A 112,745-nucleotide genomic window follows, 5' to 3' on the forward strand; every position below is an offset into this window, starting at 1 on the left:
CGCGTTTGAAATCGATTCTAATCACCAAGCTCTTCGCCTCTGGATTGAAGTCGCATTCGGTGACCACCCAAGGATCTGCCAAACCCAACGCTTGCTTAAAAAGTGCCTCAACTGACATCCCCAGAAGCATAGAACGCAGCGACCGATACGGGAACATTCAAATCAGCCTACCCACCTCAGATCCGGTAGAGCCAAAATATACTCATTGGGGAAAGCATCCCTTGGTGCGCCAGTATAATACCCACCTTCAAATCCACCAATGCGAACCCAGTCGCCAATCTGACCTACCCAATCATTAGACAATCCCCAGACTTGTAATTCAATCTCGATTGGCTCGATAAGACGCTGATCATCTAGCCAAAAAATCCTAATACCCAAAACATCTGAATATGTTTTTGTTTTGAAGTGAATAAGCTCTCCTTCAACAATAACCGCCTTGCCAAACGAATCCCTCAAGATCGAATGCGCTTCGACCCCAGGATTTTCAGACTGCAGAGCGGCAACCTCCTGATTTATCGTCTTCTTATCACAAGCGACAAGATACAAACAGCCTGCAGACACTATCACTAGGAGACCTCGAATTTGCGCACGGTTCATAATTCGACCTTATTGCCTAATGCCCAGATGATGATGATTGGCCTGAATTTTCCTTTTCGTTCTTTGTGCACATTACGCAGAAGACGGTGGTATTATAGGATTTTTTTCTTTTTTCTCCTCCGCAAAGACACTCCGAGATGAGTGATATACCATCATTCCTTGACCACCATGATTGGCGTGAATATAGGTTCCGTCTGTCTGTCTGAACCCAAAATCAAAAGGGCCATCAAATACATTATTTGGATCAACGGGATACCAGTCATCAGCCATCTTCCGTCGACTAGATTTTAGATTGTCACTGTATCTAACGCCAACAATTGCCTTCTCACACTTGCCGCAAAATCTGTCTTTGGCTGCATTGATGGCAGCCTCTTCTGTCGCATAGCAGTTTTTAAGGTCATATTCCATTTCGCCAGGCTTCTTTCGACAGAAAATCGCCGCTAGCCCGATGCAACCATGGTCGAACGTTCTTTTCGGCGGTGCCAATGGATGAACCTGCTCTTCATCCCCTAGATCCCTCTGTTCGTCAGTGAGGTCCTGATCAAAAAAATCATTCGCATTTTTTGAATGCCCACCGCCAGGCCTAGAATTCCATCCGCTCTGAGGGGATGGCGTAATAGGGTCCAAGCCCAAGTAGTCGATCCAATTGACGGAGCTATTTCCCACGAACCCATAGAGGTTCACCCCGCCTCGTTCCCCGATCGGGTCCCTAGATGGCCAAAGAGGGATACCCGACACGGTTTTCCACGACTCACCGTAGTTTTCCTGATGCGTTTCTAGGGCCGCACGGCGAGTCTCTAAGCTCTCCGAAACACTTTCAGCAAAAAATCCCCAGACGCGGTTTTTCGCGGTGGGGTCGCCTTTGCTCGGCGCGGGTTCTGACGGGTAGTGGGTAGTAGCCCAAAATTCTGGGCGTAGTCTTAGCGGCTTTCGGCGGCTAAAGAAAGGAGGTTTTTCAAAGGGCCAGCCATGCCCTCACCCGCTCCTCGATGGTCGCAAGCGTTACGGCATCGACTGTTCCCAGTCGGCGGATGAAGTGACTCCAGTCCGTCGAGCCGAGTCCCTGGGCGTCGAAGGCTCCGGCCTTCATTCCACGTGCCTTGTGCGCCACTTCGTAAGCGGTTCCGCGCACACTGGTGGTGCGGATGACATACGTGACGAGGGCTCTGTCTTCGTCTCCGGGCGGGACACTCAAGATCAGCACCGGGCGCACCTTGCCGACGTAGCCGAGGTCTGCGAGCCAGATTTCCCCTCGGTTCATTCGCCTTCAAGCTGGCTCTCCCCGCCGTCTTCCTCGTCGTAGATCGACGATAGCGACGCCGAACTCGCGATGATCAAACGATGATCCTCGAACCACTCGGCGACTTTCCGCTGCTCGGGTTCGGGTAGGCGCTCGATGGCCTTTTCAATTTCAAGGGCGGTGGTCATGGGTGGACTCTACGGGGTTTCGGGCGGTTTGTCCTGCTCGTTTTTGGGCTTCTCGGCGGGATGGGTGCGGCGGTGCACGTCCTTGAGCTGCTCGATGCTCACTTGGGTGTAAATCGCCGTCGTTTCGAGCTTCTCGTGGCCAAGGAGCTGCTGGATGAAACGGATGTCGGCCCCGCCTTTGAGCATGTGCGTGGCGCAGGTGCTCGGGGAACCCGCCACACATCCCGCCGGTGAATTCCGGGAGACGGTTCCCGCCTGCCCACGGTGCCGCTCCGCTTTACCGCCTCCCGGAACACCGCGCACCGCCAAACCACCGATCCCGCAGGCGGGCCGGGAAAGAAGGCGCATCGGGTGACTCTCCAGGTGAAGCGAGCATCACCGGCTCGCGCCGCCGCCGGAGAGCCGCCGCGTCCGAGCGGAACCTTTTCGACGACCGACCGCTCTTCCGCTCGACCCACCGGCCCTCCCGACGGCCAAGAGCTCCTATGAGTTTTTCCCATGACAAAACCCCTCGGATCAACACCACGATTCACGCACCGACCCCTTTCACATAACAGCGGCGCGGAGCCTGAGAGCAGAAAAACTTCACCCATGTCCGGCAGTTGTTAGGCTACGGGCGCTATGGCGACATCCGTCTCGTGGAACTCGTCAACGACCTCTACGCCACCACCTGGCTGCCACTGCGCGACCATTTCACCCCGGTGATGAAGCTCGTCGAAAAGACCCGCTCGGGCAGCAAGGTGACGAAGAAATACGACGAGCCCCGGACCCTATGCTGGACTGCCCCCACGTTCCAGCGCGAGTCAAAAGTAAGCTGCGAACTGAACGCAAGCGCCTCGATCCACTGGAGCTCTCTGAGCAGATCGAGGAGAAACTTGCGGTGATATTTGAGATCATCGACAAGATCGAAGAACGCCGGGCCGAGGAAGCCGGCTGGTTGGAGGAAGTCGAAGAGGCAGCCGCCCTCCCCCCGAAAACGATCGATGGCACGGGCTGCGTTTCGGCACTGGTCGCTGACGCTTCCAGCGCCTGCACTCCGCCCGAGCCATCGCTAAGCCTTGCCAAACCGACCAGAAAGTAGCCAAAAACCAAACATGCCCGGGTGTCATGAATTCCGGCACAACGACCGAACCTCCCCGGTGTCATCTTTCAATGGCGCAACACGTCGCCACCCTCTATCAATGGCAGTTCCGCTGCCCCTACGGTGTGACTTCGGTCTCCATTTTCCCCGCAACCACCACTCCCAGAACAACTCCCGAAGACCACCCGAAAACATGCGCCAGCACATCGGTATTTCCATCGCCCACGCCATACCAACCGAGCATGATCAACCCTGTGGCCAAGGGAACCATCACCGGTTTCAGCATCCGATAGGTCCGCGATTTCCACGCCAGAACAACTCCCAGCCCAACAAGTAGCCCCATCGCCCCAAAGGTCGCGGTGGAAGCACCCAGGGAATAGAAGTTCTCGGGGAAATGGTAGAGCGCATTGAGCGAATTCCCCAGCACCCCGCTTGCCAGGATCATCATCCAGCCCCTTAGCTGACCGAAGGACTGGGCGACGAAGTAGCAGAAGACACCCCCGATGAACACATTCCCCAGGAGATGAGGCGCATCCGCATGCAGGAACAGCGCCGTGAAGGTCCGCCACCATTCCCCACCGGCCACGACATCGACCGCTGAATTGCAAAAGCGGTCCGAAATGCTGGGATCCTTGATCTGAAAAAGAAAGATTCCCACAAGCGACAAGACCCAGATCAAAGCCAGCTCCATCCCCACCGCCCCCACAGGCAGCTCCGCGCGCTCACGCCATAATTGCTGCTCGGCGGCATACTCGCTCAGTTCGTGCCGAACGAGCCTTTCCCTCTCGGGCTCGACTTCGATGGCGAAAAACCCATCAACCTCGCGGATGAAGCAATCGAGATTCATCGCCAGCACCACGAGGGCGTTTTCATACGCCTCGTCGAGCGACGACCACTGGCCGACCACGGCCAGTTCTTCGACTTCTTCAGCGATTCCCTCGGGCATCCGCCGCCACTATCGCCGAATTGGCCGTGAGAGCAAACCGATCAGCCCCCTTGTGCCTGAAAATAGATCTCCTCGTATGGCTGAACCACCACGAAGCCCTCGCCCTCGAAGAACATCTGGATCGATTCCCCGGAGCCTCGCCCGAAAAATGTCTTCAATGACACGTCGGTCTTCAACTGCGGATTCAAGTTACCACTCCACGCGATCGTCGCATTCGGATCCGTCGTCACGGGGCGGCCGGGCTCTACCCTGAGAGTCATCGGCTCGTAGTGGCTAGTGATGGCCAACAGGCCACTTCCATCGAAGCGCACATTGAACAAGCCACCGGCCGCGAAGCCCACCAGCCGCTTCATCATCGTGATCTTGTGGGGAAGCGTCGGCTCGAAGGCCAGCACGTCATTGCCATTCACCACCAGACTCTCGTTCTTGAGATTCAAAACGATGATCTTCTTCCCGGTATCCGCGAGATAGAGCTGACCGTGTCCGACGGCGTAAGAAAGCCGCATTCCCTCCCCCGAGACCGCCTTTTTCAAAAGGTTGCCGATCCCCTGGTCCATGATTCCTTCACGCGTAAACTTGATCTGCCCTTCGTAGGCCACCATCGAGCCCACTTTGATGTTCATTCGGCCATTCAGGTTCACTTCCAGAAACCGGGGAGTTTCCAGCTCGAACAAGCCGTGTCCGCGATCGCGCTCGGCAGTCCGTGCCACAAAATCACGAAGGCTTTCCGCAGGGCCGCTCGATGGCGGGATGGGTGGTGGCGTATTGCTCATTTCAATCACTAAAGAAGCAGCACTGTCGTCCCGGTCAAGCTTCCCCACGCCAAGTCTTGCGCAGCTTCCCGCATCCTTCATGCTCCCGCCATGAGATTCGCCCACGGTCACCTGGCCTACTGCACGAACATCCATCCCGCCGAGTCGTGGGAAGAAACCTTCAACGCAATCTCCACGCACACCTTGAAAGTCCGGGATCTCGTCAGCGCGAACCAGGACCCCTTCGCGATCGGCCTGCGGCTTTCCGCCCGAGCCGCCCGCGAACTCCTCAGCGGTGACAAGCTGGCCCGCTTCAGAGACTGGCTCGCTTCCGAGAACACCTACGTCTTCACCATCAACGGCTTCCCCTACGGCGACTTCCACGGCACCCGCGTGAAGGAGAATGTCTACCGTCCCGATTGGACCGACCCCGCCCGCCTTGAGTATACCAAGGAACTCTTCACCATCGTCTCATCTCTCGTCCCCGAGGGCGTCGATGGCTCCGTTTCCACGCTCCCCGGGTCCTTCAAGGCTTTCAATGCGGATGAAGAGCTCATCCGGGAAAACCTGATCAAGCTCGCCGCCTTCGTCGATGCCCTCAGCGATGTCTCCCAACGGGACCTCCACCTTGGACTCGAACCCGAACCCCTCGGCCACTTCGAGAACACCGAAGAGACCTTGCGCTTCTACGACCGCCTTCTCGCCGATGCCGAGGACCACGAGCAGGTCAAGCGACGTATCGGGATCAACTACGACTGCTGCCACCTCGCGCTCGAGTACGAGGATGCTCGTACTTCGCTGCAGGCGATGCGCAATGAAGGCATCCGCATTTCCAAGATCCACCTCTCCGCAGCGCTCGCGCTCGATCCACGTGTCGAAGGGGCCATCGAAGCCATCCGCGCCTTTGATGAGCCCACCTATCTTCACCAAGTCATGGAGCGTCATCCCGACGGCAGCATCACCCGCCATCCCGATCTTCCCGACGGCCTTGCCGCCCTCGCCAATGGCAGCGATGCCGAACAGTGGCGGATCCACTTCCACATCCCGCTCGACGAGCTCCCCGAGCCACCGCTTCATTCCACCCGTATCCAGGTCGAAGACGTCCTCAAGCTTTGCACCGCCGATCCCGGGATCTGCTCCCATTTCGAAATCGAGACCTACACCTGGGGCGTCCTTCCCAGCACCATGCAGCGTCCCGTCGAAGAACAAATTGCCGCCGAATACCAGTGGGTTCTCAGTCAATGAGATGCGTCGTTGCCTCGTCAAGGATCTACGGAAAATCCACTAACAACCCGTAATCCGGCGATTCATTCCCTTCCAACCATGACCCATCTTCGCGCCCTCCTCGCCTCGCTGCGCATCGCCAACGCACCCAGTGTCGTCAGCAATGTCTGGATCGGCTACATGCTCGGGTGGTTCTACTGGGGCGAAAATGCCGACCCCTTCAGCGATCTCAGCAAATTGATCTTCATCGGTCTCAGTCTCTACTTTGCCGGAAATCTCGCCAACGACTGGTTCGATCAGAAGTGGGACAGGCAGCACCGCCCCGAGCGGGCCCTTCCTGCAGGCCTTTTCAGTCCCTTCGTCTATCTCGTCGGAGCCCTTTTCCTCGCCATCAATGGCATCCTCTCCGCATCGAGCATCAGCTACCCCGTGTTCTATGCCGCACTCGCGATTCTTGCCTCCATCATCCTCTACACCTGGCTCCACAAACGCACCCGCTGGGCCGTGATTCCGATGGGGCTTTGTCGGGCGGGACTTTATGCGATGGGATTTGCGGCCTCCAAACCGCAGTTTCATGATTATGGTTTTCAAGGACCGGTCTCCTGGCTCGCCTACGGCTTCATCTTCACCCACGCCCTCGGCCTGCTTATCTACATCGCCGGTCTCTCCCTCGCCGCCCGCTATGAATCCACCGAGCACCCACCGCACGGCATGGTGCTTCTTTCCCGCGCCATGCTCTTCCTCCCGCTCGCGGCGATGTCGTCGTGGTGGATGATCTACTATCCCCTTGCTTCGATCATCGGCCTGATTCCGTTCGCGATCTGGCTCAGCCTCTGCCTCACCAAATTCCGGAAGCCCGTCCCCCGCTTCGTCTCCGCGCTGCTCGCCGGCATCCCTCTCATCGATTTCATTGCTGCCGTTCCTTTGGCTAACAGTCTGGGAGCATCAGACCTCAGTCTGCAGCAGCAGCCGCTGCTTCTCGCCACACTTGTCGTTCCGCTCGTCGCCTTCGCCCTTGGACGCCTCCTGCAGCGAGTCGCGCCAGCGACGTAGCGAGTCGCACGCCTTCGGTGTGCGAAAGTTGCGACAGCTCCTCCGGAGTGTCGCTCTCCGTTCACTAAACATGCTCCACCCTCGAGGTTGGAAAATCCCTGCTCCTTGATCATCGCCACATCTCGCAAGCGTGCGCGGCAAAGCCCGCTCCAAAGGCCGTCAGCCACCAGCGCTTGTCACCATTCTCGCGCGCCAGCGCCCGATCCATGGCAAACATCACCGAAGGACTGCTCATATTGCCACATTCCCCCAGCACCTCTCGCGTCTCTGTTAGGGTAAACGGCAGCACGGCTTCCAACGCATCGATCACATCGCGCCCCCCCGAGTGCGCCAGCACGCGGTCGGGTTCACCCTGGCGTTGCGCGTAGAGCTCCTCCACCGCTTCGGCCGCCAATCCCGGCACCGCCTTGTCGAGTTGGTTGCGCAACTTTCCTCCCGCGTTCACAAAGCGGATTTTCTCCCGCTGCTCGGGTCGATGCACCGTTGTAAAGTGCCCCGCCTGCCACTTCCCCGGACCCGCCTCGTTGCTCCAGATCGCCGCAGCCGCTCCATCTCCAAAGAGGCATAACGAGATCAGCACGCCTGGGTCATCATCCGCATAAAAAGCCGCTGAACAGACCTCCACCGCCACCGTCGCCACCTTCGCACCCGGGTGACTGGCCAGAAAACCTTCCGCACTTCGCAACATCGGAATCGCCGCACCACATCCGAGACCCACCAGATCCTGCATGTAGGCCGTCGACCTCATCCCCAGCTTCTCCGCCACGTGACTCGTCACTCCCGGACAAAGATAGCCCGTGCAGGTGCAGATGAAGAGCGCATCCAAGTCCGCCGCCTCGATTCCCGCCTTCTCCATAGCCTTCACCAGAGCATTCCCCGCCAGCACCGGAGCCTCACGTTCGAAGAATTCGTTCAGTTCCTGCGCATCCCGCGTCACCACCGGTGCAATCTCCGGCACACAGAAATGCCGCGACTGAATCCCCGATACCCCATTCGAAAGCACCTTCCCTAAAAGAGCCTTCGAGCGAGGTTTCAATCCGTCGAGGATCGGCGTCGCCCGCAAGGCCTCCAGACAGTCAGGCTGGGTGTAGCGATGGGGCGGCAGGGCGGTGGCAGTGGATTCGAGAAACATGAGTCAGCGGACGAGCGATAAAAGTGGACGAAAAGGAAGTAGGCCGGATTTTGAAATCACTGAAATCAAACGCTGCCCGCGGGAATCTAACAACATCTTGTGAAGCAGCATCGCGTTGGCCACTCGGCGGCGAAATTTCCGGTGGGCTCTCTCGCGGATCTCCCGAACGACGGCCTCCCAGGAAATTTTACCCTGCGACCACCTCTCGAGCGGTTCCAGTGCCAACTCGGCCGATTCGAATGCCATGCTCATTCCATTGCCGGTGAACGGCGGGATCATGCCCTCTGCATCGCCTAGCGTGCATAGCGATTCCTCACCGCCCTGCCAGCCAAGCTCGAAAGCCGAGACCCCGAGGAACGATGACTCATCGACCACCGCTCGTTCCATGCGACCCACAAGCCCTCCATTCCCACCCTGCCGCAGATAGTCCCGCAACAATCCGCTTCCTTTCCCTCTCCTCCTTCGATCCAGCTTGAACAAACCACAAACATTCACCCTCCCCTCTTCGACGGGAGCCAGCCCCGCATAGCCGTTCGATCCAAGGTGCATTTCCAGATCCGAACGCATGGGGAAATCCATGAGATGGCATTTCAATCCGATCCACCCCCCCTTTTTCGGCAATCTCCCCGCAGCCCAGACCAGACCTTCGCCCGGCTCCCTAACACATCGCGAATCCTCGACAAGCTCAGCACCCTCGCCGACCAAACGATCCCGCAATCGCGCATCCAGTCGATATCGCGAAATCCCCAACGCCGCCTGCGGCATCTTCGCATCGAGCAGCTCATCTCCCTCCCGAAACCACTTCGCCCGGACGTGGCGATGGGCATCCGCCAAGTCTTCCGCCACTCCCAAGGACTCCAATGTCGTCGCCTGCACCCCGGAGATGAACTCGCCGCACACCCGATGCCTCGGATAACGGCCGGCTTCGTGCAAAACGACCGGCACCCCACGCATCCGCAGACCCACGCCCAGCGAAAGCCCGGCTAGTCCTCCGCCCGCGATGGTGATTCCCTTGGTCAAGCACGCAAAGCTAGCACGCGATGTCCACCGCGCCACGTGCTTCGTTCGGAAACTTTCCACTCGCTCCCCAATCCTAGCAGCTCAGGCAACTCACCCGCCACAAAGCCCGCACGAATGCTGACCATCATGTCATGCTTCGTCGCCTCCCCCACGATCGGCAGAAGCCGCTCACCCATCCATTCGGCATCCTTCGTGCGCAGCGGCTCGACAAAGATCAGCACATCAAAGCGCTTCGCCATGTCGCCGAGACGTCCCAACTCCTCTGCCTGCAGGTGATGCAAAAAGAGATTCGCCACGAGAATCCCACCGCTGATCTCAGCCTCCCGCGCCCACAGGTCCCCCTGTTTCCAAGACACTTCCTCACCCAGGTGCTCCGGCTTCGGGACCAGATCATAACCCGTCGACGGCCCATAGCTCGCCAGCGTTCCTAGCAGCTCGCCTCCTCCCGCGCCCAATTCGACAATGCCCTTCGCCGCGGAAGCACGGTGCTTCTTCACACAGCCACGGATCCATCGTTCGTTTCCCATGATGAAATTGATCATCCTCAGGTCCCGACGGCTGCGGATTGCCATCGGGTGATCCGGTGCCATACCGTCGATGATTTCCGGCTCGATCACGCGCTCCATAGGCACGCACCTTCCACACTGCTCCGCCTTCCCGCAACACCTCGTCTTGAAAATTTGGACCAGGTCACTCAGCTTCCGCCCAGCCCATGAAACTGCTCCCCTACCTTCTCTGCTTTCTGGGCTGCTGGCTCCTCAGTTCGTGCTTCGATGTTCGCGAGGAAATCTGGGTTGCCGCGGATGGGTCCGGCCGTGCTGAAATGACCTACACCGTGCCGGCGACGAGCCTCAAGCTTATCGGGGGCGAGTCAGAACTCCGGAATCAGATCCACAAACTCATCGATTCCGAGCCCGAACTCCAACTCGACGAGCTTACCATCACCACGAGTGAAGGCGAGGCGGCCATCACCTTGAAAGCCTCAACTCCTTCGATGCTCTCGTTGATCGAAATGCAGGACAACGAAGTGATCCGGAACCTGCCCAAAGCCGCTTCCAGCTTTGCCGGCGAGTTCGATGTCGAATGGGAAGGACTCGCCATCGACTTCGACCGCCGGATCGATCTCCAGAGGGCGCTTGGGTTTGCTGCCCTGGCAGTTAGTTCAGACCAGCGCCGAAAGCGGAGCCTCCAGTACATCATCCACCTTCCCAACCGAGCAGCGGTTCACAACGCCACCCGAACCGAGGACGAAGGCAGAACGCTGATCTGGGAATTCTCACTCGGTGATGCCCTCGCCAGTCCGCTGGAGATCGACTTCCTTGTTCACATCCCGATTCCTTGGTGGGTCTATCTCATCCTCACGCTCATCGCCGTCCTGATCATTGCGATCCTGGTCAAAGCCCGGCGTCGGTCAGCTTTCCGCCAATCGTAAAACGCTCAACGGCTATCCAGCCACTTTCTGGCCGTCGCCGCCCCCCCTTCGAACAAGGCACGCCCCTTGTTCCGACTCTGCAGAAGCCCGGGATTGATCTGCTCGGTTTCCAGGACGATGACTTCCTTTCCCGAGGCTTCGGCGTGTCGTCTGCGGTACCCTTCGAGTTCCGCGTTCGGGATCGCATGGATGGCAGAAATCACTTTCCCGGGATTCATGAAGCCTTTCCCGACGCTCGAATCGTCGATGCGGATCTTGTGCACCAGAATCTGATCGATCGTCGGATCATCCAGCCAGTGGGCATAGGGCGTCTCATTGGAAATCCCTCCATCCAGAAATCGCTCTCCGTTGATCGTCCGAGGACAGAACACGAGCGGCATCGAGAAACTCGCAATGATGAAGTCCACCAGTCGTCCTTCGCTACGGAGTTCGCCAATGCTCTTGCAGACGTTCGCTACGGCGAGTTCAAGCTTCGGCTCCTTGAGATCCTCAAGCTTCATCTCTCCGAACAAACCTTTGAGCCTCCGCTCCATCCGGCTACCCGCAAGAATCCCTGGTGAATACGACCAGGTCAGCACACCCGGCAATCGCCAGATCGCCGAGAAGTCGAAAAACGAACGCCTGAAACCAAACGAAAGGATTTCATCCAGCAGCTGCTCTCCGCGCAGCCCCGCCGCCCACATTCCACCCGCCAAAGCACCTGCCGAAGCGCCCGCAATGCGCGTTGGGACCACCCCCGCTTTCTCCAGTTCGCACAGAAAACCACAATGAGCGTAGTGCCCAAAGAACGATGATGCCAGACTGACACCCAATCCCTTCTCAGTTGCTTCCATCGCTTTCTGCGGTCGATTCCCCGATCTCCTTGACCGAAACCCGATCACTCGGACGCAGGAAAAGCAAGCCTCCCAACGCCGCCCACACCAAAGTGCAGCAAAAGCCAATCAAGGACGCGGCCACCGCCGTCCCCGGGTCCATGCCAGTCAGGTCGCTCATCAGGGTTTCGAAGACCTTTTCCCTCACACCCACACCGGCAATGGAAAGCGGCATCGCTGCCATCATATCAACCACGGGCATCGAGATCAGAACCGGTCCCGCATCGACCGATGATCCCGCCGCCTTGGCACTGAACCAGAAGCTGCCGTAGTAAACCGGCAGCATCACCACAGCGGCCACCAGCGCCGTCAGTGCATACTTCCACTCCTTTCGGAACAGATCGAGCAGGAGCGGCATCTGCTTCATGAAAGCGATCTTGGTGTTTCGTCCACGAGCGTGAATCCGCGCGTGAATCGGTGGATAGGCAGCCAGCATCATGAGAATCGTCAGCGCGAGCCCTCCACCAAAGAACACCCATGAAAACCTCATGATGACCTTCGTCTCAACGCTCTGACTCGCCAGCGCATCGAAGCGTCCCGCCGTCAGGGCAAAGAACACCAGAGACATCGCCGCCAAACCGATCAGGTGATCAAACACCACGGCGACCGTGACCGCCAATTTTCGCTCGGGATGGTCGCGGATCAGCAGGAAGATTCGCGCCGCATCCCCCCCCACGCCACCCACCGCTGCCAGATTGAAGAGGTTGCCGATCAAGGTCAGCTCATTCGCCCGCCACAGCGAAATCTTTATCCCCTGAGCCGCCAACAGAACCCAAAGCCGGACGCCTGTTAGAAAAATCGTCAGACCAGCTGCGACAACTCCCCAGAAAATCCATTGCCAATCGAGATCACCCGGCCGTGAAAGGATCGAGTCCTTCCACTCGACTCCATTGAGAGCCCAAGCCAAGCAGCTGATCGTCAGGACCAGCTTGAGCAAAAAGAGCAGCACCTTCTTCATCGACCGCTCCTTTCCCCAGCCGTCCGTCCGCTCACCCGGACACCTGCCACTTCATCACGGAGCTCGGTGTCCATTCGGCGTCGGGGATCAGCTCGCGTCCTTGTTGGCTTCGATTTCCTTGGCGATCGTCTCGACACTTTGCAGCACAACCTTGGCCTTTTCAGAGTCCGCGATTTTCAGGCCGAAGGTCTTCTCGATTGCCACCACCAATTGAAGCGCGTCGACCGAGTCCAGCCCCAGTCCACCCGCACCGAAAATCGGCGTCTCATCCTCGATCTCAGAGACTTCGAAATCGAGCATCAGCTCTTCGATCATCATCTCCTTGATCTGTTGTCGCAATTCAGGGCCCTGTGGCATGGTTTTGAGTCGGTTTAAAAGATTCCGCCGTCGATCTTCAGGGCGGACCCTGTGACGTAGCCCGCATCCTGACAAGCGAGAAAGCCGACTGCCACCGCGACCTCTTCGGGCCGTCCGAACCGTCGCATCGGGATCCCTCGTTTCGCCAGCTTCGCCGCGTCCGCATCCATGTGGGAAAGCGCCTCGGTCTCGATGTATCCCGGAAGGATCGAATTCACCGTGATCCCCGCCCGCGCCACTTCTTTTGCCAGCGTCTGGGAAAGCGCCACCACCCCGGCTTTTGCCGCCGCGTAGTTCGTCTGACCCAGTGGCGGGAGGACCGCACTCAGCGAGGCGATATTGATGATCCGCCCGAATTTCCGCCCCATCATCGGCCGAATCACCGCCCGACATCCGAGGAAAACCGAATCCAGATTCGAGGAAACGACCGAACTCCAGGCTTCATCCGTCATCGTTGCCAAAAGCGAGTCCTGATGGGCGCCGGCATTGTTCACCAGCACATCGAGCTGGCCATCTGCTGCCATGATCGTCTCCACCGCCTTCTCCCAGGCATCCTTCGAAGTCACCTCCAAATCCACCACCCGGCAGCGCCCCTCGAACTCCGCCACCAGCGCCTCTGCCTTGTCGCGATTCGAGCGAACTCCGAGCCAAACCCGATCTTCAGGAAACTTCTCCAGAAAATACCGTCCGATCCCCAGGCCCAGACCGCCATTTCCCCCCGTGATTAGTATGCTGCGCACGTCCCGATTGTTGGCGGGATTCCGGTATTTTGCAACACCCCCCTCAGATCCCGCTCAACACCCGCGCCGCTACCTCTTCAGGGGGGCCTACGTTTACGATCACGATCATGTCATCACCCTGCTCCAGCGTTTCCAACTGCGAATCGAGCAGCGACGAAGGCATGAAGTGACCACCGCGAGCCCGTTCTTCAATCCTCTCGCGAAGACGTTCCGTCTCGGCTGTTAGAAGCACGAAGGTCAGGCCGTCGCAAAGTTCCCGAAGGCGGTCCCGATAGGATTTCTTCAGCGCCGAGCAGGCCAGCACCGTCGAGCGATCCCGTGCGGCGAGACTTCGTCCGAGTGCCGACAGCCACTCGACCCGGTCTTCATCTTCAAGCGGTTGACCTGCCGCCATCTTGGCAATCGCTTCAGGAGAATGGAAATCGTCCGCATCCACGAACTCCGCATCCAGGAGGTGAGCGAGTTCCAGACCAATGGTGGTCTTGCCACTGCCCGAGACGCCGGCAATTACAATTTTCTTACAGTTGGTAGACGCGTATGGCATTCGCCGTCAAAATCTTCTCCTGTTCGGCATCCGACAAGCTCGAAACCGTGGAAGACACCATTTTCGCCCAATCTCGATAGCTACTCCGCAAGAGACAGACTGGCCAATCCGTCCCGAACATCACTCGCTCGGACCCGAAAACCTCCAGGGTTTCATGGAAGTAGGCCTCTACCGTTCCGATATCGATCTCTCCGTGGGGGAACTCGGTGATCAGCCCGGAAAACTTCACTCCGATGACGTTATCCCGCTTCGCCAGCTCCCTCATTCCCCTGCGCCAGGCTTCTTCGATCCGACCAATGTGGGCCTCGGGCTTGGCGATGTGGTCCACGACAATTCCGAGCTCAGGCTGACGATCCACCAGCTGAATCGCCACAGGAAGCTGCCGCTGAAAAAGCAACAGATCATACCGCAAGTTGTGAGCCGGGATCATCGCCAGACCGCGGTGGAAATCATCGCGCAGGAAATACTCGTCCGTCTCGTCCTGAAGGACGTGGCGCACGCCCTTGAACTTCGGCTTGGTGGCCAGGCGTGCCAGATCCTCGTCGACATCTTCATCAATCAGGGGAACCCAGCCGACAACTCCACGAATCAGATCCGACTGAGCTGCCAGGTCGAGCAGGAAATCGGATTCCTCCACCAGCTGCCGAGCCTGAACGGCCACCGTGCCTTTCACGCCAGCAGCCAAGGTCACGCTTTCCAACTCAGGCAGGAGCTGATCCTCCGCGAGGGGTGAGCCGTCGGGAATCCAGCCATACTCTTCTTTCGAGTAGGCCCAGAGATGGTGATGGGAGTCGATCATATCGGAATACGGAGAAGGCGTTGGAAACTCCTTTGCGGAGGAAGAGCGGATGGACCCAAGCTTTCCTTTGGTAATGAAAACTTCTTCTCCATATTACTGAAATAGCGGCTTCATATGGCGCTCGAGAAGGTTCTCGGTCACGCATCGACTAACAACTTCGCGATGATCCTTGAGCGCACTCAGGTAGCTTTCCCCAAGCTGGGCCGCGACCTTGAATCCCACGTGGAGAAGCTGGCGGACATTCGCATTGTAGAGCGGATTTCCAGGAATGTGGCGGACCGCACCGGTGAATTGCTCACTGGTCCAGCCATTCACTTCCTCGGCCGTTGGCAGCTTGGCGTAATCGATGTCGATGACCGTCGCATACGGCTCACATAGTGCCTCTTTCTTCTCAAGCGCTTTGATGTAGATCATCTTCGCGAGTTCAAGGCCACGGCCTCCGGCTTCGGCCAGGCCGATCACTTCTTCAAGCCAGCTGGTTCCAGCGGTCTTGATATGAAGACCGGCGCCTGTCCGGGCAAGGGCACGTTTGATCGGCGCGTAGATGGAGAATTTGTCCGAACCCGAGTGAACCGAAAGCTTCAACGTTTCTGGTAGCCCATAGTTTCTGACGGCATGGGCGATCACAGCGAGGTCGTCGTTGAACTCTTTTTCAAACTGAGCCACATCGCCGACGTAATCCACTCCCTTGTTGAAACGGCCAGTGAACTTTGGCGCAATCGTCTGGATGGGCACCCCCTGGTCCGCAACGGCGGCAAGGATCACCAGGAGTTCAGTTGCGGTCTGGGGCTCATCGGTCTCGTCCATGGATATCTCGGTGACAAAATCCTTCCCCTTCACTGCGGCGATGTGATCATAAATGGCCTTTGCCTTCTGAATGGCACGGAGGAACTGCATGGCGGTTTTTTCGACGTCCTCACGCGAAATCTCAAACGCCTGCTCGATCCCCTCAACGCTCACCGTGCCAATCAGCTCCGGGTGACGCCTGATGAATGCGGTGATATCTTCGGGATCCGCGGCCTCACCAATGTCCTCCGCCACATCAAGCGTGAAAAAATCACATGGTGCGATGAACCGATCAACCGTCCCGAGGTTGATATGGTCGGCATCCAGAAGATAATCGCCGTCCCAGCCAAGGTTCTTCACCGCGAGGTCTGCGGCGGCGCGGGTCGCCTGAGGCTCTGATCCGATGATGTCGTGTTCGCGATTCGATTTGTTCCAAACCGGAGTGATCTCAATTCCGAGCTCTTTGGCTGCGATGAAGGCTTGAAGCTGGGCCTGCGCGCTGTGGGCAAAACGATCGCCGACACCGAATGTGAATTTTGGACAGGGTTTCATGGGGTTTTTGATTCAAATGTTAGGGCTCAGTTCACTTCAATCATCGCTTTGATGGCACCGGTGGCAGGGTCACAGAATTTTGCGAACTCCGCCGGCACCTCGCTGATGTCGATGCGATGGGTGATCCAGTGATCGAGATCGATTTTCCCTTCCCTGATGATCTGGATGATCGCCGGAAAATCCGCAGGAAGGGCGTTCCGGCTGGCAATCACGCTGAGTTCCCGACGGTGGAAAAATGGCGCCTGAGGGAAGCTCAGTTCCTGAGCTGTGATTCCCACATAGACGACACGCGCACCAATCCCCGCCATCTGGAATGCTCCAATCATCGATCCGGCGTGGCCGGTGGCATCAATGATCACATCACAGAAGCCGCCATCTGTTAGAGCCTCGACCTCCGCGACATGGGATCCATCCTTTCTGGCCACAAGGGTGTTTTCCAATCGAAGCTTTTCACGGCAGAACTTCAGACGATTCTCGGCCATATCGAGGACGATCACCTTCACATCCATCAGCTTGAGGAATTCAAGACATGCCAGACCAATGGGGCCGGCTCCGATTACCATGACGGTTTCGCCCGGTTGGGGATTTCCCCGCTGCACGGCGTGATAGCCGATGGCCAGCGTTTCCACCAAGGCGAGCTGATCGTAGCTGAGATCATTTCCCGAATGCAGTTTGTGCGCGGGAACCGTCCACGCCCCTTTACGCAGTCCGCCATTCTCATGAACCCCGATTACTGAAACATTCGGACAGGCATTCGATGCTCCCTTTCTGGAAGCGATCGAGTTCGGATCGTTGACGTAGGGCTCGAGCGAGCACTTGTCGCCCGCCTTCACATTGCTCACGCCATCCCCCACGGCGAGCACCTCGAGGCCGAGTTCATGACCCGGAGTCCTGGGAAACTGGAAGAAAGGAAACTTGCCCAGAAAGGCGGACATGTCAGTTCCGCAGATACCCATACGATGGGTCCTCACCAGTGCCTGCCCCGGACCAGGAGCATCGACTTCCGGAATATCGGTTAGAACAGCGGTTCCCTTGGCGGTAAATTGAATGGCTTGCATGAAATTAGTTGTTTTCAGGGAGACCCTCGACGTGTCCGAGATCCTTCACGGGCTCAAAGATTGCCTGAACTTCAGCAAGCAATTCTCGGTCGATTGGCTCGTCGAGCCATTGCGCCCACTTACGGATGTTGTCGGGGTTGGCGGAACCGGCGACAGTTGTCGCCAAGCCCTCATGCTCACACGAAAATTGCAGCGCGAGCTTGGCGATATCGACACCCCGGTCGGAGCATGCCTTGGCAGCCTGGCGGGCGGCTTCCTTCACCTCCTCTGGCTCCTTCAACCAGTCAGGTAGCGTCGCATTGGTCAGCAAGCGGGCCGAGAACGGACCGGCATTCATCGCCCCAATGCCCTTCGCTTCCAAGCGGGGCAAAATCTCCGAGACAAAGCTGGTGTTCTGCAGGGTGTAGCGGTTGTAGGAAAGCACGCAGTCGATGTCGTCTTCGACATGATCCAAGATCGTGTTGAAGGTCTTGAGCGGATAGCAGGAAAAGCCGATCGCCCGCACCTTTCCCTGTTCCTTGAACTTCTGAATCGCAGGGATGGTCTCCTCCCACACCTGGGGAAGACGGATGTATTCCGGATCGTGAAGCAGCAGGACATCGAGATGGTCGGTCTTAAGTCGCTGCAGCGAAATGTGCAGGCTCTCCTCCATGCGCTTGGCCGAATAGTCGAAATACTCTTCAGCATATCGGCCTGCCTTGGTGCAAAGCAGGTACGAATCGCGCGGGACATCCTTCAATCCGAGCCCGAGCATGATCTCCGCCATGCCGCGACCGTAATAGGGCGAAACGTCGATGAAGTTCATCCCGAGGTCGAGCGCCGTGCGGGTTGATCTCATCGCTTCGTCAAAGCTGATGGAACGAAACTCCGCACCGAGCGAGGATGCGCCAAATGAGAGGATGGGGAGGTCGATGCCGGTTTTACCGAGAGGTCTGCTTTTCATGAGTTTTGGGAAATGGGGTTCAGCAGCCGGGCAGGAATTGGCGGATGCTTTGAATGGTTTGCCGTGCCGCCGTTTCGGCGTCGGGAAGCGGAAAGACCTCGGCAGAAATGGTGCCCCGGTAACCCACCTCGTTCAGCGCCGCGATGATCGGCGCCGGGTCCGTGTGGCCGAATCCCATCGCCTGACGGTTGGAGTCGGCATAATGCACATGCCCGATGTGCCGACCTCCATCGAGGATCGCTTGGGCGAGGTCCACTTCCTCGATGTTCATGTGGAAGAGGTCGGCGAGAAGCACGATGTTAGAGAGTGATTCTGCTTCGATCCACTTGGCGCCCACGGCCTGATGATTGATCAGGTTCGACTCGTACCGGTTCAGGGGTTCGTAGATGAAGGGAACACCAAAGCGGCCCGCTGTTTCCCCAGCCAGTCGCAGGGCATCGGCGAGCCAGCCAAGCGCTTGATCGCGGGAAACCTCCCCACCCCATCTTCCTTGCATCGATCCAAGAATCGCCGGTGCTCCCAGCTTTCCCCCGAACTCGATCATCGCCTGGATGAACTCCAGTGCCGCATCGCGCTTCGCCGGATCGGGATCTGTCAGGGAAAGCCCGTGCTTCACCATGCCCGCGCCGGTTCCAACGGCGGCCACTCCGAGACCATGCTGGTCACAGAGCGCCTTCACGGCGTCGAGTTCGACAGCATCGGGGCCGGGGAAGAACAATTCGACGTCATCGAATCCTGCCGAAGCTGCCTTCTTGAAGCCCTCGGCGAGAGGATCATGAAAAACGAACGGGCCGGCCGCCGACTCGGCGACTCTGCTCAGTGTGACTGCCGTGCGCATCAGACCGATTCAAGAATGAGGTTGCCGTAGGCGGTGGCGTCGCCCGTGCGGATCAGGCCGATGGCCGATGGCACCAACTTTTTGAAATCGTCGTGCCCCAGACGACAGACGGAGACATTCGGAATCTCGGCAAAGGAGGCATCGAAGTCCTCGATCACCCTCGCCGAGTTCGTAGTGGTGAACTCCTCAGCCTGCCAGATCTTCCCGATCTTGAAGTTCTGCTTCAGCAGATTGAGCACATCGAGCACCGTTGGAATGTTCCGGGTCAACGAGATATCCACCGTCTCGATCTCGGGCCAGTAGGGAAATGCCCAGTCGGAAATGACCAGCGTGTTGGTATGGCGCACGCGCGCGATAAGCTCGAGCACGTGGGGATTGAGGATTCCGTTCTGTATCATGGCTGCAAGTTGTCATACAGAATACATCCTCGCTGTCATTCAAATTTTTCCCCAACTTTGCGATTCGAACCTATGAAGCAACTCAGCAGCAAGATCGTCAGCCAGCTGGAACGCGAAATTCTCGCCGGGAGATTACCCTCGGGCGAACGCTTACCTTCCGAGGAAAAACTCTGTGCGGAATTCAAAGCGAGTCGCACCGTCATCCGCGAAGCGATCCAACAGCTTCGAGGCCGAGGTCTGCTCCGCTCGGAGAAGGGTTCGGGCACTTACATTGCCGATCCGAGTCTCGAATCCTTGGGGAGCGCGGTGGAAACCTACTCCGCCTTGGCGGAAGATGCCGATTTCCTCGATCTGATCGATTTCCGCATCCTGATCGAGTCCGAGTGCGCCAAACTCGCCGCCAAACGAGCTGGAGAGCGCGTCATTTCCAACCTCCGCCGGATCATCGAGAACATGGAAAAGACGCGCGGAGCGAGGAACCAGTTCAGCGAGTACGACATCGCCTTTCACCTCACGATCGCCAAGGCATCGGGGAACGACATTTACTCGATCCTCCTCGGCGCGCTCGAAAAACGCTGCATCGACTACGCCCAGACCAACCGGGGAAATGACGATTGGTACGACATCGTCGTCACGCAACATCGCGAGATCCTCGACGCCATCGAGTCAGGCCATCAGCAGACCGCGTCCGATGTGATGAGAAAGCACCTACTGGCATCCCGCAGGCACTTCGTGGATCTCGAAGAGTGAGGAGCTCAGAGGCTCAGTTGGCGATTATCTCGATATTAAGAGGCAAGATACCAGCCTTCTCAACTGCCGATATGACCGCAGATAGTCGCTCAAACTTGATTTCCCTATCCGAGCTGATCTTGACCTCCACACGAGGGTATTTTTCATGCCTCTCACGAACCAGATCTTCGATATCACCTAGTTCCACCACTTTGTAATTCATTGTGTAAACGGCTTCGTCATTCTCGAGTGCAATATTCAAGCGGATCGCTTCGCGATTAACAGGCTCGACCGGCATGCGAACCTTGAGGGGCTGCAAATTCACCAGAATTTCCTTGGGATCGCCCGGCAAGCCAAACACCACGACTTCACCATCAGGATTCAGTGCAGCGTAGTGTTTCCCTGCCACTAGCTTATGTCGCGTCGTCCCCGGATGATCACGGTTCCATTGGACAATCCCATCCACAATTTCTCCGTAGTTCAGTCCTTTGATTGCGCTGACAACTCCCAATGAGAAACTGGCCGGGACCCCTAGCTCCAATGGAGCAAGAATCGCTCCATTCACGGGCATGATCACGTCCGGCTCCGGCACGAAAAGGTCGCCAACTTTACCTTTTTCGATAGCAGCCAGATCTTGCTCCTTGGTGGATCCTGGTTTCCTCGGCACCGTTGATAAGGTCGGTCGAGAGCCAAGATCGATAACCTGAACCAAATCCCTATCCGGGTGGGGAACTAGCCAGGAGAAATTCAGTGTCGTACTGGTTTCACTAAAATCCAGATTCCCACGTGGTTCGCCACGGTCCGGCTTACGTTCGGGCAGTCGCCCGTAGTTCTCTTCCGTTTTCGGATGGTTGGGGATGACGGGATTGAGTGTGCCTGAGGGTGTCTCAACTTCCCGCCGATAGCTGATGACCGGCTCCCCCACCTCTTCGAACTCGAAACCATGCTGCCCGTCCCGCCCTACCCTCGGAGCGTATGAGGAAACTATCAACCCGACATAAAGCCCACTCTCAACACCCCGATCCCATTTGAGAACCACAACCACATTCGCCCTATCGGTATAGACCCGGATCGGATTCAAGGCCTTCACTTCCGCTGGCCAATACTCCCTGTCGATTCCCTCGTCTCGTTTCTCCAACAAGCGAGTATCAGCAAACATTTTTTCGCAAGCTCGACGAAGCTCCTCTTGGTTCCGCAACGCATTCTCGCCAATCTCCAGCCTGCCGATTGGCACGAACTGGACCCACAACTTACCGGGCTTTCCGTGGACCCCCATCATGACGATCCGGCCCGATGGCTCGAGAGTCGCATAGTGCTGACCGGCGACCATTCGATGCGACACCATCCCCGGATTTCGCCGGTTCCACAAGATGACTTCATCGGCCACCTCAGAGAGCGACTTCCCCTTCAAGCCTTCCCGAATGACCCTCTGGTCTATCGCTTTTTCACCCAAATCCACTGGCGCCATCACCACCCCGTTGATAGGCATCACGACGTCCGGTTCGGGAATAAACAACTGCCCGACCTTCGCCTTGTTGAGATTCACACGGTCTTCTCCAGCCGTCGCCCCCGGTGTGCGAGCGACCTTTGACAGTATCGGAGGAAAATCGAAATTCACGACCGTTACCTCCTTCGCATCCGGTCGGAGCACGAATTGATCCATGGGCAGGTTCCAGATACCAGCGGTGAAATCCAGATCCACCGGTGTTCCGTCCATCCTTGGCTCCCGATTCTCCTTGCGATCAATGAACTCTCCTTCGCCGCCATCAATCGACTCCTCCGACCCGGCTTGCGAATCGCCATCCGCGGACTCGTCGGAATCGAGATCGGAATCGGGATCGGAATCGGTTAGAGCCATGGTGATGGCGACACCCGCAAGCGATAACAATCCGACCATCCATCCGACGTTTCCGAGCCGGACGCCTCCCGGCCCCCCTTCACCCAACAAACGCATCACCCGTCTTTCCAGTGGATGGACCCGGTTACCCGTCGCCGCCAAACTCACGCTTCCCTCAGGCAAGCTGGCCCCATTCTCCCATCTCAATTCCGAGCAAAGCACCAAGGCTTCCGCATAGTCCGCCGGATCACAGCCCAACGCGAGAACCAGGTCGTCACAGGCTTCCTCGCGCGATTGCTCCAGGACTCGGCTCATCCACCAGACAAGCGGATGGAAGAAGAGCACGGTCTCAATCATCCGCTGAATCACCAGCACCAAGGGATCACGCCGTTGCAGGTGAGCGAGTTCGTGAGCGATCACCGCCTCGACCTGAACCAAACTCAATCGAGTGGCCAAGGCCACTGGAAGCAGGATGACCGGCTTGACCAAGCCCAGCACCACCGGAGACGCCACCTCTTGCGACCACCTCAAAAGCGGCATGACCCGCAAGCCGAGGGTCATCCCCATCTTGTTCATTTCATGTCGCCAATGCTCGCCGACCATCGACGAACTCCCCGCCAAAAGACGAGCCGAACACCGCCACCCGAAGAGCAAGCGAAGGATCATCACCGAAATCCCTATGAGATAAAGGGTGATCACCCATGGCGCGCAGGCCTTCCAGAAAACCGGTCTTTCATCCTCCAAAACCACGACAAGCCCCTCGGTTCCCGAGAGGAATCCCACTCCATCGTGTGGAACGGAAACCGGATCCGATTCGATCGTGGCAGCCGGCTCCGAGAGTTCCCGCTTTTCCACATGCCCCATCTCCTGCGCACCTGCAATCGAGGGACCGCCTTCCTTCTCTCCAATAAAAAGCATACATGCCGGAAAGGTGCCGGCCAGCACCAGCATCCCGACGAGATACACCGCGTGCCGCGCGGCGGGAGTCCGGATCCACAGTCGGTCGATCAGAAAAACCAACCCACCTACCAATCCACCGATCCAGAAAAAGTGAAGGATCGCCTGGGTGAAGGATACCGCGAACTCGCTGAAGTTCATTTCCGTTCCCCCCTTCTATATCGCTCAATCGCAGACTTCAGTTCGGAGTGCTCATCCGCATTCAGCTGGTCGCTCTCAAGCAGGCTAAGCATTAGCGCCGAAGCCGAACCACCGAACATCCGAGCTACAAGATCACCCACCATTCCCTGTGATACCTCCTCACGACTGAGCTTCGGAGAAAATTCATACCCCTTCCCCTCCGAAACCGACTCTCGAAGGACATATCCCTTGTCGAACATCACATTGAGCGTCGTGATCAGAGAAGTGTGGGCCAGAGTTCTGAATCGATCAGCCAGAACCTGACGAACCTGCTTCACCGTCAGAGGAGACTCCTCCCAAAGAACTTTGAGAATCTCCAACTCCAGCTCGGTGGGGTGCCTTGATTTTCGTCGCGCCATCTTTCTTCTATTTAAATAGAAATACGCCGCCGGAGGTCAACCTTAATTTCTATTTATATAGAATTACCGTCCAATCGGAAGTTCAGTGGATGAATCCCAGTCAGATCGAAAGATTGGAAGTCCTTACTCCTTCAACTCGATCCGGATCTTTCCGGGCTCGATCTTGAGCGAGTTCACTCCTGCGAGCTTGCCACCTTTTCCTCCGATCGCCTCGCCGATCAGATCCTGGCCTTTCACGCCCCCGAGCCAATCGTTCGGCAGCGAGACCCCCCAGGCAGTGACGTCTTCAATGACAAAATGAACGCCCGACTCATCTTCATGAACCAGGAATCGAGCTTTCACTTTAAGCGTCTTTCCTCCCACGACCGGAAGGTCCTCATCGAGATCCATTTCGACACGGGCGTGAACCGCATCGGTCGCCAGCTCGAACTTCACGCTATCGCCTAGCGTCGTGTGCTCGTTGAGCAGGCCGTTGAGCTCGCGTTCGCTGAGTTCGATCTCCCGTTTGCCCGGCTCGTATACCGGCTCTTCCTGCTGGAGGACTTCGACCTTCTGCTCGACGACCTGCTTTTCCTCGGCGGAAAGCACGACCGGATCGATGGGGCGATTATTCCACCACCAGAAGACACCTGCAACGAGGGCGATAACGGCGAATAAAACCAGGCCCTTGACGACGCAAGAGCCCCTCTTCCCGGATGTTGCAGGTCGTTCGGACATTTGCCGACCAGTCTCGTCCTCACCGCGCAGATCGCAATGAGAACTTACTGGTCAGATTGGAACGCCCGTTCTCAGGACTGCTTGACCTCGACCCACTGCCCGGTGCGGGCGGATTCGAGGACAGCATCGCAGACATACTGGGTGCCCAGCGCGTGGCGGAAGTCCGGATACTGCTTCTCGGCGGAAGGATCATCGAGCGACTTCATGAACTCATAGAGGCCATGAGTGAAGCTGTGTTCATAGCCGAGGCAAAGACCCGGAACCCACCAGTTGCCAGCGTAGGGCTGGTCTCCGTCGGAACAATGAATGCTGCTCCATCCGCGACGATCGCTTGGCACGCCGTGATCGAAGTAGGACAGGCGGTTCAAGTCGTGAAGATCCCAGGAAAGCGACTTGTGCTCGCCATTGATCTCGAAAGTCTTGAGCGCCTTGTGACCACGCGCGTAGCGGGTGCTCTCGAAGATTGCCAACGAACCATTTTCGAAACGGGCGAGGAAGGAACAGGCATCATCGATGGTCACCGCCTGCTTTTCACCGGTTTCCTGGTGAACGCGCTCCTTGATGAAGGTCTCGGTCATCGCCGAAACGGACACGATGTTTCCATTGATCCAGCGTGCGGTGTCGATGCAGTGAGCCAGCAGGTCACCCGTCACGCCCGAACCAGCCGCGGCTGCATCGAGACGCCAGAGCGCGGCGCCGCCTTGTGGCAGGTCTTCGGAAATCGTCCAGTCCTGGAGGAAGTTCGCGCGGTAGTGGAAGATGCGACCAAGTTCACCGGCTGCCACAATGTTCTTGGCATGGGTGACGGCTGGGAGGAAGCGGTAGTTATACCAGACGAGGTTTGGCAAACCGGATTCCTCGATCGCCTTGACCATCGCCTCACCCTCTTCGCCATTCAGCGCGAGCGGCTTTTCGCAGAGCACCATCTTGCCGTGCTTGATGCACTCCAGTGCGATCTCGGCGTGCGAGTTGTTAGGCGTGCAGATGTCGATCGCGTCAATGTCGTCGCGCTTCACCAACTCGCGCCAGTCGGTTTCGTAGGAGGCATAGCCCCATTTTTCCGCGAACTCCTTCACCGCTTCCTCGTTGCGACCGCAGACGGCCTGACGGACGGGCACGTGCTGGGTGTCGAAGAAGTGGTCGAGTTGCGAGTAGGCATTTGAATGGGTACGACCCATGAAGCCGTAGCCGATGAGTCCGATTCGGATTTGCTTTTTCATGATGGATGGAACGAGTTACCCGGCGAGGATACCGGGGGTTTTGGAATGCGCGTTTTGTGGGAAGTCGAAGGTCAGGACGAGCGGTTCGGACCCCAGGTTCTCGATTTCCACTCCGCCGCGATTCAGCGCCGCCTGGGTAATGAACCCGATCTCGGGATAAAGTTCACCAAGCTTCATGTCCTGGTGATAGCGCACTTCGAGTTTTCCAACGCGTCCGCGTCCGCCATTGGTGTGGAACAGCGCGGGGCTTTCCGGACAGAATTTCGTCTTCGCGCCGGGTGCCAGGGTGAGACGGAGAATCGAACACTTTTGATCGCCGAGGACCTCCCCGTAAACGATCCACTTGGCGTCTACTCCTTCGCCGGCGAATTCCTCAGCGGTGATCGCCGGGCGCGAGTTCTTCTTCACGAAGTCCGGGTCCTGATTGGCCTTGAAGTCGAAGGTATCCACCAGGAACTCCCAGTCTTCGTGCCGGTCCTTCGGATAGTCCGCTTCCCGGCAGGCATAAAACGCATCCGCGGCGCCGATCCGGCCATCGAGCGTCCGGTCCTCGGCGAGGAAGTGTTCGTCCATCGTCACATGCAACTCGTGCGTGCAAAGGTCCGTCGGCGAGTGAAGCACGCCATTCGGCATCACAAAGCCGTTATCAAGCTGCATCATCGTATGCGGCGAAAGATGCCGCACGCCATTGTATTCGCCCTGTCCCCAGCGCTTCATGCACGCCAGGAAATCATCCTTCGTGACGAAGGGATACAATCCCATGGCAGTGGTGTGATAATGCGATGGATTGACTCCGGGATTGTCGAAGGAGTTGATGTCGTAAACCTCCCACTTCGACCAATGCAGGTGATGCGGAATCGGATTCAGGTTGTCGAACTTCTTGGAAACGATCGGCCAGGTGATTTCACCGAACAGCGATTCGGAAACAGCCATGATCTTCTCGCCCATGACGGCCTTGGGATCGGCCTGAATCAATTCCTGTAGCGAGACGACTTGTCCGTCCGGCGTCAGCACGTGGGCTTCCCCTTCTCGAAAAGGCGCCTTTCCCGTGCGGGTATCGATGACACCCGTCACAATCGGCACAGTGCAGCACATCCAGATCTCATCGAGACCGGTGCCGCCCATGTAGTCCGGATAGTACGATTTCGCATCCAGACGGATGCGTTTCCCTGGGGTACAAAAGGTGCGACCGGCGTAGCGGTGCAGGAGTTGTAGCACCCCGTCGTTCTGATTGAGGCAGTCATCGAGAATCGAATCAATCGGATCCGATCCTCCATCGATAACGTCGTGTTGCGGGTACTCGTGCAGTTTCTCCGCGAGAGTTGAAGAAGCCATGGCAGATGGATTATTTCGGTTAGATGATCGCTTCAGAGTGCCTGATCGACGTCGATCATCGCTTTGAGGATGGCGTTCCAGGTGGCGGGATCCTCGAGGACCGAGTTGTCGAACATGCAGCCATCCCAACAGATGTGCTCGATGCCGCGCTCGGCGGCGCCCTGCAGCCAGTACGTCGAGCACTTGGCAATATCGAGCTTGCCGTTCGGATCGTCCGCCGGGCAGTGGCGACCGGTCTTGTCGTGACTGCCGGTGCCGTGCACCGAGCCGTCGTTCTGGGCGACGTGGAAGTCGATGGTCCACGGACGAAGCGCGTCCGTCATTGTCTTGTAAGCGGCCCAGAACTCATCGTCCGAGTAGCCTTCCTTCAGCAACGCGGCCTCGGGGGCATTGTAGCCCATGAGGTAGAGGTAGGTGTGTGCGAGGTCGGCCTGGAAACCCACGACACCAGGCATGGCGGTCGCTTCCAGCGTATCGACCGCGGCCTTCCATGAATGGAAGCCACCCCAGCAAATCTCACCTTCGGCGGCGATGCGCTCGCCGTGTTGCTCGGCGACCTTGCCCGCTTCGCGGAAAGTCTCGGCCACCTTGGCGGTGTTGCCGGCCGGGTCCTTGGCGAAATCCTCGGTACCGCCGGCGGTGTCGACCCGAATCACGCCCGACTTGCGCACGCCGTGCTCATTGAGGATCCTGGCGATGCGGCAGGTCTTCTCGACGGCCAGCACGAAATTTTTGCGATCCTCATCGGAACCGAAGGCCGGACCACCGACCGTGCCCGGCCAGACCGGTGCCACCAGCGAACCAACGGATAGCCCCGCGCCCGCGATCTTGTCCGCCATCTTTTTGATCTCGTCCTCCGAGGCATCGGGATCGGTGTGCGGGTGGAAGATAAACAGATCGACGCCATCGTACTTCCGACCGTCGACCTCGGCGGCGGTGGTGAGTTCGAGCATGTGATCGAGCGAGATCGGCGGGTGATCGGTATCGGGCTCCTTGCCAACCAGGCCGGGCCACATCGCGTTATGGAGTTTCATGGTATTCTTAGGGTTATGGATTGAGGGGTTTCAGAGAACGTGGGACCAGTCAACGGAGCACTCCACGGAGGCACCATTTTCACCGGTGATTTGGACAAGCTCATCACCGGCCGGAGTGATCGAGGAGACGCGGCCGAAGCCTTCCGGCACGGCGGCAACGGCCTGGACGATGCGCAGGAAGACCTTCTTGTTGGGATCGAAAGTCCGCACGGTGGGAATCCCCGGCAGGGCCTCTTCGCGCGAACGGGTGACATCATCACAGAAGTGCGAACAGACTTCCTCGACGCCAATGCGACCGAGGTGCCGTCCGTCCCACGGCGCGCCGTCACGACCGCCATTCGACATCCAGAACAGGGTCGCGGGAAAATCCTCGGGGTTCTTCAGCGAGAACCAGACGTAGCCGTCCATCACCACCGCCGACCAGGCGAAAGGTTGTTCGTCGCTCGCCGGTTCGTTGACCATCATCACCAGATCTTCAAAGCCCTTGCGGCTTGGCCAGCGGGTCAGATCAGCCGTTCCTCCATCGGCGAGTTCGACCGTCTCGAGCGAATCGAAGGTCGCCCCGTCCTTCAGACATTGACGCTCGCCCGCCTCTGGATTGGAAAAGACTCCTTGGTAGACCGATCCCCAGCGAAAGGGTGAGACACTCACCCGCGCCGATCCCTCGGCCATCGATGAGCAATCGAGGATCGGATGATTGCCGTAGCTCCACTTACCCTCGAGTTCTGAAATACGAAACTCATAGTAGATCGCGGAGTGACCGGAAACGAGTCGATACTCCTTCTCCACTTTCGCACCACTGTCACCAGACTTCATTCCGATCACCAGGAGGTCATCTGCCGCCGAGATCTCCGACCAGTCCTCGTTGGCAGAGGCGCCATGCGGAGGACCATCGTCCTGAGGACCGAAAGGCAGACACAGAAAATCCCCCCGAAGCACCTTCAGCAGTGAAGGAAGCGATGAGTTCACATCGTCAGGCTGCCACGGCGAAAGCGAGTAGGGCTTCACACAGCGATCACCAAGACGGAAAGCCGCCGTGCTCATCCCTCCCGTCACCGTAACGTCAAGCGTCACCAGATCACTGGCGACCCTCCAGGTCTCCGCACCATGAATCCGTTCCATTGTTCAAGCTTTTGGCATCCAGCCACGGTTGACGTAGTTATTCAGAATGCGGGCAACCGAGGCGAGGCCATCGGCCACCACCTGAGTGTAATCCCGACCGTCCAGCGTATCGACTCCATGTCCCGGATCAAGCTGGCGCAAGGCCACAAGCGCCTCATCCTCGTGATGGAACATTTCGACGGAAACCTGGCTCAGAGCACCGCTTCGTCCTCCAGCACCTAACAGCGCCGCCACCCAGCCATCATCGGTCGAAAGACAACCCCGGGTCGTCTTCGCCGAGGCATGCATCATTCCCAGCCCACCGGCAGCGGCGATCTCGGAGATGAGCTTTTCGTTCGTCGGAATGTCCAAGGCCGAGTCACCGCAATGCGCTGCGTCCACCAGACAACGGAAAAACGGCTTGCCGATTTCCTCGTTTGCCTTCTGCACCCAGCTCCAAAGCTTCCCGAGGTCCGTGAAGGTCTGGAACTCACCGGGCCGCAAAAACTCGATGTCCCATACACTTACCGAAGAATCTTCCAGACCTGCTTCGTGATAAGCCCGGGCGTGGACCTTCACCGTCTGAGCCACCACTGCATCGAAATCCGCGCCGCGCTTCGGAGTCGCTCCCGGGACCATCCAGCCCTCGATCGAGGTCGAAGCCAGATGGGTGATGCCGAGCTCCTTGGCAATTTTGAGTGTCGGAAGCAATTGGGCAATCGTGGCATCCTCATCGGCAGGATCCATCGGATCCACGCCACCGAGCATGATGACCAAATGCACCTTCAGGCCGAGTTCTCTCAAGGCCAGAATTTGAGCCGGATATTCCTCCGGATGGGTTCCCGGGAAAATCGGGACCTGCACCATGTCGACCTTTACGCGAGACCGCTCCAGCACCTCCCTCACCGCCTCGACCACGACGAATCCTCCCGATTCGGAGCGCGGGAGACGTCCATCGGCATCAGGCACGAGCCCGCCCACGAACTTCGCATGAGTCGGCACAAAGCCGAGTTCCACAGGTGCGATGAGGGTAATGTCTTTTTCCATAATTTCTGAGTCCGAGAAAAACTGATTAAGCTACTGGAGAAAGCCCCCTTCTTTGTCATCGGATTTCTGAACGCGTGACGAATCATCCCAACTGCCTCCAAATCGGCATCCTAAGCAGCTTCCCCACACCCATGAAAATCATCGCCCTGATCGCCGCCCTCACCCTGCCTGCAAGTGCTACCAACATCATCTTCATGATGGCCGACGATCTCGGATACATGGACGTCGGCTTTAACAACCCCGAAAGCTTCTATGACACGCCGCATCTCAACAAACTGGCCACTCAGTCGATGCGCTTCACCTCGGGCTACGCCGCCTGCCCCGTCTGTTCACCGACCCGTTCCTCAATCCTGACCGGTCAGTACCCCGCCCGCACCCGTAATACCAATTTCTTTGGCGCGCCCAACGAATTCATGGAAATCCCGGCAGATTACCAGGCGACAAAAGACGGAAAATTTGGAAAGCATGCTGATCGACCCGTCCACCCGGCGCCCTACGTCGGCAGGCTCGACGCCGCCCATACCACCCTCGCCGAGGCACTCAAAACCCATGGCTACGCCACCATGCATGCCGGAAAATGGCACCTCGGACCGAAAGGATCATGGCCGGAAGACCACGGCTTCGACATCAATATCGGCGGCACTGAACGCGGGGGGCCCTACGGTGGGAAAAAATATTTTTCACCCTACGCAAACCCGAACCTTCCCGACGGTCCGAAGGGCGAACATCTCCCCGACCGCCTTGCCAGTGAAGTCAGCAAGTTCATCACCCAGCACGGGGATCAGCCCTTCTTTGTCTACCTGCCATTCTACTCCGTCCACACACCCCTCATGGCTCCACAGGAGCTCGTAGAAAAGTATGACAACAAACGGAAAGAGCTCGGACTGAAAGCCGCCTTCGCCCCCGAGCCACCCCGAAAGAACCGCACCATCCAGGAGCATGCCGTTTACGCCGGCATGGTCGAAGCCATGGACAGCGCCGTCGGAAAAGTCATGAAAGCCCTCGATGACAATGGCATCGCCGACGACACCATCGTCATCTTTTTTTCCGACAATGGCGGCCTCTCAACCTCCGAGGGCTCCCCCACCAGCAACCTGCCCTACCGCGCCGGCAAGGGCTGGATGTACGAAGGCGGCATCCGCGAACCACTCATCGTCCGCTGGCCGAAGACCGTCAAAGGCGGCAGCGTTTGCGAGACCCCGGTCATCTCCACCGACTTCTACCCCACCCTGCTCGAAGCCTGCGGGCTCGACCCGCTTCCCGAGCAACACAAGGACGGCGTCAGCTTTGTCAACCTGCTCAAGGACCCGCAAGCCGAGCACCAGCGCGCACCCCTGTTCTGGCACTACCCGCACTGGGGAAATCAGGGCGGTATCCCCAGCTCCGCCATTCGCGACGGAAACTGGAAGCTCGTCGAATATTACTGGAAAAAGGACGTCGAGCTCTTCGATCTCAGCAGCGACCCCGGCGAACAGCACAATCTCGCCGCCAAAAACCCTGAAAAAGTCACCGCCCTCAAAGCCAAGCTCGATGAGTTCCGCAATGACACCAAGGCCCTCGCCCCCACACCGAACCCAAAGGCAAAGAAGAACTTCAACAAGTGGTGAGCTGGCGGGGAAAGCGGCTTTGATGATTGGCCCCCGCCCCCATCCCTGCTTCCTTTCAGCCATGCTCCACGTCGTCGATCACCCCCTCATTCAGGTAGAACTCACGGCTCTGCGCGACCGCAACTGCCCGGGCAGCGCCTTCCGCCAGCACCTGCGCCGGATTGCCTCGCTAATGGTCCCGGCCGTCACTGCCGACTTCGCCACCCGCCCGGTGCCCTGCGAGACTCCGCTGGAGATCACCACCGGCGTCGCCGCCGAGAGAAGCATCGTCCTCACCCCCGTCCTGCGAGCCGGCCTCGGCTTCCTCGATGGCTTTTTCGACCTCCTCCCCCAAGCGTCCGTCGCCCACATCGGTCTGGCCCGAAACGAAAAAACCCTACTCCCCGAGTCCTACTATTTGAAGGTCCCGCCAAATCTCGCCGACTGCGAGGTGATCCTCCTCGACCCCATGCTCGCCACCGGCGGCTCCGCCGTAGAAGCTCTGCGAAATCTCAAAAAGGCCGGAGCCAAACACCTCCGCTTCGTCTGTCTCGTCGCTGCCCCCGAAGGCATCCAGACCTTCCAGGATGCCATGCCCGACGTCCCGATCTTCACCGCCGCCGTCGACCGCTGCCTCAATGACAAAGGCTACATCCTCCCCGGACTTGGCGATGCCGGAGACCGACTTTTCGGCACGACGGGCTGAATATTCCCGATCTGGCCACCGATTTCTGGAAACTCCCCATTTTTCCCATTGCCATCCGCGCAGATGGCTCCTAGTTTCCGCGCCCCGCGACCTGAACCCCGCGATTTTTCCCATGTCCAAGCACAGCAGTCTCAAGCTCAAAGGTGGCGCCGAAGGTAAGCGCTCCGTCATGAAGCGTTTCGAACGCGTCAAAGTCCTCAAGGCCCGCGGCCTGTGGAAAGATGGTCGCAGCCCAATCGGCCTGCCAAAGACCAAGGGTGAGGATTGATTCCTCTCCTCTCTTGTTTTTCTTTTCGAAAAAGCGCGGTCCTCTCATCGGGGTCGCGCCTTTTCTGTTTGAGGATATCTCCACTCGCAATGAGCAGAGAGTTCATCGTTTAATTTATAGTGTTTCATGAAAGACGGCACCCGACTCAACAAATACCTCGCCTCCTGTGGCGTCGGTTCACGCCGCGCATGCGATGCCCTCGTTCAGGAAGGCCACGTTGAAATCAACGGACAGCCTTGCATGAACCCGGCCCATCAGGTGCAGCCCGGCGACTTCGTCCGCGTTGATGGCAAACGCGTCGTCGCCAAGGACAACAACGTCATCATGATGCACAAGCCGCGCGGCTTGGTCTGCACCAAGCGCGACGAACTTGGACGCAACACAATTTACGAATTGCTGCCCGGCAACATGCAGCATCTGCATCACGTCGGCCGCCTCGACCGTGAGTCCGAAGGCCTGCTCGTCATGACAAATGACGGCACGCTTTCGCAAAGCCTCATCCATCCTTCCAAGAACATCGAGAAGGAATACATCGTCACCGCCAATCAGACGATCAGCGACGATCATCTCGACGTCTTTCTCACCGGCCTCTACACCGAGGACGGCAAGCTCAAGGCGGCTGAAGTCGAGCGCCTCTCCCCGCGCCGCATCCGCATCGTCCTGATCACCGGCCACAAGCGCCAGATCCGCATGATGTTCAAAACGGTTGGTTACACCGTTCAACGCCTGGTTCGCATCCGCATCGGCTCCTTTGAACTGAATGACATTCCACCAGGAAAATGGCGACCGATCAGCGAAGAGGAAATCGCTCTGCTTAAAACCAATCCGGATACGAAGAAGCGGATCAAGGCCCGCCGCAAGCCGCGCTCGAAGGAAGCCAGGGAGGCTGGCCGGCGTCCCGCGCGCAAAGTCGCCAAGAAAGCGGCAAAAAAGGCTGCGCGCCGACCTCCAGCCGGGCTGACCAAAAAACAGCCACGCAAACGGAAATATTGAGTGGCCCCACCACGTCATGATTCGTTAGATGGATTCGCTGCGCGGAACGCGGCGACCCACTAACCCAATTCAGTCATGAGCAATAACATCGAGAGCCATCAGGTCGAAAATCGAGTCTTCAAACCCTCGAAGGAATTCGCCAAAAAGGCCCGAGTTTCAAGCATGGCGGAGTATAAGAAGCTCTGGAAGGAATCCGTCGACAAACCCACCAAATTCTGGGCCCGCGAAGCCAAGGAGCTCTGTTGGCAGAAGAAGTGGAAAGAGGTCCTCGATTGGAAAGCGCCGCACGCCAAGTGGTTCGTGGGTGGCGAACTCAACGTCTCCGAAAGCTGCGTCGATCAGCACGCCAAAGGCAAACGTCGCAACAAGGCGGCGATCATCTTCGAAGGAGAACCCGGCGACAAGCGGGTCATCACCTACGCCCAACTTCACCGCGAAGTCTGCAAGTGGGCCAACGTCCTGATCGGCCAGGGAGTACACCCCCATGACCGGGTGCTCATCTACATGCCGATGATCCCCGAAGCGGCCTTTGCGATGCTCGCCTGCGCGCGCATCGGCGCCGTGCATTCCGTCGTCTTCGGCGGCTTCTCGGCCGACTCGATCGCCGATCGCCTGGAAGACTCAGGAGCCGAGCACATCATCACCGCCGATGGCGGATGGCGCCGCGGCAAGATCATCCCCCTCAAGGACAACGTCGACGCGGCCATCAAGTCGAATGCTTCGATCAAAAGCGTCATCGTCGTCAAGCGGACCGAACAGAAGATCTCCATGAAGAAGGGCCGCGACCACTGGTTCCTCGATCTGGAAAAGGACGTCTCGGCCAAGCACGAAGCTCAAGCCTTCGATTCCGAGCACCCGCTTTTCATCCTCTACACATCCGGCTCCACCGGCAAACCCAAGGGCATCCTCCACACCTCAGGCGGCTACCTCACCGGTGCCTACACGACCTGCAAATACGTCTTCGATATGCGCGACGAAGACGTCTACTGGTGCACCGCCGACGTCGGCTGGATCACCGGCCACACCTACATCGTCTATGGCCCGCTGGCCATGGGTGTCACCCAGGTGATGTATGAAGGCGCACCGAACCAACCCGACTTCGGCCGCTTCTGGCAGATGATCGAGGAATACGGCGTCTCCATTTTCTACACCGCCCCCACCGCCATCCGCGCCTTCATCAAGGCCGGTGATCATTTCCCGGAAAAGCACGATCTCTCCTCGCTGCGCCTGCTCGGCAGCGTCGGCGAACCGATCAACCCCGAAGCCTGGATGTGGTATCGAGACAAGATCGGCGGTGGACGCTGCCCGATCGTCGACACCTGGTGGCAGACCGAAACGGGGGCCATCATGATCACCCCGCTGCCCGGCTGCACTCCGACCAAGCCAGGCACCGCGACTCTTCCCTTCTTCGGCATTGATGCCGCGATCCTCGATGAGTCGGGCAATGAAGTTGGCCCCGACGAAGGTGGTCGCCTCGTCATCCGTCAGCCGTGGCCATCCATGACCCGCGGCATTTACGGCGACAAGTCCCGCTACAAAAAGGCCTACTGGTCCGACTACAAAGGCATCTACACGGCGGGCGACGGTGCCCGCCGCGACGAAGATGGCAACTTCTGGATTGTCGGCCGGCTTGATGACGTCCTCAACGTCTCCGGCCACCGACTCGGCACCGCCGAAGTGGAAAGCGCGCTGGTCGCCCACGATGCCGTCGCCGAAGCCGCCGTGGTCGGCAAGCCTCACGAAATCAAAGGCCAGGCCATCGTCGCATTCGTGACCCTGAAGGGCGATCACGAGGAATCGCCCGAGTTGCTGGGAGAGCTTCGGAATCACGTGGGAAATGCCATCGGATCCATCGCCAAGCCCGACGAACTGCACTTCACCCCGTCCCTGCCGAAAACCCGTTCAGGCAAGATCATGCGTCGGCTTCTCAAGGAACTTGTCGAAACCGGAGATATCTCCGGCAACATCACGACCCTTGAGGATTTCGAAGTCATTGCTAATCTGAAAAAGAAGCTCGGCGGAAAGTAGAACACTCCATGACGACCACTCGATATCTCTTTGCACGCGTCGCCCAGGCATTCGGCATCCAGCTCCGCCAGCGACGCATGGCTGAGGCGGCCTCAGAATCCCATCTGCTTCGTGAAGCCGAGCAAATCCTCGGTGAGCGAATTTGGGAGAACGTTGAAGGCGTCGAAGAACTTGGAGTCGAATACTGGAACCTCCGCCGGCTCTCGTCGGAGCGCGATCGATTGCTGAAGAAGCTCAAGGAGTTTGAAGAAGTCCTCACCGAGGCCCACGATCAACGCGCCTCGGTCCTCGGCGAGAAAACCACCGCCCAGACCCAACTCGAAGAACAGCGCCAAAAGCTGGTCATTGAACTCGAAGGACTCGCTCGCGAGCGCGACAAGATCGTCAACAAGGCCAGAGATATCCGTCGTCTCTACGACGGGCTCAAGACCAAGCTCGAAGTGTTGAAAGAGGAGTCGCGCGAGGATGCCGATGTTCTGGAGAGAACTCAGCTCCGCATGACCGATCTTCGCAAGCAGTTTGAAGATCTCAAAGAGGAGCGCGACAAGATCGCTGAGGAGATCGGGCGGCGCGACAGCGGTTTCGCAGAGATCGACAAAAAGCTCGAAGTTGAACGAAACCGCCACCGCGAAGAAGCCTCCGTGGCATTCCAGCAAATCGGCGACGCCAACCGTGCCATTTCTGAATTCAAGGCGGAGCTCGGGCTCATTGACACCCGCATGAAACAACTTTTTGGAGAGATTGGTCGCCACATCAGTCATCACGCCGCGCACAATCCCCAGTGCCGATCGGCTTCACAAAACCAGCGGGCAATGATCGAAGTCATGTCCCAGTTACGGAAGTCGATCAGTCTGAATCACAAACTCTCAGGCAACTGATCGCCCCCGAGCGCGCCACTTGACTGGCGACTCCGTCTAACAAATTGCTGCGCCCGCCCAAGGGGATCCGAGCATCGACAGATCCGTAGTCGATGCAAACTCCCCTCATCAAGCCAGGGAGCCATCTTGATCTGCGGCGCGGCGATCAAGGTCCATTCTCTTTGAAACATTTGACACGCGTCCTTCGTTTCCATCGACAAATTCGTCCCAAGCATCTTTCGCCAATGCGCCAGCATGGCCGGAGGGGCACGGGCTGAGCGATCAATTCCAATCCCAATCCCGCAGAACATTGAACTTACTTAAGAAGATTCTCGCACCGTTGACGGTCGTGCTTGCCATAAACACCACCACTCATGGCGAGGGGAAATCCCACAAATACGACATCGTCATTTATGGTGGGACTTCCGCCGGGGTGACCGCAGCCGTGCAGGCATCCAGGATGGACCGGAGCGTGGCGATTGTCGGACCTGACAAACACCTCGGTGGACTATCCTCCGGCGGCCTCGGATTTACGGACACGGGTCGGAAGGAAGTGATCGGCGGCCTGTCGCGGGAGTTCTACGAACGCATTTATGACTACTACAGAAAGCCCGATTACTGGAAATATGAGACTGAAGGCGATTTCCTGAAGAAGAAGCTGGGAATGCGCCAAACCACCAAGGATGCCATGTGGTCCTTTGAGCCAAGTGTTGCGGAGTCCGTGTTCGAGGATTTGATCCGCGAAAACAAGATCCCGGTATTTCGGGATCAATGGCTGGATCGTGAAAACGGCGTGGTCAAATCCGATGGCCGTATCAAATCCATCACCATGCTCAGCGGCATGAGCTTCGAGGCCAAGGTCTTCATCGATGCCAGCTACGAGGGCGACCTGCTGGCCGCCGCCGGTGTGAGTTATCACGTGGGTCGTGAAGCGAACAGCGTCTATGGCGAAACCTGGAACGGCGTGCAGGCCGGCGTTTTCCACCATGATCACCATTTCGGAGACATGAAGATCTCTCCCTACAAGGTTCCAGGTGACCCGGACAGCGGTGTGCTTGCGAGGATCTCCACAGTCCCAGCGGAACCGAACGGAAGCGGAGACAAAATGGTGCAGGCCTACTGTTTCCGCATGTGCCTGACCAATGAAGCCGAGAACCGCATTCCCTTCCCCAAGCCCGAGGGCTACGACCCGGATCAGTACGAACTTCTTCTACGAATATTCGAGCACCTGGATCCCATGCACGTGTTCCACAAGTTCGATCCCGTCCCAAACAACAAAACCGACAGCAACAATCACGGCCCGTTCAGCTTCGACAACATCGGGATGAACTGGGACTACCCCGAGGCGAGCTACGAACGCCGCAGGGAGATCATCGAAGAGCACAAAACCTATCAACTCGGGATGCTCTACTTCCTCTCCAACGACCCGCGCGTTCCGGAGAAACTTCGCGAAGCGATGAAGGTGTGGGGCTTACCCAAGGATGAATTCGTCGACAACGGAAATTGGTCGCATCAACTCTACGTTCGGGAAGCCCGGCGCATGGTGGGCAAGCATGTCATCACCGAGCACGATCTGATCGGAAATCCCGAGAACCCGAAATCGATCGGCATGGGCTCCTACGGCATCGATTCCCACAACACCCAGCGCTACATCACGCCCGAGGGCTACGTTCAGAACGAAGGAGATGTCGGCGTCAAGGTTCCCCCCTACCAGATCACTTATGATGCCATCGTTCCCAAGGAAAACGAGTGCAGCAACCTCCTCGTCCCGGTGGCCGCATCCTGCTCGCACGTCGCCTACGGGTCCGTGCGCATGGAGCCCGTCTTCATGATCCTCGGCCAAAGTGCCGGCACGGCGGCCAGCCTGGCGATCGAGGATGCCGTGAGCGTCCAGAATGTGGATTACCCCAAGCTGAAGGCGCGCCTGACTGCCGACAAGCAGGTCCTTGAGTTCAAACGTTGAAAACCCCTCCTGTGGGCGGCCCTCACTTGGTCTCTGCCTGAGCCAGCGTCTCCAACAACTTGCGGTGAATCCCCCCAAAGCCGCCATTGCTCAGCACGACGATCACATCGCCTTCCAGCACCTCGGCACAGACAGCTTCGACGATGCCGTCCACGCTCGGGATGTGACGACCGCGACCTCCTTCGACGGATGCCGCCACCACGGCAGGATCCAAGCGATCCTCAAGCGGCACTTTCTCGGGATCCGGAAGGTCAGGCAAGATCGCCACATCCGCCCCTACCAGGCAGTCCGCGAGCTCCCCCTGAAAGACCTTGCGTTTGGTGGTGTTCGAGCGCGGTTCAAAGATGACCCAAAGCTTGCTGCCCGGGTGCTGCTGCCTGATCGCCTCAATCGACTGACGAATCGCCGTCGGATGATGAGCGAAGTCATCGACGACCTTCACGCCGCGCACTTCACCACGAACTTCCTGGCGGCGGGCGATTCCATCGAAAGTTTCCAGGCCTTCACGGATCTCATCTTCGGACAGACCTCCGAGTCCCGCAGCTACCACCGCCATCGCCGCGTTGCGCACATTGAACTCGCCGGGCATCCGGATCGAATAGGCCACTCCGTCGAGCTTGAATGAACTACGATCTTTCTCGTAGCTCACATCGCTGATCTTCAGATCGCAGGTGTCGGAGAAACCCACCCTGCTGATCGGACAAGGCGCCTTTCCGATGATGTCCAGGCAGTTCGCATCATCGCCGTTGATCACGGCCCGACCATTTCGCGGCACCACATTGAGCAGGCGTTTGAAGGTCAGCTTGATCTCATCGAGATTGTTGTAGATGTCAGCGTGGTCGAACTCGATGTTGTTCACGACCGCCACTTCGGGAAGATAGTGGAGGAACTTCGAACGCTTATCGAAAAACGCGGTGTCATATTCATCGCCCTCCAGCACATTGAATTCGGAATCCGCGAAATTTGCGCCCCGTCCGAGATTCTTCGGCAATCCGCCAATCATCCAACCCGGATCTCGACCGGCGGAAAGAAACAGCCATGCGAGGATCGATGACGTCGTCGTCTTGCCATGCGTCCCACTGACCACGAAATTCCGACGACCTCGCAGAAAGTGCTCCTTCATCACTTCCGGCAGGGAAACGTAGAGCAAGCGGCGATCTAGCGTCGCCTCCGCCTCTTCATTCCCGCGGCTGATGGCATTGCCGATCACGATTGCATCGGCACCCGCCGGGATGTTATCCGCGCGATATCCCTCGCTGAGTTCGATGCCTTCATTTCTGAGGAAGTCCGACATCGGCGGGTAAACATTCGCGTCCGATCCGGTGACGGTGAACCCTTTACGTTTCATGGCGACGGCCACCGACCCCATGGCCGTGCCGCAGACCCCAACAAAGTGGAAATGCTTCTTCTCAGACATTGATCAAAAAGTCGGTGCGGACACCGTGCCGCGGTCTCGTTCTTCTTCGCGCTTGCGAAGGATGCGGTCGGCGATCTCGCGAACCATTTCACTCAGCAGCAACCACAGGTGACTGCCCTCGCGGTAGTCCGCAGGGGCGATGTGTTTCACCCGGTTCGCGTGCGCGCAAAGTTGGAAACATTTGCCGAAGCTCCGGCCGGTCTGGTCTTCCGGATTGTAGACCGCAATGCCCTGACCACCATTCCGCGAAACCACCGTGAAGCACGGAACATCCGTCGGCCCGTCGCCCACGTAAATCATGTTCTCAAAGGGCACCGGGCGAATCTCAGGCGGCATGTGGTCGTTCACATCCTGCGAGTAATCCAGCATGCCCTTGTTGATGCGGAAAAGGAACTGGGTCTTGGTCGTGTGGGAAATCGCGCGCTTTGGGAACGAAATATTCCCCGATGCGTTCTCGCCAAACTCGCAACCGAAAATCGCTTTCACGCGGTGCTTCAGCCGTGAGCCATCAAGCAGCGCCTTCAGGCCGGAGGAGATGATGTAGTACTCCACGGAAATTCCCGCCGCTTCATGATCGGGCTTCAAAACCCCTTTGTGGAGCTCGTCAAAAATCTCCGGGACACCCGGGAAGAAGTTCAAACCCGCGCCGAGTTCCTCGAGACGCTTGTTGGTCACGCCGTCCATCTCCAGGTAGTCGAGCAGGCACTTCAAATAGGCCATCTCCCCGTCCCACTGCTCGTCCTTCACCAGCGCATTGCACTTCTTCCAGAACTGCTCGGGATCAATGCCGAATTCAGGGAATACGACATCGTCCTGCATGTAGCGCGGACTCAGCGTCTGGTCGTAGTCGAAAACCAGCGCAATTCGATTTTGGGGAACAGCCATTGAAGCGGGTGAAAGGCAATCAAGCACCCTAGCTACCGGCAAGCGCAATCGGCACTGGCGGCGCTGGACCCGATCGACATCCGCCATCAGCCCAGGCTCTGAGCCTTGACCTCCGGCGAGGCCTACTCGACCACCAGTTCGCTCAATGCCGCCTCCAGCGTCGGGTAGCGGAACTTGAAACCCCGTTCCAGAAGCACCTTCGGCACTGCATGCTGACTCGCCAGCAAGCTCTCCGCAAACCCGCCAAGGACCAGTTTCAGCGCCCATGCCGGCACATGCATGAAGGCCGGACGCTTGAGCGCTGCAGCGAATTTCCGCGTCAGGTCGCGGTTTCTTTCAGGCTCGGGCGCGCAGCTATTCACCGGTCCCGCATAGTCCTCGCCCAGCATGTAGAGCATCCCCGCGACGAGATCTTCGAGGTGAATCCACGGCATCCACTGCCCCCCTTTGCCCAAACGTCCTCCGGCTCCGAGCGAAAAGGCCGCCCGCATCTTCGTCCAGGCTGCCCCGCCATGCCCGAAGACCACCCCGGTCCGCCATTGCAATACCCGGACACCCAAATCCGCTGCTCGATCCGCCGCCTTCTCCCAGTCCCGACAAAGCTCCGCCAAATAGCCATCGCCGAAGGCCGCGCGCTCATCAAGCAACTCGTCTCCGCGATCTCCGTAGATCCCGACAGCCGTTCCGTTCAAAAACACCCCCGGTCGCTGCTCCTCCCGCTCGAGGGCACCCACAATCGTATCCACCACCCCTACCCGGCTTTCCCGAAAGCGCTTCTTCCGCGACTCCGTCCAGCGCTTGTCGATCCCCTCGCCCGCCAGATTCACAATCACCTGCAAGCCTGATAGATCGGGATCATCGGACCACTCCCTCCATTCCGACACCCCATCGCCAGGTGCCCGCGCGCTGCGGCTGTATCCCACGATTTCCCAGCCCGCGATGCTTGCTTGCCGCACCAATTCCGCCCCGATAAATCCCGAAGCTCCCACAATCCCCATCTTTCCCATCTCAGCCTTCATCCACTCCCATCATTGGCAGCTTCCCCGCTTGCGCAATCGCTTTCCACCTTTACTTGGCTGCGGCTTGGGACTGAGATGCCGCCCGATGAGGCTTGTTACCTTCCTGCTTTCCACCACGCTTCCTATCGCAGCCCAACAAGCCGACGAGATTTCTCCTCCGCGCGACCATGAGCCCGCACCGATCGGCCCCGTCATCCCCGTGCCGCTGCCTACTGATACGGACATGCTCGCCGCGGACAATATCGCTCCCGCCCAGCCGGAATCCGTGAAACTCGCGATGGACGGCGGTGCCGACTACACCGCCGCCACCCAGACGCTGGTTTCCAAAGGAGCGATCCGCGCCACTGCCGATACCGGCATGACGCTCAGCGCCAATCGTGGCCGTTACGAAGGGGAATCCAAACTCGTCATCGTCGAAGGTCAGGTCAAACTCCGCACCGAAACCGGCGTCGAAATCTTCGCCGACAAGGGCGTCCTCGACGACACCGCCCGAACCGTTACCCTGACAGGAAAGGTCTCCATCTATCAGGGCCAAACGCTTCAACGGGGTGACCGCGTGGTCTATTTGATGGATGAAAAAAAGGTCGATGCCTCAGGCCTGCGCACCGGTGTCGACCCCCTTCTCCTCGAAGCCGGACAGTTCACCATGGAGGAACGAGATGGCGAAAAAGTCTACGTGGGTCACGGCGCCGGGGTGACCACCCACGACGTCGAAAAACCCGCTTTCTGGGTCAGATCCGAAGAAACCACCGTTTACCCAGAAGACAAAGTCACCTTCAAGGACATGAAGGTTTACGCCGGGGAGACTCCCATCTTCTGGCTACCCTATTTTTCCCAGCCACTCGATGGCGACCTCGGTTATCACTTCGTCCCCGGGGCCCGCTCGAACTGGGGTGCCTACCTTCTCAACAGCTACGGGATGCTGCTGGGTGAAGGCGACTCCGTCACCGGCGACGACGCCTGGCTGCTTTCCCGATGGAACTTCGATCTCCGGGCGCGGCGCGGGGTCGCAGGCGGTCTCGACCTCATTGACCGTCGGCAGGAGGAAAACCCGAATCTAACAGGGCTCTCGCTCTACTTCGCCTACGACTCCGATCCCACCATCTCACGAACCGGGCTTCCCCGACCGAAGCTCGACCACGAGCGCTGGCAGGCCGCGCTCCAGTACCGCGTTCCCCTCTCCCTTGAAGGCGGCGACAAATGGCGGGCCGACTTCAATATCAACGCTCTCAGCGACAATTACTATCTCGAGGACTTTGATTCCGAGATGTTCCGCACCGACCCGAGTCCCGACAACACCTTCGGCCTCTTCCGTCAGGACGAGAACTCACTCTTCGGCATTGTCGCCCGCGTTCGTCCGAACGATTTCTACCGCTCGGACACCCGACTTCCTGAGATTTCCTTCGACCAATCCCGACGTCCGATCTTCGGCAGCCCGATCCTCCATGAAGGCATCACCTCATTCACGGTCTCCAGTGAGGAAATCGGTTCGGCCACCGCATCCACCATCCGAAGCCTGCTTGCCCTTCCACCCGGCAGCCCGCTCGTCCCGACCCTCATCAGCCAGCTACCTCCCTACGAAAGGCAACTCGTTCAGACGATCCGCGCCCTTCCTCCCGGAAGCACCGTGTTGCCAGCCTTGACCCAGCAGCTTCTCAATCCTGCTTACACCCGCTTCAATACCTATCAGGAACTTTCCCTTCCAAGGACCTTCGGCGGCTGGCTCCATTTCACTCCGGAAGTCGGTGTGGGGTACTCCCGCTACTGGAACGTCGAAGGACCTGCAAATTCGGCCAGCCGAACCCACCTCTACGCCGGTGCCGAAGCGTCCCTGAAGTTCAGCAAGGACTTCGGCGATTACCGTAGCCGCCGCTGGGGACTGGATGGACTGCACCACGTGTTCCAGCCATACGCCCAGTTTTCCTTCCTGAATACCGACGACCTCGAACCGCTGTTTCCCGGCATCGACCGTGAAACCTTCACCACCCGACCCCGCACCCTCGATCCCAGCCGATTCACCGCCGTCGACTCACTTCGCGACTGGTCGATCTTCCGCTTCGGCATGCGCAATCACCTCATCACCAGACGCGACAAACAGAGCTTCGAATGGCTCTACATGGATACCTACATCGATGCCTTTGCCGATGATCCCGAGTTTGATCGCAGTTTCTCGAACCTCTACAACGACATCACCTGGATGCCGCTTCCCTGGCTCAATGTGGATCTTGAAACACAGTTTCCCGTCATCAACGACGGCTCGGGATACTCCGAAGTCGCCGCGCGTTTCCGATTCATGCCAAATGAAAATGTCGAACTCTCGATCGGCAATCGCTTCCTCAACAACCACCCCGTCTACACCGACTCCAATCGCTTTGATGTCAGCACCTTTATCCGGCTCAACGACAAATGGGGCGTCGGTGCCCTGCAGTACTGGGAGATGGACGACGGCGTTCTTGAGCTCCAGCAGTATACCGTTCACCGCGACTTCAATCACTGGGTCGCCGCCCTCGGATTTACGGCCCGGGACAACCGCATCGACAACGAATACGGGGTCGTTTTTTCCTTCACCCTCAAGGATTTCCCCTCCGCCACCCTGCCACTGAAGATGGATGCCGAGTAGGGAAAATCCAAGTACCAGCATCCGTCCCCCAACATGGATTGCTCGCTCATTCCCAACAGGGAGCCCGCCAGTTCCAAGCTCGCTCATCGCGCTCTTCAGATGGGAGCATCGAATTCATTCCTCTCAGCCCACCTGCCTTCTCTCCAAGTTAAGTTTAAATGTTTAAAGTTTCCATGACCCCTGCCGAACTCGTCTCCGCTCTCAACTGGCGCTACGCAACCAAGTCCTTCGACCCTAACAAATCGCTCTCCGATGATGCATGGCAGGCCTTGCTCGACAGCCTCGTGCTCGCGCCTTCATCCTTTGGCCTCCAACCTTGGAAATTCATTGTCGTCTCCGACCCGGAGATCCGTGAGCGACTGCGCGAGAATTCATGGGGCCAAGCCCAGGTCACCGATGCCGACAAGCTTGTCGTCTTCACCAGCCGCACCGACATGACACCTGAAGACATCCAGCGCTGGGTCAATCGCCTCGCCGAAGTTCAGGATCAGGCTCCCGAGGACCTCAAAGGCTACGCCGGCATCGTCGAAGGATTCTGCCAACGCATGTCACCGGAAGCCCGACACAACTGGAATATCCGCCAGACCTACATCGCTCTCGGTCAGTTCATGGCATCCGCTGCCGCGATCGGCGTCGATACCTGTCCGCTCGAAGGCATCGACCCCTCCGGTTACGATCACGAACTCGGCCTCGCCGGCAGCGGCTACGCCACCTGCGTCGCCTGCGCTGTTGGCTACCGAACCGAGGATGACAAATCCGCCGCGCGCCCCAAAGCGCGCTACGTTCAGAGTGATGTGATCAGCGAGCGCTGATCCGTTCAGCCTGCGACCACGAAATTCGGATCGAAAAAGCTCATCGCTTTGATCCCTCCTTCCGCATCGTTGTAAAACACCACCACGTAGTTGCCCGGCGTGTCCGGTGTGAAAAGGCATAGCTGCGTTTTGGCGTCACTCATTCGGATTTCGACATCTCCGCGTGAATTTCCGAGGTCCAGCGAGGTCGTCCTAAACCGCTTGACCGAGGGTTTCTCCACCACCTTGCGAGCTGCTGTGGCGATCATGAATGGAATCTCTTCCTGAATGCACACACTCACTACCGTCAGCCGGAATCCCTTCTCGACCTCCTTCTGCTTGAGCTTGAGGATCTTTGCCTTCCAAGCCGGCGGTTCCCCTTCCTCGACCTCCAGCTTTTCGGAAAAAGCAATCAGCGTCGTCGTCTGGCTCTTCACCACATCGAGCTTCGTCTTTCCTGTTTCCACACCCTCCTTCTTCACTTCCAGAGTCGGAGAGCCCGGCTTGATTGCCACGCCACCGGTCCGCTGCGCAAACTTGTACCCCTTCGGGTAGAGGTTACGCCCATCCAGATGATAGGTCGTATTCCCCTGGCCTGCTGCCACCACATTGACCAGGCGAATGAAACCAAAATCAGGGATCTCGTCCTCCTGCGCCTGCGTATTCCCAGCCGTCACCATCAGCGCACAGAGCGGCGCCATCCATCGTCTAAAAATCGTTCTCATGAATTACTGCGGGTTCGTACTTCTCGCCATTGATCTCACCGTCTTTTGACCGCTCACCGGGATCGGCAAACAAATTGAAAACCTTACGGGACTCCGCCAGTACCACCGGTGTCGCCGACGAACCTTTCGGCAATGGCACGATCGCCTGCCCAACCACCCACACCCGGAAATTCCGCGACCTGAATGTCGAGGACTCATAGATCCGTGCGTAAAGTTCCTCCGCCGCCGAGTCCGACCACTCGATCATATCCTTGTATTCATACAACTCGCGGTTACCGAAAATCTTCTCTCCATCTTCGTTCTCGATCGACGCGAGTTCGGCGGCAGAAGCAAAGGGCCGGCCTCGCAGAATTGCCTCGGCAATGAGGTCACCCGCCCTATCCCGAGCCGGAGTTCCCAGCTCGATATTCGTCGTTGGCGGTGCCATCAGGTCATTGGTCGAATGACTCTTGGAAACTTGCCGGGAGAGATCCGGATCCTGCTTCAGATTCCCCATTACCAGGGCTCGGATCGCCGTCACGGAGGCGGTGTTGATATTCACCTGCCCATCGATCATGCGGAAGTCTCCCTCACGCTCATCCTTCTCAGATGACTTGGGAATGCCGACATGGAAGAGATCCAGCAGGTGCGCCGCATGCTGACCGCCGAGCAGATCCGCACCATCCTCTTCACCCGGCACTTTAAACTTCGGATGCTCCGCCCTTCCGATCCTCAAGGTATTTCCTCCTCCGTGATCGGCACTCGATGCCGCTTCCACTTCGACCGATGGCCAGGAGCCTTGTCCCGAAGGCATCAATCCCCCCTGAAGCTTTAGCGTGTCCGTGCGGCTCTCATAACTCGGCTCCCACATCAGCGGATCGTAAGCCCGCCCCATCTCACACGCGCTGTAGAAAACCCCAAGATTCGAAATCCGCATTGGGGCTTCTTCCCGCAATGGATCAACAAGCCCACTGAGCCATTGCGGATCATCCGGATCAATCCGCTGATCCCCTTCATCACCCCCCACCCGAATCGCCGTCGGCACCCGGCCAAACGCGGAATTGTGCCCGCCATCGGGCCACTCGGACGGCATCGCCCGGCCGTACACTTTCGGCTTGGTCGAGGAATCGCTGCCGTAAACCGTGCTCCAGCGAATCGTCCGACGATGTGGGCTGAAATTTCCATACTTGTTGGGAGCCATTGCCTTGCTTGGCGTCGAGGAGTCCGATGACTGACCGATGTAGGCCGACATCCGGGGATCTCCCATGTTGTTCACGTAATTGAACTCGGCCGCATTGGGATCCACCGAATACGAATGCCCCGGAATACAGGCTTCGATCCGTTGCCTCAAACGAGTCTTCGTCTCCGGTTTGGACTGCGTCGGATAGTGCAGATTCATCTCACGGCGAACGATGTTGCCTCTCGAACCGTCAACCTCCACCCCGTTCCACCTCATTCGATAACCCGAGGTTCCACGCGGAATTTCACGCAGCTCGATCGGGCTCGGAACGAACTCGCTCGGATAGCGGTACTCCACCTCACCCGCTTTGATCACTCGATACTCATTGGGCTGCAGAGGGGGATCCAGAACGACCGGCGGCAGCCAATAGGCACCATCCTCCTTCTCAAGCAGGGGAGAAACCACCGAGGCATCCTCCAACACCTCAGCAGAACCCAGCTCAATCCCAGCAATCAAATCGATGTCGGTCACATAAGCACTCCCATAACTCACTTGCACCGTTCCTTCCGCCACCTGATCGCTCATATTCCACAGCTCGACGTAGACCGCACCTGTTAGGATGAAATGCTTCACGTCACCGATTTCCCTGAAGTCTTCCCAGCGATAGCGCATCGCGTATTCACTCACCACCGGATAGCTATCGAGTCCCCGATAAACGCCAAGCTCCGCACTCGGATCTCCATCCGTGTCCGCGTAGTCGAAAATATTCGCCGCCAGGGTCTTCAGGTAGTCATCAGGAAAGCCACCTTTCCGATCCACGAAGTTCGGCAATGCCTCATCGACCCACTCCGCCCACTCCTCGATTGAAGCCTTCCTCTCAGCGTTGAGCAAGCGGTTCAAATTCAGCTTCGGCTGACCGGCCGCCTTCGCAGAAATCCCCTTCGCATACGGAACGGTCGGGCGTTCACCATAGGGCCGCACCGTCGCATCCACACTCTCCTCAACGTTCCGGGCCTCCTCATCCACCAAGCGCCCCGTCACATCATCCCTCTCGAAGGGAGCCTCGTAATCCATCGCCGCGAGCACCGAGTCAGGAGTATGCATGACCGACTGAGCCTTCACCAATCGCTTGCCGAGATCACTGGGATCCTCATCACTCACCACCTTGGGATCGAGCGCGCGAAAAGCCAGCTCAGGGGTTGAGACGTCCGGGTCCTCACGCACCCCAGGTGCCGGAAACGGCCACTCAACCCGTCGGTCCTCTTCATCCGGTTCATCACCGAGGTCGAGCTGACCGCTGAGTTTCCCCTGCAAATCCTCCACCCAGAAGGCATAGCGCCCGACGGTCCGCTGGTCCTCATCGAGAACCGGAATCCAGGATACCCAGGCATCGTCACTGCGTTCCCTGACTTCGAAGTTCGCCGGCTCACTTCCAATCAAATCCAGCGCGTCAAAGCTGTCTCCGAAATCCTCCACCGTCACCGAGTCCTGCTCCGCACTATACAGAGGAAAGAGTTGATACTTCACCGCATCTCCGCCTCCTTCGCCACGCGCCAGATAGAGCAACTCCAGCGGCTCCCTATTCTCGATCCGCTCTTCACCTTTCTGCGCCACGATCAGGTAGTCATCATTCGCCGATTGCTCGCGCAAGATTCCGCGAACATCCTCCATACCCGCACGCGCCACCCATTCGGCTCGCTTCGAATCAACATAAGACCTCGCCGTTTTTCGCTCGATCCCGACCACCGCCAGCACACCCACTGCCATCAGCAGCATCGCCGCCATCACCACCAGCACGGCCGCCAGTGTGAAGCCTTCAGAGCGATTCTTCCGCAGTTCAGTCCGCATGGCCAATGGGGTGAGTCATTTCGTAAATCTCCAGCGTTCTCGATTGGTCCACATCGGCGGGACGACCAATCAGCGGACTCGAATCCCAATCTGCTGTCGTTCTCAGCTTTCCCACCAACTCCCGTCTTGCCACGACCAACTTCATTCTCACCGCATCCGGCTTCTCAGCGAACGGGTCGTCCGACTTCTTGTCCCAGACTTTCCAGCTTCCACCCGACTGTCGGATCAGGCCATCGACTTCAAAGGAGATCACCCCAAATGCCACCGGTTCATCGACCGTGCGCTCTTCATAGAGCTGGTCGACCGTATCATTCCTCAAAGCATCAAAAACCACATCGCTGCTGCGAAATCCCCGCATCAAACAGCGCACCGTCTCCCGTCCGATCTCGAGATCCTTCACATAGTAATGAACCAGGCAAAGATCCCCAACTGCCTCATCCACCGCTTGCGCATCCGCTGCCTGCAGACAGGTAAAACCCAGCTTGTCAGTCCGCCACGCAGCACTCGATTCATCCATTTCCAGAAAACCCCAGGCCTTCGACAAATCCTCAGCCACAAGGGTCAGGATCGCCCGAGCCTCCCTCTCGGCCGCCACCCCATCCGTGCTGCGACCATACTCATTTCCCGTCGTGCTCAGCGCCGCCACTCCGAGCAGAAGCACGATCGTTCCGATCGCTGTCGAAGCAAGAATCTCTAACAAGGTAAATCCGTGCGCTCTCCTCATGGCAGCTTGGTGTGGAAGATGACCTGCGATCGCTTGCTCGCAGCCTTGCTTGCAGGATACTCGACGGCCACCGCCACCGTCACCAGATCCACCTCACGCGATGTCGTATCAAGCTCGCCGGAAAGCTTCGCCAGGTAGTAAACCTGATCGTCGTCGAGCTTCACCAGTCCCTGGTCATACTGAGCCTGCGTCAGCACCCCGAGAACGGCACCATCCCGCCCGAATCCCAGCGCCATCAACTTCCCTGCAGACCCAAAACTCTCGCCCGCCTTGACGGGCGAAAAGTAGGCCGAATTTCCTTTTCGCGCAGCCCGCAGCTCGAGCAGACAGTAATCGGCAATCGCCGTCGCGCGGGTCTCTGCCCTCGCCGAGGCCCCCGTCCCACTGGCTTTCAGCATCGCCGCCATCGCCAGCGGAATCACCACCGCCAAAACACCGACCGACACAATCGTCTCCACCAGCGAAATGCCGGAGGCAAAGCCGGATCGATGACGAGCTGCCTTCATACGTCGAGCACCCATGGTCGTGCCACCACCCGGCCAATGCGGATCGTTCGGCTTGCTCCTTGCTCGACCTTGACTGCCGCTCCGTTGCGGTAGGTCCCGCGGCCCAGCTTGATCACGATCGACTCCGATCCCTGCGGCTGGGCGAGTCCTCCACGCGGATTGAAGACCAGCGCCCGCACATCGGAGTTTTCCTCCCCGTCCCTCCACACCAGACGAACAGGCACTTCATCCATGAGATTATGGAGCGAATCCACTTCTCCTCCAAAGAACGCAATCCCGCCCGGCAGCTTCAGCCACTTCTGCAGAAGTTCCCCTTTCAAGGCTCCGTCATCCGTCTCACCATCGAGTCGGAACAAACCAATCCGGCAGATCCCATCATTGAATCCCCCCTGACCCGGCTCAAGAATGGCCAGCGCCACTTCACTCCTGCGGGTGATCGCCGACGTCCGTGCTTGCTCGATCGCTACCGTAAAGCTCTCAGACGCCGTCCGCAGCGCCGCAGCGCCGGTATTTCCGACGGCCGTCAGGGAGATCCCGACCAGCAGCACAATGATCCCAATCACCGTGACGATCTCGACCAGCGTAAAGCCGGAAGCCCGTGGATTGGGGGATGATGGTTGGGGGCGGATCACGAGAAAATTGACGGTCGAATGAGGAGATCAGGAATCTGACACTGCTCTCAATCAAGCATCTTTCGAATCGTCCGCCAAGCTTGCACACGCAAACTCGATCACGTGACGTTCCTGCCATGACTCGCAGCTTCCTCGTCCTCTTTCTCAATTTCCCCCAGCCCATTCCGTGCCGATTTCCGCTGAATTACCGAAAATCCCGCCACCTCAAGTCCTCCTCACCTGGGTGTCTCCCTACAAAAAAACCCGACCTGCTCTCACAGATCGGGGTTGATTAAAGTCAGAGAATTGAAGGCTTAGTTCCAGCTCTTGATATCGTCCGGTGTGCCTTCCTTTTTGTCGCCGCCAGGGCTGTAGACAGCCACCTGCTTGCCGCGAAGCTTGACCTGCTTGCCGCCGAACGAGAAGTCCAGGCTGTCCGCATAATCGGTATTGAGGATGACGGTGTAAGGATTGCCGAAGGGATCGTAGAGACCGTCGACGGAATCACCGGATCCAAAGTCGATGCCACCCTTTTTCCCCTTGGCTTCCTTGCCTTGGAGGAAGATCACACTGCGGGTGTTCTCGATGTTGCTGCCGCTGCCTTCCATGCCGAGAAGAATCTCAAGAAGCTTCGTGCTTCCACCAGCCGTCTCGACCTGTTTCGGGACATCCGGCAGACGGTTGTACTCCCCGTAGAAATTTTCGACAGCTGTTGCCAGACTGCTTGCCATGACCAGCCCTTCGGTCTTCTTGGCCTTCTTAATCGCCAGGTTAACACCGGCAAAGCTAAGGCCGGCCAATACCGCGATGATGGTGATGACAACAAGGAGTTCAATAAGCGTGAAGCCCTTGGCACGACGGGTGGATTTCTGGTTTTTCATTTTTTTGGTGGTTGGTGTTGCGAAAACAAAACGCATCGGCACCGTTCTGGCAACGCGCTTTTCCTTAGCCTTGACAACGTATATACATACTGTCATCTTCCCGATCTGGCAAGCGTCCGTTTTGAAAAAGCCTCTCTCTTGTTGAGGTTGGGCGCGTCCGGCAAATTTGCCGGCAGAATCACATGATTCCCATTGCCGCCCCCCTTACTACACTCCAATATCCATTATGCCTCAAGCATCCCTGCGCGACCGTATCCTCGAATTGATACGCTCAAGCGATTATCGTCCGATGAATAAATCGGATCTCTCCCGCGTCCTCAAAGTCCCTCTCAAGCAGCGCTCCCAGCTCCGCAAAGAGCTCCAAGCCCTCGAAAGGTCCGGCGACATCGTCCTCGGCAAAAAGAACCGCTACCAAAGCCCCTCCGCCAAAGGCGACCAGCTGCGCGGAAGCATCAAGTTCACGCCAAAGGGCGATGCCTGGTTCTTTCCCGATCAAGCCGATGCCGAAAACAAGGCCTCGGGCATTGACCTCGAAAAGAACTCACGCCTCTACGTCCCCCGCCGCGATACCGGAAACTCCCTCGATGGGGACCGCGTCCTCGCCACCCTTCACCAACCCCGACCCGACGCCCGGGACTACCGCCGCAACCGCGACACCGAACCGGAAACCCGCGCCAAAGTCGATCTCGTCATCGACCGTCGCTCCGGAAAAGTCGTCGGCGTCTTCCACAGCGCCGCCAAGGGCAAAAACTCATGGGTCATTGCCGACGACTCCGCGATGAACGGCCGAGTCGACGTCATCGGTGACCACACCGCCCGCGCCGGCCAGATGGTCGTCGTCGCGATCGACGATTATGAAAGCGCCCCGCCCCGCGGCCACATCATTGAAGTCCTCGGATGGCCCGATGAAGCTGGAGTCGATATTCTGGCCATCATCCATCGCAACGGCATCAAGACCTCCTTCCCCGACGAAGTCCTCCGCGATGCCCGTCAATTCGGAGACAAGGTCGACCCCAAGGAAGTCGCACGACGCGAAGACTGGCGCGACCGGCTCGTCATCACCATCGACCCTGGTGATGCGAAAGATCACGACGATGCCATCTGGGTGAAGAAAACCGATAACGGCTGGCAACTCGCCGTCCACATCGCCGACGTCTCCCACTACGTCAAACCTCGTACTTCGCTCGACAAGGAAGCCATCGAACGCGGCAACTCTACCTATCTCGTCGATCGCGTCATCCCGATGCTCCCCGTCGAACTCTCCAACGGCCTCTGCTCGCTCAAGCCCTTCGCCGACCGACTCACCAAGTGTGCCGTGCTCGACGTCAACAAGCAGGGCAAGGTGATCAAGTCGCGCTTTTGCGATGCCGTCATCCACTCGCAATCGAAACTCTCCTACGAGCAAGCCCAGGAAATCCTCGACGGCAAACCCGCCCCGAAGGATTCGCCGAAGGAACTCGTCGAGATGGTCAAGGAGTCCTGGGCCATGGCCTCCCGCCTGCGGAAGAGACGCTTCGACGACGGCGCGCTCGACCTCGAAATGCCCGAAGTCCGCGTCCGTCTCAATGACAAGGGACAAGCCGACCGCATTGAAAAGGTCGTTCACACCGAGAGTCACCAGCTCATCGAGGAATGCATGCTCGCGGCCAACGAAGCCGTCGCCAAGATCATCAAGATCCGCAACAAGCCCGCGATCTACCGCATTCACGAAGAACCTGAAGCCTCGCGCCTGCTCGAATACGGCGAGACCGCCAAGGCCTTCGGCTACAGCTTCGGTGATCTAACAAACAAGGATCACATCCAGAAGTTGCTGGATGCCGCCAAGGGCAGGCCCGACGAACACGCGATCAAGATCGGCCTGCTCAAGTCATTGAAGCGCGCTGCCTACTCTCCCGATCCGCTCGGTCATTACGGATTGTCGAAAGCTGACTACTGTCACTTCACCTCGCCGATTCGTCGCTACGCCGATTTGATCATCCACCGCGCGCTCCAGCCCTTCCTCGACAACCCACCGAAGCATCCCGACAAGACATTCGGTCAGGCCGAGCTGCACGACATCGCCCGCCACATCTCCGACACCGAGCGCGCCTCTTCCGATTCGGAAAACGAATCGAAGAACATCAAGATGCTCGAGTATCTCGATCGCTGCTCGAAAGCCGACAAGCCCGTCATTTTCCAAGGCCTCATCACCGAGGTCCGCTCCATGGGCCTGATGGTCGAAGCCACCGACATCGGCACTCGAGGCGTCATCAAACGCGAAGACCTTCCACAAGGCCCCTGGCGTTTCGAGCAAAGCCAGTCCCGCCTTGTCGGTCCCGGCGGACGCCAGTTCCAGATGGGTCAGCGGATCCAGATGGAAGTCGCCAACATCGACCACGAACGCCGCTTCGTCGACTTCAAGATCTCCGGAGAAGCCAAAGGAACCGGCGGCCGCAGCGACAGCCGTCGATCTTCGAAAAAGGCCACCAAATGGGCCCGCGACAAGAAGCCCTCAAAAGACGCCAGCTCAGCCCCGCGCTCGAAAAAGAAGAGCGCCAAAAAATCCGCCAAAAAGTCCGCCAAGAAACACGCCCAACCCCTCCGCCACAAGCGGAAGAAGAAGTCCTAGCGCCCACGTCTCCGATCAGCCGTCCCCCAGCGGGTTTCCGAATCGTGCCTCGCTTTGCCCGGCAATTTCGGTTAGAACCTCTGTCATTCCCTATGACAGAGCAATCCCGCCAAGCCATCGCTGAGCTCCTGACTCTAGCACCCTACCTCGACCAGCACTTGACGCTCGATGAGGAAGAGGTGCTGGAACACGCTCTCAAGGCCATTGGCTGGGACCCGCAGAACCCGGGGAAGATCTTGCTCCCCAACCTCATTGCGCTGGCTCGCGAGGTGAGCGCCGACGATGAAAAAACCGAGGCATTCATGCGCGAGCGGGCGGCGACGCTGAAGTTCTCCGGAGATGCCGAACTCGCATATCACTGGCTGACACGGGTACTGGAATCCGATGGGACTTCAGCCAAGGAAACCCGCTTCCTCAGCCAGATCAAACCCATGCTTTTCGGCTGAGCCCAATCCGGTCACGACCGGACTCATTCCCAGCCGGAAACGGTCAACTTGCCGATCGTCTTTCCCGACTCGATGCGGCGATGTCCTTCGAGAATATTCTCGGCACTGATCGGGCTGAGCCTGTCATTGCCGGTGGCTTTCAAAACCCCTTCATCTACGAGTTCGGCGACCCTTGTTAGAATTTCATGCTGACGAATGATGTCGTTCGTTTTGAACATCGCACGGGTGAACATGAACTCCCAGCAGATGGTGACGCTTTTCACTTTGAAATCGCCACCCATGTCGAGCGCGGCTTCGTGTCCCGTGATGAGAACGACGCCCCCCTGCGGGGCAATCATTTCGCCCATCGCGCTCCAGGTCTTGTCGATGTTGTTGAAGTTGGCGATGTAGCTGACGTTTTCGTAGCCGAGCTCGCGAAGCTGGGCAGGCATGTTGCCATGGTGATTGATGATGTGGTCGGCCCCGAGCTGACGACACCATTCGGAACTCTCGGGACGCGAGGCCGTGGCAATCACCGTGAGCCCGGCACGCTTGGCCAACTGGATCGCCAGGGAACCCACACCTCCTGCCCCGCCGATAATCAAGAGCGTCCTGCCCCGATTTCCGGCGACATCATCCGCGTCGATGCGGAGCCGATGAAAAAGGGACTCCCACGCGGTGAGCGCTGTTAGAGGCAGTGCGGCGCTGCCTGCGGCATCGAGGGAACTCGGACGCTTGGCGACGATGCGTTCGTCGACGAGCTGGAACTCCGCATTTGCTCCCGGCCGCGTGACATCGCCCGCGAAGTAGACCAGATCCCCTTCTTTGAAGAGCGATGCCTGATCTCCGCAGCGAACGACCACGCCTGCGGCATCGAAGCCGAGAACTTTGGGTGCATCGCCATCTTTCGGACGCACCTTGGTATCCACCGGATTGAGTCCAACCGCTTCGATCCTAACAAGCAGGTCGTAACCCCTTGGCGAAGGAGTCTCGACTTCGACTTCAATAGCGGAACCAGCTTCGCTGCTGTTCTTTAGGAATTGGATGGCCTTCATGATGTTTTGATGGCGGGAGAATTGCCACAGATTCCCGCCTTGACCAGCCCTCGTCTCGGCTGGAAGAAGGCGCAAAAAAACCGCGTCCGGATGATCCGGACGCGGCTGAATTCAGGAGTCAGGCCGATGCTTTCTCGAGAGGAGAAAGCTGCAGCCTTTCCTCAGCGCAAATCAATGCGTGGCAGGATTCATCGTCTTGATCTGCTCTTCCAAGGTCGACAAGCTCCAGTCTCCAGGAGTCTGGCTTGGCGGATAGTCCTTCATCGTCATGAGGAACTTGGAGGCAACAACTTGCATCGGTGCCAGCAGGTAAACCTTGTCCATGAACCAGTCCTCGTAAGTGTTCGAGCCGGCCTGAGCCTTTTCGAAGGGATCACGACGGAGGTGGTAAAGGTGCGGAGTGCGCAACTTGATGAACGGCTCACGCCAGATCTGCAGGCGAGTCGCCCGCTCTTCCAGGTAGGTGGCTTTCCAGTCCTGCACGCGGATGGCGCAGACTTCGCCACCGTCGGTCGTGTAGATGAACTCCTTGCGTGGGCAGGCTTCGATGTCTTCATCAATCGTCTTGAATGTCCCGGCCTTCTCAAGGTAAGGGAGCAGGTTGTAGCCGTCGATGTAGTTCTTATAGTTCCGTCCGATCAGCTCAACGCCTTCGCGGAGTTGCTCCTTGATGTTCGGGTTACCTGCAGCGGCAGCGAAGGTTGGAAGCCAGTCTTCGTGCGAAACGATGCCATTTACGGTAGCGCCTGCAGGCCACTTGCCGGGCCAGCGGACATAGCAGGGAACGCGGAAGGCGCCTTCCCAGTTCGAGTTCTTCTCACCGTGGAATGGAGTGGTTCCCGCATCCGGCCAGGTGTTGAAGTGCACCCCGTTGTCGGTGGAGTACTGGACGATCGTGTTGTCAGCGATTCCGAGCTCATCGAGGAGCTTCAGCAACTCACCAACGTGCATGTCGTGCTCGACCATGCCGTCATGGTACTCGTCACCAGTTTTGCCGGCGATACCCGTGTGCTCTTCCTTCACGTGGGTGCGGAAGTGCATGCGAGTGCCGTTCCACCAGCACATCCATGGCTTGCCGGCTTCATTCTGTCTGATGATGAAGTCCTTGGCAGCGGCGAGGGTTTCCTCGTCGACGGTTTCCATGCGCTTTCTGGTCAACGGACCGGTGTCCTCGATCTTGCCGTCGGCAGTCGCCTTGATCACGCCGCGGGGACCGAACTTCTGACGGAAGGTCGATCCATCAGCGAGCTTCATGTCGGCAGGATAGTCACGGTCCTCAGGTTCCTCTTCCGCATTCAGGTGGTAGAGGTTTCCAAGAAACTCATCAAAGCCATGGTTGGTCGGCAAATGCTCGTCGCGGTCTCCTTGGTGATTCTTACCGAACTGGCCGGTCGCGTAACCTTGGCCTTTGAGAACGGCGGCAAAGGTGACGTCGGTCTTCTGCCAACCTTGCGGAGCCGCAGGCAGGCCGACCTTGGTCATGCCGGTCCGCACCGGCACACTCCCATTGAGGAAAGCCGCACGTCCGGCGGTGCAGGATTGCTGACCGTAGTAATCGGTGAAGTGGATACCTTCGTTGGCGATCCGGTCAATATTTGGTGTCTTGTAACCCATCATGCCACGATTCATGTGGCTGATATTCCATACACCGATGTCATCACCCCAGATAATGAGGATGTTAGGTTTCTTTTCCTGGGCTGATGCCACCGCCGCAAGGGCCATGGTGACCACAGCGAGGTATCGCCTTAGTTTGTTTGTTGGTTTCATGTCGAGTAGACTCGTGTTATTTGCAATTCAGGCATCAGCGCGTTCGATGGGATCGAGGGTCCTGATACTTGATTAGGGATGCTGAAGCGGATCCATCTCCGGTCAACAAATTAAGAGGAAGCCAAACCGCAAAATTTCGAGCAACCCTGATTTGATCCCGATGAATTCACCCGCTGCGAAGCGATGCCAGATTGGGCGGCATCGGCCCATTCGAGGGAGAAATCAGGTTCCGTCATTGTCACACTAATGAAGTCAACGAGCGGTTCCTCGGAATCGCGCACGCCACACGGACTCACGAAGTCCGCCACCTCATCGCCAAACCCACGGATGCTCAGCGAAAACTTGATACTCACGCCTGATGTCTGGTTTCCTCCGGCATGCGCATGCCTCCCATGCCCGGACTCACCGGATGCCTTCTCAGCTTTTTTCTTCTGTTCTCACCGACCGTTTGGGGCCAAGCGCAGTCTGCTCCTCCGGCGGATAGCAAAGGTCCGCTTGCGCCTGCGGCCACTGCGGATGCTCCTCCGGCCGAGCCCGAGAAAGTCGTGGCGACTCCGGCAAGCAGCTTCGAATGGTGGAATCGCGAGATCACGATCTTCCGCTCGACGACCACCAAGCTCAGTCCTGAGGCCCGCTCCAAAGATGCTTCCGAAAAGGTCGAGGAATTTTCCGACCAATTGTTAGAAACACCGGTCACGGCTGAGTCGGCGGAGATTGATGGCGAGGCGACAGTCCGCTTCATGGTCGGCGACAAGTATCTCTTCTCGCTGCTCGCTTCCGATCTGGACGAACTCGCAGGCCAGTCACTTGAAGAAGAAAGCCAGGAGGTCCTTGCCAAGATGGAAGAGATCCGTCTGGCGCGTCTTGAACAAGGATCGGCCGAAGCCATCGCCAAGGGCATCACGGCGGCCGTCATTGCATCGGTCATTTTCTTTGCCTCGCTCTTTGTCCTGCGTTTCATCAGTCGCCGCGTCTCGAACTTCGTGGAAAGGCGCATCCGTAGCATGCGACGCCTCAGAGTCGCTCGCACCGACCTCCGCCCGCACTTCGGTCTTCTGGGAAAGCAGTTCATCAAGGTGCTGATCTTTCTTCTCGGGTTCTACCTCTTCTGCATCTGGGTCGCCTTCGTCTTCAATCAATTCCCGCTCACCGAACCGCTCGGCTCGGCTTTCACCGAGCACCTCATGGCCTTCGCTTCCGGCATCCTCAAAACGATGGTCGCGGCCATCCCCGGCCTGGCGACGGCGGCGCTGATCCTTTTCGTGACCCGCTGGCTGGCCAAGCTCGTCGATCGCGTCGTGCGCAGCATGGGAGATGATGAAGAAACCGGTGTGCTGGCAAACGACGCGGCGAAGGCGACCCGGCGCATCGCCGTGGCCTGCATCTGGATCATCGGCCTGGTCCTCGCCTACCCGTATTTGCCCGGCTCGGGAAGTGATGCCTTCAAGGGGATCAGCGTGCTGCTCGGCCTGATGGTCTCGCTCGGATCCTCCGGCATGATCAATCAGGTGATGAGTGGATTCGTCCTGCTCTACTCCGGTTCGGTGCGCACCGGCGAGTACATCAAGGTCGGCGAAATTGAAGGCACGATCACCGAAATGGGCATCCTCGCGGTGAAAGTCCTCACGCCCCCAGGAGAATTCCTGGTCATCCCGAATGCCGTGATGATCACCAATCCGACGACCAATTTCACGCGCCTCAAAAAAGACACCGGCGTACCGATCAGCTCGGTCGTCACCATCGGCTACGATGCGCCATGGCGGCAGGTTCACGAACTCCTCACGGCAGCGGCCAGGCAGACCTCGGGCGTGATTGAAAACCCAGCTCCCAAGGTGCTTCAGAAAGCCCTTTCCGACTGGTATGCCGAGTACACCCTGACCGTCTACGCCGACGAGCCGACCGCCCGTGGGGCGATCCTTTCCGAGCTCAACGGGAACATTCAGGACGCCTTCAATGAAGCCGGCATTCAGATCATGTCGCCCCACTACCAGAAGGATCCGCCGGAGCCGATGGTCATTCCAAAAGACCGCTGGTTCCCCCCGACACCCGGCAGGGAATCATAGAAAGCGGCGGGCTCGTCGCGACGCACCGCGGACTCGTGAAATTTGCGACTCGCAGGTGAGTTCGATGCTCCCACGATTTCGCGGTGAGAATCCCGCGGAACTCGTTCATTGACACTGCGTTCCCTCCCCTTAGTCTCCGCGCGTCCGCGCCGGAGGCCCGTTTTGGGTTCCGGAAATCGGACGCTTTTCGAAAAGCAAACCATATCCACTGATTCAGATGGCAACCCGAAAGAAGACCGCTAAGAACGCGGCCAAGAAAGCGGCCTCCAAGAAGGCTCCGAAGTACGTTTACACCTGGGGCGCCGGCAAAGCCGACGGTCACGGTAAAATGAAGGAACTCCTGGGAGGCAAGGGCGCGAACCTTGCCGAAATGACCCTCATCGGTCTTCCAGTTCCATCAGGCTTCACCATTACCACCGAAGTCTGCACTTACTACTACGATCACAAGCGCACCTATCCCAAGGTCCTTCGCTCCCAGATGGAAGCAGGCGTGGCCAACATGGAGAAGATCATGGGCTACAAGTTCGGCGATGCCGAAGGCTTCCCGCTCCTCCTCGCCGTCCGCTCCGGTGCACGTGACTCGATGCCAGGCATGATGGACACCGTCCTCAACCTCGGCCTCAACGACGCCACTGTGGAATCCCTCGCCAAGGCAACCGACAACGAGCGCTTCGCATGGGACTGCTACCGCCGCTTCATCCAGATGTACGGCGACGTCGTACTTGGTGTGCAGAAGACACCTGACGAAGATCACGAACCATTCGAGCACGTCATCGAATCCTACAAGGCCAAGACCTACGGTGAGGACATCGTCGACTCCGAGCTCACCGCCGAAGACAACAAGGCACTCGTTGCCGCCTTCAAGAAGCTCGTGCTCGACCGCACCGGCCAGGGTTTCCCTGACTGCCCGTGGGAGCAGCTCGAGGGTGCCGCTGGCGCCGTCTTCAGCTCATGGATGAATGACCGCGCGATCGTTTATCGCCGCAAGTATGGCATCCCTGCCGCATGGGGCACCGCCGTCAACGTCCAGGCGATGGTCTTCGGTAACACCGGCAGCAACTCCGGTTCCGGTGTGGCTTTCACCCGTAACCCAGCCAACGGCGAAAACGAACTCTACGGTGAATTCCTCGTCAACGCCCAGGGCGAAGACGTCGTCGCAGGTGTCCGCACGCCGGACGCCGTCGCAGGCATGGCCGAGGCCCTGCCGAAAGCATTCAAGGACCTGATGAAGGTTCGCAAGATTCTTGAAAAGCACTTCAAGGACGTGCAGGATGTCGAGTTCACCATTCAGGATGGCAAGCTCTACATGCTTCAGACCCGCAACGGTAAGCGCACCGCTGCCGCCGCCCTGAAGTTCGCCGCCGACATGGTGAAGGAAAAGCTCATCGACTGGCAGACCGCTGTGTTGCGCAACCCAGCCGACCAGCTTGACCAACTCCTCGCCCCCGTCTTCGACGTCGCCGAAGTCAAGAAGGCCACCATCATCGCCAAGGGTCTTCCCGCCGGTCCTGGTGCCGCTTCCGGTAAGATCTACCTCAACGCCGACCGCGCTGAAGCTGCCGCCAACAAGGGCGAGAAGGTGCTTCTCGTTCGCGTCGAAACTTCCCCGGAAGACCTTCGCGGCATGATCGCTGCGGAAGGCATCCTCACCGCTCGTGGTGGTGTCTCCTCGCACGCCGCACTCGTCGCCCGCCAGATGGGCAAGGTCTGTGTCTGCGGTGCCTCGGGAGTCGACGTCGACTACGAAAACAAAACCGTCAAGGCAGGTGGTCAGGTCTTCAAGGAAGGCGACTTCCTTTCGATCGATGGCACCGCCGGCACCGTCTACGGTGGCGCGCTTGCCACCGAGCCATCCGAAATCATCACCGGCCTCATCCACGGCAAGAAGGCTTCCCAGAAGACCGAGAAGTATCAGAACTTCGTCCAGCTCATGGAATGGTGTGCTGCTGCCACCAAGATGGGTGTCCGCACCAACGCCGACACTCCGGAGCAGGTCAAGAACGCCGTCGCATTCGGCGCGGAAGGCATCGGCCTCACCCGCACCGAGCACATGTTCTTCGAAGGTGATCGCATCGACGCCATGCGTCAGATGATCCTCGCCGAGAATGAGATCGACCGCAAGAAGGCCCTCAAGAAGCTCCTCCCGCATCAGCGCAAGGACTTCTTCGGCATCTTCAAGGCACTCGACGGCAAGCCAGCGACGATCCGCCTTCTGGATCCACCACTCCACGAATTCCTTCCTCACACCAAGGAGCAGCAAATGGATCTCGCACGCACCATCGGTGTGAAAGTCGAGACCATCATGCAGCGCGTGCACGACCTGCACGAGTTCAACCCGATGCTCGGTCACCGTGGTTGCCGTCTCGCGATCTCCTATCCGGAAATCGCCGAAATGCAGGCCCAGGCGATCTTCGAAGCCGCAGCACAGTGCGTGAAGAAGGGCATCCCCGTGGAGCCGGAAGTCATGGTTCCTCTCGTCGGCTACGCCCGCGAGCTTGAGCTTCAGGTGAACATCATCCACCGCGTGGCCGAGGAGGTCATGGCAGCCAAGGACGTGAAGTTCAAATACCTCGTCGGCACCATGATCGAAGTTCCTCGTGGCGCTGTGACCGCAGATGAAATCGCTGAGCACGCTCAGTTCTTCTCCTTCGGCACGAACGACCTTACTCAGACCGCACTCGGCGTCAGCCGCGACGACATGGGTTCGTTCCTCAACAGCTACACCGAGAACGACATCTATCCGAAAAACCCATTCGCTTCGCTCGATACCACCGGTGTCGGCCAGCTCATGGAAATCGCCGTCGAAAAGGGCCGCAGCGTACGCAATGGCATCAAGCTCGGCATCTGCGGTGAGCACGGTGGTGATCCGGATTCGGTGACCTTCTGCCACAAGCTCGGTCTCAACTACGTCTCCTGCTCGCCTTACCGCGTGCCCGTCGCCCGTCTCGCCGCCGCCCAGGCCGCGATCAACGATGGCTCCGCACCAAAGGCAGCCAGGAAGGCCAAGAAAAAGTCCACCCGCAAGGCGACCAAGAAGGCTAAGAAGTAAGGCCCCGGCCTGACTTCTAACAAGCAGTTCCCCACCACCCCGTTCGCATCCGCGGACGGGGTGGTTTTTTTATGGGAGAAAGCATCCCTGTCCTTTGCCACACTCCCACTCCCTTCTTGGCGATCCCCCATCACCTCCCGATACTCTCCGACATGACACCGGATGAAGAACTCAAACGCGCCGCCATCGCCGCCGGCCTAGCAGACGGAGCCCGCCACATCTTCCTCTGTGCCGATCAGACGAAGCCCAAGTGCTGCGACCGAGAAGCCAGCCTTGTCGCCTGGGATTTCCTCAAAGCCCGACTCTCCACCCTCGGTCTCGACGCCCCCGCCATTCTCCGCACCAAAGCCAATTGCCTGCGCGTCTGCCTGCGAGGCCCGATCGCGGTCGTCTACCCCGAAGGCATCTGGTACCACTCCTGCACCCCCGAGGTCCTCGAACGCATCGTCACCGAGCACCTAGTCAGCGGCATTCCCGTCGAGGAATTCCGTATCAGAGTGTAGCGGCCAACCAAGGAGCGGTCGGCTTGCAGCCACCGGACAACAGGCCGAATCACCCTCGAGCAAAACCAAACCGTCATGGCCCAACTCATCCACCCTCGGGGCTTGAAAAGCCACGCTCCTTGCGTTCACCCGAAATCGCCTTAAGCCTCTTTTCCCTTCCGAAATCAGGCCATCGTGATACGAATTAGGAATCGTATCCTAGAAAAACTCCGATGCCTGAAACCCACTCACCTGCATCCGCTCCGGATTCCCTCAGAAACGCCGTCATCCGCCTCGCCGGATACTCCCAAGACGGCATCCAGTCGATCGGCGGCTTCCTCGCCCAACTCGCCGGCTCGACGGCCCAGGACGTCATGACTTACATGACCATCCCCAGCACCATCTCCGGTGGCCCTTCCATTTTCCAGGTCCACCTCGGCTCCGGAAAAGTCCTCCACCCAGGCGATGAAGCCGACACCCTCGTTGCCTTCTATCAGGACTCCTACGACAACCACCTTTCATCCCTGCGCGACGGCGGCATCTGCTTCTTCGACAGCGATCAGGTCAAGGAGCTCAACCACGATCGCGAGGTCATCCACATCGGCGTTCCCTTCACTTCCGCCGCCATCGAAGCCATCGGCGGCTCCGCCAAGGACCGCGGCAAAAACATCTTCGTGCTCGGCATGCTTTGCGCCGTCTACAAGCTCGACCGCGAACGCATCACCGAGATCATCACGCGCAAGTTCGGCAAGAAGAACGAAGACATCCTGCGCAATGCAATGCTCGCCTTCGATGCCGGCTTTGCCTGGCCCGTCCACGACATCAACCACATGCCTTTCGCCCCCGGCGAAAACAAGGAAGCCAATCGACTTTCCTCCGATGGCAACACGATGCTCGCCACCGGCCTGATCGCCGGCGGTTGCCGCTTCGGTGCCGGCTACCCGATCACTCCCTGGACCAGCATCATGGAAATGCTGCGCTCCGAACTGCCGAAGTACGGCGGCATGTTCATCCAGGCGGAAGACGAACTCGCCGCCGTCGCCATCGCCATCGGTGCCGCCTACTCCGGCCACCTCGCCATCACCGGTTCCTCCGGCCCCGGCCTTTCCCTGAAAACGGAAGCCATCGGCTACGCCTGCATGGCCGAGATCCCGCTCATCGTCGTCAACATCCAGCGCGGCGGGCCCTCCACCGGCTTGCCGACTTCCGTCGAGCAGTCCGACCTCATGCAGGCCATCTACGGCTCACACGGCGATGCCCCGCGCGTCGTCCTCGCCCCACGCGACGTGGAGGATTGCTTCTACACCGCCATCGAAGCCTGCCGCATCGCCCGCGAGTATTCCACGCCGGTCATCATCCTTTCCGATCAAGCCATCGCCACCCGCATCGAAGCCTTCCCCGAGCCGGATCTCGATCAGCATTGGAGAGAACCGACTCTCGATCTCGACGAACGTGGTGCCGACTTCAAACCCTACCCGCTCGACAAGATCACCCGCCACGCCGCACCCGGCTCGCGATCCTCCGAAGGGAAGTATCCCGTCGTCACCGGACTCGAACACGACGAATGGGGTCACCCTTCGAGCAACCCGCAGAACCACAAGGCGATGACCGCCAAGCGGCGCGAAAAACTCGTCAAGCTCGCCAACTCGCTCCCTGCCCCTGACTTCCACGGCGACGAGCAAGGCGACATCCTCTTCGTCGGCTGGGGATCGACCTACGGCCCGATTTGCGAAGCCTCCGAACAACTCCGCCGCCTCGGCCATAAGGTCGGCTCGCTCCATCTCCGCCACATCCACCCGCTGCGCAATGGCCTCGGCGACATCTTCAACCGCTACACCCACATCATTGTTCCCGAGATGAACGACAGCGGCGTCTACGGTCACGGCCAACTCGCCACCCTGCTCCGGTCCGTCACCTGCAACCCCGCCATCCAATCCCTTAACAAGGTTGAAGGCATCACCTTCCGTGTCCGCGAACTCGTCGAAGGCGCCACCACCATCCTCTCCAAGTAATGGCCCGCGCGGCGCCATCGCGCCCCGGAACCCAAGTTCCAAAAACCCAGACTCCAATTTTTCAAACCTCATCTAATTTCGCGTCTTTTCGCGCGATTTCGCTGTTTCAAAAACCTGATCAACCCAAGCCCAACAACCCCGGTCTACCATCCGAAAATTTACATCCGCCTGCCCTCCCGTAGCTTCAGCGAAGGAGGGTGGTTAAATATTTCCATTCCGTTTCAACATCATGAGCACACCCGCCGAACCACTCACCAAGAAGCAGCTCAAAGCCGACCACCCCACCTGGTGTCCGGCCTGCGGTGACTTCGCCGTCCTCGCCTCCTTCTTCAACGTCGTCCAGAAGCTCCAGATCCCGCACGAGAAAATCGTCTGCGTCGCCGGCATCGGTTGCTCGTCACGCTTCCCCTACTTCGTCAACACCCACGGCATTCACTTCATCCACGGCCGCGCCCTGCCACTTGCCACCGGTATCTCGCTTTCCCGTCCCGACCTCCACGTCTTCGTCTTCGGTGGCGATGGCGATGGCTACTCAATCGGCGGCAACCACCTGACCCACGCCGCGCGCAAGAACGTCAACCTGTCCTATGTCATCATGGACAACTATGTCTACGGCCTGACCAAAAACCAGACCTCACCCACGACACCCATCGGTCGCAAATCGAAGACCGACCCGCGCGGCGCTATCGACCGGCCGATCAACCCGATGACCCAGCTTGTCGCCACCGGTGCCACCTTCGTCGCCCGCACCCACGCCGCGCAGGTGAAGCACATGAACGAGATGTTCGAGCGCGCCATCCTCCACCCCGGCTTCGCCGTCGTCGAAACCCTTTCCGAATGCACGATGTTCTACCCCGGTGCCTTCGACTCCGGAAACCCGCGCAAAGGCGGTGAGTTCGAACTCGTCGATGAAACCACCCAGGACCTCGAATCCACCGACGCCGCCCTCAAGCTCGCCGAAGACAACTCGCCCGGAAAGTTCGGTGTCTACTTTGAAAAGAAGCTCCCGACCAAGAACGAGCTCGAATGGCAATGGGTCAACGACGCCCAAGCCGCCGCCCCCGACATCTCCGGCAAAGACCTGCTGCGCAAGCGCTTTGCGTCGATGAGGTAGAAAACGGCGTTAGAGAAACTTTCTCCGCAACATCCATCCTATCCCACCAATTATCGAAAGCAGTCCAACAATCCAAAGAAACTTGATATTCCGACTTTTGTTGGGTGCATCTACCAAATCATTCTGAGCAATCCCTGCAGATTTTGGATTCGTATGGGCCTCTCCCGCTACGTTCGGCGATAAAATAGTTTCCCATGAACCGTCTGACGAGAATCTATACGTCTCAACTTGCCCTTCAAAGGAAAAGGTTAGATCACCACGTTCGACTCTCTTCCACCACCGCCGAGTTTTTAACAACTCGCCTTCTTCGCCAGACGCAATTTTTCGTCCGTCCGCTGGCGGATTCTGAAGCCCCATCCAACAAATCGCTGCGGCAGCACCGACGGAGTTGGCTTGGGGCGTATCTCGATATGGAAGAAGCTCACTCCATTCCTTTCCAGGTGCATCTAAATCATCGTCAAGAAACCCACCTAAAACCTTGAGGCTCTCCGGAGTCTGAAGTAGGCCGAGCACTTTGAAACACTCTGCTCTTATAATGTCATACCGAATTCTTTCTCCAGTACCTAAGGGTATCGCCTTAACTTCAATTTGCTTTCGTCGCAAAGCAGACCCAAAGTATTCTGCATAGCCCGGAATAGCCAAAATTTCTTCCCGGATTTCGTAATACTCTGAATCAAGCAACTGCCTCCTTGCTCGACTTAGCAATCTTCTCGCCAACATCTCAACTCTTTCACCCGAATTATCTTCGCTCGCTACATCCATTCTTGTGATGGGCATCTCATCATGAGGACCATCTCCGAACGCTGGAATCAGCAAGTTGATCCAAACCACCGACAAAAGACTGAAAGTGCTAGGTCTCATACTAATTTCTTAATCTCATGCACACAAAAAAGGGGTCAGTCAAAACTTCCTGACATTTTGTTCAGCTTCTTGGTCGCGTCTCCTGCTGCGCGGTCAAACCTTCATGCGCTTCCTTGATTGCCATATTCACTGCATCTCTCTCACCCATAACGAGTCGCGTTGCAAGCCAACCATTATCGATCAGTGACTGCTTTTCTCAATAGGTCGGTCCCTTTCAGCACAAGCATCGTTAGAAGGGCCCGTTCCGAAATTCGAGTGCTTGATGCCACCGCTATGGAAACCAACGCTTAAGGCACTCGAGCAGCGGCTCGATGAGCGCTTGATTCTACAGAGGAAGATGAATGGAACAGGAGGCAGCAGATAGCAGAGCAGGATTGGCCGACATGAATCCAGCGATTCACGCTTCAGGAGGCTTCTCGTAGTCGAGGTAGTTGCTTGCACCGTTGGCGTCGGCGGTGGGATGGAGGAGGGAGAAGATGGCGTCGATGTTGCCTACGTCGTCCCCTAAACGCGGAACTACGAACCCTCCCCTTCGGAGCCCTCAGTAACGGGAGCTTCCGTTGGAATCGCTGGCGGCGGAGCCGCACCCGGGATATTCGCACCCGGTGCCTTGACCCATGCCGGTGCCTTCGGGGTGACATCGGCATAGATTGCCACCAGCGCCATGCCGATCAGGCCGACCAAGCCGGCATAACCGGCAGTCATCGCGGTCGTCATGGCGACGACGAAGGGTGTGAAAATCAAAAGCCCTACTACCATGAAGCTCGGCTTCACCTCATAGGCGTGGACGACCAGGCGCAGTCGCGATCTTGCGAGACCCAGCCCCATCAGCACGAAGCACAATGTCGCAGCGAGTGCATTGAGATGCCAAAAGACACCGGATTCCCCTCTGCGCATCAACGTCGCATAAATCGCCACGCCACCGGAGACACTGGCGGATGCAATAAACAAAAGCATCGTCGCAATCCGCCCTCCCAGCCCGCGAAATGACGAAGCACCGATCGCTCCCGCGCACATCACCGCCGAAAGCGCCAGCACCGTCATCGTGCAGGCGAGATCGCGCACAAGTTCCACGCCACCGATCTGATAACGGACGATCACGTAAGGCAGCAGTGAAAAAAGTGTTAGAACACTCAGCGACCAGAGGCTGAAGAATTTTCCACGGACGACTTTCCAGCGGCTGAGCTTCGTCAGCAGGAGCAACTCGTGGTTCCCTTCATCGAGTTCCTGCCCCATCAGGATCAGTCCACCGAGCGGCATGATGATCGCGCAGATGACCGTGATCGCCAGCCACAGCGGACCGGAGGAAACGAGCATCTCCAGGTTCAGCATGCCGACGACCTCGGAAAAGCGGTCCTGCGCGCCGGTCTGGAACTCAAGAATGACCGCGCCGACCGCCAGCACATGGACGCCGAGAAACGGGATCACAAAGCTGCCGCGCCGCATGTTCTGGCGCATCTCCTTCACCAGCATCGGCCCGAAGCGATCCGGCAGGTCATGTTTCATCACGGCTTCCACACCTTGCATGATCGACAATTCTGCCCCGGGCCGCAAGCCGTCAACTCACCTCCACCGCGTTTTCACATGACACGGCTGCGTGAAGGCGCGGTGAATTTTCTAACGACCTACTTCTTCTCAAGCTCGGCAGGAGGAGCCGTCTCACATGCCAGATCACCGGTAGCGAACTGCATGCCGTTGAGGATGAAGCCCAGCAACTCGGGCGTCTCGAATGCTTGCGCATTGTGGGATGGCGAACAGAAGAAGACGCGGCCCTTTTTGAATTTCTTCACCCATGCCATGTAACGAGGCAGTTCCTCAAGCTCCTCAAGTCGTTTGTCGGGCTTGAGCTCATCGAGCTTCATTTCGAGAAGAGGATGGAAGTCCAACTTCGAATAGGCACGCTTCATGATGTAGGGCTCATCATAGTAAACATATGGCTTTCCGCCGAAAGGCTCGAGCATCGGATGGCCAGGGCTTACGGGGTAGAGAGTGATCTCCTGTTGTGGCGGGTGGAAATCGAAGCTTCCACCAACCATTGCACTGAACTCATCGGAGTAAGCGAAGTTCGTGATGGCACCGTGCAACAGCACCAGACCACCGCCGTCCGCCACGTAGGAAACCAGACTTTGATAAAGCTTCGTCGCGAGTTCTTCCCGCTCCTTCAGCGGCATCTTGGCATACTCAGGCCCGAACTCCTTCATCTTGTTGATCAGCACATCGCGGAACATGTCGCGGTCCTTGCCATCGGGGCAGTTGTTGTTGAGCACGATGGCGTCGTATTTGCTGATGTTTTCCGGAAGGAACTCCTTGATGTCCTTGCTCTCCACCGAGCTGTAGGCACCCGTCTTTTCTCCAAGAATCTCGACCACAGCCGTGGTGTGCGGGATGCACCAGTGCTTGAAGCCGGTGTTCATCGAGAAAATCAGCACCTTGCGTTCCTTTTCAGGCTTCGCCTGACCATTCTCAGGAGCAGCCGCCTTGACTTTCTCTTGCCACTCCTCGCTCATCGGGATCTCAGGAAGCTTGGCCAAAAGGCTGGACTGGAGTGATCCCAATAGGACGAAGGCGCTGACGTATACCCATTTCATATGGCGGAGTTCACGAGATTTTCTTCGCTCCGTCGAGGGGGAATCTTATCTGCTGACATATCCTGACTGTGGATTTTCGTTCTAGGAAAACCTCAAGGAGCGGCCTCCGCTCGATGATGACCCGAAGGAACGCTGGGCTGGCACCCCTACCCGCTGAAGCCGAGGACATGAATCAGTACCGCAAGAGCTCTCTCCTCGTCCTTGTCGATCTTCGATCCGAAACCGAAGAAGCCGCCGGACGCTTCAGCGACTTCCTTTGCGAGCACCAAAACAGACATCTTCACCTTGCCGGCGTCGTCCGGCGACATCTTGGAATCCGCCAAGGACACGAAGGATTCCAATTCCCGGAGCGGGTCGACCTCCCCGGACACCAGCCTTGGGATCAATTCGGCAAAGATCGTCATGGCAGTTTGCATCATGCGCGCCGTGGGTAAATGGCCCTGCTGCTCGGCGAGTCCGCCGAGAATTTCGGCGAAGCGCTTCAACTCCTTTTTGTCCACATTGCCGTCCGCTGCGGCGACCAGGACAAAGGCAATGATTGGAGCCTGAGCAATCACCCTCCAGTCCGCGTCCGTGAGTTCGCCGGATGAGGTACCGCCAAAAGAGTACTCGTTCAGTCGATCTAACAGGCCATCTTCGAACTGATTCGCCGGAGCGCAGACCCACGATTCACAACCATCGCTCAAATGATGTCCGGCCAGTTCGATGAGCGCATCGAGTGGCACCGCACCGCGGGTTTCACCCGGCAGCTTGACGCCATCGATCGTCTTGGAAAGAAGACTGCTAAGCTCCCACTGCAGGATGTGGATCGACTTCTCACCCACACCCGCCATGTCGAAGGTCACTGTCGTGCAAGGAAAGGCATCGCCGAGTTTTGCCACCCGAGAGATATAGTGCGCTTCGAGATCCTCATCCGACATTGAGGCGTCCTGTCCATGGACGCTCAAACTGATGATGCCTCCCAGGACGGGATATTGTCCGTCGCCATAAGCCGCCAGAGTTCCCTTGCTGAGTTTCCACCACTCGGCGTGGGTGCTTTCAATGGCCTCGGATCCCAACTGATCTGTCGTTAGAGCACCCGCCTCCTCGTGCCCTTCCTTCCAGACTTCCGCCCCAAGCTGCATCGCTTCCCATGCGAAGCGTGCAGCCAGATACTGATCCGTCCTGCTCGAAAAGCTGCTGACCTTTATGTGAACCTCGTCGGCCTCCTCATAGACCGCGACTCCACGAATCCCGCCGGCAGCGAGAAAGATCTCACCATACTGCCCTTCCTCATGGTCGCTGCGTTCACGCATCATGGCGGAAAGCAGCTGCTCACGCCATGTGCCCTCGGGAACATTGCCATGCTCGTCTCCAGGATCGATCACCGATTCAATCGCCTCCCGAAACTGATCCAGCGGAAGTTCTGACTTCGCAAAGTGATAAGTGAAACTCATAACAGGAAGCCTACTCGACTGTCTCCATCCAACGTCAATCACCAATCACGTTCCCGGCACGCATCCAGGTCCGAGGCTCAGCCGGCAAAGCCATTCGAAGGAAGTCCCTTCACTCCAAGTCCGCGAATCACCAGCAAGCGCCCCGCGTCTTCCTCGACCTCACTCTTATGGATCCCGGTCGTGACATAGAGGTCCTCAAGATCCGGACCACCGAAGGCACAGGCCGTCGTTTCCAAACACGGCAAATCAACCTTTCGCAACTCCGCACCACTTTCCGGCGAGAAACACGCGACACAGGCCCCATGACAAAAGGCGATCCAGAGATTGCCGTCCGCATCAATCGTCATGCCGTCCGGAGACGCTTCGTGGTGCGAGGTATCGACAACGCTCCGCATGTTCGTCAGATGACCGTCGGCATAATCAAACGCGAGCACTTCCTTGCGCGGGGTATCGATGTAGTAGCAGGTTTCGCCCGAAGCGCTCCAGACGATGCCGTTGGAATTCGTCACTGGCCCGAAGACTTCGTGAATCGAGCCATCATGATCGAGTCGATAGAGACGGGCATCGCCGGTTTTCTTCACGAGGCTGATGGTTCCAGCGAAAAATCGACCATCCGGCGAACACTTGCCATCATTGAAACGATTGTCGGCTTTATCCGGCTCCGGGTCGCCGATGGCAGTGAGCGTGCCGTTCTCGGGATCGAGGAAATGGAAGCCCGTGTCGCCCGCGATCACCAGTCCGCCTGCTTCGCGAGGCACCACCGTGCCCACCCGCTCGCCGACCTCCCAGGTTTTCTCCTCACCGCTTTCGGGATCGAAGCGGATCACCCGGTGGCCTTCGATATCCACGTAATAGAGCGCCCCGGCCCACCAAATCGGCCCTTCACCCCATTTCGAACGAATCTCTCCTGCTGTTTCGATTTTCATCTGGGAAAAGTCTATTTCGGCCGGGCCCAGGGGCGCAACCGCCGACTTCACTGGCGGAAAAGGGATTTGTCAGCGATCGCGATTCAGGGTATCTCGGACGGGTTCCGAAGTCGCTGACTTCCAGACTTCCGCAGAAGACCCATGACCCGCCGCATTGCCATTCTCCGTCTGATTTTCGCAACATTGATGGCCTTCACCCTCACCGCCAACGCGCAGTGGGAGGAGAAGACGATCAATGGCCGTGGATATGTAAGCACCAGTTCGATGAAAACTTACTATGGCTTTAATTCACTGAGTCAGAGCGGCAAGCAGATCACGCTCAAGAAGGTGCACGCCAAAGATCCGAAGCAAGGCATCCTTGTGACCATGAGCATTGGTTCTCAACAGTGCCTGATGAACGGTGTAAAGTTTGTCTTCACCTACCCCGTTATTTCCTCCGGCGGAAAGACCTGGGTCTCAAAAATGGATCTCGTGAAGCTGGTGCATCCCGTCTTGATGCCCGGCGACATCCGAGAAGCCGCAAATTTCCGCACGGTCATCATCGATCCCGGACACGGCGGCAAGGACCCCGGTGCCACCAACGGCCTCGGCACCGAAGCTTCCTACAACCTCAAGGTCAGCATGTTTCTCAAAAAGGACCTCGAAGCGCTTGGGTTCAAGGTGATCATGACGCGCGACAGCAATCGTTACCTCACGCTCCAGCAGCGGGTCGACGTCGCCAATCAATCCAAGGAAAACGCAATCTTCATTTCCATCCACCACAACTCGGGGCAGTCCGCAGCTCGTGGCATCGAGACCTTCACGCTCTCACCCGTCGGCGTCGCCCACTACGGCAGCCGCCTCAAGGCCAGTGATCTTCAGACCCGCACCGGAAACTTCCATGACTCCGCCAACGTCGCACTCGCCACGGCCGTCCATGGCACACTCCTGAGATACCTGAAGGACGAAAAAACCCAGAAGGCCTACACGCTCGACCGCGGCATCAAGCGCGCACGTTTCAGTGTGCTCTCCGGCGTGAAGCATCCTTCCATCCTCGTCGAATGCGGTTTCATGACCCACCCGTATGAAGCTCGATTGATCAACGACACCGGCTATCAAAAGACGGTCGCCAAGTTAATCGCCTCCGCCGTCCAGCGCTACCGAGCAGCTGTAGGCGCCAGGAAGGGATAAAAGGAGCGGCGCATCCTCACTCGACTTTCGCTGCCGCTTCCTGAAATCCTTTCCTCACCGGCGAATCATCCGAGTTCTTGAAGTTCGCCCGTTGCACCATCAGGAGGTAGATGCGTTCCTTGGTCGGATCGATCCATGCCTGGGTGCCATAGGCTCCCCCATGCCCGAACGAGCCGGGCGAAAGGACGCTCGAAACGCCCTGAGGCTCTCTAACAACGCACCAGCCGGGCCCCCATCCATTTCCCGGCGTGAAACCCGTTTCCAGATCCCAGGATTGGACCGTCGTCATTTGCTGCACCGACTCCGGCTTCAGGTAGCGACGCCGCGCCAGTTCCCCACCATTGAGGATCATCCGGCAAAACCTCGCGTAGTCCTTTGCTGTCGAAAACAAACCACCATTGGCCATGGGGTAGCGATTGCGATCAGTCGGCAACTTACCACCGAGCATGTAGACCTCCGCCTCCTCCAAAACACCTCCATCTGTTAGACGGTAGCTCGTCGCCAATCGCTTCGCCTGCGCCTCTGTTGGATAAAAGGTCGTATCCTTCATTCCCAACGGCCCGAAGAGCCGTTCTTCAAGAAATTTCGGGAAGCTCTGTCCCGATAGCACCTCAACGATTCGCCCGGCGGTATTGATTCCTGTCTGGCAGTACTTCCACTTCGATCCCGGTTCGAACTGCACCGGCTTCTCCACCACCAACTGGCTGAGCTCCGCCAATGTCGTGATCCTTCGCGCCTCCTCCGGAGAAAGCTCCGAAAGCCCCGAGCTGTGGGTCAGCAGCTGCCGAATCGTCACCTCGACCGGTTTTCCCTTGGCATCCTTCAGTTTCCTGAATTCCGGCAGGTGCTTCGAAACCTGATCTTCGACGGATAGCAAACCCGCCTCCTGCATCATCATCACCGCAGTGCCCGTGACTGGCTTGGTCATCGACGCGATCCAGAACAGCGCGTCCCCATCCATCGGGGTCTTCGTCTCGATATTCGAAAAACCATTCGCTTGGAGATGAAGGATGCCCTCCTTGTCCGCGAGCAATGTCACCGAACCCGCAATTTCCTTCGCCGCGATGAACTCCTCCATTTTCTCCCCGACTTCGGGGATGCTCGACACATCATCAGGCCCCATCGGCATCAGAAGCGACGGCGTATCGGCACCCGCTTCCGGAACGTCCAACTCGTCGGCCCAAGCCAATCCACCCAGCACGGCAAAGGCCCAAAGCCATCGAGCTCTTTTCATCATGAACCGATACCGCCGCAAATCGGCAGACATGTCAACGGAGTGGCTCTTTCATCAAGCGCACGATCAGGAATGGCGACTTTCAGTCGCGCCGACAACCCCTGGTTTCAGCGGCTATAGACCGCCGACCCCTGCCGGGGCACTTTCATCCTTGGCCAAGTCTTCGGACGGAAAATGAAATACACCACTCCCCTCTTGGCTTGTTGTTCCAACGCGGTAACTTCTTTCAATGGCAAAAGGTAGGGCGACATTCTGGACCGTGCTTCTCTTCCTAGGCATCGGGCTTCTATTTTCGATCAGAACACTGATCTTCGATAGGGACGATTCCCCCTATAATGACGACTCTCGTGCCATCACTCCCAGGCTGCGGGAAACCGCGACTCAGGACTCCGGGCAATACAAGGACATCGAGCCACGGCTGGTGGCGATCATTCGACGACTTGAATCAGCCTCCGACGATTGGCACTCAATAAACCCCTCACTGGGATTTCACGACGGACACGAAATGTGGAGGAAGTTCTCAGTCGCAGAAGTTTCCACAATTCAAACGGGCGACATTCGCGCTCTCATCGATCTGATTGAAGAAAGGGACCTCGGATTATGGGGATACATTCAAGCAATGTACCGGGTCTGGGGATCACGAGAGCCGGAAATTGCTCGGGCAATGGTTATCGAAAAGGCGGCGAGTATTGGAATGTTCTCCAGTTCTACAAATTCCAAGCGGCATGCGATGGAGGATTACATCTACGATTTCTACCACCAAATCATCTCCGGAATTGCCCTTACCGACCCTGCTCTCGCATTCCATATATTCCTCGAAGATCTGGCCAACCCGGAAGTCGAGAGAATCGTCGACGACAACACGACCATCCCTGACATCTTTGCCTCTTTCGCAGTATCGAACCCGACCGAAGCGTGGCAGGCGGTTCTCAGCTCCGAAACCAAAGCGCATTTTATCTGGAAGCTCCGGGGGTATCTTGACGGTGTCGCCACTGTCCATGATTGGGATGCCTTGACCAGCGAAGCTCTGGCTTTTGCCTCGGAACAGAATATTGAGATCCGTGAATGGGAGTGGGTGAAACTTGCGGGGAGATGGTATCGAGATGATGCCGAAGCAGCTATGGCGTGGTTCACACGAAACGCGCCCACAAAGCAATTTCTCAAAGGCTCGGAAGATCCATTTGATGAGACCCTGCTACCAATCGATCACCTCTCGACATCTGAGGTTTCCCGATTGCTCGAGAATGAGCTCGTCTGTCGACTCTTCGGAGAAGAAGATCAGGCGCTCATAAGGCACCTTGGAAGTCTGTCATCGAAAGGCGATTATCGCCTGACTCGAGTCTTACTTGATGAACTGACTTCATCCGCCCTCACACCTCAGAACACCTCTTACCTTGAGATCCTTCCATTCATTGAAGACACCGCCATTCGTGAAGAATTGTTTCTGAAATTCGTCCAATCCACACGTCCGAGGGGAGAAGAAGACATTATGAATAACTGGCCCTCATTCGAAGCACCAAACCATTCATATGAGAAGGTCCGGGAACTAGCCGACAATCTTGATCTTTCCTCCGGGACCCATGCCAAAGCCAGAGACTATTTCATCCAATTAGAAAATCGGGAAAAAGTCAACCGAACCAGGCTGGAGGAGAAAGAATGAGCTCGCGATCCAAACGACCCATTCGCTCCAAGGTAGTGCCGACTCTCAGTCGTCCTCAAATCCCCAGGATTTCCGAAGTCGCCTCCTTCGGGCGATAGGTCATCAGCTCAGGCTCACCATCGGTGATCAGCACCGTGTGCTCGAAGTGCGCGGAGGGTTTGCGGTCTTCGGTAATCACCGTCCAGCCATCGTCAAGAATCCTCACACGGCCGCTTCCAAGGTTTACCATCGGCTCAATCGCCAGAATCATTCCCGGCTCAAGAATCGGTGTCTTTCCCTGCGGTCGGTAGTTCGGCACCTGCGGTTCCTCGTGAAGTTCGCGACCCACACCGTGACCCACAAACTCCCTCACCACGGTAAAACCCAGGGGCTTTACATGAGCTTCCACCGCGCCGCAAAGCTCCGCCAATCGCAAGCCTGCGCGAGCCTTGTCGATCGCTGCGTAAAGCGACTCCTCTGTCGCTTTCAGCAAGCGCTTGGTTTCGACTGGAATCTCGCCGACCGCGACCGTCGTCGCGTTATCGCCAATAAAACCGTTCTTCACGATGCCGACATCGATCTTGAGGATGTCACCCGGCTGAATCCGGCGTTCTCCGCCGATGCCATGCACGACTTCTTCGTTCACAGAAATGCAAGTCTGCCCGGGAAAACCCCGATAGCCGAGAAAGGCGCTCTTACAGCCGTGCTCACGCATCAGATCTGCTGCGAGCTGATCGATTTCACCGGTTGTCCTCCCAGGTTGCGCCGCCTTGGCCAGCTCCTGAAGAATCTGGCTGGCAACCCCACCGGCGATCCGCATTTTATCGATCTCCTGCGGTGTCTTGATTCGGATCTTATGCCTTCTGGCCATCTTCAATAATTGCTTGGACACTCTTCAATAGCGCATGCGTCACCGTGTCCATCGGCGCCGTCGCGTCGCAGCGGATCAAACCGCCGACCGAGGCATAACGCTCAATCACCGGCAAGGTGTGAAGCGCAAATTCGTCAAAGCGGGAGAGAAAGTTCTCGAGCGTATCGTCACTTCGTGCCCCGGCCCTGCCACCACACTTGGGACATCGATCTCCTTTTCCGAGATCACCTGTTTGTCCGGACCAGCGGCAATCAGGGCACTCCACCCGACTCTCAATCCGGGCGACGAGAACATCCTTCGGGGCCTCGAGAGAAATGGCCGCATCCACCTGCGTCCCGGCTTCAGCCAACCAACGGCGCAGATCGTCGTCTTGCGCGATGGTTCTTGGAAATCCATCGAGGACCCATCCCTTCCGGTGCTTCTTAAACCATGGCTCCATGATTGAACCCATCAACTCGTCCGACACGTAGCCGCCCCGCTCGAGGATGGGTTCCGCCTCCTTGCCGGCGGGCGTACCGTTCTCAACCGCTTCCCTCAGCATCGCACCGGTGCTGAGGTAGGGCAGATTCAAGGAGTTGGCCAGACGCCGACCTTGCGTCCCCTTTCCAGACGCTGGAGGTCCAAGGAGAATAAGATTCGGCCCCATGACCTTACTTGGCCAACCAAGCGACTGCGCCGATCACCAACAGCAATCCGATCAATGCCCACAGGTAGACAATCGCCGTGCTGGAGGTCGGACCGGTGCTGCCTTGGGACAGGCGATCGTAGCGACCCTTGAGCTTACCCTTGCGCAGGAAGCCATCGTAGTGGCGCTGAAGGAGGTGGGTTTCGACCTGACGCATCACGTCAAGCACCACACCCACAAGAATCAGCAAGCTGGTGCCACCGAAGAACTGCAGCACCATCGATCCCGGAGGAAGTCCGACGATCGCACCAACGGCAAGCGGCACACAGAAGATCAGCGTCAGGAAGATCGCGCCGGCAAAGGTCAGGCGGGTCATCGTGAAGTCGAGGAAGTCCGCAGTCGGCTTACCTGGACGCACGCCCGGGATGTATCCTCCATTGCGCTTCAGGTCTTCCGAAATCTGGGATGGCTGGAACATCGTCGCCACCCAGAAGTAGGAGAAGAAGAAGATCAGCACCGCAGCGAGCACGTAATACCAAGTGCCACCGAGCAGCGCTTCACGCATCGTGATCGCCCACGAAGCCGTTGGGAAAACCTGAGTCAGGATAATCGTCGGAAGCGTCAGAACTGCCGTGGCGAAAATGATCGGCATCACCCCCGCGTAGTTCACCTTGAGCGGCAAATACTGAGTCTGACCCCCGAACTGCTTGCGACCGACCACGCGCTTGGCGTACTGGATCGCGATCCGGCGCTGGGCCTGGGTGATGGCGATGGTTCCAGCGATCACGATCAGAAGCATGGCGATCATGACAACCAGCATCATCACTTCGAAGGAACTGGCTCCTTCGCGCTGAACGAAATACTGCCAAGTCTGAAGAAGCGCACCAGGAAGGGCGGCAATGATGTTGACCGTAATGATGATCGACGTGCCGTTACCAATTCCGCGCTCGGTCATCTGGTCACCGATCCACATCAGAAGCAGCGTGCCGGCAACGATGGTTAGAACCGTCAGGGCCTGCCATGCCATCGATGGATCCGGGACAAGATCCCGGCCAAGATCCTGCATGACGGCACCAATGCCGTTCATGTAGGGAATGCTATCGGGGTCGAGCAGTGAGCGGGCCACGAAAACCCCCTGAACCAGTGCAATACCGATCGTAATATAGCGGGTATACTGCGTGATCTTCTGGCGTCCCCCGTCTTCGCGAGCGAGACGTGAGAGCTTTGGAACCACAGCGGTCATCAGCTGCACCATGATCGATGCCGAAATGTACGGCATGATACCCAGCGCAAAGACACCGGCCTGCTGCAGCGCTCCCCCGGAGAAGATCCCCAGAATCGCCTGCAAGCCACCGGCTTCGTCAGCGCTCTGATTCTTCTTCGCCGCTTCCATCCATGCATCGATGACAGAGGCATCGACGCCGGGCAGAGTGACATGGACGCCGAGGCGCACGATCACGATCATGGCGAGCGTGAAGAGAATGCGGTCACGGAGTTCGGGAACCTTCCAGGTGTTCGCGAATGCGGAGATCATGGGTGTATGCTAGGTCGAAAAAGGGGGTGCTCGTATTAACGCGTTAAGGAAGCGATAAATCGCTTCCTCAACAATTCAGGTATTCAGGCCTCGCCGGACACTTACTCGGAAGCAGGTGTCTCAACTTTGCCGCCGGCCTTCTCGATCTTCTCACGAGCAGAGGCGCTAACGGCGTCCACGGCGACGGTCAGCTTCTTGCTGATCTCACCCTGGCCAAGAACCTTGACGATGTCGGTGTTGCGGCTGACGAGTCCCATCTCACGAAGGATCTCCTCATTAACCGTGGCACCATCATCAAAGGACTTTTCAAGTTGGGCGACGTTCACAACCGACACGGTGGTCTTGAAGTTGTGGTTGTTGAAGCCCTTCTTGGGAAGACGACGGTGAAGGGGCATCTGGCCACCTTCGAAACCGGGACGAACCGAACCGCCGGAGCGGGCCTTCTGTCCCTTGTTACCTTTGCCCGAGGTCTTTCCGAGACCGGAGCTTTCACCGCAACCGAGACGCTTGATCCGGTGCTTGGAGCCCTTGTTCGGGCTGAGTGTATGAAGTTTCATATTCTTTAAGACGTTAGACTCGAAGACATAAGACAGAAGACTTGATCCGATTGGTGATCTTCTTGGAAGAGTCCAGTCTTCCTTCTTCTGTCTTGTCGTCTTCTGTCTTCAGGTTAGATCGACTCTTTCTTCTTCTTGCCACGACCTGAGAGGATCTGGTCGCGGGTGCGGAGCAGTGTCAGCGCCTTGAGGGTCGCTTTCACCACGTTGGCGTGGTTCTGGGAACCGAGTGACTTGGCAAGCACGTTCTTGATACCGACGGCTTCACAGACGGCGCGGACACCGCCACCGGCGATGATCCCCGTTCCCGGAGAAGCTGGCTTGAGAAGCACCTTGCCACCACCGAACTCGGCTTGAATTTCGTGAGGAATGGTTCCGTCCACGATGTTCATTTTGACGAGCTGCTTGCGGCCGGACTCGGAAGCCTTGCGGATGCAGTCGGCCACTTCGTTCGCCTTGCCGTAGCCGAGACCCACTTTGCCTTCCTTGTCGCCGATCACGACGAGTGCGGAGAAGCTGAAGCGACGACCACCTTTGACGACCTTGGCGCAGCGGTTGATGAAGACGACCTTTTCGGTCACTTCCTTACCGTCGACCATTGTCGGAGCGCGTTCTTCGCGACCGCGGCCGCGACCGCCACCGCGGCCCTGGCCGAATGAGCGTCCACCTTGACCTCCACGGTTGTTACCATGTCCACCGGAACCAGCGACTGGCCCAATGCCACCACCTTGCTCGGTTTTCGGAGCTTCAGACGGGGCGGGAGTTGCCGGTGTGGCGGGAGTTGAATCGTTTGTCACCATGACAGATAGGGTCGGAAATTAGAACTTAAGGCCTGCTTCGCGGGCGGCTTCGGCAAGAGCTTTGATCTTACCATGATAGAGGTGGCCGCCGCGGTCGAAGACCACTGCGCTGACATTGGCTTCCTTGGCGCGCTCGGCGACAAGTTGTCCGACTGCGGTCGCACAAGCAACGTTCGATGCCGATTTTTCGACGGATTTGTCGAAAGTCGACGCCGACACGAGGGTCTTGCCGACGGTATCGTCGATGATTTGCGCGTAGATGTGCTGGTTCGAGTAGTGCACGGCGAGGCGTGGGCGTTCGGCGGTGCCGAGGACCTTCCTGCGGATCCGGCGATGGATCCGATTGCGCACTTCCTTGCGATTGAGATGACTCATAGTATTTGGATAGGTGCGGGTTATTATTTGCCGACGCTCTTGCCTTCCTTACGGCGAACACGTTCTCCGGCGTAGCGGACACCCTTGCCCTTGTAGGGCTCAGGCTTGTAATAGTTACGGACTTCAGCAGCGAACTGACCGACAAGCTGCTTGTCGATGCCTTCCACCTTGATCTTGGTGTTGTCGGCGACGCTCACCGTGAGTTCAGCGGGGATCGGGTGAAGGATCGGGTGCGACTTTCCGAGGGCAAGGTCGAGGTCCTTGCCCTTGACGGCGGCACGAAGACCAACGCCCTGGATTTCAAGCTCCTTGGTGAAGCCTTCGGAAACGCCGATGATCATGTTGTTCACCAGGCTGCGGACCGTGCCGTGAAGGGCGCGGTGTTCGCGAAGTTCGGATTCACGACCGACGACAACGGTGTTGTCTTCGGTAGTGACGTTGATGCCGTTCGGCAATGCGAAAGCCAGCTTGCCCTTGGGGCCTTCAACGCTGACCTGACGGCCGGCGAGGCTGAGCTTCACCTTGTCTGGCAAGGCGATTGGTTTAATTCCAACTCGTGACATGGTAGTTTGTTCCTTTCTCGTGTTGGGGTTTACCAGACGTTGGCGATGATTTCGCCACCGAGGCGTGAACGCTTCGCAGCCATGCCGGACATCACCCCTTTCGGAGTGGAGACCACGGCAATGCCGAGACCGTTAAGGACTCGTGGAATGTCATCGGCGCCAGCGTAGACGCGGCGACCTGGCTTCGAGACGCGCTTGAGGTCGGTGAGGACCGAGCGGCCATCGACGTAGCGTGCCTTAACCTTGATTTCAGGATACTTCTCAGTCGTGACGACTTCGTAGCTCCAGATGTATCCTTCTTCCTGGAGAACCTTGGCGATGTCGGCCTTGATTCGGGAAAATGGAGCGGAAAATTCTTCGTTACCGGCGCGGCAGCAATTCTTGAAGCGCGTCAGGAAGTCGGAGATGGGATCGGAGAGAACGGCCATGATGGTGTCTTCTAATTAAGTTTCTTGGGGTTCTCAGGCAGCGGCACCTTCGGCGGCGTCATCCTTTTTGAGATCACGGAACGGCATGCCGAGCTCGGCTAGCAGTGCACGACCTTCTTCATCAGTCTTTGCGGAAGTCACGAAGATGATGTCAAAGCCGATCTGGCGCTTGATCTGATCGAGTTCGATTTCCGGGAAAATCGTCTGCTCGGCGAATCCAACGGCGTAATTGCCGCGGCCGTCAAAGCTCTTCGAACCGATTCCGCGGAAGTCGCGGATGTTTGGTGAAGTGATGTTGATGAAGCGGTAGAGGAACTCCCACATGCGCTCGCCACGCAGGCTGACGCGGGCTCCGAGCGGCTCACCGATGCGGAGCTTGAAGTTTGCAACCGCCTTCTTCGAGAAGGTGATCGAGGGACGCTGGCCGGTGATCTTGGCGATTTCGGCGACGGCGTCGTCAACGGCGACCTTGCGGTCAGGTGCCTTACCCATGCAGGTGGTGACCACGATTTTCTCGAGGACGGGCACCTGATGAGGATTCTTGTAGCCGAGCTTCTTGGTCAGAGCTGGGACTACCTTCTCCTGGTAGTGTTTCTTTAGGACTGGTGTACTCATTTGGTTTCAGCGGGTCAGCGCTTGTTTTACGCTTAAGCGCGGGCAGCGATCAGTGGATGACCCATCGGCCATCCAAGGAACTCAGCCCAGTTTCTTTACATTGGAAATATGGACGGGACCGTCTTCTTCCTGGATGCCACCTTCCGGGTTGGCTTCCGTTGGACGAGTGGCCTTCTTGATCTTGCGGGCGCCTTCAACGATCACCTGCTGCTTGGCGGCGTTGACCACCATGACGGTGCCACGCTTGCCTTTATGATTGCCGGCGATGATTTCGACTTCGTCACCCTTTTTTACGTGAGTCTTCATGGAAAATTCTGCGTTTGGCGGTTCAGAGGACCTCGGGAGCGAGGGAAACGATCTTCATGAATTGCTTTTCACGAAGTTCACGAGCCACGGGGCCGAAGATACGGCTACCCTTGGGGTTGTTGTCCTTATCGATGATGACGATTGCGTTGCCGTCGAAGCGGAGGATCGAACCATCGGAACGGCGGATCGGAGCGGCGGTGCGGACGACCACAGCCTTGACGACCGAGCCCTTCTTGACCGCAGCGGTCGGGATCGAGTCACGGATGTGGGCAGTGATGATGTCACCGACGTCGGCGCTGCGTGAGCGCTTGCCGAGGACACCGATCATCTTGGCGGAACGGGCACCGGTGTTATCGGCGACCTTCACAAGGGATTCCATTTGGATCATGGCGGGAAAAATGCGTGAGGTTGAAAAACGCGCGGGCGTTTAGTGAGAAAGAACTTCCTGAAGGGCCCAGCGCTTGAGCTTGGAAACAGGCTTGGTTTCGACGATGCGCACCTTGTCACCGATCTGGGCTTCGCCCTTCTCGTCGTGCACATAGTACTTCTTGGAACGCTTCACGATCTTGTTGAAGCGTGGGTGAGGAACACGAGCAACGTGCTCGACCACGAGGGTCTTGTTCATCTTGTTGGAGACGACCACGCCGACGCGAGTTTTGCGAAGGTGGGGACGGGATTCCTGTTGGGTCTCGCTCATGGAAGATAAATGGTTATGAATTGGTTAGCTCAGGCCTGGTTGAGGCGGGCTTTCAGGTAGGTCATCACCCGTGCGGTATCGCGACGGACGATGCGGATCCTGGCGGAGTTCTCGAGCTGACCGGTGGTCTGCTGGAGGCGGAGGTTGAAGGCTTCTTCCTTAAGGTCGCGAAGCTTTGCTTCGAGTTCCTTAGCGGTAAGTTCGCCGAGCTTGTTCTTGGTCGTGGCCATGGCTGCAATTGGTTTCGGTTATGGCTCAGGAATGCGGATTGCGGACGACGAAGCGTGTCTTGATTCCGAGCTTGTAGGATGCGAGGCGCATGGCTTCGCGGGCTTGAGATTCCGGCACGCCGGAAACTTCGAAAAGCATGTTGCCTGGGCGGATCACAGCGACCCAACCTTCGACAGCACCCTTACCTTTACCCATCCGGGTTTCAGGTGGACGGGAAGTGATCGACTTGTGTGGGAAGATCCGGATCCAGACTTTTCCTTTACGTTTCAGGAAACGGTTGATGGCGATACGGCAGGCTTCGATCTGACGGTTCGTCATCCATCCGCGTCCGAGTGACTGGAGACCGAAGTCACCGAAAGCGACGGTGGTCCCGGTCTGTGCGTTGCCGGCTCGGCTTCCGCGGTGCGTTTTACGGAACTTCGTCCGTTTGGGCATCAATGGCATGGCTTAATCCTCCTTGGAAAGTTATTGGTTAAAGGGAAATTCAGGCTTGAGGGGCTGCTGGAGCAGGTGACGGACGGTTTCCACCGCCATCGTTGTTGCGTGGGCGGCGTGGGCGACGATCATTGCGATCACCACGTGGGGATGGACCGTCATCGGCGCCTTCCTTCTTGTTGACCCAGCACTTCACACCAATCACACCGTAAACCGTGCGAGCTTCGGCGAACCCATACTCGACGGGGACACGAAGGGTTTGAAGTGGCACCTTGCCCTCGCGGTAAACCTGCGAACGGGCGATGTCAGCACCACCGAGGCGACCGGCAACGCGGAGACGGATGCCTTCAGCACCGAATTCCATGGCGGTCTGCACGGCACGCTTCATGGCGCGACGGAAAGAAATACGACGCTCGAGCTGAACGGCGACCTGCTCGGCGACGAGCTGGGCGTCAAGCTCAGGCTTGCGGATCTCGACGATGTCGATCTTCACCTGGGCGTCCTTGCAGACCTTGCTGAGGTCCGCGGTCATGCGCTCGATTTCCGATCCCTTGCGGCCGATGATCAGACCAGGGCGCGAGGTATGGAGAGTAACGCGGACGCTGGCCCAGGCACGCTCGATGACCACCTTGGAGATCGCGGCGAACTGAAGGCGCTCGGAAAGATACTTACGGATCTTGAGGTCTTCGTGAAGCTTGTTGGTGTAATCCTTGCCGGATGCATACCACTTGGAACGCCAGTCCTTGTTGACGGCGAGACGGAAAGCGATGGGGTTGACTTTTTGGCCCATAATGAAATTCGTGTTCGGGATTTGGGGATCAGGCTTCGGCCTTCTTGGAAACGTTGATGCGCTTCTTTCTAGCTTCCTGCTCAGGAGCCTCGGCGAGAGTGATGAAAATGTGGCTGGTGCGCTTGATGATGGCACCGGCTGATCCACGAGCGCGCGGCTTGTGGCGCTTCATGGTGGGTCCGGCACCAATGATGGCTTCCTTGACGATGAGATTGTCGACGTCGAGGGAGAAATTGTTCTCCGCATCGGCGATCGCTGTCTTCAGCGTCTTGTTGATAAGCTGGGCAGACTTCTTCGGTGTGAAGGTGAGAATGTCCAGTGCGACGGAAACAGGAAGTCCCTGGATTGCGCGGGCGACGTCGCGTGCTTTCTTTGGAGAGACGCGGACGTGTTTAGTTGTGCTCTTTACTTCCATCGTGGTCGTAGGTGAGGAGGTTGCTGGGGCCTGGTGGCGGATTATTCGGTTTCTAGAATGGCGAGGTCACCGAGTCTTACGGGGCCTTGGCTGGCCTCGAGAGTCTCGACAAAAGCACCGGAGATCGAGCGACGGACGTCGGCAATGATCGCGGTGCCATAGGCTTGGTCGCCTCGGAAGAGGCGGTAGTTGGTTCCGATCCGAGTTCCCTGTGCGTCCCCAACATTGAGGACGAGCAGGCCGCTTTCGGGATCGATGCTCATGACTTTTGCGCGGTTGGCGGTTCCAGCTTGAGCTGCGGGGGCGGGCTTCTGGCGTAGTCCGAGGACTTCGTCAAGCTCCCTCATAGCAGTTTCTAAACGAAGTCGTGAATCCGGATCAGCGGCAACCGCTGTTCTGAGGTATTCGTTGAGAACTCCGTTGAGTTGCATTGCGCCGCTTTCGAGGCGTGAAATGCGTTCATTGAGGATCTGAATGTCGGCCGTAGCCTGGATCAGACGCTCGTCACCACCGTTGATAAGATCGCGTCCAAGAGCCTCGAGGTGCCTGCGCACCTGGGCGAGTTGCTCGGACGCTTCCTTTTCGGCGCGGTTGGCTTCGGCAATCCCCTGCTCCAGTGCCTTGTTGCGGCGCTGGAGTTCTCCAACGATGCTTTCGAGCTCGGAGTTCTCCGCCTGGCCAAAGCACGCCGCTGATCCTGCCAGCAGCCCGAAGGCGGCGGTAGCGATGGATCGGATGACGATGCTTTTGAACATGGCGGAGACGAGAATGCGTAGGGCGACTGATCTTACTTCTTACCGATACCTCCGTGGGCACGGAAGATACGGGTCGGTGAGAATTCACCGAGCTTGTGGCCGACCATGTTCTCCGTGACATACACGGGAACGAAGGTCTTGCCGTTGTGCACGGCGAAGTTCAGACCGACGAAGTCAGGAGTGATCATGGAGGCGCGGCTCCAGGTCTTGATCGGCTTCTTGTCATCGGCCTCGATGGCCTTGTCGATCTTGGCCAGAAGCTTCTGGTCAATGAAGGGGCCTTTCTTAAGGGAACGTGGCATGGTTCAGTAATTCTTTGAGGTTGGTGCGTGCGGCTTAGCGCTTCTTCTTACGGCGCTCGATGATGAAGGTGCCGGTTGGCTTCTTCGGCTTGCGGGTCTTCTGTCCCTTCGCGTGACCCCATGGGCTGAGAAGATGCTGACGACCACCACCGGATTTGGACTTACCCTCACCACCACCGTTCGGGTGATCGACAGGGTTCATGCACATGCCGCGGACGGTCGGGCGGATGCCCTGCCAGCGTGAGCGACCGGCCTTACCGGAAACCTCATTCATGTGATCGCGGTTACCGACGGTGCCAATGGTGCAAAGGCAGTTGGCATTGAAGCGGCGGATTTCTCCGGACGGCATCTTGATCAGGGCCCACTCACCTTCACGGTTGGAAAGGATCGCCTGCTGGCCTGCAGCACGGGCAACCTTGCCTCCGTTTCCGGGGATCAGCTCGATGTTGTGAATCGCGGTTCCGAGTGGCACGTTGCGAAGTTGCATCGCGTTGCCGACCTTGGGAGCGGTCTTGTCACCGGAGACGACGGTTGCACCGACTTCGAGACCGGAAGGAGCAAGGATGTAGCTCTTCTGTCCGTCCTCATATTGGAGAAGCGCGATGCGGCAAGTGCGGTTAGGATCGTATTCGATTCCTACCACCTTGGCAGGCACGTCGTGCTTGCGGCGTTTGAAGTCGATCAAGCGATAGTGACGCTTGGCACCACCACCGATGTGACGGGTAGTGATACGTCCGGTATTGTTCCGTCCACCACTGCGCTTGAGCGGAGTGAGAAGGGATTTTTCCGGAGTCTTCTTGGTGATTTCCTCGAAGGACGGCAGCACTTTGTAGCGCTGTGGCGGTGTCAGGGGTTTGAACTCTTTGAGAGACATGGCTCGTTAAAGGGTTGCGCGGTTAAGCCGGTTAAAAAATTAAACAAGATCAAGGGTTTCGCCGGCCTTGAGTCGGACGATTGCCTTCTTCCAATGATTTGTGCGACCTGCGTCTGCACGACGCTGGCGCTTCAACTTGCCAGCCTGATTCAGGGTCTGGACAGATACGACCTTCTTGCCGAGGAGCTGCTCGACGGCACGCTTGATCTCAAGCTTGTTGGCTCGTGGGTCGACTTCGAGAACGACCTGATTGTTCAGCTCGTTGAGCATCGTCGCCTTTTCCGAGACGCGGACGTTTTTGATGACTTTATAAAGATCCTTCATGGCGCTTTCTACGGAAAGGGTTAAGCGGTGCGGGCGGCGAGGGTTTCCAGGGAGTCCTCGACGAGGAGCACCGTGTTGGCGTGAAGCAGTTCTTCCACGTTGACGCTGTCAGCGGTGCGAAGTTCCACCCACTGCACATTGCGTGCGGCGAGATAGGTGTTTTCATCGAAGCTCTTGGCAACGATGAGCACCTTGCGGGCATCGGCTTCGGCAGAAACCGTCGAGACGAAGCTCTTGGTCTTGCCATCGGCGATGGAGAATGAGGGGAGCACCTTGAGGGCGCCGGACTCGATGATGTCACGGAGCGTGGCACGCAGCGCGAGGCGGCGGACGGTCTTGGTGACGTGCTTCGAGTAATCGCGTGGGCGTGGGCCGAAGACGGTGCCACCACCGACAAAGATCGGGGCGCGCTTGTCGCCGTGACGTGCACCACCGGTGCCCTTCTGGCGATAGATCTTCTTGTTGTTACCGCGGACTTCGCCACGGGTCTTGGTGTTGGCGGAGCCGGTACGGCGATTGGCGCGGTAGGCGGTGACGAGGTCGTGCACAGCCTGGCTGCCCTTGCCTTTATCGGCGAGGACGATGTTGGCGGATGCAGCGTCAGCAGCAGTGAAAGTTTTCGCGGACATGGTCGGAAATCGTTTCTGAGTTAAATGAAGTCAGCTTATGCGCTTGGCAGTGGCTTCTTCTTGGCAGGGCGGACGGTAACGTAGGATCCCTTGGTGCCCGGGAGGGAACCCTTGATGAGGATCACGTTGTCTTCAGGACGCACGGCGACGACCTTGAGATTCTGGGTGGTGCGGTTGTCAGTACCCATGTGACCGGGCATTTGCTGACCTTTCCACACGCGACCTGGTGTCGAACCGGCACCAATGGCGCCTGTCCGGCGGTGCATCATGTGACCGTGGGACATCTTGAGACCACCGAAACCGTGACGGCGAACCGCACCTTGGAAACCTTTACCCTTGGTCGTGCCGATCACGTCGATCCACTGACCGGCGGTGAAAAGCTCGGCACCGGGGTGCTCGGTTGGAAGTTCTTCACCATCGGCGAAGCGGAATTCCTTCACCAGGAGCTTGGGACCGGAACCGTATTTCTTGAAGTGGCCGAGTGCCGGCTTGGCAACGCGCTGTTCCTTCTGGTCGCTGTAACCAACCTGAACGGCGTTGTAACCATCAGTTTCGACGGTCTTCGTTTGGAGAATGGTGTTGCCGCCAACTTCGACGACGGTCACCGGAATCATGGCCTGACTCTCCTCGTCAAACAGACGAGTCATGCCGAGCTTTTTACCGAGTATACCTAGAGACATTGCTAGAAAAGAGATTAGAGATTAGAAAGTTGAGTTATTCAGGTAGGGGCAACTCAGATACGGATGGCGATATCGACACCTGCTGGCAGGTTGAGCTTCTTGAGCTCATCCACCGTGCGGGCGGTCGGGTCAACGATGTCCAACACACGCTTGTGCGTACGGATTTCGAACTGTTCAGCCGACTTCTTGTTGACGTGGACGGAGCGGTTCACACTGAACTTTTCGATACGGGTAGGAAGCGGGATCGGGCCTGCGACCTTCGCACCAGTGCGTTTTGCTGTCTCGACGATCTCCAGGGCGGAGCGGTCGATCGCACGGTGGTCGAATGCCCGGAGGCGGATGCGGATCTTCTGGTTTTGCATGGCGAAGGAGGTGTTGGCGGTTAAGTGAGATTTAGTGACTGATCGGATCAGTATTCGTTGATGATTTCTTCGACGATATTCTGAGGAACCTGCTCGAAATGCGATGGGGTCATCGAATAGGAAGCACGGCCCGAGGAAAGTGTGCGGACGGCGGTCGAGTAGCCGAACATTTCCTTGAGGGGAACGGCGGCATGGACCACGGCGAGTTTGCCCTTGGTGACGATCTCACCAATCTGACCACGGCGGCGACTGAGGTCCCCCATCACGTCGCCCTGGTAGTCATCAGGCGTGGAAACTTCGACACCCATGATGGGTTCGAGCAAAATTGGATTGGCCTTCTTGAAGCCATCACGCATTGCGAAAATCGCAGCCATGGTGAAGGCATTCTCGTTGGAATCAACTTCGTGGAAGGAACCACCGAGGAGATCAACGTGGACGTCGACCACCGGGTAACCGGCGACGAATCCGTTGCTCATCGATTGCTCGACTCCCTTGATCACCGAGTTGTGGAATTCCTTGGGAATCTCACCACCCACGATCTTGTTTTCGACCGAAAGGCCCTTGCCCTTCTCGTTTGGCTTCAAATGAAGCTTCACGTGACCATATTGACCTTTGCCGCCGGATTGCTTGACCAGCTTGCCTTCACCGTCGGCTTCGCCGGTGATGGTTTCGCGGTAAGCGATCTGCGGAGCACCGGTGTTGGCCTCGACTTTGAATTCGCGGCGGATGCGGTCGATGATGATCTCCAGGTGGAGTTCACCCATTCCGGAAATAATGGTCTGACCGGTGTCCTCGTCGGTCTTGACGGCGAAGGTCGGATCTTCCTCGGAGAGGCGAACCAGGGCACCGGCGAGCTTCTCCTGGTCGACCTTGGTCTTCGGCTCCACGGCCATCGAAATGACAGGCTCAGGGAAAGTCGGCGGTTCAAGAACCACGTCGTTGCCTACAGCGGCGATGGTGTCGCCGGTCTGGACATTTTTCAGACCCACCATGGCCGCGATGTCGCCGGCGTAGCACGCATCAATGTCGGTATGCTGGTCAGACTGGATGCGGATCAGACGGCCGATGCGCTCACTCTTGCGGGTGCGCGGGTTATAGACCGTGTCACCCTTTTTCACGACGCCGGAATAGACGCGGAAGAAAACGAGCTTACCGACGTACTTGTCGGCCCAGAGTTTGAATGCGAGCGAGCAGAACTTGCCGTTGTCGCTGGTATGAACCTCGATCTTCTGATCTTCGTCATCGGGGTTCATGCCAACGGCACAGGGAATATCAAGCGGGCTCGGAAGGTAGTCGACGATCGCATCAAGGAGGAACTGAACGCCCTTGTTCTTGAAAGCGGATCCACCGGCAACCGGGATAATCAGGTTCGAGGTGGTGGCGCGACGCAGAGCGAGCTTCAGATCCTCGCGGCTGATCGGCTCTTCCATCATGAACTTCTCACCAAGCTCGTCGTCGACACTGACAACAGCTTCGAGAAGCTCCTGGTAAGCAAGGTCGGCGATGGCGGCCTGCTCTTCGGTGAGTTCCTTGATCTCGTAGGTCGAACCAAAGGTGGCATCGTCAACAAAGTAGACGGCCTTCTTGTTGACCACATCAATCTGCCCACGAAGATCATCTTCGGAGCCAATCGGGATCAGGATACGCACGGCGTTTGCACCGAGCTTTTCCTTGATCTCTTCAAAGACGGCGTCGAAGTCAGCACCGACGCGGTCCATCTTGTTGACGAAGACGATGCGCGGGACCTTGTATTTCGAGGCCTGCCGCCAAACCGTTTCGGTCTGTGGCTGGACACCGGCAACGCCGCAGAAAACGACGACAGCCCCGTCGAGAACGCGCAGGGAGCGCTCGACTTCAGCAGTGAAATCGACGTGCCCCGGCGTATCGATGATGTTGATGCGCTGCTTCTCACCAGTGAAGCTCTTGACGAGCCCTTCCTCTTCACGCTGCCACCACTCGGTGGTCACGGCTGCGGAAGTAATGGTGATGCCGCGCTCGCGCTCCTGCTCCATCCAGTCGGTGGTGGCCGCACCATCGTGCACCTCACCGATTTTATGGATCATGCCGGTATAGAACAGAATCCGCTCGGTGAGCGTCGTCTTGCCTGCGTCGATGTGCGCGGCAATCCCAATGTTCCTTGTCCGCTCAAGCGGAAAGGGACGATCAGGACTGTTCGGATTCGCGGACATCGGAGTAGGCGGTTCTATGATAAGCAGTCGGGAGACTTAGAAACGGAAGTGAGCGAAGGCGCGGTTCGCCTGGGCCATCTTGTGCACGTCGTCACGCTTACGAACGGCGCTGCCCTGGTTGTTGGCGGCATCCTTGATTTCGTTGGCGAGGGCGATGTGCATGGGAGTCCCCTTGCGGCTGCGGGCGTATCCCACGATCCAGCGAAGAGCGAGTGACTCGGAACGATCGGCCTCCACTTCAAGCGGCACCTGATAGGTAGCACCACCCACACGGCGGCTCTTCACTTCCACGCGTGGCTTGGAGTTCTCAATGGCGCGAGTAACAACTTCGAGGGGATCGACGGTGTCGACTCCTTCGTTGGCTTTCTCGATGGCGGCGTAAACGATACGCTCCGCGAGGGAACGCTTACCGTCGTTCATCACCTTGCAGATGATGTGACCAACGAGTGGGCTGTCGTAGCGTGAATCGCGGCGATCAGGCTTCTTGAATGTGCGCTTGCGGCGTGACATGATGAAAAATGGTTGGAGTCAGAAATTACTTCTTCTTGGCATCACCGTCCTTCGGGCGCTTGGCACCGTACTTCGAGCGAGCCTGGCGACGCTTGTCGACGCCGAGAGTATCAAGAGCACCACGGACGATGTGGTAGCGGACACCCGGAAGGTCCTTCACTCGACCACCGCGAACGAGGACGATGGAGTGCTCCTGGAGGTTGTGTCCTTCACCACCGATGTAGGCGATGACTTCAAAGCCATTGGTCAAGCGGACCTTGGCAACTTTACGGAGAGCCGAGTTCGGCTTCTTCGGCGTACGGGTCATCACTTGAAGGCAGACACCACGACGTTGTGGGCAATTTGCCATCGCCGGTGACTTCGATTTCTCGACCGGGACGTGACGTCCTTTACGGACGAGCTGATTAATAGTCGGCATAGATTCCTGCGGGGTTCGGTATTTTTCGCGTTATGAGGCGCACCGAGGACCGGCGAGATTTCCCTCGCAGGAGCCTGTTTTCCGGTGCTGCACCCGATAGATAGTAAGATTTCGAAGCAGCCAGTGTCTCGTTCGAGACGGCAGGCCGCGCTGTGGGGGCGGCGAACTTAGTCAGCGAACCCAAGCTGACAAGCCCTATTTTGAAAAAAAGTTTCAGTTCGGAAAATCAACGAAATCCCACTCATTTGCGGCCTTTCATGACAATCAGGAGCCGCTTCCAAGGCATTCCTTCCGCCCTCCCAACCGTGACGATCAATCGATTCCCCCTCGATTCATGCAGATTGGGAACACCCAGCGCGACACTCTGATCCATTGGCTTCCGTTCTCCCTGGGACGCAAACGCGGATAGGAGACCGCGGCCTGGGAAACTTCATGAGTGCGCCCATCGCTCCCATCAAATCAACTTCGGCTCCCCTCTGCATGAAAAGAAGACCGATGCCGAATCGAAGTCCAAGCAGAACGGCCCTCCTCCGGCCGTCAGTCCTCGAATGATGAATCCAACCCCAATAACAAGCGCCTTCCAAGATCTTCGTAAGGAAACAACCATTCACTTCAGACTTCCTTAGCTCATACGAATCGCGCACCCGTGACCGACCTATCAAAATTGTCGACAACACACATTTAAACAGATAAACTCAGTTTGTTCCGCGGTTTGCGAAACAATTGGAACCAAGATCTTTACACCCAGAAGCCCAGAGCTAGAGTTTCGTGATACAAAGTATGCACAATATATTCCAAGGAGACATTCTCTTGTAATCGATTCCGACTTCGATTGAAATCCTCCACCCTCAGTTTTCGATCTGTCAAACCCAACTTTTCAGAACCCAAAAAATCAGCCTTATGAAAACCCCTGCCTTGAAACCCGGATTCTTCGCCCGACGAGTCGCCCGAAATTCCAACGGCTTCGCTCTGATCATCACGATTTCGATGATGATTCTTCTAGCGCTGCTCGCAGTCGGCCTTCTTTCCCTCTCCACGGTTGCGATTCGATCCAGCAAGCAATCCGATGCCATGGCCGTGGCCCGCGCTAACGCCCGTCTGGGCCTGATGATGGCGATCGGCGATCTTCAGAAGTTCGCAGGCCCGGATCAGCGCATAACCGCTCGCGCAGACGTTCTGGATGAAAACATTGCCAATCCGCGGCTGACAGGTGTCTGGGAATCCTGGGACATCGACGCGAAAAATCCTCCTTCGCCAGCGGAGTATGAAGAGGCCCAGCGGAATGAAAAATTCCTCGGTTGGCTGAGTTCGAGCAAGGATGGCAAGAGCGCTCAGGAAGTCGACTTTGCAAGAAGTGCGCCCACTGAACCCGCGACGCTGTGGGGAACTGGCTCTCTGGGAGACAATCCGGACGTCAAAGATATCGTACAAGCCAGCAAGGTCCCCATGGGCTCGGATCCCGGTGCCGTGGCATGGGCCGTGATGGATGAAGGCGTCAAAGCCCGCATCAATACGCCATTCAAGATCAGCGCAAGCACCGAGGGCGGACGGACCACTCAACTTGGCTCGGGACAACGTCCTAACAGCGCATCGATTCCCGGCCTCGCCAAGCTTGAAGCCGATTTCTTCGAGGAGGACTCCGAGTCATTTAACACCATCACCAAGGGAATCAGCCGCAAGAACATGGAGCTTGCCGTTGACGAACTCGCCACCGGAACAGGGGAAAACCTCAAGCCTCTGACTCACGCTGTGAGCATCTCGTCGGTAGGACTGCTCACCGATACCGCGAAGGGCGGGCTCAAGCAGGACTTCAGTCTCCTCACCAATGATACCGAACTGCCCTCTCCCTACGAACGTGATTTGGGTGTTTATGCGACTCTGCTTGACTTGGACAGGTCCGCAGCCCCCTCCGACCCAACCTGGGGATCCCTTCACGAACTGGCCCGGCTTCCGCTGGACACAAGCGCCCTAACAGCACGCGCCGGAAGCCCGGTACTTCGAGCAAGCGTTCCAAGCAACTGGACCGCCGCCACAGGCTCGAATCCAAGCTCCGGCGAACCTGGCGTCATCAATCGCGAACCCCCTTCCGGGATGACTCTTCTCCCCACGGTGGCCAGAGTCCAGGTCGTCTTCAGTCTTTTGACGCGGGACATTTACAATTATCCCAAGGTCACTGACACCACGCCAAAACCTCAGCAAACCCAAGCACAGGAGCAGCAGTCCGAAATTCACGGGCCGTGGGGAAAACGGTTCGCCGGATCCAGCTACGACTATCTTCTTCATCTGCTCTACACCCCAGTCATCACGCTCCACAATCCCTACAACGTTACGCTTGAGTTCAGAGACCTCAAAGTGGTCTTCGGGAACGTTCCCTTCGGCCTCAAAGTCATCCGCAATGGGGTAGCCCAGACCCGTGATTTCGCGCCGTTGGATAAGATGTACTACCAACAGGCCGAACAGGGAAAGATCAACAAACGCTTCGGCATGACCCTCAAAACCAACGGGGGAACCACTGACCGGCCTCGAGTGGGATCCTCGACCTTCCGCATGCTACCGGGGGAGGTCATTCTGTTCTCGCCCTACATCGATCCGGAAATCACGTGGAATAACGATGCCAATGGCACGGGTGTTGCCGACTGGAGAGGTGGAGCCAGCGACAAAACCATGAATATCGATGGCATTCCCGGATGGCGGGGCGACGGCATCGGATTTGACCTCGACTGGTTCTGCCCGGCAGACATCCGTGTTGATACCCACGAGCGGGAAGGCACCCGAGCCATGGAAAAAGGCGGCGTCATCGCCGCACGAGCCGAGGACGAATTCATGGTGCAGTTCGCTCCTATCAGTGTTCCAACGCTGAGCGACAACAAGTTCACCGTCGAAATCTTCGGTAGAACCTCCGGTAGCCAACAAATCTCTTCGAGCATCATCGAGTTGGATTATGGAAATCCAACCGGGCTGCAGGACGCGCTCATGGGCAGCGACGGCTATCTCAGCTATCCAAGCGATGGCTCGACCATCAACACGATGGAGATGCATTCCCATAGCAAGACCAAGATCAAGGAAAACGGAACCATTCGACCCTTCGCCATCGTCAGTGCCAATGCCAAGACGACCTCTGGCGGTCTGAACGCCGATGGTGAGGACGGTCTGCTTGCCACCAAACCCTGGTGCTTCGGGCACGCCAATATCGGATCCTTCTCCGGCAACATCGTTTCGGAGCATTCGTCGAGCCATTCCCATGAATTCTCCTTCCAACGTCTCGACAATGGAACGACCAACCTGTTGCAGTTCGACTACAAAACGGGTCGTGGCAATTTCATCAGTGGGCTCACCGGCGATACCGGAACGAAGTTCGGCGTGCAGTATGATGTCCCGCTCGCGCCCATTCAGACGCTCGTCGGTCTGAATACCGCCAATCCCGGCGGCTCATCCGGCTACCTTCCGCGATTCGCCCATCCGATTGGCAACTCATGGGCCCATCCATTGGTCAACTCGTCGGATATCTCCACCAATGGGGATACTTACCCCTATCTCGACCACTCCTTCCTTCTCAACCTCGCGCTCTACGATCGCTTCTATTTCTCCGGGCTGGGCGAGCAAGGTGGACGTTTCAACGCCTCCGCAAGCACCGATGTTCTCGCCCAGAATTTCCTGGATGGCGAAGCATTGAGTGACCCCCGGCTCGCTCCCTACAATCCTGATGGACGTCCGAGCTCAGAGTTTGTCTCCGAGCTGATCAACGAGGACGATGCCTATGCAAAGGTGGCCGCCTGGCAGGTTGTCAATGGTGCCTTCAACATCAACTCCACATCAGTCACGGCATGGAAAGCCATGCTCGGCTCGATCCGCGACGCCAACGCCCTTTACAATCAACTCGACAAGGATGGCGAGAGCGTAGGGCTCGCCGATCTCCCGGCCACCAACAGCAGCGACAACGAAGCAAGAATCAGCCGGTTCCGCCTCCCTGTCAGTGAATCCGAAGTCGATGGCGCCGACCCGATCGATGCCTACTGGCTTGGACCGCGCGAGTATTCCGATGCCGAACTCGAACGTCTCGCCGAGAACATCGTCGAGCAGGTCCGCGAACGGGGCCCCTTCCTTTCCCTGGCCGAATTCGTCAACCGCCGTCTCGGCACCGACGAAACCGCCCAGCGGGGAGCGCTGCAGCAGGCAATCGACGATGCCGACCTCAACCGCGATTTCGCCAACCTTGCGAATGCGGGCTTCGAGATCACTCAGAACAAGGTTTCGGACTACCGCTACGCCAATCCGGAGGCAGGCACCGGACCGAGCTACCAGGGCGCACCGGGTTACCTCAGCCAGGCCGACTTGATGAGCGTCCTCGGCAATGCGGCGACGCCGCGCTCGGATACCTTCACGATTCGTGGATATGGCGAAGCCCGCGATGCTTCGGACAAAATCCTCGCCACCGCCACGTGTGAAGCCACCGTCCAGCGAGTCCCCGAATATGTGGACTCGAGGGATGAAGCCTACGTCCAGCCGGAAAATCTGACGAGCGAGATGAACAAGACCTTCGGTCGGCGTTTCCAGATCACATCCTTCCGCTGGCTCGCTGCGAACGAGATTTGAGGTCGACCAACTGACACAGTAACTTAAGCTCAGCGCCCTCATGCGATTCTTTGCCCTTCTACTCGCCCTGCTCCTGCCCTCGCTCGCCCAATCTCAGGATGATGGAGGAGAGAGCCGTCAGGTGGTCTGCCGATTCCTCTGCTTCGGCAGTACCGACACACCGGATGCGGTCGATACGATCGGACCGAAAGGGGCGAAAATCCCCTGCCCTCTGCCGACCAAGAGGATCTCCGAGCCCATCACCGCCTATGCCAAGGCCAACAAAATCGCGTTCTATCAGGAAAACAGCGACAAGCTGGCGGGGACGGCAACGATCCCCTCCAATGCCCGGGCAGCAATCCTTGTGTTTGTCCCCGCGCCTGAAGGCGCGAAATCGAAAGCCCCTTGGAGAGTCATTGTCATCGAAGACTCCGCAAAGAACTTTCCCGATGGAGGCATATTCGTCGCCAATTTCCACAATGACGACATCCGTTTCATCATCGGGGAGCACAAGGGTGCATTGCATCCGGCAAGAACCAAGGGTTACGCGCGGCCGGAAAAGCGGGATAGCTTCAACATGGCGCCCGTGATCTTTGAGTTTCTCAGCCAGGACAAATGGCGTGTCGGGAACGAGAGTGCGCTACGCTTCCTACCGGGCATGCGTTACCTGATCTTCGCCTACACCGACCCCAGGTCAAAACGCCCCCGAATCAACACCTATCAGGACTTCAGATCGGTGGCCAAACCCTTGCCTTGAGGCAGGAAATCGAAGAAGACGTTCGACAGATTAATTTTTCGATTGTCAGGCACGGATCCCGGAGGTATCCAGCGCCCCCCGGAAGCCCTAACGGCTTCCAACCGGGAAAAATGGCAGAGTAGCTCAGGGGTAGAGCAGAGGACTCATAAGCCTTTGGTCGGCGGTTCAAATCCGCCCTCTGCTACCATTTTTCTCCTGGAAGCGACCCCCAGCCTGCCATCTGCAGCAAATCAAGGTTCGACTTTTCCGAACCCGCCTCCAAGGTCGGCGCCCTTTCCCTTCTATGCTCTTCCGTAGCCTTTGCCGCCAAGCCGAAATCGGCTCCAATTCCTACCTCCTCGATACCGGTGACGCCCGCATCATCCTCGATGCAGGCATGCACCCGAAACACGAAGGCATGGACTCCGTCCCACGCTTCGATGAACTTGAGGAGGATTCCATCGATGCCGCGATCATCACCCACTCCCACCTCGATCACATCGGCTCCATGCCGGTAATGCTTCGAGACCAGCCGGAGGCGAAAGTGTTCTTCTCCCCTGCGGCCAAAGAGATTGGATTCGCCCTGCTGCACAACTCGGTCAATGTGATGCAGTCCAAGCGGACCGAACTCGGCATTACCGACTACCCCCTTTTCTCCCACCGCGAGCTCGACGACATCGAGCGCACCATCGAAACCCGCGCCCTCGAGCGTCCTTTCGATCTCGATCCGGAAGGCACTATCCGTGCGACCTTTCACGATGCCGGCCATGTGCTCGGTTCCGTCGGTGTCACCCTGGAAACAAAGGGTCAGAAAATTTTCTACACCGGCGATGTGAATTTCGAAGATTCGACGCTGATCAAAGGAGCCGCCTTCCCGGAAGATCATGTCGACACCTTGATCATCGAGACCACTCGCGGTGACAGTGAACGTCCCGCCGAATACACTCGCGAAGCCGAGGAACAGCGCTTTGCCGACCACATCGTCAAGACCCTCGAACGCCGAGGCTCCGTGCTCATTCCGGTCTTCGCCATGGGGAAAACCCAGGAAGTTCTCACGATGATCCACCGCTTCAAGGAACGCGGCATCATCAATCCCAAGACGCCCGTCTACATCGGTGGTCTCTCGACCAAAATGACCGTCATCTACGACAAGTTTTCCCACGGTCAGACGCGCCGCAGTGACGACGAGTTCCGCATTCTCAAGGACATGGACCTGCAAGCCGGCACCAAGCGCCGTGGCGGCCGCGCACCGATCATTCCCCAGGCGGGCTCGATTTACTGCCTCTCCAGCGGCATGATGTCCGAGAACACCGTCTCTAACGGATTCGCCCGCGCCGGCTTCCTCGAGAACAGCAAGAACTCGCTTCTCTTCGTCGGCTACGCCGATCCCGACTCACCCGCCGGGCACATCCGTGCTGCCAAACAGGGCGACAAGATCGTCCTGGACAAACGTCAGCCACCCGTGCCCTTCAATGCCCAGATGGAAGTCTTCGATTTCTCCGGGCACGCCACCCGCGACACCCTGCTCGACTACATTCTCAAAGTGAATCCCCGCCGAGTCTTCCTCGTCCACGGCGACCCGAAGGCCAGCCAGTGGTTTGCGGAACAGCTCAAAGAAAAGCTGCCCGGCACCGAGGCGATCATCCCCGAGCCGGGCATTGATTATCCGCTGGACTAGCCCTTGTAGTTCGCCACGCGCGAACCAAGGCGCGGATGCTTGGCCTGTTCGTCATCGCCGATGACTTTCTCGGCCTTTGGATCCCATTTCAAGGGTCTGCCGCTATCCAGAGCGACGAGAGCCAGCTGCCCGAATGACGCTGAGCGATGGGAGCCTTCCGCATCGGATTGAGGCGTCTCGCGGTTGCGCATGCAGTTGATGAAATCCTGATGATGGCTGGGCGGCTTGGTGTTGAAGTCTTCGGGGAGATTGCGCAATAGCTCACGATCCGAAGCATTGAGCTTCCCACGGTCGGCGTGAAGCCAGCCATTCTCGCCCGTAAACTTGGTGCCCATGAAATCACTGCTCACGGCAATGACTCGACCATCCTCGAAAGTCCCTTCGTAGGCATACTTCACATAGGTATCGAAAAGCTTGTGGTCACCCAACTCACCCTTGCCCTCGACCTTCACCGGACCGGTCTTGTCGAGACCAAGACTCCACAAGGCGATGTCCACATGGTGGCCTACCCAGTCGAGCAACTGACCACCGCCGAAGTTATTCATCCAACGCCAGTTCCATGGGTGGATCTGCGAGTTGTATTCGAATTTCCCAGCTGGGCCGCACCAGGCATCCCAATCCAGGTTGGCTGGCGGCTGATCAGATACCGGGAGCTTCTTGATGCTCATTCCCGACGGGGTGCCGCACTCCATTTTAGTGATTTTGCCAAGCGTGTTGTTCTCGATCAGTGCCTTAAAGCGGCGGAACTCACCCTTCGAGCGCTGCCATGAACCGGTCTGCCAGACGACCTTGTTCTTGGTGATCGCCTCATTGAGTTCACGACCTTCCTTGAGCCCCCAGGTGAACGGCTTCTCACCGTAAATATCGAGACCGGCGTTGGCCGCATCGATCCCGATCTTGGCGTGCCAGTGGTCAGGGGTGGCCAGACAAATGGCGTCCAGTCCCGGATGCTGTAGAAGGTCGGTGTAGTCCGCGTAGGTCTTGCAGTCCTTGTTCTTGTAGAAGTCGTTCACGATCTTCTGGGATCTCGCCATGTTCTTGCGGTCCACATCACTCACCGCCACCACGCGGACGCCTTTGATGTTGAGGAAATTCTTCATGTTCCCGTTCCCCATGCTGCCGCAGCCAACCAGTGCGATCGCGATTTCATCGTTGGGGGATCCCCCTTGGGCACGTAGGAAAGCCATCGGAGCCACGCCGAGGGCAGCAGCACCAGTGGCAAGGAATCGACGGCGGTTGTATGGGAGTGGTGTATTCATCAGTCTTCGTGTATCTCTACGTTTCCTCGGAGCCTGATTCTTCACTCTGCTCTGTCAATTCCCACACCGTCATGAAGCCGTTCAAAGCCCTAATCGCCATCGTATTTGTCGCACTTTTCACGTCCGCATCCGCGGAACCTGAAGCAGACCTGACCCACAAGGACATCGCCACTGCCATTGCCAAGGGTGACTTGGAGGACGTGAAGCGTCACATCGCCGCCGATCCGGCATGCCTGAATCCCAAGGACCCGAAAGCTCGCGCCCCCCTTGATCTCGCAATCCTTCGCAATCAGACCGAAATCGCTCTCGTCCTCCTCAAACTCAAGGCCGACCCGAACCGCAGCGACAGCTCCCTACGCACCCCCCTCCATCAAGCCGTCACCCGCAACAATGCCGAGATCATCCTTCCCCTGATCAAAGCCGGTGCGAAACCCGACGAACTCGACAAAACCGGATGGACACCTCTCCACCACGCCGCCGCCAAGAACCAGATCGAGACCACCAAAGCCCTGCTCAAAGGCGGTGCCGATCCCATGACTCTCAGCAAACTCGGCGGCACCCCGCTTCACGAAGCCGCTACCGGCGGCAGCGCCGAACTGATCGCGATTTTGCTCAAAGCCAAGGTCGATCCCTCGATCAAATCGAAAGAAGGCGTCACCGCCCTCGATCTGGCCAAGAAATATGAAAACCAGCCGGCCATCGACGCGCTTTCAAAGTGATCGGGGCACCTGCCCCACTCTCACTCACTCCACAAACTTGATCTTCGCGCCGGGGACTTCACCCCGGGCCATCGCCTCGTGCTGTTCGTCGGTGCAGGCGGAATCGATTGGTGCATCGGCAGGCGCATCGCTCGCCTCGAGCAGACCATTCTCGATCAAGTAGGCTTCCACCTCTTCACCGGAAACATCAGCCAGCATCTTGCCGTTCACCATCACGCAGGGTGAAAGCGGCTGACCGCTCTTCTGCTCCATTTCCCAGCGGAAAGCCGGGTTCTTGATGATGTCCTTTTCTTCAAACGGCAGTTCATACTTCCGCATGATGGCCCGGACGCCTTCGCTCCAGCCGCAGAAAGTCTTCAGATACGCCGTGATTTGTGGTTTGGAATCGCTCATGGGCGGAACCTAGCGTCATCCGCCGCCATCGCAAGCCCGATAGCGCGAGTTCCCGCAGAGCCTGCTTGCCGGAAGATCCAAGCATCCGTAATCTTGCTGTCATGCCTCGGGTATTCCTGATCCTCGCCACCCTCACCGCCCAGGCCAGCGCCTGCCTCTGGGATCGGGACACGCTCGCCGAGGAAGCCAAGGGACGCGGAGACTTGGTGAAAATCATTGTCGGCTGGTTCGATCGCTATCCTCCTCGTTATTACGAAATGCGCTTGGAAAGGGTGTCCAAGGAGCTTCAGGAAAACCCAAACGATCTCGAACTCCTCGATGATGCCGCCGTGGCTTGCGACCGCCTTGGCAGACCTGATGAAGCCATCGACTGGATGGAAAAGAAGAAGACGGTCCTCAATGCCCTTCCTAGCGACGAATCGCCCGAGCACCACTATCGATACCTCGCCAATCTCGGCACCTTCTACGCCCACCGCTGGATCTCCAAACCCGAGTCCGAACGCAACGCTGACTTATCTGATCTGCGAACTGGCGAAAAGCTCATCGCCCAAGCCATTGAAGAAAATCCCGAAGCACACTTCGGACGGGAGATTCATCAACTTAACGCCATCCGATGGATGCTTTGGGACGGAGACGACAACAAGTTAGGAATCGATCCCGTAACTGGCATTGAGTTTGGGCGGGACAGCTGGGTATCCCCCCATTACTCCCCTCTCTCAAATTCGGCCGACCATCAATATCCCGATGGAATTTCCGGTCTCATCAAGCTCGGTGCAGCCTGGCAGAATATCGACGCTTTCCACGCCCTAACGGGAGCAATGGAATACGACGAACTCACTTCGCTGGCCCAGTTGTCCTATCAACGCGAAATCGAGCTCTTCGAGACAGGGGCAAGATCGATTCACCCTGTGTATTTCGTTCGCGAACGAGTCTACCCTGATCCGCCGCAGCTCCTGCAGAATCGAAAACCAGTCGACGAATACTACAAAATCGCCAGAGCCGCCACGACCCAGCGAAATCAATCTTGGATCGCTTACCAGAACGAGCTCTTTGACAAAGGTCTCCACCCAGACACTCATCCCGATTTCTGGGCCAATTGGATCGAACCCGCTTTCCCCGCCATTCCAGGTCCAAGCCTTTTTGACCAATTCAAGACACTATTGAAGAATCGCCTGGGACTAGTGGCATCCATCCTCATCGTCACAGTTGCTATCTTCGTGGTTCTGTTCGCTGATTTCATTCGGCGACGTAGATTTAAAGCATTGGCCAGCCAGCTTCCTTAGATGAACCGCCCCCACATCAGCATCAACTTCGCCATCTCGGCCGACGGGAAGATCACCTCCGTTGCGCACAAGGCCTCGGGGTGGACATCGGAGGAGGATTCGCAACGACTCAAGCAACTGCGTGAAGGGGCCGATGCCATCATGGTCGGACGTGGAACCCTGGAAGCGGATCGCATGACGATGACAGCATCTAACAGCCCCTTGCGATGCGTCGTCTCCCGTAGCGGAAACTTCGATTTCGATCACCCGCTTTTCCACTCCGCAGGCGGAGCGATTCACTTGCTATCGGAAAAGCCCCTGACCGTCGATTTGCCGGATGTCACCAGTCACAGCGGCTCGCTCTCCGACTTCGTGAAAACGCTGCACCTCGTTCACGGTGTCGCTCACCTTCATTGCGAAGGCGGTGGCAAGTTGGTTCGCGAGCTCGCCGAACTGGATGCCGTTGACGAAATCCACCTCACCTGGGCGGGCCACCATCTTTTCGGAGGAAAGACGGCTCCAGGCATCACCGGACTGCCCGGTGATTACCTGACCGACTCGCGGCACTACGAACTTTTACACTTCGAGCCGAGAGAAGATCTCGGCGAGTGCTTTCTGAGCTATCGGAGGCTCAGGGACTGATCAGTGGCCGTGACCTTCGTGGTCGTCGCCACCTTCGTGACTCTCACCTCCATGATCACCATGATCGCCATGAGCATCATGCGTTTCATGGAGAATCTTCGTCTCCTCCCACTCGTGACGTTCACAAGAGACAGCAGCGAGGAACAGACCAGCAGCGAGCAGGTAAAATGCTTTCATCTGCGGCGGGTTTAGCGACTCCCGCCCCGGAGGCAAGCCGGAACGCATCGTCGCCTCACTCAAACCACGCCGAAACCGCCGCAGCGGCCCGCTGATGAGCACCGGTTCCACCCAATTTCCCGGTCGCGGCTGCCATCGCCTCCCGGGTCTTCGCCACATGCTCTGGATCCGTAAGGAAGCGTCCCAGAGAGCGACTGACCATCACCGGATCCGCCTCCGACTGGATGAACTCATCAATCACCCGTTCTCCCGCGAGAATGTTGACCAAGCCGACATCCTCGATTTTCACCACCACTTTCGCCAGCATGTAGGTCGGCCAGGCGAGTTTGTAGACAAGGCAGTAGGGCAGCCCGTAGTAGCCGGCTTCTACGGTCGCCGTGCCGCTGGCAATCACGCCGCAAAAGGCCTTTTGCATCAGTTCATGCGAGCCTCCGGATCGGATGGTCAGGGCGCCTTCCAGACGGTTTCCCTTGGCCATCTCTTCCATTCGCCACTGCAGTGTCTTAGTCGCCGCCGGAACCTCAAAGCGGAGTCCCTGATGGGAGGCACTCAAGCGTGCGGCCGCTTCCAGCATCATCGGAAAAAGCTTTTCCACCTCTGACTCCCGGCTCCCAGGCATCAGTGCCACCAGCTTGGGATCGCGCTCCGTCTCAATGCGATCCTCCTCCAGTTCGTCGATCATCGGATGGCCGACAAAGTTCGCCTTGAGTCCGGTGCTCTCGAAAATCTTCGGTTCAAAGGGCAGCAGACACAGCACTTCATCGAAAAGCCGGACCATCTTCGGGATCCGTCCTTTCTTCCATGCCCAGACTTGCGGGCAGACATACTGCACGATTTTCGTCTCGGGCAGCTCCTTGCGAACCGCCGCCGCAAAGCGGAAATTGAAGCCCGGGTAGTCGATGAGGAGCAGCACATCCGGCTTCATCTGCCGGACCTCTTCAAGCATTTCATAAAAGCGTGCCTTGAACCATTTGTAGTGCTTGAGCACCTCGACGATGCCCATCACCGCAGCCTGATCCAGCCAGTCACGGATCCCCTCGCCGGCCGCCGCCTGCATTTTCGGGCCACCGACGCCGCGGATCTCCAGACCCGGCCGCATCGCTACAAGTTCGTGCAAAAGTCCGGCAGCGTGGGCATCGCCACTCATCTCACCGGCGATGACATACAGGGAGTCGCTCATCCGGGGCGATGCTATGTCAGAACCTCCCTCGGAATCAATCGCCGTCATCATCGTTCAATTCGTCATTGATTTCCCCCGACTCAGCTCCTTAATCGCCCCCCGCAACTTTCAACACCTTATGGCCGAACCGACCGCCCCAGACTCAAGCCCGATCGCCGAAATTTCGCATGGGCCGTCCGCCTTCGAGACTTTCTTGGATAAAAATCAGAAGAAGCTCATTATTTTGGGCATTTTGATCGCTCTCGGCCTCGCCGCTTGGGTGATCAAGGAGGGAATCCGCGAAGGGGACTACCTCAGCGCAGGCAATGCCCTCGTCGCGGCTGAAGACGCGGCGGCTCTTGAAGACGTGATGAAAACTCACGCCGCGACTCCTTCCGCCGCGAGTGCCGCCGTGCTTTTGTCCGATTCCCAATGGGAGCAAGGTCAGCAGGACGACTCGATCGCCACCCTCAAGGCCGAAATCGCGGCCAACCCGGAACATCCGGCCACCGCAGCCGCTTACGCTCGCCTCGCAGCCCGCCTCTCCAGCCAAGGAAAGACGGAGGAAGCCAAAGCGGCGTTCCAGGACATCATTGATCGCCCCCAAGCTCGGTTCTTCGCTCCCTACGCCTTGATTTCCCTCGGCCAAATCGCCAAGGGCGAAGGCGACATCGAAAAGGCCAAGGACTACTTCCGCCAAGCGAGCGAAGGCTATCCCGGCAATCCCCTCGCCAGTGCTGCCAGCAGGGCCCTGCAATTCGCTGATTTCAAGATGCCGGAAGAAATCGACCCACCCGCCCCGGAAGCCACTCCGGAAGCCGGCGGTGTCGACGCCACCGAATTCAATCCCTCCGCTCTGTCTGGCGGACAAGCCAATCCGCTTTTCTCAGGCGGCGAAAGTGTGATCGAAACACCTGACGCCCCGAGTATTCCTGAGGACGAGACGCCGACACCTTCCGACACGACTGAAGAAACTCCTTCCGAATGAAAAGAGTCCTCGCCTGAGCGCGATAAAACCGTTTGACTTCAACTCCAATAACCACCTGATTCCAGCACCGTGAGTAACAACATGTTTCGTAAAGTCATCGGGCAGAAGCCCGCTGAAGCACCAGAGGCACCGGCACCCGCTGCCCCCGCTCCGCAGCCACCACCCGCCCCTGTTTCCAGCAGTCCGGCCGCCCCGGTCAGCGCCGCCCCTCCTCAGAGCGCTCCTCCGCAGCAGCAACGCCCACCCACCGCGTCGCGCAATGTCTTGAGTTCCGATGTCGACATCAAAGGATCCGTCAAGTTCACCAACGACCTCGTGGTCGACGGCAAGATCGAGGGCGAAATCAGCTCGGACGGCAATCTCACCGTTGGTGAAAACGCCCGCCTCAAAGCGGAAATCAAAACGGCTACCATCGTTGTTTACGGCAAAGTTCATGGCAACATGACCGCCACTGACCGCGTCGAATTGAAGGCCAGCGCGGAAGTCGTCGGCGACATCAAGGCCAAGATTCTTTCAATCGAAGCAGGAGCCATCTTCGTCGGCAAGTCGACGGTTGGAACTCCCTCCACCCCTGCCGCAGCAGCCTCCGCTCAGCAGCAGAAACCATCCAATGGTGGTGGCAACTCGGATCGCCAGAACAATCAGAAGGGCAACAGCCAGCAAGGGAACCTTGCTGGCATCAAGTCCTAAGCAAGTCCTGGAGACCTTTCTCACTTCTCAAACGCGACCTCGCCATGCCGGCTGGGTCGCGTTTTTTTATCCAGCGATCGCCCCCTGGCAGAGGGCATCGAAAATCACATCAGCTCGCTCCAGTCGCGGGCCCAGTCACGCGACATCTCAAAACTAGCAGGCGTCCAGGTCAGCAGATTTCGCCGGCTATCCGTAGGATCCTTGCACTCCTTGATGGCCCCACTTTCGATGTAGCGGATTATGATCCGGCTCACCGCCCAGCGGGTGATTCCACTCGACTTGACGATTTCACTCACCGTCACCGGCTGGTCCGCATAGGCGCCTTTCGCTACTTCGGCGAGAACGATCAGTTCAGCCAAGGTGGTGGTGACTGGCAGGTGTTTCGACAGAATCGCGTAGCATTTGGCGGCGTGTTCAACGGCCCGGCGTTCGCTAGGTGTGCCCGCACCATAGTGGGATGATCGCTTTGACATACGGATGACCGCTTATAGGTGCGGTGACGCGCCCATCCTTCCACAAATGACTTCGGATGTCCTACCTTTTCCCCGGCCCTCGTCATCTTTGGGCTGCTCTTGACACAGCCCTCCATTCATTTGGAGGACCCATGCTGACCTCGAAATTCAAAAAGCGAGGTCGGCATGGCGTTGGCTGTCCCATGCCTGGTGGAAAGCCTACTTTCTCCACAGCCACTCGAGCGTTTCTGGGAAAATGGATCCACCGTGCTGACCAGAGTGTCCCCCCTCTCCCCAAACGGCCTTATGGTCCCATTTGGCAAATTTCAGCGCCGCTTCCATCTGCTGGTTGGCCAGCCACCAATTTCCATGGGCATTATCGAGGTCGCCTGAGCCATCCTGAAGGAAAACCCGCAGCGGCTTCTTCTCCGTCTTTCGAATGAGGTAGGGATAATGATGGCCACCTCGGATGTTGGTGAAACTTCCAATATGACTCACCACCTTGCGAAACAGGTCGGGTCGCTCCCAAGCCGCGGTAAAGGCACAGATACCGCCGGAACTATTGCCACAAATCGCGCGTTGGTCGGGGTCGTCCGTCAGGTTCACCAACTCGCCTACCGCTGGCAGGATTTCCTTTTCGAGAAAGGAGGCATAGGTTTCATCGGGTGTATCATACTCGACACTGCGGTTCGACCGCATGTCGGCTGGCTGGTTCCAGCCCTGCTTCCCGCTGAGTTTCTCTCCAAACACCCCTGGATTGATCATGATCGCCACCGTCACCGGCATCTTGCCGGCATGGATCAGGTTATCAAAGACCACCGGCACCCGGTAGTCCCCATCCTCTTTCACGAAGGTGTGCCCATCCTGAAACACCATCACCGATGCCGGTGTCTTCCCATCATACTGAGCCGGCACGTAGACGAAGTACTCGCGGACCGTCCCAGCATAGATCTCCGACCGCCATTCGTGGCGAGTCACCACCCCCGTCGGAACACCCTCCTGCCTCTTCGAGTCAGGCCCGTGAGGATAGGCTGGCTCAGCACCCTCCAAGGTCATCAGACCAAGCATCATCAATCGCAGCAACATCTCATCTAAACGGCCGCTGGAAGTCCGATCCTTCAGATCCATTCCACACTTTTTGTTCTCGAATCGGCTCATTCCTCGTTCGACATTCCCCGCTCAGCGGCCGACATTCCCCGCATGCCTAGCGCCGCTCTCGACCTCAAAGAAGCGATTCTCCAGCTCAAGAAGGAGAAAAACGCCGTCATTCTCGCCCACAACTACCAAACCGGCGACATTCAGGACATCGCGGACTACGTCGGCGACTCCCTCGGCCTCGCCTATCAGGCCAAGGATACGGATGCCGATGTGATCTGCTTTTGCGGCGTTCATTTCATGGCCGAAACGGCAAAAATCGTGAACCCCACGAAAACCGTCGTGCTTCCCGACAAGGATGCCGGCTGCTCACTCGAACAAAGCTGCCCCGGTCCCGAGCTCGAAGCCTTCCTCAAGGAGCACGCCGACAAAAACTACTACGTCATCGCCTACATCAACTGCTCCGCCCACGTGAAGGCCCTTTGCGACGTCATCTGCACCTCCGGCAACGCCGTCAAGATCGTCAACAAGGCCCCCGCCGATCGCCCGATCCTCTTCGTTCCCGATGAAAACCTCGGCGCCTGGGTGATGGAGCAGACCGGCCGCAAGATGGACCTCTGGAAGGGCAATTGCTACGTCCACGTCGAGTTCACCCGCGAATCGATCAACAAGATCAAGGCCGAGTATCCCGACGCCCTCGTCGTCGCCCACCCCGAATGCACCCAGGCTGTTAGGCTCCTCGCCGATGAAGTCTGTTCGACCGAGAAAATGGTCACCTACTGCAAGGAAGCCCCGGTGAAGAACATCATCGTCGTCACCGAAAGCGGCATGCTCAACCGCCTCCGCAAGGAAGCGCCGGACAAGAACCTCATCGCCGGTCCCACCGACCGCTGTGCCTGCGCCGACTGCCGCTACATGAAGATGAACACTCTGGAAAAGCTCCACGACTGTCTCCTCAACCTCAGCCCGCAAGTCGAACTCCCCGAGAACATCCGCAAACGCGCCGAAGCGCCGTTGCTGAAGATGCTGGAGCAGTCGAAGTAGGGGACCGCGCGGCACTACTCACCCTGAAGAATCGCCTGAACCCTAACAGCCATCGCAGGATCTGAACGTTCTGCATATTCCAGGAGCTTCCTCGTGATCTCTTCCCGCTTTTTGTCATCGCTTATCGCATGAATAAGCCGGGCCGATTCTCCGGGTAGATGGTAGAAGGTGCTTTCGAGGATGGAGACCAAGACCCGATCATTGGTTTCCACGTCCCGATTTGATGTGATGAATGCCTCGGCAAAAGGCAGTTTCTCCTCAGAAGGACGGCTGTTGATGTATGCATGCAGGCATTCCTGAGCTTCGACCGGGTCAACAACTTCGCTGAGAGCACGCACCGCTGCAGAAGAATCGTCGAACTCAGCCATTGAAAAGAACTGCACGAAGTCTTTCTCTCCGCCGATTACGTCCAGCTCGCACCTCGTTTTCACGATTTCCCAGAAGCCACTGCCATCACTCCGGGCCAGCCCCATGGAAACTCCCTTTTCGAGCTGATCCGAATTGCGAACTTGCCCACGGAACTGTTGCCATTCAACCCAGCCACTGGAGACATTCTGGCGACCAAGAGACGTCACCCCGCCAAAAATAAACCTGTCCTTCGTCAGCCCTGGCTCCAGTCGCCCAACCATCAAGCGCCACTTCTCCGGGTCCAACTCGACGAGACGAGACGCGAAGGATGCTGCGATCAGTCCGAGATCACCAGAGGCAGGGTCAAGCGATTGTAGCCAATCAAAACCAGCCTCGGGATCCGTATCTGCATAGAGTCGGGCGATTTCCACAAGCAGGCCGTTTCTTTCCGGAGACCCGGGAGCAGATCGCTCAAGTTTTGCGAGCTTCCGCTCTAGATTGCGGTCCGCAGTGCCTGAAGACGGCGGCCGATTAGGACGCTTGGGAGCGGCACCTTCAAAATGAATGAGGGAGTTCATCCCATCACTTTCGCCAGCCACACTCCGCTCCTCTCCAGGGATCCTCGATCTTCCAACCAACAGGCCAATTCCAATGCCTACGATCAACCCGATCATCAACCATGAGATCCGAGTCCTATTCCCATTATGGTTTTCCATCTTGGGTAAACTGATGATTCCCCAATTTTCAGCAAGTGCTTTGCCGGAGAGATGTGGGATCCAGCCCAGCTTCGAAGTCAGGATTCGAGCATCAATCATCTCGCGTCGTCAAAAACCACTTTTGGAACACCGCCAGCCGTGGACTGCGTGCAGCCTGCTGCCGCTGTCCGTGAGACAGCCTTGCTGTCCACAGCGAAGCAACGGTTGCAGCCCGGCTCGCAGCAGGGCTGCATTGCCCAACAGCGGCAGCAGGCTGCACGCAGTCCACGTTATTCCAAAAGAACCGATACAGCGGATTGAGATCGAAGGAAAATAGGTTACACCTTTTTCGCTCCCGACAGCCGCGCCACCATGAAGCCCACCGACCAATTCCAGCGTCCGCTCCGGGATCTCCGCATCTCGGTGACGGATCGCTGCAACTTCCGCTGCCGCTACTGCATGCCGGCGGAGGTCTTCGGGCCGAACTACGCCTTCCTTCCCCGCTCGGAAATCCTCAGCTTCGAGGAAATCGAGCGCCTCGCCCGCGCGCTCGTCCCGCTCGGTGTCAGCAAGCTTCGCCTCACTGGCGGTGAACCTCTCCTGCGCCGCGGCCTCGATGACCTCATCGGCATGCTCGCCACTATCGATGGCATCGACGACATTGCCCTCACCACCAACGGCACGTTGCTCGCCCATCACGCCGAAGCTTTGGCGCTCGCCGGGCTGAATCGCGTCACCGTCAGCCTTGATGCCCTCGACCCCGCCGTCTTTGCAGCAATGAACGGCGTTGGCGCGAAAATCGAGCGCGTCCTCGCTGGCATCCGTGCCGCCCAGACCTTCGGCCTCCCGGTCAAGGTCAACGCCGTCGTCCAGCGCGGCGTCAACGAACAGGAAATCCTTCCGCTCGCTCGATGGGCCAGGGAACACCAGATCACCCTGCGCTTCATCGAGTTCATGGACGTCGGCGAATCCAACGCCTGGCAAATGGAGCAGGTCGTCTCGGCCGCCGAAATCCTCAGCACTCTCGAGACCGAATTCCCTCTCCGCCCGCTGCCGCCCACGCACCCTGGCGAGACTGCCAAACGCTGGCAGCACGCCGACAGCTCCGCCGACAGCTCCGTCGAAATCGGCATCATTGCCTCGGTCACCCAGCCATTTTGCCGGGCTTGCAGCCGCCTGCGCCTTTCCGCCGAAGGCAAACTCTTCACCTGCCTCTTCGCCGCCACCGGCCACGATATCCGCCCCCTTCTTCGTCGGCAGGAAAGCGACCTTGCCCTCCAGCAGGATATCGCAGCCCTCTGGAGTGCCCGAAACGACCGTTACTCCGAAGAACGCGGTCAATCCGACCGGCCGAAAGCCGAAATGAGCTACTTGGGCGGCTGATGCGATCCCCAACATTTCAGTCTGGTCTCAGACCTCTGAAATCTGGTCTCTTTCTCCCATGCCCGCCGCCGATCCACGGTTCAACGATTTCGTCCTACTTCAGGCTCAAAATGCCGGATTCTTTCTCGGCCAACTCCCGAATCCCGCCACCGGCGAAAAGCAGGTCAACCTGCGTGCCGCCAAGTCGGTGATTGATTCACTGGAAATGCTCGAAATCAAAACCGAAGGTAATCTCACCACCGAGGAAGAACGCCTGCTCCAAACCGCCCTCACCAATCTTCGTCCGCTCTTCGAGAAAGCCTCGACCTGAAATTCCGCCCCTCTCATCCATGCACTTCGATCCTTTTCAAATTGGCTCCGTCCCCGTCGGCGGCCCGCTTCCCGTTTTCATTCTCGGTCCCTGCGCGCTCGAATCCGAAGCGTTCGCCTGGGAGATGGCGCGCTCCGTTAAGGAAATCGCCGACAGCACCGGCATTCCCCTCATTTTCAAAGCTTCCTACGACAAAGCGAACCGCACCTCGGTCAGCTCATTCCGCGGTCCAGGCGTGGAAGAAGGCTGCAAGATTCTCGGCGCCATCGGCAAGGAACTTGGCGTTCCCGTCACCACCGACGTCCACACCGCTGAGCAAGCGGAGATCGCTTCCGAATACGTCGACCTCCTTCAAATCCCCGCCTTCCTCTGCCGTCAGACTGATCTGTTAGAGGCCGCCGCCAAGACCGGCCGCGCGGTCAACGTCAAGAAAGGCCAGTTCCTGGCGCCCTGGGACACGATCAACATCGCCGAGAAGATGCGCGCCTTCGGCTGCAACTCGTTTTTCATCACCGAGCGCGGCACCACCTTCGGCTACAACAACCTCGTCGCCGACATGCGCTCGCTTTACTGGATCCGTAAGGAGGGCATCCCAGTCATCTTCGACGCCACCCACTCCGTGCAGCGTCCCGGCGGACTTGGCGGCACCACCGGCGGGGACGGTGAACTCGCGCCGGTTCTCGCCCGCGCCGCCATCGCCACCGGCGTCGACGGTCTGTTCATGGAAACCCACTCGGATCCCGCCAATGCATTCTCCGATGGACCAAACCAGATCCCGCTCGAGTTTCTGGAAGATCTCATCGTCAACCTCGTTGC

Annotated in this window: 115 protein-coding genes and 1 tRNA gene (1 of these 116 running past the window's edge); 37 read left to right on the top strand and 79 right to left on the bottom strand. The window is 57.9% G+C overall.

Annotation, left to right across the window (positions count from 1 at the left end):
- Positions 1-162: 162 nt before the first annotated feature.
- The 5 genes from ACFQY0_RS14745 to ACFQY0_RS14765 form a co-directional block, all read right to left on the bottom strand.
- The gene (locus tag ACFQY0_RS14745; protein WP_379713791.1) at positions 163-597 is read right to left on the bottom strand and encodes a hypothetical protein; all 435 of its coding nucleotides are present in this window, start codon (positions 595-597) and stop codon (positions 163-165) included.
- Between the two features lie 72 nt (positions 598-669).
- Positions 670-1,224, bottom strand: coding sequence for a hypothetical protein (locus tag ACFQY0_RS14750; protein WP_379713793.1), 555 nt, complete (start codon positions 1,222-1,224; stop codon positions 670-672).
- Between the two features lie 328 nt (positions 1,225-1,552).
- Positions 1,553-1,858 carry a type II toxin-antitoxin system PemK/MazF family toxin gene (locus tag ACFQY0_RS14755; protein WP_379713795.1) on the bottom strand — a complete coding sequence of 102 codons (306 nt, stop codon included), beginning with the start codon at positions 1,856-1,858 and terminating at the stop codon, positions 1,553-1,555.
- The gene (locus ACFQY0_RS14760; RefSeq protein WP_379713797.1) at positions 1,855-2,025 is read right to left on the bottom strand and encodes a hypothetical protein; all 171 of its coding nucleotides are present in this window, start codon (positions 2,023-2,025) and stop codon (positions 1,855-1,857) included. Before ACFQY0_RS14760 ends, ACFQY0_RS14755 begins: the two co-directional genes overlap by 4 nt.
- 9 nt (positions 2,026-2,034) lie before the next feature.
- On the bottom strand, positions 2,035-2,373 hold the full coding sequence (locus ACFQY0_RS14765; protein WP_379713799.1) for a tyrosine-type recombinase/integrase: 339 nt from the start codon (positions 2,371-2,373) through the stop codon (positions 2,035-2,037).
- Between the two features lie 254 nt (positions 2,374-2,627).
- Here ACFQY0_RS14765 and ACFQY0_RS14770 point away from each other — a divergent pair, with 254 nt between their 5' ends.
- Together ACFQY0_RS14770 and ACFQY0_RS14775 are read left to right on the top strand one after the other, a co-directional pair.
- Positions 2,628-2,909 carry a hypothetical protein gene (locus ACFQY0_RS14770; RefSeq protein WP_379713801.1) on the top strand — a complete coding sequence of 94 codons (282 nt, stop codon included), beginning with the start codon at positions 2,628-2,630 and terminating at the stop codon, positions 2,907-2,909.
- Entirely contained in the window at positions 2,906-3,106 is a 201-nt protein-coding gene (locus ACFQY0_RS14775) for a hypothetical protein (protein WP_379713803.1), read from the top strand. Before ACFQY0_RS14770 ends, ACFQY0_RS14775 begins: the two co-directional genes overlap by 4 nt.
- Before the next feature lie 118 nt (positions 3,107-3,224).
- Here ACFQY0_RS14775 and ACFQY0_RS14780 read toward each other — a convergent pair whose 3' ends face one another.
- Positions 3,225-4,052 (bottom strand): rhomboid family intramembrane serine protease, encoded by an 828-nt coding sequence (locus ACFQY0_RS14780; RefSeq protein WP_379713805.1) that lies wholly within the window; start codon positions 4,050-4,052, stop codon positions 3,225-3,227.
- Between the two features lie 41 nt (positions 4,053-4,093).
- Positions 4,094-4,825 (bottom strand): AIM24 family protein, encoded by a 732-nt coding sequence (locus ACFQY0_RS14785; RefSeq protein ID WP_379713807.1) that lies wholly within the window; start codon positions 4,823-4,825, stop codon positions 4,094-4,096.
- Positions 4,826-4,915: 90 nt separating this feature from the next.
- On the opposite strand from ACFQY0_RS14785, the gene eboE reads away from it, so the two are divergent.
- Complete coding sequence (gene eboE, locus ACFQY0_RS14790) at positions 4,916-6,049, top strand: metabolite traffic protein EboE (protein ID WP_379713809.1); 1,134 nt, start codon at positions 4,916-4,918, stop codon at positions 6,047-6,049.
- A 78-nt stretch (positions 6,050-6,127) separates the two neighbouring features.
- Positions 6,128-7,081, top strand: coding sequence for a UbiA family prenyltransferase (locus ACFQY0_RS14795; RefSeq protein WP_379713811.1), 954 nt, complete (start codon positions 6,128-6,130; stop codon positions 7,079-7,081).
- Positions 7,082-7,190: 109 nt separating this feature from the next.
- Here the strand turns inward: ACFQY0_RS14795 and ACFQY0_RS14800 are convergent, their stop codons facing one another.
- From ACFQY0_RS14800 to ACFQY0_RS14810, 3 genes are read right to left on the bottom strand one after another with little or no spacing between them, the layout of a single operon-like run.
- Positions 7,191-8,213 (bottom strand): type III polyketide synthase, encoded by a 1,023-nt coding sequence (locus ACFQY0_RS14800; RefSeq protein WP_379713813.1) that lies wholly within the window; start codon positions 8,211-8,213, stop codon positions 7,191-7,193.
- Between the two features lie 3 nt (positions 8,214-8,216).
- Entirely contained in the window at positions 8,217-9,233 is a 1,017-nt protein-coding gene (locus ACFQY0_RS14805) for an NAD(P)/FAD-dependent oxidoreductase (RefSeq protein WP_379713815.1), read from the bottom strand.
- A complete protein-coding gene (locus ACFQY0_RS14810; protein WP_379713817.1) occupies positions 9,230-9,859 on the bottom strand; it encodes a class I SAM-dependent methyltransferase in 630 nt (209 codons plus the stop codon). Before ACFQY0_RS14810 ends, ACFQY0_RS14805 begins: the two co-directional genes overlap by 4 nt.
- A gap of 86 nt (positions 9,860-9,945) precedes the next feature.
- Between ACFQY0_RS14810 and ACFQY0_RS14815 the strand changes: the two genes are divergently transcribed.
- Entirely contained in the window at positions 9,946-10,665 is a 720-nt protein-coding gene (locus tag ACFQY0_RS14815) for a hypothetical protein (RefSeq protein WP_379713819.1), read from the top strand.
- 5 nt (positions 10,666-10,670) lie between these two features.
- Here ACFQY0_RS14815 and ACFQY0_RS14820 read toward each other — a convergent pair whose 3' ends face one another.
- From ACFQY0_RS14820 to ACFQY0_RS14870, 11 genes are all read right to left on the bottom strand, one after another.
- Positions 10,671-11,498, bottom strand: a complete 828-nt coding sequence (locus ACFQY0_RS14820; protein WP_379713821.1) for a patatin-like phospholipase family protein — start codon at positions 11,496-11,498, stop codon at positions 10,671-10,673.
- On the bottom strand, positions 11,485-12,495 hold the full coding sequence (locus tag ACFQY0_RS14825) for a lysylphosphatidylglycerol synthase transmembrane domain-containing protein (protein ID WP_379713823.1): 1,011 nt from the start codon (positions 12,493-12,495) through the stop codon (positions 11,485-11,487). Before ACFQY0_RS14825 ends, ACFQY0_RS14820 begins: the two co-directional genes overlap by 14 nt.
- 87 nt (positions 12,496-12,582) lie before the next feature.
- The gene (locus tag ACFQY0_RS14830; RefSeq protein WP_379713825.1) at positions 12,583-12,852 is read right to left on the bottom strand and encodes a phosphopantetheine-binding protein; all 270 of its coding nucleotides are present in this window, start codon (positions 12,850-12,852) and stop codon (positions 12,583-12,585) included.
- A gap of 14 nt (positions 12,853-12,866) precedes the next feature.
- Positions 12,867-13,592, bottom strand: coding sequence for an SDR family oxidoreductase (locus ACFQY0_RS14835; protein ID WP_379713827.1), 726 nt, complete (start codon positions 13,590-13,592; stop codon positions 12,867-12,869).
- Between the two features lie 43 nt (positions 13,593-13,635).
- The gene (locus ACFQY0_RS14840; protein ID WP_379713829.1) at positions 13,636-14,136 is read right to left on the bottom strand and encodes a gluconokinase; all 501 of its coding nucleotides are present in this window, start codon (positions 14,134-14,136) and stop codon (positions 13,636-13,638) included.
- Positions 14,111-14,935 carry an amidohydrolase family protein gene (locus ACFQY0_RS14845; protein ID WP_379713831.1) on the bottom strand — a complete coding sequence of 275 codons (825 nt, stop codon included), beginning with the start codon at positions 14,933-14,935 and terminating at the stop codon, positions 14,111-14,113. The genes ACFQY0_RS14840 and ACFQY0_RS14845 overlap by 26 nt, the downstream gene beginning before the upstream one ends.
- A gap of 93 nt (positions 14,936-15,028) precedes the next feature.
- On the bottom strand, positions 15,029-16,273 hold the full coding sequence (locus tag ACFQY0_RS14850) for a tagaturonate epimerase family protein (protein WP_379713833.1): 1,245 nt from the start codon (positions 16,271-16,273) through the stop codon (positions 15,029-15,031).
- A 26-nt stretch (positions 16,274-16,299) separates the two neighbouring features.
- Positions 16,300-17,331 (bottom strand): zinc-binding alcohol dehydrogenase family protein, encoded by a 1,032-nt coding sequence (locus ACFQY0_RS14855; RefSeq protein ID WP_379713835.1) that lies wholly within the window; start codon positions 17,329-17,331, stop codon positions 16,300-16,302.
- Between the two features lie 4 nt (positions 17,332-17,335).
- A complete protein-coding gene (locus ACFQY0_RS14860; RefSeq protein WP_379713837.1) occupies positions 17,336-18,274 on the bottom strand; it encodes an aldo/keto reductase in 939 nt (312 codons plus the stop codon).
- 19 nt (positions 18,275-18,293) lie between these two features.
- Positions 18,294-19,112 (bottom strand): TIM barrel protein, encoded by an 819-nt coding sequence (locus tag ACFQY0_RS14865; protein ID WP_379713842.1) that lies wholly within the window; start codon positions 19,110-19,112, stop codon positions 18,294-18,296.
- Positions 19,112-19,510, bottom strand: coding sequence for an RbsD/FucU domain-containing protein (locus ACFQY0_RS14870; protein ID WP_379713844.1), 399 nt, complete (start codon positions 19,508-19,510; stop codon positions 19,112-19,114). The genes ACFQY0_RS14865 and ACFQY0_RS14870 overlap by 1 nt, the downstream gene beginning before the upstream one ends.
- A 72-nt stretch (positions 19,511-19,582) precedes the next feature.
- Here ACFQY0_RS14870 and ACFQY0_RS14875 point away from each other — a divergent pair, with 72 nt between their 5' ends.
- Positions 19,583-20,260 (top strand): FadR/GntR family transcriptional regulator, encoded by a 678-nt coding sequence (locus ACFQY0_RS14875; RefSeq protein WP_379713846.1) that lies wholly within the window; start codon positions 19,583-19,585, stop codon positions 20,258-20,260.
- 13 nt (positions 20,261-20,273) lie between these two features.
- Here the strand turns inward: ACFQY0_RS14875 and ACFQY0_RS14880 are convergent, their stop codons facing one another.
- The 8 genes from ACFQY0_RS14880 to ACFQY0_RS14915 form a co-directional block, all read right to left on the bottom strand.
- A complete protein-coding gene (locus tag ACFQY0_RS14880; protein WP_379713848.1) occupies positions 20,274-23,174 on the bottom strand; it encodes a M56 family metallopeptidase in 2,901 nt (966 codons plus the stop codon).
- Positions 23,171-23,572 (bottom strand): BlaI/MecI/CopY family transcriptional regulator, encoded by a 402-nt coding sequence (locus tag ACFQY0_RS14885; protein WP_379713850.1) that lies wholly within the window; start codon positions 23,570-23,572, stop codon positions 23,171-23,173. Before ACFQY0_RS14885 ends, ACFQY0_RS14880 begins: the two co-directional genes overlap by 4 nt.
- 123 nt (positions 23,573-23,695) lie before the next feature.
- A complete protein-coding gene (locus tag ACFQY0_RS14890; RefSeq protein ID WP_379713852.1) occupies positions 23,696-24,289 on the bottom strand; it encodes a hypothetical protein in 594 nt (197 codons plus the stop codon).
- 71 nt (positions 24,290-24,360) lie between these two features.
- Positions 24,361-25,509: a Gfo/Idh/MocA family protein gene (locus tag ACFQY0_RS14895; protein WP_379713854.1), complete on the bottom strand. Its 1,149-nt coding sequence runs from the start codon at positions 25,507-25,509 to the stop codon at positions 24,361-24,363.
- Between the two features lie 15 nt (positions 25,510-25,524).
- Positions 25,525-26,844: a hypothetical protein gene (locus ACFQY0_RS14900; RefSeq protein WP_379713856.1), complete on the bottom strand. Its 1,320-nt coding sequence runs from the start codon at positions 26,842-26,844 to the stop codon at positions 25,525-25,527.
- 32 nt (positions 26,845-26,876) lie between these two features.
- Complete coding sequence (locus ACFQY0_RS14905; RefSeq protein ID WP_379713858.1) at positions 26,877-27,878, bottom strand: sugar phosphate isomerase/epimerase family protein; 1,002 nt, start codon at positions 27,876-27,878, stop codon at positions 26,877-26,879.
- Between the two features lie 30 nt (positions 27,879-27,908).
- Positions 27,909-29,000, bottom strand: a complete 1,092-nt coding sequence (locus ACFQY0_RS14910) for a hypothetical protein (protein ID WP_379713860.1) — start codon at positions 28,998-29,000, stop codon at positions 27,909-27,911.
- A gap of 3 nt (positions 29,001-29,003) precedes the next feature.
- Positions 29,004-30,026, bottom strand: a complete 1,023-nt coding sequence (locus ACFQY0_RS14915; protein ID WP_379713862.1) for a hypothetical protein — start codon at positions 30,024-30,026, stop codon at positions 29,004-29,006.
- Positions 30,027-30,157: 131 nt separating this feature from the next.
- On the opposite strand from ACFQY0_RS14915, the gene ACFQY0_RS14920 reads away from it, so the two are divergent.
- The 7 genes from ACFQY0_RS14920 (at position 30,158) to ACFQY0_RS14950 (ending at position 38,427) form a co-directional block, all read left to right on the top strand.
- Positions 30,158-31,633 (top strand): sulfatase, encoded by a 1,476-nt coding sequence (locus tag ACFQY0_RS14920; protein WP_379713864.1) that lies wholly within the window; start codon positions 30,158-30,160, stop codon positions 31,631-31,633.
- 61 nt (positions 31,634-31,694) lie between these two features.
- On the top strand, positions 31,695-32,318 hold the full coding sequence (upp, locus tag ACFQY0_RS14925) for a uracil phosphoribosyltransferase (protein ID WP_379713866.1): 624 nt from the start codon (positions 31,695-31,697) through the stop codon (positions 32,316-32,318).
- A gap of 112 nt (positions 32,319-32,430) precedes the next feature.
- Positions 32,431-32,586, top strand: a complete 156-nt coding sequence (locus ACFQY0_RS14930; RefSeq protein WP_379713868.1) for a small basic protein — start codon at positions 32,431-32,433, stop codon at positions 32,584-32,586.
- A gap of 126 nt (positions 32,587-32,712) precedes the next feature.
- The gene (locus ACFQY0_RS14935) at positions 32,713-33,579 is read left to right on the top strand and encodes a pseudouridine synthase (RefSeq protein ID WP_379713870.1); all 867 of its coding nucleotides are present in this window, start codon (positions 32,713-32,715) and stop codon (positions 33,577-33,579) included.
- A 75-nt stretch (positions 33,580-33,654) separates the two neighbouring features.
- Positions 33,655-35,607 carry an acetate--CoA ligase gene (gene acs / locus ACFQY0_RS14940; RefSeq protein WP_379713872.1) on the top strand — a complete coding sequence of 651 codons (1,953 nt, stop codon included), beginning with the start codon at positions 33,655-33,657 and terminating at the stop codon, positions 35,605-35,607.
- Positions 35,608-35,615: 8 nt separating this feature from the next.
- Positions 35,616-36,485: a hypothetical protein gene (locus tag ACFQY0_RS14945; RefSeq protein ID WP_379713874.1), complete on the top strand. Its 870-nt coding sequence runs from the start codon at positions 35,616-35,618 to the stop codon at positions 36,483-36,485.
- Positions 36,486-36,774: 289 nt separating this feature from the next.
- Positions 36,775-38,427 (top strand): FAD-dependent oxidoreductase, encoded by a 1,653-nt coding sequence (locus ACFQY0_RS14950; protein ID WP_379713876.1) that lies wholly within the window; start codon positions 36,775-36,777, stop codon positions 38,425-38,427.
- A 22-nt stretch (positions 38,428-38,449) separates the two neighbouring features.
- Here the strand turns inward: ACFQY0_RS14950 and mpl are convergent, their stop codons facing one another.
- The 3 genes from mpl to ACFQY0_RS14965 all read right to left on the bottom strand — a co-directional run bounded on the left by mpl (position 38,450) and on the right by ACFQY0_RS14965 (position 41,748).
- Positions 38,450-39,844 carry a UDP-N-acetylmuramate:L-alanyl-gamma-D-glutamyl-meso-diaminopimelate ligase gene (gene mpl / locus ACFQY0_RS14955; protein WP_379713878.1) on the bottom strand — a complete coding sequence of 465 codons (1,395 nt, stop codon included), beginning with the start codon at positions 39,842-39,844 and terminating at the stop codon, positions 38,450-38,452.
- A gap of 3 nt (positions 39,845-39,847) precedes the next feature.
- The gene (locus ACFQY0_RS14960) at positions 39,848-40,729 is read right to left on the bottom strand and encodes a haloacid dehalogenase-like hydrolase (RefSeq protein ID WP_379713880.1); all 882 of its coding nucleotides are present in this window, start codon (positions 40,727-40,729) and stop codon (positions 39,848-39,850) included.
- 122 nt (positions 40,730-40,851) lie between these two features.
- Complete coding sequence (locus ACFQY0_RS14965; RefSeq protein ID WP_379713882.1) at positions 40,852-41,748, bottom strand: TIGR01777 family oxidoreductase; 897 nt, start codon at positions 41,746-41,748, stop codon at positions 40,852-40,854.
- Between the two features lie 85 nt (positions 41,749-41,833).
- Between ACFQY0_RS14965 and ACFQY0_RS14970 the strand changes: the two genes are divergently transcribed.
- Both ACFQY0_RS14970 and ACFQY0_RS14975 read left to right on the top strand, forming a co-directional pair.
- Positions 41,834-44,368 (top strand): LPS-assembly protein LptD, encoded by a 2,535-nt coding sequence (locus ACFQY0_RS14970; protein ID WP_379713884.1) that lies wholly within the window; start codon positions 41,834-41,836, stop codon positions 44,366-44,368.
- A gap of 158 nt (positions 44,369-44,526) precedes the next feature.
- Positions 44,527-45,180 (top strand): NAD(P)H-dependent oxidoreductase, encoded by a 654-nt coding sequence (locus ACFQY0_RS14975; RefSeq protein WP_379713886.1) that lies wholly within the window; start codon positions 44,527-44,529, stop codon positions 45,178-45,180.
- Positions 45,181-45,185: 5 nt separating this feature from the next.
- On the opposite strand, the gene ACFQY0_RS14980 is transcribed toward ACFQY0_RS14975, so the two are convergent.
- The 6 genes from ACFQY0_RS14980 to ACFQY0_RS15005 all read right to left on the bottom strand — a co-directional run bounded on the left by ACFQY0_RS14980 (position 45,186) and on the right by ACFQY0_RS15005 (position 51,613).
- Positions 45,186-45,884, bottom strand: coding sequence for a hypothetical protein (locus tag ACFQY0_RS14980; RefSeq protein WP_379713888.1), 699 nt, complete (start codon positions 45,882-45,884; stop codon positions 45,186-45,188).
- Entirely contained in the window at positions 45,868-48,891 is a 3,024-nt protein-coding gene (locus ACFQY0_RS14985; protein ID WP_379713890.1) for a type IV pilus modification PilV family protein, read from the bottom strand. Before ACFQY0_RS14985 ends, ACFQY0_RS14980 begins: the two co-directional genes overlap by 17 nt.
- A complete protein-coding gene (locus ACFQY0_RS14990) occupies positions 48,881-49,615 on the bottom strand; it encodes a PulJ/GspJ family protein (protein WP_379713892.1) in 735 nt (244 codons plus the stop codon). Before ACFQY0_RS14990 ends, ACFQY0_RS14985 begins: the two co-directional genes overlap by 11 nt.
- Positions 49,612-50,121 carry a hypothetical protein gene (locus ACFQY0_RS14995; RefSeq protein WP_379713894.1) on the bottom strand — a complete coding sequence of 170 codons (510 nt, stop codon included), beginning with the start codon at positions 50,119-50,121 and terminating at the stop codon, positions 49,612-49,614. Before ACFQY0_RS14995 ends, ACFQY0_RS14990 begins: the two co-directional genes overlap by 4 nt.
- Positions 50,118-50,753 (bottom strand): pilus assembly FimT family protein, encoded by a 636-nt coding sequence (locus ACFQY0_RS15000; protein WP_379713896.1) that lies wholly within the window; start codon positions 50,751-50,753, stop codon positions 50,118-50,120. Before ACFQY0_RS15000 ends, ACFQY0_RS14995 begins: the two co-directional genes overlap by 4 nt.
- 293 nt (positions 50,754-51,046) lie before the next feature.
- Positions 51,047-51,613, bottom strand: coding sequence for a type II secretion system protein (locus ACFQY0_RS15005; RefSeq protein ID WP_379713898.1), 567 nt, complete (start codon positions 51,611-51,613; stop codon positions 51,047-51,049).
- 226 nt (positions 51,614-51,839) lie between these two features.
- On the opposite strand from ACFQY0_RS15005, the gene rnr reads away from it, so the two are divergent.
- Together rnr and ACFQY0_RS15015 are read left to right on the top strand one after the other, a co-directional pair.
- The gene (rnr, locus tag ACFQY0_RS15010; RefSeq protein WP_379713900.1) at positions 51,840-54,221 is read left to right on the top strand and encodes a ribonuclease R; all 2,382 of its coding nucleotides are present in this window, start codon (positions 51,840-51,842) and stop codon (positions 54,219-54,221) included.
- Between the two features lie 92 nt (positions 54,222-54,313).
- Positions 54,314-54,667 (top strand): hypothetical protein, encoded by a 354-nt coding sequence (locus tag ACFQY0_RS15015; protein ID WP_379713902.1) that lies wholly within the window; start codon positions 54,314-54,316, stop codon positions 54,665-54,667.
- 23 nt (positions 54,668-54,690) lie between these two features.
- On the opposite strand, the gene ACFQY0_RS15020 is transcribed toward ACFQY0_RS15015, so the two are convergent.
- Positions 54,691-55,701 (bottom strand): zinc-binding alcohol dehydrogenase family protein, encoded by a 1,011-nt coding sequence (locus tag ACFQY0_RS15020; RefSeq protein WP_379713904.1) that lies wholly within the window; start codon positions 55,699-55,701, stop codon positions 54,691-54,693.
- A 171-nt stretch (positions 55,702-55,872) separates the two neighbouring features.
- Positions 55,873-57,423: an arylsulfatase gene (locus tag ACFQY0_RS15025; protein WP_379714277.1), complete on the bottom strand. Its 1,551-nt coding sequence runs from the start codon at positions 57,421-57,423 to the stop codon at positions 55,873-55,875.
- A gap of 422 nt (positions 57,424-57,845) precedes the next feature.
- Between ACFQY0_RS15025 and ACFQY0_RS15030 the strand changes: the two genes are divergently transcribed.
- The 5 genes from ACFQY0_RS15030 (at position 57,846) to ACFQY0_RS15050 (ending at position 66,188) form a co-directional block, all read left to right on the top strand.
- A complete protein-coding gene (locus ACFQY0_RS15030) occupies positions 57,846-59,531 on the top strand; it encodes a mechanosensitive ion channel family protein (protein ID WP_379713906.1) in 1,686 nt (561 codons plus the stop codon).
- A gap of 217 nt (positions 59,532-59,748) precedes the next feature.
- The gene (gene ppdK, locus ACFQY0_RS15035) at positions 59,749-62,580 is read left to right on the top strand and encodes a pyruvate, phosphate dikinase (RefSeq protein WP_379713908.1); all 2,832 of its coding nucleotides are present in this window, start codon (positions 59,749-59,751) and stop codon (positions 62,578-62,580) included.
- Between the two features lie 152 nt (positions 62,581-62,732).
- The gene (locus tag ACFQY0_RS15040) at positions 62,733-63,083 is read left to right on the top strand and encodes a (2Fe-2S) ferredoxin domain-containing protein (RefSeq protein WP_379713910.1); all 351 of its coding nucleotides are present in this window, start codon (positions 62,733-62,735) and stop codon (positions 63,081-63,083) included.
- Between the two features lie 212 nt (positions 63,084-63,295).
- Positions 63,296-65,074, top strand: coding sequence for a 2-oxoacid:acceptor oxidoreductase subunit alpha (locus ACFQY0_RS15045; RefSeq protein ID WP_379713912.1), 1,779 nt, complete (start codon positions 63,296-63,298; stop codon positions 65,072-65,074).
- Between the two features lie 229 nt (positions 65,075-65,303).
- Positions 65,304-66,188, top strand: a complete 885-nt coding sequence (locus tag ACFQY0_RS15050; protein ID WP_379713914.1) for a thiamine pyrophosphate-dependent enzyme — start codon at positions 65,304-65,306, stop codon at positions 66,186-66,188.
- A 9-nt stretch (positions 66,189-66,197) separates the two neighbouring features.
- On the opposite strand, the gene ACFQY0_RS15055 is transcribed toward ACFQY0_RS15050, so the two are convergent.
- The 5 genes from ACFQY0_RS15055 to ACFQY0_RS15075 form a co-directional block, all read right to left on the bottom strand.
- Positions 66,198-67,049 (bottom strand): hypothetical protein, encoded by an 852-nt coding sequence (locus ACFQY0_RS15055; protein WP_379713916.1) that lies wholly within the window; start codon positions 67,047-67,049, stop codon positions 66,198-66,200.
- Positions 67,050-67,565: 516 nt separating this feature from the next.
- On the bottom strand, positions 67,566-68,555 hold the full coding sequence (locus ACFQY0_RS15060) for an ABC-2 transporter permease (RefSeq protein ID WP_379713918.1): 990 nt from the start codon (positions 68,553-68,555) through the stop codon (positions 67,566-67,568).
- 119 nt (positions 68,556-68,674) lie between these two features.
- Positions 68,675-69,637 carry a ThuA domain-containing protein gene (locus ACFQY0_RS15065; RefSeq protein WP_379713920.1) on the bottom strand — a complete coding sequence of 321 codons (963 nt, stop codon included), beginning with the start codon at positions 69,635-69,637 and terminating at the stop codon, positions 68,675-68,677.
- Positions 69,638-69,783: 146 nt separating this feature from the next.
- A complete protein-coding gene (locus ACFQY0_RS15070; RefSeq protein ID WP_379713922.1) occupies positions 69,784-71,073 on the bottom strand; it encodes a hypothetical protein in 1,290 nt (429 codons plus the stop codon).
- 77 nt (positions 71,074-71,150) lie between these two features.
- Positions 71,151-71,999 (bottom strand): SMP-30/gluconolactonase/LRE family protein, encoded by an 849-nt coding sequence (locus ACFQY0_RS15075; RefSeq protein WP_379713924.1) that lies wholly within the window; start codon positions 71,997-71,999, stop codon positions 71,151-71,153.
- Between the two features lie 141 nt (positions 72,000-72,140).
- Between ACFQY0_RS15075 and ACFQY0_RS15080 the strand changes: the two genes are divergently transcribed.
- A complete protein-coding gene (locus tag ACFQY0_RS15080; protein WP_379713926.1) occupies positions 72,141-73,169 on the top strand; it encodes an N-acetylmuramoyl-L-alanine amidase family protein in 1,029 nt (342 codons plus the stop codon).
- Between the two features lie 16 nt (positions 73,170-73,185).
- On the opposite strand, the gene ACFQY0_RS15085 is transcribed toward ACFQY0_RS15080, so the two are convergent.
- On the bottom strand, positions 73,186-74,406 hold the full coding sequence (locus ACFQY0_RS15085; RefSeq protein WP_379713928.1) for a serine hydrolase domain-containing protein: 1,221 nt from the start codon (positions 74,404-74,406) through the stop codon (positions 73,186-73,188).
- Positions 74,407-74,908: 502 nt separating this feature from the next.
- Between ACFQY0_RS15085 and ACFQY0_RS15090 the strand changes: the two genes are divergently transcribed.
- The gene (locus ACFQY0_RS15090) at positions 74,909-76,063 is read left to right on the top strand and encodes a hypothetical protein (protein WP_379713930.1); all 1,155 of its coding nucleotides are present in this window, start codon (positions 74,909-74,911) and stop codon (positions 76,061-76,063) included.
- A gap of 55 nt (positions 76,064-76,118) precedes the next feature.
- Here ACFQY0_RS15090 and map read toward each other — a convergent pair whose 3' ends face one another.
- The 26 genes from map to rpsL form a co-directional block, all read right to left on the bottom strand.
- Positions 76,119-76,913 carry a type I methionyl aminopeptidase gene (gene map, locus ACFQY0_RS15095; RefSeq protein WP_379713932.1) on the bottom strand — a complete coding sequence of 265 codons (795 nt, stop codon included), beginning with the start codon at positions 76,911-76,913 and terminating at the stop codon, positions 76,119-76,121.
- A complete protein-coding gene (locus ACFQY0_RS15100; RefSeq protein WP_379713934.1) occupies positions 76,897-77,559 on the bottom strand; it encodes an adenylate kinase family protein in 663 nt (220 codons plus the stop codon). Before ACFQY0_RS15100 ends, map begins: the two co-directional genes overlap by 17 nt.
- Positions 77,560-77,563: 4 nt before the next feature.
- Positions 77,564-79,072: a preprotein translocase subunit SecY gene (gene secY / locus ACFQY0_RS15105; RefSeq protein ID WP_379713936.1), complete on the bottom strand. Its 1,509-nt coding sequence runs from the start codon at positions 79,070-79,072 to the stop codon at positions 77,564-77,566.
- 101 nt (positions 79,073-79,173) lie between these two features.
- Positions 79,174-79,629 (bottom strand): 50S ribosomal protein L15, encoded by a 456-nt coding sequence (gene rplO / locus ACFQY0_RS15110; RefSeq protein ID WP_379713938.1) that lies wholly within the window; start codon positions 79,627-79,629, stop codon positions 79,174-79,176.
- Positions 79,630-79,742: 113 nt separating this feature from the next.
- On the bottom strand, positions 79,743-80,429 hold the full coding sequence (gene rpsE / locus ACFQY0_RS15115; RefSeq protein ID WP_379713940.1) for a 30S ribosomal protein S5: 687 nt from the start codon (positions 80,427-80,429) through the stop codon (positions 79,743-79,745).
- Positions 80,430-80,447: 18 nt separating this feature from the next.
- Positions 80,448-80,804 (bottom strand): 50S ribosomal protein L18, encoded by a 357-nt coding sequence (rplR, locus tag ACFQY0_RS15120; protein WP_379713942.1) that lies wholly within the window; start codon positions 80,802-80,804, stop codon positions 80,448-80,450.
- 23 nt (positions 80,805-80,827) lie between these two features.
- Entirely contained in the window at positions 80,828-81,367 is a 540-nt protein-coding gene (gene rplF, locus ACFQY0_RS15125) for a 50S ribosomal protein L6 (RefSeq protein ID WP_379713944.1), read from the bottom strand.
- A gap of 29 nt (positions 81,368-81,396) precedes the next feature.
- Entirely contained in the window at positions 81,397-81,795 is a 399-nt protein-coding gene (gene rpsH / locus ACFQY0_RS15130; protein ID WP_379713946.1) for a 30S ribosomal protein S8, read from the bottom strand.
- Positions 81,796-81,828: 33 nt separating this feature from the next.
- Positions 81,829-82,410 (bottom strand): 50S ribosomal protein L5, encoded by a 582-nt coding sequence (rplE, locus tag ACFQY0_RS15135; RefSeq protein ID WP_379713948.1) that lies wholly within the window; start codon positions 82,408-82,410, stop codon positions 81,829-81,831.
- Positions 82,411-82,491: 81 nt separating this feature from the next.
- Positions 82,492-82,716, bottom strand: a complete 225-nt coding sequence (gene rplX / locus ACFQY0_RS15140; protein ID WP_379713950.1) for a 50S ribosomal protein L24 — start codon at positions 82,714-82,716, stop codon at positions 82,492-82,494.
- Between the two features lie 22 nt (positions 82,717-82,738).
- Entirely contained in the window at positions 82,739-83,104 is a 366-nt protein-coding gene (gene rplN, locus ACFQY0_RS15145) for a 50S ribosomal protein L14 (RefSeq protein ID WP_379713952.1), read from the bottom strand.
- A gap of 39 nt (positions 83,105-83,143) precedes the next feature.
- Entirely contained in the window at positions 83,144-83,413 is a 270-nt protein-coding gene (rpsQ, locus tag ACFQY0_RS15150) for a 30S ribosomal protein S17 (RefSeq protein ID WP_379713954.1), read from the bottom strand.
- A 29-nt stretch (positions 83,414-83,442) separates the two neighbouring features.
- Entirely contained in the window at positions 83,443-83,643 is a 201-nt protein-coding gene (gene rpmC / locus ACFQY0_RS15155; protein ID WP_379713956.1) for a 50S ribosomal protein L29, read from the bottom strand.
- Between the two features lie 25 nt (positions 83,644-83,668).
- Entirely contained in the window at positions 83,669-84,088 is a 420-nt protein-coding gene (gene rplP / locus ACFQY0_RS15160) for a 50S ribosomal protein L16 (RefSeq protein WP_379713958.1), read from the bottom strand.
- 40 nt (positions 84,089-84,128) lie between these two features.
- Positions 84,129-84,869 carry a 30S ribosomal protein S3 gene (rpsC, locus tag ACFQY0_RS15165; RefSeq protein WP_379713960.1) on the bottom strand — a complete coding sequence of 247 codons (741 nt, stop codon included), beginning with the start codon at positions 84,867-84,869 and terminating at the stop codon, positions 84,129-84,131.
- 28 nt (positions 84,870-84,897) lie between these two features.
- Positions 84,898-85,284 (bottom strand): 50S ribosomal protein L22, encoded by a 387-nt coding sequence (gene rplV, locus ACFQY0_RS15170; protein WP_379713962.1) that lies wholly within the window; start codon positions 85,282-85,284, stop codon positions 84,898-84,900.
- A 41-nt stretch (positions 85,285-85,325) separates the two neighbouring features.
- The gene (locus ACFQY0_RS15175; protein ID WP_379713964.1) at positions 85,326-86,039 is read right to left on the bottom strand and encodes a hypothetical protein; all 714 of its coding nucleotides are present in this window, start codon (positions 86,037-86,039) and stop codon (positions 85,326-85,328) included.
- A 32-nt stretch (positions 86,040-86,071) separates the two neighbouring features.
- Entirely contained in the window at positions 86,072-86,341 is a 270-nt protein-coding gene (gene rpsS / locus ACFQY0_RS15180; RefSeq protein ID WP_379713966.1) for a 30S ribosomal protein S19, read from the bottom strand.
- Between the two features lie 34 nt (positions 86,342-86,375).
- Positions 86,376-87,215, bottom strand: coding sequence for a 50S ribosomal protein L2 (gene rplB / locus ACFQY0_RS15185; protein ID WP_379713968.1), 840 nt, complete (start codon positions 87,213-87,215; stop codon positions 86,376-86,378).
- Between the two features lie 39 nt (positions 87,216-87,254).
- Positions 87,255-87,539: a 50S ribosomal protein L23 gene (gene rplW / locus ACFQY0_RS15190; protein ID WP_379713970.1), complete on the bottom strand. Its 285-nt coding sequence runs from the start codon at positions 87,537-87,539 to the stop codon at positions 87,255-87,257.
- Positions 87,540-87,559: 20 nt separating this feature from the next.
- Entirely contained in the window at positions 87,560-88,168 is a 609-nt protein-coding gene (gene rplD, locus ACFQY0_RS15195) for a 50S ribosomal protein L4 (RefSeq protein WP_379713972.1), read from the bottom strand.
- Between the two features lie 35 nt (positions 88,169-88,203).
- Positions 88,204-88,848 (bottom strand): 50S ribosomal protein L3, encoded by a 645-nt coding sequence (gene rplC, locus ACFQY0_RS15200; RefSeq protein ID WP_379713974.1) that lies wholly within the window; start codon positions 88,846-88,848, stop codon positions 88,204-88,206.
- Positions 88,849-88,901: 53 nt separating this feature from the next.
- Positions 88,902-89,210, bottom strand: a complete 309-nt coding sequence (gene rpsJ / locus ACFQY0_RS15205) for a 30S ribosomal protein S10 (protein ID WP_379713976.1) — start codon at positions 89,208-89,210, stop codon at positions 88,902-88,904.
- A gap of 47 nt (positions 89,211-89,257) precedes the next feature.
- Positions 89,258-91,399 (bottom strand): elongation factor G, encoded by a 2,142-nt coding sequence (fusA, locus tag ACFQY0_RS15210; RefSeq protein WP_379713978.1) that lies wholly within the window; start codon positions 91,397-91,399, stop codon positions 89,258-89,260.
- A 36-nt stretch (positions 91,400-91,435) separates the two neighbouring features.
- Positions 91,436-91,909 carry a 30S ribosomal protein S7 gene (gene rpsG, locus ACFQY0_RS15215; protein WP_379713980.1) on the bottom strand — a complete coding sequence of 158 codons (474 nt, stop codon included), beginning with the start codon at positions 91,907-91,909 and terminating at the stop codon, positions 91,436-91,438.
- Between the two features lie 25 nt (positions 91,910-91,934).
- Positions 91,935-92,327 carry a 30S ribosomal protein S12 gene (rpsL, locus tag ACFQY0_RS15220; protein ID WP_379713982.1) on the bottom strand — a complete coding sequence of 131 codons (393 nt, stop codon included), beginning with the start codon at positions 92,325-92,327 and terminating at the stop codon, positions 91,935-91,937.
- Positions 92,328-93,227: 900 nt separating this feature from the next.
- Here rpsL and ACFQY0_RS15225 point away from each other — a divergent pair.
- From ACFQY0_RS15225 to ACFQY0_RS15240, 4 genes are all read left to right on the top strand, one after another.
- Complete coding sequence (locus tag ACFQY0_RS15225) at positions 93,228-96,920, top strand: hypothetical protein (protein ID WP_379713984.1); 3,693 nt, start codon at positions 93,228-93,230, stop codon at positions 96,918-96,920.
- A gap of 40 nt (positions 96,921-96,960) precedes the next feature.
- Entirely contained in the window at positions 96,961-97,656 is a 696-nt protein-coding gene (locus ACFQY0_RS15230) for a hypothetical protein (RefSeq protein WP_379713986.1), read from the top strand.
- Between the two features lie 112 nt (positions 97,657-97,768).
- A tRNA-Met gene (locus ACFQY0_RS15235) sits at positions 97,769-97,843 on the top strand.
- A 96-nt stretch (positions 97,844-97,939) separates the two neighbouring features.
- A complete protein-coding gene (locus ACFQY0_RS15240; RefSeq protein ID WP_379713988.1) occupies positions 97,940-99,313 on the top strand; it encodes an MBL fold metallo-hydrolase in 1,374 nt (457 codons plus the stop codon).
- On the opposite strand, the gene ACFQY0_RS15245 is transcribed toward ACFQY0_RS15240, so the two are convergent.
- Positions 99,310-100,572 (bottom strand): Gfo/Idh/MocA family protein, encoded by a 1,263-nt coding sequence (locus ACFQY0_RS15245; RefSeq protein ID WP_379713990.1) that lies wholly within the window; start codon positions 100,570-100,572, stop codon positions 99,310-99,312. The genes ACFQY0_RS15240 and ACFQY0_RS15245 overlap by 4 nt on opposite strands.
- Before the next feature lie 71 nt (positions 100,573-100,643).
- Here ACFQY0_RS15245 and ACFQY0_RS15250 point away from each other — a divergent pair, with 71 nt between their 5' ends.
- The gene (locus ACFQY0_RS15250; protein ID WP_379713991.1) at positions 100,644-101,291 is read left to right on the top strand and encodes an ankyrin repeat domain-containing protein; all 648 of its coding nucleotides are present in this window, start codon (positions 100,644-100,646) and stop codon (positions 101,289-101,291) included.
- A gap of 24 nt (positions 101,292-101,315) precedes the next feature.
- On the opposite strand, the gene ACFQY0_RS15255 is transcribed toward ACFQY0_RS15250, so the two are convergent.
- Complete coding sequence (locus tag ACFQY0_RS15255) at positions 101,316-101,684, bottom strand: glutaredoxin family protein (RefSeq protein WP_379713992.1); 369 nt, start codon at positions 101,682-101,684, stop codon at positions 101,316-101,318.
- 101 nt (positions 101,685-101,785) lie between these two features.
- On the opposite strand from ACFQY0_RS15255, the gene ACFQY0_RS15260 reads away from it, so the two are divergent.
- Positions 101,786-102,967, top strand: coding sequence for a hypothetical protein (locus ACFQY0_RS15260; protein WP_379713993.1), 1,182 nt, complete (start codon positions 101,786-101,788; stop codon positions 102,965-102,967).
- Positions 102,968-103,588, top strand: a complete 621-nt coding sequence (locus ACFQY0_RS15265) for a RibD family protein (RefSeq protein ID WP_379713995.1) — start codon at positions 102,968-102,970, stop codon at positions 103,586-103,588.
- Here ACFQY0_RS15265 and ACFQY0_RS15270 read toward each other — a convergent pair whose 3' ends face one another.
- The gene (locus ACFQY0_RS15270; RefSeq protein ID WP_379713997.1) at positions 103,589-103,765 is read right to left on the bottom strand and encodes a hypothetical protein; all 177 of its coding nucleotides are present in this window, start codon (positions 103,763-103,765) and stop codon (positions 103,589-103,591) included.
- Positions 103,766-103,820: 55 nt separating this feature from the next.
- Positions 103,821-104,945 (bottom strand): lipid-A-disaccharide synthase, encoded by a 1,125-nt coding sequence (lpxB, locus tag ACFQY0_RS15275; RefSeq protein WP_379713999.1) that lies wholly within the window; start codon positions 104,943-104,945, stop codon positions 103,821-103,823.
- Positions 104,946-105,138: 193 nt separating this feature from the next.
- Here lpxB and ACFQY0_RS15280 point away from each other — a divergent pair, with 193 nt between their 5' ends.
- Both ACFQY0_RS15280 and ACFQY0_RS15285 read left to right on the top strand, forming a co-directional pair.
- A complete protein-coding gene (locus ACFQY0_RS15280; protein WP_379714001.1) occupies positions 105,139-105,912 on the top strand; it encodes a tetratricopeptide repeat protein in 774 nt (257 codons plus the stop codon).
- Positions 105,913-105,993: 81 nt separating this feature from the next.
- Positions 105,994-106,602 carry a bactofilin family protein gene (locus ACFQY0_RS15285; RefSeq protein ID WP_379714003.1) on the top strand — a complete coding sequence of 203 codons (609 nt, stop codon included), beginning with the start codon at positions 105,994-105,996 and terminating at the stop codon, positions 106,600-106,602.
- Between the two features lie 104 nt (positions 106,603-106,706).
- Here ACFQY0_RS15285 and ACFQY0_RS15290 read toward each other — a convergent pair whose 3' ends face one another.
- Positions 106,707-107,075, bottom strand: a complete 369-nt coding sequence (locus ACFQY0_RS15290) for a MarR family transcriptional regulator (RefSeq protein ID WP_379714005.1) — start codon at positions 107,073-107,075, stop codon at positions 106,707-106,709.
- Positions 107,076-107,273: 198 nt separating this feature from the next.
- Complete coding sequence (locus tag ACFQY0_RS15295; protein ID WP_379714280.1) at positions 107,274-108,125, bottom strand: alpha/beta hydrolase; 852 nt, start codon at positions 108,123-108,125, stop codon at positions 107,274-107,276.
- A gap of 129 nt (positions 108,126-108,254) precedes the next feature.
- Here ACFQY0_RS15295 and nadA point away from each other — a divergent pair, with 129 nt between their 5' ends.
- Complete coding sequence (gene nadA / locus ACFQY0_RS15300) at positions 108,255-109,193, top strand: quinolinate synthase NadA (protein ID WP_379714007.1); 939 nt, start codon at positions 108,255-108,257, stop codon at positions 109,191-109,193.
- A 14-nt stretch (positions 109,194-109,207) separates the two neighbouring features.
- Here nadA and ACFQY0_RS15305 read toward each other — a convergent pair whose 3' ends face one another.
- Positions 109,208-110,119 carry a hypothetical protein gene (locus ACFQY0_RS15305; protein ID WP_379714009.1) on the bottom strand — a complete coding sequence of 304 codons (912 nt, stop codon included), beginning with the start codon at positions 110,117-110,119 and terminating at the stop codon, positions 109,208-109,210.
- Between the two features lie 489 nt (positions 110,120-110,608).
- On the opposite strand from ACFQY0_RS15305, the gene moaA reads away from it, so the two are divergent.
- The 3 genes in view from moaA to kdsA are tightly spaced (at most 58 nt apart) and all read left to right on the top strand, a layout consistent with a single transcriptional unit that may run on beyond the window.
- Complete coding sequence (moaA, locus tag ACFQY0_RS15310) at positions 110,609-111,619, top strand: GTP 3',8-cyclase MoaA (RefSeq protein ID WP_379714011.1); 1,011 nt, start codon at positions 110,609-110,611, stop codon at positions 111,617-111,619.
- A 58-nt stretch (positions 111,620-111,677) separates the two neighbouring features.
- The gene (locus tag ACFQY0_RS15315; protein ID WP_379714013.1) at positions 111,678-111,929 is read left to right on the top strand and encodes a DUF1844 domain-containing protein; all 252 of its coding nucleotides are present in this window, start codon (positions 111,678-111,680) and stop codon (positions 111,927-111,929) included.
- A gap of 19 nt (positions 111,930-111,948) precedes the next feature.
- Positions 111,949-112,745, top strand: the 5' portion of a protein-coding gene (gene kdsA / locus ACFQY0_RS15320; RefSeq protein ID WP_379714015.1) for a 3-deoxy-8-phosphooctulonate synthase. 28 nt of this gene lie beyond the right edge of the window; 797 of the gene's 825 nt are visible here — the first part of the coding sequence; the start codon lies at positions 111,949-111,951; its stop codon lies beyond the right edge, outside the window.

Origin of the sequence: Haloferula chungangensis (genome assembly GCF_042664875.1) — a bacterium.
In the GTDB taxonomy this organism is placed as follows: Bacteria; Verrucomicrobiota; Verrucomicrobiia; order Verrucomicrobiales; family Akkermansiaceae; genus Haloferula; species Haloferula chungangensis.

Coding starts and splice junctions, on each gene's coding strand:
- ACFQY0_RS15285 (WP_379714003.1), top strand. CDS start 105,994: ATGTTTCGTAAAGTCATCGGGCAGAAGCCCGCTGAAGCACCAGAGGCA.
- rpsJ (WP_379713976.1), bottom strand. CDS start 89,210: ATGCAAAACCAGAAGATCCGCATCCGCCTCCGGGCATTCGACCACCGT.
- eboE (WP_379713809.1), top strand. CDS start 4,916: ATGAGATTCGCCCACGGTCACCTGGCCTACTGCACGAACATCCATCCC.
- ACFQY0_RS15075 (WP_379713924.1), bottom strand. CDS start 71,999: ATGAAAATCGAAACAGCAGGAGAGATTCGTTCGAAATGGGGTGAAGGG.
- rpsE (WP_379713940.1), bottom strand. CDS start 80,429: ATGGTGACAAACGATTCAACTCCCGCCACACCGGCAACTCCCGCCCCG.
- ACFQY0_RS14975 (WP_379713886.1), top strand. CDS start 44,527: ATGTTTAAAGTTTCCATGACCCCTGCCGAACTCGTCTCCGCTCTCAAC.
- rplP (WP_379713958.1), bottom strand. CDS start 84,088: ATGCCATTGATGCCCAAACGGACGAAGTTCCGTAAAACGCACCGCGGA.
- ACFQY0_RS15265 (WP_379713995.1), top strand. CDS start 102,968: ATGAACCGCCCCCACATCAGCATCAACTTCGCCATCTCGGCCGACGGG.
- ACFQY0_RS15230 (WP_379713986.1), top strand. CDS start 96,961: ATGCGATTCTTTGCCCTTCTACTCGCCCTGCTCCTGCCCTCGCTCGCC.
- ACFQY0_RS14885 (WP_379713850.1), bottom strand. CDS start 23,572: ATGGCGCGACGAAAATCAAGGCACCCCACCGAGCTGGAGTTGGAGATT.
- ACFQY0_RS14755 (WP_379713795.1), bottom strand. CDS start 1,858: ATGAACCGAGGGGAAATCTGGCTCGCAGACCTCGGCTACGTCGGCAAG.
- ACFQY0_RS15005 (WP_379713898.1), bottom strand. CDS start 51,613: ATGAAAAACCAGAAATCCACCCGTCGTGCCAAGGGCTTCACGCTTATT.
- ACFQY0_RS15085 (WP_379713928.1), bottom strand. CDS start 74,406: ATGATGAAAAGAGCTCGATGGCTTTGGGCCTTTGCCGTGCTGGGTGGA.
- ACFQY0_RS14965 (WP_379713882.1), bottom strand. CDS start 41,748: ATGAAGGCTGAGATGGGAAAGATGGGGATTGTGGGAGCTTCGGGATTT.
- ACFQY0_RS14980 (WP_379713888.1), bottom strand. CDS start 45,884: ATGAGAACGATTTTTAGACGATGGATGGCGCCGCTCTGTGCGCTGATG.
- ACFQY0_RS14875 (WP_379713846.1), top strand. CDS start 19,583: ATGAAGCAACTCAGCAGCAAGATCGTCAGCCAGCTGGAACGCGAAATT.
- rplC (WP_379713974.1), bottom strand. CDS start 88,848: ATGTCTCTAGGTATACTCGGTAAAAAGCTCGGCATGACTCGTCTGTTT.
- ACFQY0_RS15055 (WP_379713916.1), bottom strand. CDS start 67,049: ATGAGACCTAGCACTTTCAGTCTTTTGTCGGTGGTTTGGATCAACTTG.
- ACFQY0_RS15020 (WP_379713904.1), bottom strand. CDS start 55,701: ATGAAGGCCATCCAATTCCTAAAGAACAGCAGCGAAGCTGGTTCCGCT.
- ACFQY0_RS15070 (WP_379713922.1), bottom strand. CDS start 71,073: ATGAGTTTCACTTATCACTTTGCGAAGTCAGAACTTCCGCTGGATCAG.
- ACFQY0_RS14920 (WP_379713864.1), top strand. CDS start 30,158: ATGAAAATCATCGCCCTGATCGCCGCCCTCACCCTGCCTGCAAGTGCT.
- ACFQY0_RS15030 (WP_379713906.1), top strand. CDS start 57,846: ATGCGCATGCCTCCCATGCCCGGACTCACCGGATGCCTTCTCAGCTTT.
- rpsS (WP_379713966.1), bottom strand. CDS start 86,341: ATGCCACGTTCCCTTAAGAAAGGCCCCTTCATTGACCAGAAGCTTCTG.
- ACFQY0_RS15240 (WP_379713988.1), top strand. CDS start 97,940: ATGCTCTTCCGTAGCCTTTGCCGCCAAGCCGAAATCGGCTCCAATTCC.
- ACFQY0_RS14815 (WP_379713819.1), top strand. CDS start 9,946: ATGAAACTGCTCCCCTACCTTCTCTGCTTTCTGGGCTGCTGGCTCCTC.
- ACFQY0_RS14995 (WP_379713894.1), bottom strand. CDS start 50,121: ATGAAGGCAGCTCGTCATCGATCCGGCTTTGCCTCCGGCATTTCGCTG.
- ACFQY0_RS15255 (WP_379713992.1), bottom strand. CDS start 101,684: ATGAGCGATTCCAAACCACAAATCACGGCGTATCTGAAGACTTTCTGC.
- ACFQY0_RS14860 (WP_379713837.1), bottom strand. CDS start 18,274: ATGAAAAGCAGACCTCTCGGTAAAACCGGCATCGACCTCCCCATCCTC.
- ACFQY0_RS15045 (WP_379713912.1), top strand. CDS start 63,296: ATGCCTGAAACCCACTCACCTGCATCCGCTCCGGATTCCCTCAGAAAC.
- ACFQY0_RS14915 (WP_379713862.1), bottom strand. CDS start 30,026: ATGGAAAAAGACATTACCCTCATCGCACCTGTGGAACTCGGCTTTGTG.
- rplN (WP_379713952.1), bottom strand. CDS start 83,104: ATGATCCAAATGGAATCCCTTGTGAAGGTCGCCGATAACACCGGTGCC.
- rplW (WP_379713970.1), bottom strand. CDS start 87,539: ATGAAGGATCTTTATAAAGTCATCAAAAACGTCCGCGTCTCGGAAAAG.
- ACFQY0_RS15080 (WP_379713926.1), top strand. CDS start 72,141: ATGACCCGCCGCATTGCCATTCTCCGTCTGATTTTCGCAACATTGATG.
- ACFQY0_RS15050 (WP_379713914.1), top strand. CDS start 65,304: ATGAGCACACCCGCCGAACCACTCACCAAGAAGCAGCTCAAAGCCGAC.
- map (WP_379713932.1), bottom strand. CDS start 76,913: ATGGCCAGAAGGCATAAGATCCGAATCAAGACACCGCAGGAGATCGAT.
- ACFQY0_RS14810 (WP_379713817.1), bottom strand. CDS start 9,859: ATGGAGCGCGTGATCGAGCCGGAAATCATCGACGGTATGGCACCGGAT.
- ACFQY0_RS14765 (WP_379713799.1), bottom strand. CDS start 2,373: ATGCGCCTTCTTTCCCGGCCCGCCTGCGGGATCGGTGGTTTGGCGGTG.
- ACFQY0_RS14990 (WP_379713892.1), bottom strand. CDS start 49,615: ATGAGGAGAGCGCACGGATTTACCTTGTTAGAGATTCTTGCTTCGACA.
- ACFQY0_RS14845 (WP_379713831.1), bottom strand. CDS start 14,935: ATGATCGACTCCCATCACCATCTCTGGGCCTACTCGAAAGAAGAGTAT.
- ACFQY0_RS15015 (WP_379713902.1), top strand. CDS start 54,314: ATGACAGAGCAATCCCGCCAAGCCATCGCTGAGCTCCTGACTCTAGCA.
- rplX (WP_379713950.1), bottom strand. CDS start 82,716: ATGAAGACTCACGTAAAAAAGGGTGACGAAGTCGAAATCATCGCCGGC.
- rplE (WP_379713948.1), bottom strand. CDS start 82,410: ATGAGTACACCAGTCCTAAAGAAACACTACCAGGAGAAGGTAGTCCCA.
- ACFQY0_RS14985 (WP_379713890.1), bottom strand. CDS start 48,891: ATGCGGACTGAACTGCGGAAGAATCGCTCTGAAGGCTTCACACTGGCG.
- ACFQY0_RS14830 (WP_379713825.1), bottom strand. CDS start 12,852: ATGCCACAGGGCCCTGAATTGCGACAACAGATCAAGGAGATGATGATC.
- ACFQY0_RS15290 (WP_379714005.1), bottom strand. CDS start 107,075: ATGTCAAAGCGATCATCCCACTATGGTGCGGGCACACCTAGCGAACGC.
- rplB (WP_379713968.1), bottom strand. CDS start 87,215: ATGTCTCTCAAAGAGTTCAAACCCCTGACACCGCCACAGCGCTACAAA.
- ACFQY0_RS14900 (WP_379713856.1), bottom strand. CDS start 26,844: ATGGCTTCTTCAACTCTCGCGGAGAAACTGCACGAGTACCCGCAACAC.
- mpl (WP_379713878.1), bottom strand. CDS start 39,844: ATGTCTGAGAAGAAGCATTTCCACTTTGTTGGGGTCTGCGGCACGGCC.
- ACFQY0_RS14745 (WP_379713791.1), bottom strand. CDS start 597: ATGAACCGTGCGCAAATTCGAGGTCTCCTAGTGATAGTGTCTGCAGGC.
- ACFQY0_RS14785 (WP_379713807.1), bottom strand. CDS start 4,825: ATGAGCAATACGCCACCACCCATCCCGCCATCGAGCGGCCCTGCGGAA.
- lpxB (WP_379713999.1), bottom strand. CDS start 104,945: ATGAGCGACTCCCTGTATGTCATCGCCGGTGAGATGAGTGGCGATGCC.
- ACFQY0_RS15245 (WP_379713990.1), bottom strand. CDS start 100,572: ATGAATACACCACTCCCATACAACCGCCGTCGATTCCTTGCCACTGGT.
- ACFQY0_RS15295 (WP_379714280.1), bottom strand. CDS start 108,125: ATGATGCTTGGTCTGATGACCTTGGAGGGTGCTGAGCCAGCCTATCCT.
- ACFQY0_RS15060 (WP_379713918.1), bottom strand. CDS start 68,555: ATGAAACATGACCTGCCGGATCGCTTCGGGCCGATGCTGGTGAAGGAG.
- ACFQY0_RS15175 (WP_379713964.1), bottom strand. CDS start 86,039: ATGTTCAAAAGCATCGTCATCCGATCCATCGCTACCGCCGCCTTCGGG.
- rpsG (WP_379713980.1), bottom strand. CDS start 91,909: ATGTCACGCCGCAAGCGCACATTCAAGAAGCCTGATCGCCGCGATTCA.
- ACFQY0_RS14870 (WP_379713844.1), bottom strand. CDS start 19,510: ATGATACAGAACGGAATCCTCAATCCCCACGTGCTCGAGCTTATCGCG.
- rpsL (WP_379713982.1), bottom strand. CDS start 92,327: ATGCCGACTATTAATCAGCTCGTCCGTAAAGGACGTCACGTCCCGGTC.
- rplO (WP_379713938.1), bottom strand. CDS start 79,629: ATGAAACTTCATACACTCAGCCCGAACAAGGGCTCCAAGCACCGGATC.
- ACFQY0_RS14825 (WP_379713823.1), bottom strand. CDS start 12,495: ATGAAGAAGGTGCTGCTCTTTTTGCTCAAGCTGGTCCTGACGATCAGC.
- ACFQY0_RS14930 (WP_379713868.1), top strand. CDS start 32,431: ATGTCCAAGCACAGCAGTCTCAAGCTCAAAGGTGGCGCCGAAGGTAAG.
- ACFQY0_RS14760 (WP_379713797.1), bottom strand. CDS start 2,025: ATGACCACCGCCCTTGAAATTGAAAAGGCCATCGAGCGCCTACCCGAA.
- acs (WP_379713872.1), top strand. CDS start 33,655: ATGAGCAATAACATCGAGAGCCATCAGGTCGAAAATCGAGTCTTCAAA.
- ppdK (WP_379713908.1), top strand. CDS start 59,749: ATGGCAACCCGAAAGAAGACCGCTAAGAACGCGGCCAAGAAAGCGGCC.
- rpsH (WP_379713946.1), bottom strand. CDS start 81,795: ATGGCCGTTCTCTCCGATCCCATCTCCGACTTCCTGACGCGCTTCAAG.
- ACFQY0_RS15260 (WP_379713993.1), top strand. CDS start 101,786: ATGCCTCGGGTATTCCTGATCCTCGCCACCCTCACCGCCCAGGCCAGC.
- ACFQY0_RS14795 (WP_379713811.1), top strand. CDS start 6,128: ATGACCCATCTTCGCGCCCTCCTCGCCTCGCTGCGCATCGCCAACGCA.
- ACFQY0_RS14960 (WP_379713880.1), bottom strand. CDS start 40,729: ATGGCTGTTCCCCAAAATCGAATTGCGCTGGTTTTCGACTACGACCAG.
- ACFQY0_RS15090 (WP_379713930.1), top strand. CDS start 74,909: ATGTGGAGGAAGTTCTCAGTCGCAGAAGTTTCCACAATTCAAACGGGC.
- rpsQ (WP_379713954.1), bottom strand. CDS start 83,413: ATGAGCGAGACCCAACAGGAATCCCGTCCCCACCTTCGCAAAACTCGC.
- ACFQY0_RS14855 (WP_379713835.1), bottom strand. CDS start 17,331: ATGCAAGCCATTCAATTTACCGCCAAGGGAACCGCTGTTCTAACCGAT.
- upp (WP_379713866.1), top strand. CDS start 31,695: ATGCTCCACGTCGTCGATCACCCCCTCATTCAGGTAGAACTCACGGCT.
- rplV (WP_379713962.1), bottom strand. CDS start 85,284: ATGGAAGTAAAGAGCACAACTAAACACGTCCGCGTCTCTCCAAAGAAA.
- ACFQY0_RS14945 (WP_379713874.1), top strand. CDS start 35,616: ATGACGACCACTCGATATCTCTTTGCACGCGTCGCCCAGGCATTCGGC.
- rpsC (WP_379713960.1), bottom strand. CDS start 84,869: ATGGGCCAAAAAGTCAACCCCATCGCTTTCCGTCTCGCCGTCAACAAG.
- ACFQY0_RS14820 (WP_379713821.1), bottom strand. CDS start 11,498: ATGGAAGCAACTGAGAAGGGATTGGGTGTCAGTCTGGCATCATCGTTC.
- ACFQY0_RS14865 (WP_379713842.1), bottom strand. CDS start 19,112: ATGCGCACGGCAGTCACACTGAGCAGAGTCGCCGAGTCGGCGGCCGGC.
- ACFQY0_RS15315 (WP_379714013.1), top strand. CDS start 111,678: ATGCCCGCCGCCGATCCACGGTTCAACGATTTCGTCCTACTTCAGGCT.
- ACFQY0_RS15025 (WP_379714277.1), bottom strand. CDS start 57,423: ATGGCCCTTGCGGCGGTGGCATCAGCCCAGGAAAAGAAACCTAACATC.
- rplF (WP_379713944.1), bottom strand. CDS start 81,367: ATGTCACGAGTTGGAATTAAACCAATCGCCTTGCCAGACAAGGTGAAG.
- ACFQY0_RS15270 (WP_379713997.1), bottom strand. CDS start 103,765: ATGAAAGCATTTTACCTGCTCGCTGCTGGTCTGTTCCTCGCTGCTGTC.
- rplD (WP_379713972.1), bottom strand. CDS start 88,168: ATGTCCGCGAAAACTTTCACTGCTGCTGACGCTGCATCCGCCAACATC.
- rpmC (WP_379713956.1), bottom strand. CDS start 83,643: ATGGCCACGACCAAGAACAAGCTCGGCGAACTTACCGCTAAGGAACTC.
- moaA (WP_379714011.1), top strand. CDS start 110,609: ATGAAGCCCACCGACCAATTCCAGCGTCCGCTCCGGGATCTCCGCATC.
- ACFQY0_RS15250 (WP_379713991.1), top strand. CDS start 100,644: ATGAAGCCGTTCAAAGCCCTAATCGCCATCGTATTTGTCGCACTTTTC.
- ACFQY0_RS14800 (WP_379713813.1), bottom strand. CDS start 8,213: ATGTTTCTCGAATCCACTGCCACCGCCCTGCCGCCCCATCGCTACACC.
- ACFQY0_RS14850 (WP_379713833.1), bottom strand. CDS start 16,273: ATGAAACCCTGTCCAAAATTCACATTCGGTGTCGGCGATCGTTTTGCC.
- ACFQY0_RS14905 (WP_379713858.1), bottom strand. CDS start 27,878: ATGAAACTCCATAACGCGATGTGGCCCGGCCTGGTTGGCAAGGAGCCC.
- ACFQY0_RS15305 (WP_379714009.1), bottom strand. CDS start 110,119: ATGAACTCCCTCATTCATTTTGAAGGTGCCGCTCCCAAGCGTCCTAAT.
- ACFQY0_RS15065 (WP_379713920.1), bottom strand. CDS start 69,637: ATGAAATGGGTATACGTCAGCGCCTTCGTCCTATTGGGATCACTCCAG.
- ACFQY0_RS14935 (WP_379713870.1), top strand. CDS start 32,713: ATGAAAGACGGCACCCGACTCAACAAATACCTCGCCTCCTGTGGCGTC.
- ACFQY0_RS14890 (WP_379713852.1), bottom strand. CDS start 24,289: ATGTCCGAACGACCTGCAACATCCGGGAAGAGGGGCTCTTGCGTCGTC.
- ACFQY0_RS15040 (WP_379713910.1), top strand. CDS start 62,733: ATGACACCGGATGAAGAACTCAAACGCGCCGCCATCGCCGCCGGCCTA.
- ACFQY0_RS14880 (WP_379713848.1), bottom strand. CDS start 23,174: ATGAACTTCAGCGAGTTCGCGGTATCCTTCACCCAGGCGATCCTTCAC.
- fusA (WP_379713978.1), bottom strand. CDS start 91,399: ATGTCCGCGAATCCGAACAGTCCTGATCGTCCCTTTCCGCTTGAGCGG.
- rplR (WP_379713942.1), bottom strand. CDS start 80,804: ATGAGTCATCTCAATCGCAAGGAAGTGCGCAATCGGATCCATCGCCGG.
- ACFQY0_RS15100 (WP_379713934.1), bottom strand. CDS start 77,559: ATGGGGCCGAATCTTATTCTCCTTGGACCTCCAGCGTCTGGAAAGGGG.
- secY (WP_379713936.1), bottom strand. CDS start 79,072: ATGATCTCCGCATTCGCGAACACCTGGAAGGTTCCCGAACTCCGTGAC.
- nadA (WP_379714007.1), top strand. CDS start 108,255: ATGCCTAGCGCCGCTCTCGACCTCAAAGAAGCGATTCTCCAGCTCAAG.
- ACFQY0_RS14840 (WP_379713829.1), bottom strand. CDS start 14,136: ATGCCATACGCGTCTACCAACTGTAAGAAAATTGTAATTGCCGGCGTC.
- ACFQY0_RS14895 (WP_379713854.1), bottom strand. CDS start 25,509: ATGAAAAAGCAAATCCGAATCGGACTCATCGGCTACGGCTTCATGGGT.
- ACFQY0_RS14910 (WP_379713860.1), bottom strand. CDS start 29,000: ATGGAACGGATTCATGGTGCGGAGACCTGGAGGGTCGCCAGTGATCTG.
- rnr (WP_379713900.1), top strand. CDS start 51,840: ATGCCTCAAGCATCCCTGCGCGACCGTATCCTCGAATTGATACGCTCA.
- ACFQY0_RS14970 (WP_379713884.1), top strand. CDS start 41,834: ATGAGGCTTGTTACCTTCCTGCTTTCCACCACGCTTCCTATCGCAGCC.
- ACFQY0_RS15225 (WP_379713984.1), top strand. CDS start 93,228: ATGAAAACCCCTGCCTTGAAACCCGGATTCTTCGCCCGACGAGTCGCC.
- ACFQY0_RS14780 (WP_379713805.1), bottom strand. CDS start 4,052: ATGCCCGAGGGAATCGCTGAAGAAGTCGAAGAACTGGCCGTGGTCGGC.